73 protein-coding genes, 2 tRNA genes and 2 pseudogenes are annotated in these 92,315 nt (G+C 70.6%); 48 read left to right on the top strand and 29 right to left on the bottom strand.

The annotated features are described in order from the left end of the window. On the bottom strand, window positions 1–504 hold a 504-nt coding region (locus ACQKIP_RS01880; protein ID WP_427741914.1), incomplete at its 3' end, for an SLATT domain-containing protein. 345 nt (window positions 505–849) lie between these two features. Between ACQKIP_RS01880 and ACQKIP_RS01875 the strand changes: the two genes are divergently transcribed. The 3 genes from ACQKIP_RS01875 (at window position 850) to ACQKIP_RS01865 (ending at window position 2,617) form a co-directional block, all read left to right on the top strand. Continuing rightward, entirely contained in the window at window positions 850–1,191 is a 342-nt protein-coding gene (locus tag ACQKIP_RS01875; RefSeq protein WP_190084082.1) for a YbaB/EbfC family nucleoid-associated protein, read from the top strand. Window positions 1,192–1,287: 96 nt separating this feature from the next. Further along, window positions 1,288–1,887: a recombination mediator RecR gene (recR, locus tag ACQKIP_RS01870; protein ID WP_055569715.1), complete on the top strand. Its 600-nt coding sequence runs from the start codon at window positions 1,288–1,290 to the stop codon at window positions 1,885–1,887. Beyond that, window positions 1,880–2,617, top strand: coding sequence for a DUF5063 domain-containing protein (locus tag ACQKIP_RS01865; protein ID WP_365859032.1), 738 nt, complete (start codon window positions 1,880–1,882; stop codon window positions 2,615–2,617). Before recR ends, ACQKIP_RS01865 begins: the two co-directional genes overlap by 8 nt. A gap of 74 nt (window positions 2,618–2,691) precedes the next feature. Here ACQKIP_RS01865 and ACQKIP_RS01860 read toward each other — a convergent pair whose 3' ends face one another. Beyond that, a complete protein-coding gene (locus tag ACQKIP_RS01860) occupies window positions 2,692–3,834 on the bottom strand; it encodes a hypothetical protein (RefSeq protein WP_365859030.1) in 1,143 nt (380 codons plus the stop codon). Then, window positions 3,770–4,195 (bottom strand): PadR family transcriptional regulator, encoded by a 426-nt coding sequence (locus tag ACQKIP_RS01855; RefSeq protein ID WP_365859028.1) that lies wholly within the window; start codon window positions 4,193–4,195, stop codon window positions 3,770–3,772. The genes ACQKIP_RS01860 and ACQKIP_RS01855 overlap by 65 nt, the downstream gene beginning before the upstream one ends. A gap of 366 nt (window positions 4,196–4,561) precedes the next feature. Between ACQKIP_RS01855 and ACQKIP_RS01850 the strand changes: the two genes are divergently transcribed. From ACQKIP_RS01850 to ACQKIP_RS01835, 4 genes are all read left to right on the top strand, one after another. Beyond that, window positions 4,562–5,833 (top strand): aspartate kinase, encoded by a 1,272-nt coding sequence (locus ACQKIP_RS01850; protein ID WP_361190860.1) that lies wholly within the window; start codon window positions 4,562–4,564, stop codon window positions 5,831–5,833. Then, window positions 5,830–6,876 (top strand): aspartate-semialdehyde dehydrogenase, encoded by a 1,047-nt coding sequence (locus tag ACQKIP_RS01845; protein ID WP_365859025.1) that lies wholly within the window; start codon window positions 5,830–5,832, stop codon window positions 6,874–6,876. Before ACQKIP_RS01850 ends, ACQKIP_RS01845 begins: the two co-directional genes overlap by 4 nt. Window positions 6,877–7,192: 316 nt before the next feature. Next, a complete protein-coding gene (locus ACQKIP_RS01840; RefSeq protein ID WP_365859024.1) occupies window positions 7,193–7,852 on the top strand; it encodes a SigE family RNA polymerase sigma factor in 660 nt (219 codons plus the stop codon). Further along, window positions 7,849–9,102 (top strand): hypothetical protein, encoded by a 1,254-nt coding sequence (locus tag ACQKIP_RS01835; RefSeq protein ID WP_365859022.1) that lies wholly within the window; start codon window positions 7,849–7,851, stop codon window positions 9,100–9,102. The genes ACQKIP_RS01840 and ACQKIP_RS01835 overlap by 4 nt, the downstream gene beginning before the upstream one ends. 15 nt (window positions 9,103–9,117) lie before the next feature. Here the strand turns inward: ACQKIP_RS01835 and ACQKIP_RS01830 are convergent, their stop codons facing one another. After that, entirely contained in the window at window positions 9,118–9,939 is an 822-nt protein-coding gene (locus tag ACQKIP_RS01830; RefSeq protein WP_365859020.1) for an SURF1 family protein, read from the bottom strand. A gap of 73 nt (window positions 9,940–10,012) precedes the next feature. Beyond that, window positions 10,013–11,842, bottom strand: coding sequence for a S9 family peptidase (locus tag ACQKIP_RS01825; protein ID WP_365859018.1), 1,830 nt, complete (start codon window positions 11,840–11,842; stop codon window positions 10,013–10,015). Between the two features lie 71 nt (window positions 11,843–11,913). Between ACQKIP_RS01825 and ACQKIP_RS01820 the strand changes: the two genes are divergently transcribed. Beyond that, window positions 11,914–12,744, top strand: a complete 831-nt coding sequence (locus ACQKIP_RS01820; protein ID WP_365859016.1) for a class I SAM-dependent methyltransferase — start codon at window positions 11,914–11,916, stop codon at window positions 12,742–12,744. 60 nt (window positions 12,745–12,804) lie between these two features. Here ACQKIP_RS01820 and ACQKIP_RS01815 read toward each other — a convergent pair whose 3' ends face one another. The 3 genes from ACQKIP_RS01815 to ACQKIP_RS01805 all read right to left on the bottom strand — a co-directional run bounded on the left by ACQKIP_RS01815 (window position 12,805) and on the right by ACQKIP_RS01805 (window position 14,769). Beyond that, window positions 12,805–13,395: a hypothetical protein gene (locus ACQKIP_RS01815; protein ID WP_365859014.1), complete on the bottom strand. Its 591-nt coding sequence runs from the start codon at window positions 13,393–13,395 to the stop codon at window positions 12,805–12,807. Window positions 13,396–13,622: 227 nt separating this feature from the next. Next, window positions 13,623–14,159: a hypothetical protein gene (locus ACQKIP_RS01810; RefSeq protein WP_365859012.1), complete on the bottom strand. Its 537-nt coding sequence runs from the start codon at window positions 14,157–14,159 to the stop codon at window positions 13,623–13,625. Between the two features lie 160 nt (window positions 14,160–14,319). Further along, the gene (locus tag ACQKIP_RS01805) at window positions 14,320–14,769 is read right to left on the bottom strand and encodes a DoxX family protein (RefSeq protein WP_361385164.1); all 450 of its coding nucleotides are present in this window, start codon (window positions 14,767–14,769) and stop codon (window positions 14,320–14,322) included. Window positions 14,770–14,982: 213 nt separating this feature from the next. Here ACQKIP_RS01805 and ACQKIP_RS01800 point away from each other — a divergent pair, with 213 nt between their 5' ends. Further along, window positions 14,983–16,197 carry an amidohydrolase family protein gene (locus ACQKIP_RS01800; protein WP_365859010.1) on the top strand — a complete coding sequence of 405 codons (1,215 nt, stop codon included), beginning with the start codon at window positions 14,983–14,985 and terminating at the stop codon, window positions 16,195–16,197. Window positions 16,198–16,204: 7 nt separating this feature from the next. Here the strand turns inward: ACQKIP_RS01800 and ACQKIP_RS01795 are convergent, their stop codons facing one another. From ACQKIP_RS01795 to ACQKIP_RS01775, 5 genes are all read right to left on the bottom strand, one after another. Then, entirely contained in the window at window positions 16,205–17,137 is a 933-nt protein-coding gene (locus ACQKIP_RS01795) for an FkbM family methyltransferase (protein ID WP_365859008.1), read from the bottom strand. Window positions 17,138–17,221: 84 nt separating this feature from the next. Further along, complete coding sequence (locus ACQKIP_RS01790; RefSeq protein WP_365859006.1) at window positions 17,222–17,530, bottom strand: hypothetical protein; 309 nt, start codon at window positions 17,528–17,530, stop codon at window positions 17,222–17,224. Between the two features lie 67 nt (window positions 17,531–17,597). Further along, on the bottom strand, window positions 17,598–18,359 hold the full coding sequence (locus ACQKIP_RS01785; RefSeq protein WP_365859004.1) for a glycosyltransferase family 2 protein: 762 nt from the start codon (window positions 18,357–18,359) through the stop codon (window positions 17,598–17,600). Between the two features lie 329 nt (window positions 18,360–18,688). Beyond that, window positions 18,689–22,720: a WD40 repeat domain-containing protein gene (locus tag ACQKIP_RS01780; RefSeq protein WP_365859002.1), complete on the bottom strand. Its 4,032-nt coding sequence runs from the start codon at window positions 22,718–22,720 to the stop codon at window positions 18,689–18,691. A gap of 371 nt (window positions 22,721–23,091) precedes the next feature. Next, window positions 23,092–24,576 (bottom strand): FG-GAP-like repeat-containing protein, encoded by a 1,485-nt coding sequence (locus ACQKIP_RS01775; protein ID WP_365859000.1) that lies wholly within the window; start codon window positions 24,574–24,576, stop codon window positions 23,092–23,094. Between the two features lie 501 nt (window positions 24,577–25,077). On the opposite strand from ACQKIP_RS01775, the gene ACQKIP_RS01770 reads away from it, so the two are divergent. From ACQKIP_RS01770 to ACQKIP_RS01745, 6 genes are all read left to right on the top strand, one after another. After that, a complete protein-coding gene (locus tag ACQKIP_RS01770) occupies window positions 25,078–25,824 on the top strand; it encodes a Crp/Fnr family transcriptional regulator (protein WP_365858998.1) in 747 nt (248 codons plus the stop codon). A gap of 93 nt (window positions 25,825–25,917) precedes the next feature. Then, window positions 25,918–26,730, top strand: a complete 813-nt coding sequence (locus ACQKIP_RS01765) for a hypothetical protein (protein WP_365858996.1) — start codon at window positions 25,918–25,920, stop codon at window positions 26,728–26,730. Then, window positions 26,723–28,999 (top strand): hypothetical protein, encoded by a 2,277-nt coding sequence (locus tag ACQKIP_RS01760; protein ID WP_427741903.1) that lies wholly within the window; start codon window positions 26,723–26,725, stop codon window positions 28,997–28,999. Before ACQKIP_RS01765 ends, ACQKIP_RS01760 begins: the two co-directional genes overlap by 8 nt. Beyond that, window positions 28,996–30,072, top strand: a complete 1,077-nt coding sequence (locus tag ACQKIP_RS01755; protein WP_365858991.1) for a hypothetical protein — start codon at window positions 28,996–28,998, stop codon at window positions 30,070–30,072. The genes ACQKIP_RS01760 and ACQKIP_RS01755 overlap by 4 nt, the downstream gene beginning before the upstream one ends. A gap of 19 nt (window positions 30,073–30,091) precedes the next feature. Next, complete coding sequence (locus ACQKIP_RS01750; RefSeq protein ID WP_365858989.1) at window positions 30,092–31,483, top strand: DUF4407 domain-containing protein; 1,392 nt, start codon at window positions 30,092–30,094, stop codon at window positions 31,481–31,483. A gap of 86 nt (window positions 31,484–31,569) precedes the next feature. Further along, window positions 31,570–32,109, top strand: coding sequence for a Pycsar system effector family protein (locus tag ACQKIP_RS01745; protein WP_365858987.1), 540 nt, complete (start codon window positions 31,570–31,572; stop codon window positions 32,107–32,109). A gap of 78 nt (window positions 32,110–32,187) precedes the next feature. On the opposite strand, the gene ACQKIP_RS01740 is transcribed toward ACQKIP_RS01745, so the two are convergent. Beyond that, window positions 32,188–32,261 (bottom strand) — tRNA-Pro (locus ACQKIP_RS01740). Between the two features lie 110 nt (window positions 32,262–32,371). After that, entirely contained in the window at window positions 32,372–33,298 is a 927-nt protein-coding gene (locus ACQKIP_RS01735; protein WP_365858985.1) for a metallophosphoesterase, read from the bottom strand. A 75-nt stretch (window positions 33,299–33,373) separates the two neighbouring features. Between ACQKIP_RS01735 and ACQKIP_RS01730 the strand changes: the two genes are divergently transcribed. Then, window positions 33,374–33,838: a GatB/YqeY domain-containing protein gene (locus ACQKIP_RS01730; RefSeq protein WP_365858983.1), complete on the top strand. Its 465-nt coding sequence runs from the start codon at window positions 33,374–33,376 to the stop codon at window positions 33,836–33,838. 120 nt (window positions 33,839–33,958) lie between these two features. Here the strand turns inward: ACQKIP_RS01730 and ACQKIP_RS01725 are convergent, their stop codons facing one another. Continuing rightward, a complete protein-coding gene (locus ACQKIP_RS01725; RefSeq protein WP_365858981.1) occupies window positions 33,959–36,232 on the bottom strand; it encodes a transglycosylase domain-containing protein in 2,274 nt (757 codons plus the stop codon). 445 nt (window positions 36,233–36,677) lie between these two features. On the opposite strand from ACQKIP_RS01725, the gene ACQKIP_RS01720 reads away from it, so the two are divergent. Further along, complete coding sequence (locus ACQKIP_RS01720) at window positions 36,678–37,022, top strand: WhiB family transcriptional regulator (protein WP_167828965.1); 345 nt, start codon at window positions 36,678–36,680, stop codon at window positions 37,020–37,022. Between the two features lie 95 nt (window positions 37,023–37,117). Here the strand turns inward: ACQKIP_RS01720 and ACQKIP_RS01715 are convergent, their stop codons facing one another. Both ACQKIP_RS01715 and ACQKIP_RS01710 read right to left on the bottom strand, forming a co-directional pair. Continuing rightward, window positions 37,118–38,518 (bottom strand): ArsA family ATPase, encoded by a 1,401-nt coding sequence (locus ACQKIP_RS01715; RefSeq protein ID WP_365858979.1) that lies wholly within the window; start codon window positions 38,516–38,518, stop codon window positions 37,118–37,120. Then, window positions 38,515–39,495, bottom strand: a complete 981-nt coding sequence (locus tag ACQKIP_RS01710) for an ArsA family ATPase (protein ID WP_365858977.1) — start codon at window positions 39,493–39,495, stop codon at window positions 38,515–38,517. The genes ACQKIP_RS01715 and ACQKIP_RS01710 overlap by 4 nt, the downstream gene beginning before the upstream one ends. 82 nt (window positions 39,496–39,577) lie before the next feature. Here ACQKIP_RS01710 and ACQKIP_RS01705 point away from each other — a divergent pair, with 82 nt between their 5' ends. The 4 genes and pseudogenes from ACQKIP_RS01705 to ACQKIP_RS01690 all read left to right on the top strand — a co-directional run bounded on the left by ACQKIP_RS01705 (window position 39,578) and on the right by ACQKIP_RS01690 (window position 42,109). After that, complete coding sequence (locus ACQKIP_RS01705) at window positions 39,578–39,739, top strand: DUF4177 domain-containing protein (protein ID WP_190084055.1); 162 nt, start codon at window positions 39,578–39,580, stop codon at window positions 39,737–39,739. After that, window positions 39,736–40,206, top strand: a complete 471-nt coding sequence (locus ACQKIP_RS01700) for a RidA family protein (protein WP_361190913.1) — start codon at window positions 39,736–39,738, stop codon at window positions 40,204–40,206. The genes ACQKIP_RS01705 and ACQKIP_RS01700 overlap by 4 nt, the downstream gene beginning before the upstream one ends. An 88-nt stretch (window positions 40,207–40,294) precedes the next feature. Then, window positions 40,295–41,160 (top strand): annotated as a pseudogene (locus ACQKIP_RS01695) (NUDIX hydrolase). 118 nt (window positions 41,161–41,278) lie between these two features. Next, window positions 41,279–42,109 (top strand): MBL fold metallo-hydrolase, encoded by an 831-nt coding sequence (locus ACQKIP_RS01690; RefSeq protein WP_365858973.1) that lies wholly within the window; start codon window positions 41,279–41,281, stop codon window positions 42,107–42,109. A 117-nt stretch (window positions 42,110–42,226) separates the two neighbouring features. On the opposite strand, the gene ACQKIP_RS01685 is transcribed toward ACQKIP_RS01690, so the two are convergent. Beyond that, a complete protein-coding gene (locus ACQKIP_RS01685; RefSeq protein ID WP_016642758.1) occupies window positions 42,227–42,901 on the bottom strand; it encodes a Crp/Fnr family transcriptional regulator in 675 nt (224 codons plus the stop codon). A gap of 224 nt (window positions 42,902–43,125) precedes the next feature. Here ACQKIP_RS01685 and nth point away from each other — a divergent pair, with 224 nt between their 5' ends. The 3 genes from nth to ACQKIP_RS01670 are packed head-to-tail and all read left to right on the top strand — an operon-like array spanning window position 43,126 to window position 46,298. Beyond that, the gene (gene nth, locus ACQKIP_RS01680; protein ID WP_427741897.1) at window positions 43,126–44,208 is read left to right on the top strand and encodes an endonuclease III; all 1,083 of its coding nucleotides are present in this window, start codon (window positions 43,126–43,128) and stop codon (window positions 44,206–44,208) included. A gap of 55 nt (window positions 44,209–44,263) precedes the next feature. Next, window positions 44,264–45,046 carry an NUDIX hydrolase gene (locus ACQKIP_RS01675; protein WP_427741894.1) on the top strand — a complete coding sequence of 261 codons (783 nt, stop codon included), beginning with the start codon at window positions 44,264–44,266 and terminating at the stop codon, window positions 45,044–45,046. Window positions 45,047–45,095: 49 nt separating this feature from the next. Continuing rightward, complete coding sequence (locus tag ACQKIP_RS01670; protein ID WP_365858967.1) at window positions 45,096–46,298, top strand: MarP family serine protease; 1,203 nt, start codon at window positions 45,096–45,098, stop codon at window positions 46,296–46,298. Between the two features lie 56 nt (window positions 46,299–46,354). Here ACQKIP_RS01670 and ACQKIP_RS01665 read toward each other — a convergent pair whose 3' ends face one another. The 6 genes from ACQKIP_RS01665 to ACQKIP_RS01640 form a co-directional block, all read right to left on the bottom strand. Continuing rightward, window positions 46,355–46,543: a hypothetical protein gene (locus tag ACQKIP_RS01665; RefSeq protein WP_361190926.1), complete on the bottom strand. Its 189-nt coding sequence runs from the start codon at window positions 46,541–46,543 to the stop codon at window positions 46,355–46,357. Between the two features lie 152 nt (window positions 46,544–46,695). After that, the gene (locus ACQKIP_RS01660; RefSeq protein WP_365858965.1) at window positions 46,696–47,643 is read right to left on the bottom strand and encodes an alpha/beta fold hydrolase; all 948 of its coding nucleotides are present in this window, start codon (window positions 47,641–47,643) and stop codon (window positions 46,696–46,698) included. After that, window positions 47,640–48,155: a phage holin family protein gene (locus ACQKIP_RS01655; protein ID WP_365858963.1), complete on the bottom strand. Its 516-nt coding sequence runs from the start codon at window positions 48,153–48,155 to the stop codon at window positions 47,640–47,642. The genes ACQKIP_RS01660 and ACQKIP_RS01655 overlap by 4 nt, the downstream gene beginning before the upstream one ends. Window positions 48,156–48,265: 110 nt before the next feature. Then, window positions 48,266–49,681 carry a Na+/H+ antiporter NhaA gene (gene nhaA, locus ACQKIP_RS01650; protein ID WP_365858961.1) on the bottom strand — a complete coding sequence of 472 codons (1,416 nt, stop codon included), beginning with the start codon at window positions 49,679–49,681 and terminating at the stop codon, window positions 48,266–48,268. 200 nt (window positions 49,682–49,881) lie between these two features. Then, window positions 49,882–51,855 (bottom strand): acetate--CoA ligase, encoded by a 1,974-nt coding sequence (gene acs / locus ACQKIP_RS01645; RefSeq protein WP_365858959.1) that lies wholly within the window; start codon window positions 51,853–51,855, stop codon window positions 49,882–49,884. A 79-nt stretch (window positions 51,856–51,934) separates the two neighbouring features. Then, window positions 51,935–54,298, bottom strand: coding sequence for a bifunctional SulP family inorganic anion transporter/carbonic anhydrase (locus ACQKIP_RS01640; protein WP_365858957.1), 2,364 nt, complete (start codon window positions 54,296–54,298; stop codon window positions 51,935–51,937). A gap of 351 nt (window positions 54,299–54,649) precedes the next feature. On the opposite strand from ACQKIP_RS01640, the gene ACQKIP_RS01635 reads away from it, so the two are divergent. Further along, a complete protein-coding gene (locus ACQKIP_RS01635) occupies window positions 54,650–55,936 on the top strand; it encodes a hypothetical protein (protein ID WP_365858955.1) in 1,287 nt (428 codons plus the stop codon). A gap of 25 nt (window positions 55,937–55,961) precedes the next feature. On the opposite strand, the gene ACQKIP_RS01630 is transcribed toward ACQKIP_RS01635, so the two are convergent. After that, window positions 55,962–56,942, bottom strand: a complete 981-nt coding sequence (locus ACQKIP_RS01630) for an ATP-binding protein (protein WP_365858953.1) — start codon at window positions 56,940–56,942, stop codon at window positions 55,962–55,964. Between the two features lie 101 nt (window positions 56,943–57,043). Here ACQKIP_RS01630 and ACQKIP_RS01625 point away from each other — a divergent pair, with 101 nt between their 5' ends. Next, complete coding sequence (locus ACQKIP_RS01625; protein WP_365858951.1) at window positions 57,044–57,859, top strand: oxidoreductase; 816 nt, start codon at window positions 57,044–57,046, stop codon at window positions 57,857–57,859. Window positions 57,860–58,178: 319 nt separating this feature from the next. Here the strand turns inward: ACQKIP_RS01625 and ACQKIP_RS01620 are convergent, their stop codons facing one another. Continuing rightward, complete coding sequence (locus ACQKIP_RS01620) at window positions 58,179–59,018, bottom strand: HAD family hydrolase (RefSeq protein WP_365858949.1); 840 nt, start codon at window positions 59,016–59,018, stop codon at window positions 58,179–58,181. Window positions 59,019–59,539: 521 nt separating this feature from the next. On the opposite strand from ACQKIP_RS01620, the gene ssd reads away from it, so the two are divergent. From ssd to ACQKIP_RS01585, 7 genes and pseudogenes are all read left to right on the top strand, one after another. Then, the gene (gene ssd / locus ACQKIP_RS01615; RefSeq protein WP_365858947.1) at window positions 59,540–60,682 is read left to right on the top strand and encodes a septum site-determining protein Ssd; all 1,143 of its coding nucleotides are present in this window, start codon (window positions 59,540–59,542) and stop codon (window positions 60,680–60,682) included. After that, complete coding sequence (locus ACQKIP_RS01610; protein ID WP_365858945.1) at window positions 60,679–61,854, top strand: TadA family conjugal transfer-associated ATPase; 1,176 nt, start codon at window positions 60,679–60,681, stop codon at window positions 61,852–61,854. The genes ssd and ACQKIP_RS01610 overlap by 4 nt, the downstream gene beginning before the upstream one ends. Then, on the top strand, window positions 61,851–62,738 hold the full coding sequence (locus ACQKIP_RS01605) for a type II secretion system F family protein (RefSeq protein WP_365858943.1): 888 nt from the start codon (window positions 61,851–61,853) through the stop codon (window positions 62,736–62,738). Before ACQKIP_RS01610 ends, ACQKIP_RS01605 begins: the two co-directional genes overlap by 4 nt. Continuing rightward, window positions 62,735–63,562, top strand: a complete 828-nt coding sequence (locus ACQKIP_RS01600) for a type II secretion system F family protein (protein ID WP_365858941.1) — start codon at window positions 62,735–62,737, stop codon at window positions 63,560–63,562. The genes ACQKIP_RS01605 and ACQKIP_RS01600 overlap by 4 nt, the downstream gene beginning before the upstream one ends. 95 nt (window positions 63,563–63,657) lie before the next feature. Further along, window positions 63,658–63,861, top strand: a complete 204-nt coding sequence (locus tag ACQKIP_RS01595) for a DUF4244 domain-containing protein (protein ID WP_365858939.1) — start codon at window positions 63,658–63,660, stop codon at window positions 63,859–63,861. After that, complete coding sequence (locus ACQKIP_RS01590) at window positions 63,848–64,240, top strand: TadE family type IV pilus minor pilin (protein WP_365858937.1); 393 nt, start codon at window positions 63,848–63,850, stop codon at window positions 64,238–64,240. Before ACQKIP_RS01595 ends, ACQKIP_RS01590 begins: the two co-directional genes overlap by 14 nt. Beyond that, a pseudogene (locus ACQKIP_RS01585) lies at window positions 64,237–64,521 on the top strand (Rv3654c family TadE-like protein); the annotation flags it as partial. The gene ACQKIP_RS01590 and the pseudogene ACQKIP_RS01585, both read left to right, overlap by 4 nt. Before the next feature lie 93 nt (window positions 64,522–64,614). On the opposite strand, the gene ACQKIP_RS01580 reads toward ACQKIP_RS01585, so the two are convergent. Further along, a complete protein-coding gene (locus ACQKIP_RS01580; RefSeq protein WP_365858935.1) occupies window positions 64,615–67,068 on the bottom strand; it encodes a DEAD/DEAH box helicase in 2,454 nt (817 codons plus the stop codon). 80 nt (window positions 67,069–67,148) lie between these two features. On the opposite strand from ACQKIP_RS01580, the gene bldG reads away from it, so the two are divergent. The 15 genes from bldG (at window position 67,149) to ACQKIP_RS01505 (ending at window position 90,689) form a co-directional block, all read left to right on the top strand. Then, window positions 67,149–67,490: an anti-sigma factor antagonist BldG gene (gene bldG, locus ACQKIP_RS01575; protein WP_003975386.1), complete on the top strand. Its 342-nt coding sequence runs from the start codon at window positions 67,149–67,151 to the stop codon at window positions 67,488–67,490. A gap of 113 nt (window positions 67,491–67,603) precedes the next feature. Beyond that, a complete protein-coding gene (locus ACQKIP_RS01570) occupies window positions 67,604–68,041 on the top strand; it encodes an ATP-binding protein (RefSeq protein ID WP_365858933.1) in 438 nt (145 codons plus the stop codon). Between the two features lie 350 nt (window positions 68,042–68,391). Next, window positions 68,392–70,800, top strand: coding sequence for a sodium-translocating pyrophosphatase (locus ACQKIP_RS01565; RefSeq protein ID WP_365858931.1), 2,409 nt, complete (start codon window positions 68,392–68,394; stop codon window positions 70,798–70,800). Between the two features lie 187 nt (window positions 70,801–70,987). Next, window positions 70,988–71,569, top strand: coding sequence for a small secreted protein (locus tag ACQKIP_RS01560; protein WP_361190967.1), 582 nt, complete (start codon window positions 70,988–70,990; stop codon window positions 71,567–71,569). A gap of 226 nt (window positions 71,570–71,795) precedes the next feature. Further along, complete coding sequence (locus tag ACQKIP_RS01555) at window positions 71,796–73,340, top strand: class I SAM-dependent methyltransferase (protein WP_365858929.1); 1,545 nt, start codon at window positions 71,796–71,798, stop codon at window positions 73,338–73,340. A 377-nt stretch (window positions 73,341–73,717) separates the two neighbouring features. Beyond that, on the top strand, window positions 73,718–73,915 hold the full coding sequence (locus ACQKIP_RS01550; RefSeq protein ID WP_361190972.1) for a hypothetical protein: 198 nt from the start codon (window positions 73,718–73,720) through the stop codon (window positions 73,913–73,915). A 276-nt stretch (window positions 73,916–74,191) separates the two neighbouring features. Further along, complete coding sequence (topA, locus tag ACQKIP_RS01545) at window positions 74,192–77,023, top strand: type I DNA topoisomerase (protein ID WP_365858927.1); 2,832 nt, start codon at window positions 74,192–74,194, stop codon at window positions 77,021–77,023. Window positions 77,024–77,133: 110 nt separating this feature from the next. After that, the gene (gene tmk / locus ACQKIP_RS01540) at window positions 77,134–80,352 is read left to right on the top strand and encodes a dTMP kinase (protein ID WP_365858925.1); all 3,219 of its coding nucleotides are present in this window, start codon (window positions 77,134–77,136) and stop codon (window positions 80,350–80,352) included. Window positions 80,353–80,454: 102 nt separating this feature from the next. Further along, on the top strand, window positions 80,455–81,660 hold the full coding sequence (locus ACQKIP_RS01535; protein ID WP_365858923.1) for a DNA polymerase III subunit delta': 1,206 nt from the start codon (window positions 80,455–80,457) through the stop codon (window positions 81,658–81,660). Between the two features lie 107 nt (window positions 81,661–81,767). Beyond that, window positions 81,768–83,327 (top strand): alpha/beta hydrolase, encoded by a 1,560-nt coding sequence (locus tag ACQKIP_RS01530; RefSeq protein ID WP_365858921.1) that lies wholly within the window; start codon window positions 81,768–81,770, stop codon window positions 83,325–83,327. A gap of 101 nt (window positions 83,328–83,428) precedes the next feature. Further along, window positions 83,429–83,502 (top strand) — tRNA-Thr (locus ACQKIP_RS01525). A 99-nt stretch (window positions 83,503–83,601) separates the two neighbouring features. After that, the gene (locus ACQKIP_RS01520) at window positions 83,602–83,997 is read left to right on the top strand and encodes a hypothetical protein (RefSeq protein ID WP_365858919.1); all 396 of its coding nucleotides are present in this window, start codon (window positions 83,602–83,604) and stop codon (window positions 83,995–83,997) included. 85 nt (window positions 83,998–84,082) lie between these two features. Continuing rightward, on the top strand, window positions 84,083–84,880 hold the full coding sequence (locus ACQKIP_RS01515; protein WP_365858917.1) for a response regulator transcription factor: 798 nt from the start codon (window positions 84,083–84,085) through the stop codon (window positions 84,878–84,880). Continuing rightward, window positions 84,870–86,969 (top strand): sensor histidine kinase, encoded by a 2,100-nt coding sequence (locus tag ACQKIP_RS01510; protein WP_365858915.1) that lies wholly within the window; start codon window positions 84,870–84,872, stop codon window positions 86,967–86,969. Before ACQKIP_RS01515 ends, ACQKIP_RS01510 begins: the two co-directional genes overlap by 11 nt. Window positions 86,970–87,494: 525 nt before the next feature. Then, entirely contained in the window at window positions 87,495–90,689 is a 3,195-nt protein-coding gene (locus ACQKIP_RS01505) for an AfsR/SARP family transcriptional regulator (RefSeq protein ID WP_365858913.1), read from the top strand. 74 nt (window positions 90,690–90,763) lie between these two features. Here ACQKIP_RS01505 and ACQKIP_RS01500 read toward each other — a convergent pair. Continuing rightward, a partial coding sequence (locus tag ACQKIP_RS01500) for a bifunctional 3'-5' exonuclease/DNA polymerase (protein WP_427741882.1) occupies window positions 90,764–92,315 on the bottom strand: 1,552 nt, incomplete at its 5' end.

The following is a 92,315-nucleotide window of genomic DNA, read 5'->3' as shown; positions in this document are numbered from 1 at the left end:
CTCCCGCACACTCTCCGACGCCCAGTCGAACTGGAGCACCTGAAGCCGCCGCTGCACGGCCTGCGCGGTGGCCACATCCCGCATCCACCCGGAGGTGAGGCCGAAGAACCGGTCGCACCCCACACACGCGGCCCCCGCGAGCAGCGACACGAACCCCCACGTGGCGACACCCGCCACCGCCCCCGCCAGATCGAGCAGCGGAAGCACCCCCGCGCCCACGGCCCCCACCGCCGCCCCGACCCGCGCAAGCCGCGCCCCGCGCCGCTTCCACGCCCGGTCGGACAAGTACCACTGCACGGTGTCGAGCGCCCCCTGCTCCACCCACCGGTACAGCTCGTCGAGCCGCCGAGCGGGCTCGCCCCAGTCGCCGAGCGGGAAGGCCCGCCCCGCCAGATCCCCGAGCCGGTCCCCGAACCGATCCCCGAGCCGATCGCCGTGCCCACCCGCTCCGGCACCCTGCCCCTCCCGGGGCACCCCCTCGGGTTGCATCTCCGGCTGGCTCACCAGCACTCCCTCTGCCTCTACGAGATCCCTGACTGTTCCCAGCGGCGGTACCCTGCGGTGCCCGCCCCGTGACAGCTGGTGATACAGCGACTCCCGTGACCAATGCGACCGATGCGACTGACGCGACTGAAGTCATGCGCAGCCCCAGTCCTACCGCCCAATGGGTGGCCGTGAGCCCGGATTCGCGGTATTTCCGCCCGGACGAGGCGCTTGATCAGGTATAGGAGGACGGCTGGTCTCACTCGAAAGAGTGCTGGGGCGACGGCTCCCCCGACCACGTAGGCTCGTTCCAGGTGGAAAATCCACCGTAAATACCTCCACAGACCGTCGAGACAGGAGCTGATCGTGATCCCCGGTGGTGGCCAGCCCGACATGCAGCAGTTGCTCCAGCAGGCCCAGAAGATGCAGCAGGACCTCGCGACCGCGCAGGAGGAGCTCGCGCGCACCGAGGTCGAAGGCCAGGCGGGCGGCGGCCTCGTCAAGGCGACGGTCACCGGCTCCGGCGAGCTGCGCGGCCTGGTGATCGACCCCAAGGCGGTGGACCCGGAGGACACCGAGACCCTCGCGGACCTGGTCGTCGCGGCGGTCCAGGCGGCGAACGAGAACGCGCAGGCGCTCCAGCAGCAGAAGCTGGGCCCGCTCGCGCAGGGCCTGGGCGGCGGAGGAATCCCCGGCCTCCCCTTCTAGCGGTCGTCCGGCCTTCCCTTCTAAGAGGGCCACCGGCCAACTACCGTACGTACCAAAGCGCGACACCCGACAAGAGCAGGACAGGAAAGGCACCCCGTGTACGAAGGCGTGGTTCAGGACCTCATCGACGAGTTGGGCAGGCTGCCCGGCGTCGGTCCCAAGAGCGCGCAGCGGATCGCCTTCCACATCCTTCAGGCGGAGCCGACGGACGTACGCCGCCTGGCGCACGCACTCCTCGAGGTGAAGGACAAGGTCCGCTTCTGCGCGACCTGCGGCAACGTCGCGCAGGAAGAGCTCTGCAACATCTGCCGCGACCCGCGCCGCGACCCGAGCGTCATCTGCGTCGTCGAGGAGCCCAAGGACGTCGTGGCGATCGAGCGTACGCGCGAGTTCCGGGGGAAATACCACGTACTGGGCGGAGCGATCAGCCCCATCGAGGGCGTCGGCCCGGACGACCTGCGGATACGAGAACTGCTCGCGCGCCTGGCGGACGGCACGGTCACCGAGCTGATCCTCGCCACGGACCCCAACCTGGAGGGGGAGGCCACAGCGACGTACCTCGCGCGCATGATCAAGCCCATGGGCCTGAAGGTCACCCGCCTGGCCAGCGGGCTCCCTGTCGGGGGAGATCTGGAATACGCGGACGAGGTCACCCTGGGCCGCGCCTTCGAGGGGAGACGACTCCTAGATGTCTGAGAAGCAGCCTGAGAAGTCCACGCAGTCGGAGCAGGAAGCGGTCATCGTCCCCGAGCCGATCGCCGCACCCGAACCGACGGTCCTCCTGCACGCCGACGCCGGCGATCCGGACTCCTTCGCGGTCCAGATCTCGGACCAGATCGAGAGCTTCATCGTCGCGGTGACGGAGGTGGCCAAGGGCGACGAGCCCGACTCGGCCATCCCCTTCCTCCTCCTCGAAGTCTCCCAACTGTGCCTCGCGGGCGGCCGTCTGGGCGCGCACGAGGACATCGTCCCCGAGGAGCGCTACGAGCCCGATCTCGGCCCGGAGCGCGACGTGGACGACCTGCGCGAACGCCTGGCCGCCATGCTGGAGCCGATCGACGTCTACTCCGAGGTCTTCGACCCGTACGAGCCGCGCAAGGCCCCGGTCGCCTGCCGCATCTCGGACGACCTGGCCGACGTGATCGCCGACCTCTCCCACGGCCTCGCGCACTACCGCGCGGGCCGCACGGTGGAAGCCCTCTGGTGGTGGCAGTTCTCGTACTTCTCGAACTGGGGCTCCACCGCTTCGGGCGCCCTGCGGGCCCTCCAGTCCCTGGTGGCCCACATCCGCCTGAACCAGCCCCTCGAGGACCTCAACGGCCTGGACACGGACGAGGACCTGGCCGAGGACGCGCTCGCCGAGGCGGCGGGCAAGGTCATGGCCGAGGAGATCGCCGGACCCCTGGGCCTTCGCTCGGTGCAGTAATCGCCCCGTCCGCCCGGCCCGGGCCCGACTGCCCGGGCCGGTGCGGTGCGGTGCGGTGCAAGGCCCAGGCGGGGTCAGGCCTTCCCGCCAGCGCCTCCCGTGCCGCCTGCGCCGCTCCCGTGGGCCGGCCGCAGCTTCTGCCACAGGGATGATGCGGTGCTGATCCAGGCCCAGATGCCGGCGATCAGTACGGCGACCTTGGCCCAGAACCACGCTGACGCGGGCTCCGGGTCGCCGAACAGGTAGAAGCCCCACCAGAGAAGCCCCGCGGTGAACAGGGCGGTGGGCACCAACTCGGCCCGCGCCGCACGCCGTGCCTTCTGCGGGCCTTCGCTGAGCCGCAGTGCGTAGACCTCGACGTCCCCGAACTCGTCCGCGGCGTGCCCGCCCGAAGCGGCGAGATGGTCCCGCGCCTCGGCCACGCACCGCGCGGCGTCCCCCGCGGACACCCCGTGCCGCCCCCGCAGCAACGCGGAGAGCCGGTTCAGCCAGGCATCGTCGTCGTTCCGTATCGCCCCGGAAGCCTCGGTCGCTCCTCCGCGGAACCACCGCCCCGCGCGCTCGGGGGACAGCCACCACCCCAGCATCCCCAGCAGCACGGCGGCAACGAACAACGAGGGTGCCGGGACGCTCACTTGGGGCCCTCGGGGTATGGCGGTGAACCCCGCGGCGCAGGCGAGGACGAGCAGTGCGGCGCAGGCCATGGCGACCCGACCGGCGCGAAGCCGCCCCGCGGCCCGCAGCTCGGGAATGGCGCCGGTCACGAGCACGACGAGCGCGGTGAGCAGCAGACCGGAGCCACCCGTGGACCAGCCGACGTCGATCCAGAGGCCACCGCTCACCCACAACACGAGGCCGAACAGGAAGACTTGCCCGGCGGCCAGCAGCAACGAGCTGGTGAACCGGTCGCCCGCGGCGAAGCCTTCGATGTCGACGGAGCTGCGATGCGCCTCGTCGATCCGCTCGGCGGCGACGGTCCCGGCATACGCGCCGGGATCGCCGAAGACTTCCCGGATGGATGTCCCGGCCTCGACGGCGGTCAGCCGAGCCTCCTCGAGGGCCTGCTCGACGAGCCCGTCGGGCGGCGAATGCTCCAGGACCAGGGCAAGCTCGAACTCCGCGGCCCACTGCGCGTCGTCGCCGCCGCTTCCCTCAGGCGTCTGCTCCTGCTTCCCGGACGCCTGCTTCCCGGGCTTCTGCTTCTGCGTGCGAACCATCGTGCTCCCCCAGTTCTCGTCGATGTTCTCGTCGATCGCCTGCACCGGACAGGGCCGTCACCACGTCGTCGAAGTCGCGCCACGCGCGGTACTCGACGACCAGCCGCTCGCGCCCCGCGTCCGTGAGGCTGTAGTACTTCCGCCCCGGCCCGCCCTCGCCCGCGCTCCAGCGGATGTCGACGGCGCCTTCCTCTTCCAGCCTGGTCAGGGCCGGATAGAGCGTGGCTGCCTTGGCATTGGGCAGCCCGGCGGCGCTCAACTCCTGGAGCAGCGCATACCCATAACTCTCGCCGCGCTCCAGCATCCCGAGCAGGCACAGCGGCAACGCCGCCCGCAGCCAGGCCGAACTGACTTCCGGCACCCTGCCACACCTCCCAGACTAGTTGAGTTTTCAGAATAGTCCAGAACTCCGACATCGAGAAACTCAAGGACTACGCCGCCCGGCACCCGGGAAGGCTGAGGCGCGGGAGGGGCGAAGCCTGGGAAGGGTGGGGCGCCGGAAGCTGTGACCCGCCCCACTTTCCGGAGTGGCCCACTCCCAAACGGGCATGTGCCAAGCCGAGCGGTCGGAACGTACCCCCCGAGCAGCGGGGGCGTACGCCTGCGGATGATCACCTGGTGGGCGGGACATCTCACCATGTGATATCAGCGAGGCGAATTTCGGCCGCTCGTTAGACTGAGCCGACCGCAGCAGTGCGGTAAGAGACGGACTGAGCGAGGAGCGCACGTGAGCCTTGTCGTGCAGAAGTACGGAGGCTCCTCCGTAGCCGATGCCGAGGGCATCAAGCGGGTCGCCAAGAGGGTTGTCGACGCCAAGAAGAACGGCCATCAGGTCGTTGTCGTGGTGTCCGCCATGGGTGACACGACGGATGAGTTGATCGATCTTGCCGGGCAGGTATCCCCGATTCCTGCCGGGCGTGAATTCGACATGCTGCTGACCGCCGGGGAGCGGATCTCCATGGCCCTTCTTGCCATGGCGATCAAAAACCTGGGTCACGCGGCCCAGTCGTTCACGGGCAGCCAGGCCGGTGTCATCACCGACTCCGTCCACAACAAAGCGCGGATCATCGATGTCACCCCCGGGCGCATCAGGACGTCGGTCGACGAGGGCAACATCGCCATCGTCGCCGGGTTCCAGGGCGTCAGCCAGGAGGGCAAGAACATCACCACGCTCGGGCGTGGTGGATCCGACACGACCGCCGTCGCCCTCGCGGCCGCGCTCGACGCCGAGGTCTGCGAGATCTACACGGACGTGGACGGCGTTTTCACCGCCGACCCCCGTGTGGTGAAGAAGGCCCGGAAGATCGACTGGATCTCGTTCGAGGACATGCTGGAGCTCGCGAGCTCCGGGTCCAAGGTGCTGCTCCACCGCTGTGTGGAGTACGCACGCCGTTACAACATCCCGATTCACGTCCGCTCGTCCTTCTCGGGACTTCAGGGCACGTGGGTCAGCAACGAACCGCAAGGGGACCGCAAGGTGGAGCAGGCCATCATCTCCGGTGTCGCGCACGACACCTCGGAGGCCAAGATCACGGTCGTCGGCGTGCCGGACAAGCCGGGTGAGGCCGCCTCGATCTTCCGCGCCATCGCGGACTCCGGGGTCAACATCGACATGATCGTGCAGAACGTGTCGGCGGCCTCGACCGGTCTCACGGACATCTCGTTCACGCTGCCCAAGGCCGAGGGCCGCAAGGCGATCGACGCGCTGGAGAAGACCCGCGCCGACATCGGCTTCGACTCCCTGCGCTACGACGACCAGATCGCCAAGATCTCCCTGGTCGGCGCGGGCATGAAGACGAACCCCGGCGTCACCGCCGCCTTCTTCGAGGCGCTCAGCGACGCGGGCGTGAACATCGAGCTGATCTCCACCTCCGAGATCCGCATCTCGGTCGTGACGCGTGCCGACGACGCGAACGAGTCCGTGCGTGCCGTGCACACCGCCTTCGGCCTGGACTCCGACACGGACGAGGCCGTGGTCTATGGAGGCACCGGGCGATGACCGGAAAGCCGACGCTCGCGGTCGTCGGAGCGACCGGGGCCGTCGGCGCGGTCATGCTCCAGATCCTGTCGCAGCACGCCGACATCTGGGGCGAGATCCGACTCGTGGCCTCACCGCGCTCGGCCGGCAGGAAGCTGGCCGTCCGCGGTGAGGAGGTCGAGGTCCTCGCGCTGAGCGAGGAAGTCTTCGACGGCGTGGACGTCGCGGTGTTCGACGTGCCCGACGAGGTCAGCGCGCAGTGGTCGCCCGTCGCGGCGTCCAAGGGCGTCGTCGTCGTGGACAACTCCGCCGCTTTCCGGATGGACCCGGACGTGCCGCTGGTCGTCCCGGAGGTCAATCCGCACGCCGCGCGCGTACGCCCGCGCGGCATCGTCGCCAATCCGAACTGCACGACCCTCTCGATGATCGTGGCCATCGGCGCGCTGCATGCCGAGTTCGGCCTGCGCGAGCTGATCGTCTCCTCGTACCAGGCCGTGAGCGGGGCGGGGCGCGACGGTGTGGACACGCTGCGGCGGCAGATGCAGCTGGTGGCAGGTTCGGAGCTCGGCACCAGCCCCGGTGACGTACGCCGTGCCGTCGGGGACGACACCGGGCCCTTCCCGGAGCCCGTGGCGCTGAACGTGGTGCCGTGGGCCGGGACGCTGCGGGAGGACGGATGGTCGTCCGAGGAGATGAAGGTGCGGGACGAGTCCCGCAAGATCCTCGGGCTGCCCGGTCTGAAGGTCGCGGTCACCTGCGTACGCGTGCCCGTCGTGACCACGCACTCGCTGACCGTCCACGCCCGCTTCGAGGACGAGGTGACGGTGGACAAGGCGCGGGAGATCCTGGCCACCGCGCCGGGCGTCGTGCTCTTCGACAATCCGGCCGCGGGCGAGTTCCCGACGCCCGCCGACGTGGTCGGGACCGACCCCACGTGGGTGGGCCGGGTGCGGCGCGCGCTGGACGATCCGACCGCCCTCGAGCTCTTCGTGTGCGGGGACAATCTGCGCAAGGGAGCCGCCCTGAACACGGTCCAGATCGCGGAGCTGGTGGCGGCAGGCTGACCCGCCGCGACAATATTTGCGGGATCTGTGTAAATTCTGTGTCCAACTTGATGGCCAGGATCGCTTGAACTGGACCATTGCCGCGTTCGAAGATTCGCAATATTCGTCCCCGTCCCACTGCAACCGGCAGCAGGGCGGGGCGCGTCTTTGCGATCGCCCTCCAGGGGTGTGACCTGAACGCTGCGAAAATGGGCATAGGGGAAGAGCTGGTACGCATGGGGGCATTTGATGCATCGTCACCAACGACGACGATGCCTGCCGCAAACGCGCCGCGCGATGCGTACAACCCTCCAGGGGGTAGGCGTGTCCAACTGGCGTGGCAGAGGTACTCGATTTCACAGCGGTTCAGGCGAGAGGCGCAATCCTGCGTCCCCCTCGCCATCCCCGTGCGCCCGCCGGCATGCCGGTGATCGCCCCCATGCCCACCACGAGATCGGCCCGCATCCCGACGCAGCGCGAGGGCGCTGAGGAGACGATGAGCGCGGGCACCACAGTCGACCACCTGACCGAGACCTATCGCGCCCACTACAGGTCGCTCCTCGGACTCGCGGCGCTGCTTCTCGATGACACGGCCTCCTGCGAGGACGTCGTGCAGGAGGCGTTCATCCGGGTGCACTCGGCGCGCAAACGCGTGCGTGACCCGGAGAAGACGCTCGCCTATCTGCGGCAGACCGTCGTGAACCTCTCGCGGTCCGCGCTGCGGCGCCGGATCCTCGGCCTGAAGCTTCTCTCGAAGCCGATGCCCGACATGGCGAGCGCCGAGGAAGGGGCGTACGACCTCCTTGAGCGGGACGAGCTGATCAAGGCCATGCGCGGCCTCCAGCGCCGCCAGCGCGAGGTCCTGGTCCTGCGGTATTTCGCGGACATGACCGAGGCGCAGGTCGCCGAGACCCTGGGCATATCGCTCGGGTCGGTGAAGGCGTACGGATCGCGCGGGATCGCGGCTCTGCGGGTCGCCATGGAGGCACCGGCATGAGCGAACACGAGTACGGGCGCGAGCACCGCGAACCCGACGAGAACGCCGAGTTCGAGCAGCATGCTGGGGACGAAACTGTGAAGCACGGTCAGGGCGAGGAGCCCACCGAGTCCGCGCCCGAAGGCGGGCCCGGGTCCGGGGCCGACGGTGAGCCCGGCCCGGAGTCGGGCCCTGAGCCCGGCCCGGAGTCGGGCCCTGAGCCGGGCCCGGAGCCCGGCGCCGCACCGGACGCGAAGATCACGGCCGTACCGGACCCCTTCGGCGGCGACGACGGCTCCGACGAGCTGGCGCTGCGCAGGATGATGCGCTCGGCCGTCCAGGAGATCGAGCCGAACGACCACGCCCTGGAGCGGCTGCGGCACGCGGTGCCCGCGCGGCGGGCGCGCAAGCGCCAGGCCGTGGTCGGCATGGCGGCCGCCGCGCTCTTCATCGGCACCGCCATCCCCGCTCTCGTGCACGTCACGAACTCCGGCAGCGGCTCGGACGACCGCCCGTCGATAGCGGGAAACAGCGAGCAGACGCAGGGCGGCTCGACCGAGGGCAAGGGCCCCGACGGCGGCGAGAAGGGCGAGGGCAGCGGCTCCGGCCCCTCGAAGTCCAAGGGCAAGGAAGACAAGAAGGACAAGAAGGACGGCAAGGGGAAGGGCGCGTCCAGCGACGGCGCGACAGGTGGCCCCGACCCGTCGGGCACAACGGCCGCCGACTCGCCTGCCTGCGCGGTCGACCAGCTCGGCAACGCCAGCGGTAGCGCGGGTCCTGCGGAGGCGGACGGCAAGGTGTACGGCACCTTCCGCATCGCCAACGTCTCCGGGACCACATGCACGGTCAGCGCCGCGGGCAACGTGAGCACGTCGACCACCGGCGCGGCCGACCCCGCGAAGATCGGCATCGTCGAGCACGTGGCGGGCGACGCGGCCACGGGCCTGCCGGACCCGGGCCAGGCGGTCGGCTCGCTGGTCCTCGAACCGGGCGCGGCGTACGAAGTGAAGTTCGCCTGGGTGCCCTCGGAGGGGTGCCCGACGGACAGCGGCGAACCGTCCCCCGACCCGACGCCCACCGAGGGCGGCGGCTCGGACGGCGGCACGCCGGACAACACGGAGCCGCAGATGGTCCGCGAGGACGGCGGGGTACTCGAAGGCGCGGTGACGGTCTCCCTGACGGCTTCGACGGGCTCGCCCGCGGCGGGCGCGACCATCCCCGACGCGTGCGCGGGGACGGTCTACCGGACGGGGATGCTGTCGGCGTCGTAGCCGGCGGCGGTAGTGCTAGGGGCGGGCCGGATGCGGGGCATCCGGCCCGCCCGCCGTTTCCTCCTGCGGCAGCAGCCCGAGCGCGGCGTCCCGTGCGAACTCCCGCTCCCGGCGGAACAGCCGGAACCACATGAAGACGACGAACCCCGCGAAGACGAACCACTCGCCGGTGTAACCGAGGTTCTGGAAGGCCTTGAGGTCGAGCCCCGAGTTCGCCGGCTCGGCCGCCGGGACCGCCTTCATCCCGTCTTCGCCCTTGTCCAGGGTGACCCAGGCGTCGTACACGTCGCCCTCGACGACGTTCACCAGCGAGGCCGCGCTGATGGCGCCGAGCTGCCCGGACGGCAGTCCGCCCGCCGAGCTGACCCCGTTCGACCCGGGGCTCTCTGAGGCCTGGAGCGCGCCCGTCACGGTGACCTTGCCGGAGGGCGCCGCGGGGGCTTTCGCCGTACTCGCGTCGCCGGGCAGCCAGCCCCGCACGACGGGCAGGTCCTTGCCGGTGCCGGTGTGCAGGAGTGTCAGGACGTAGTACCCGGACTTGTCGTCCAACTCCCGGTCCGGCACGAGCAGTTGCTTTCCGTACCGGCCGGACGCCGAGACCCGTTCCCCGGACGTGTCCTTGTCCACGGGCAGGAGGGAGTCCAGCGGCCTGGCCTTTTCCTGCGACTGCGCGGGCGACGCCCGATGGTCCGCCTGCGCCTTCGCGGCGTCATGCGCCTCGACGCGGTCCTCGAACCGCCCCAGCTGCCACGAGCCCATGAAGATGCAGAAGGGGATGGCCAGCAGTACGAAGACGTTGATCCCCCACCATCGGGGCGTCAGCAGGAACCGGTACACACCCCCACGGTACGGGGGCGCCCGTGGGAGACGGGCCGCGGGGTGTGTACCGGTTCCTCCCCGAGGACCCCGGTCAGCGGAGGTGTCGCCCGGTGAAGTCCAGTTCCAGCCGCACCTGCTTGATCCGCTCGTCCACGACGAGCGAGCCGTGCCCCGCGTCGTACCGGTACACCTCGTGCACCGCCTCGCGTGCCTTCAGCCGGTCCACGTAGTTGTCGATCTGGCGGATCGGGCAGCGCGGGTCGTTCACCCCCGCCGAGATGTAGACGGGCGCCTTCACCGCGTCCACGTACGTCAGCGGGGACGAGGCCTCGAAGCGCTCGGGGACCTCCTCGGGCGTACCGCCGAGGAGCGTGCGGTCCATGGCCTTCAGGGCCTCCATCTCGTCGTGGTACGCCGTCACGTAGTCCGCGACCGGGACCGCGGCCAGGCCGAGCGCCCAGGCGTCGGGCTGGGTGCCGATGCCGAGCAGCGTGAGATACCCGCCCCAGGAGCCGCCGGCCAGGACGATCCGGGCCGGGTCGGCGAGGCCCGACGTCACCGCCCGCTCCCGGACCGCCGCGATGTCCTCGAGCTCGATCAGGCCGACCCGGTGCTTGAGGGCGTCCGTCCACTCGCGGCCGTACCCCGTCGAGCCGCGGTAGTTCACCCGGACCACCGCATACCCGTGGTCCACCCAGGCCGCCGGGCCCGCAGCGAACGCGTCGCTGTCGTGCCACGTCGGGCCGCCGTGGATCTCGAAGACCGTGGGGAGCGGGCCCGTCGTGCCGGCCGGCTTCTGGACGAGGGCGTGGACCCGGCCGCCGGGGCCCTCCACCCAGACGTCCTCGACCGGCACGGAGGCCGGGGCCTTCATGCCGGGCGGGTCGAGCACCACGCCGCCGGTCGTCGAGCGCACCACCGGCGGCTCGGCGGCCGACGACCACAGGTACTCCACGCTGCCGTCCGGCCGTGCCGTCGCTCCCGACACCGACCCCTTGGGCGTCTCGACCTCGATCAGCTCACTGGAGGCGAACACATAGCGGAACAGCTCGCTGCGGGCCTCGAAGCTGTGCACGATGAGCAGGGCGGAGCCGTCCGGATACCACTCGGCGCTCACGTCACCCGGCAGGTCGAGCGTCAGGTCCGTCTCCTTGCCCGACGCCACGTCCCACACCATCGGCTCCCAGCGGCCGCGCCGCTGATGCCCGACGAGCAGCCGCGTGTCCCCGTCCACTGGCGCGAAGCCGAGCACTTCGAGGCCCAGCTCGACCGTGCCCCCCTCGGTGTCGTCGAGCTCGGCGACCGTGGAGCCGTCCGGCCTGATCACCCGGAGGGTGGAGTGCATCGCGTCGCCGTGCTCCGTGTGCTCGACGGCGATCAGCGAGCCGTCCCGGGAGAGGTCGCCGACGCCCGCGGACTCGCGGTGGCGGTAGATCTCGACGGGGTCGGCGCCCGGCGCGCCGACGACATGGATCGTCGAGCCGTCCTCGTCCGTCGAGCGGCCGACGACGGACATCCGGCCGTCCCTGGCGAGGGCGATGCCCGCCGGATACGACGCTTCGAGGCCCGCCACCGCGGGCTCGTCCGTGCCGCCCGCGAAGGGCTGGCGCATCCAGACGCCGAACTCGTCGCCGTCCGTGTCGTTGAACCACCAGATCCATTCGCCGTCCGGCGAGAGGAGGCCGTCCGTCGTGCCGTTCGCCCGGTCCGTCACCTGGCGCTGACCGCCGGTGGCGCGGTCCCATGCGTACAGCTCGTACGTCCCCGTCGCGTTCGACACGAAGAGGGACCGGTCGGGGGCGTCCTCGGCCCAGTCGGGCAGCGACACCCGCGGCGCACGGAACCGCTTCTCCCAGTCCGGCATTCCCGCGCCCTCGTCCGCACCCGGCATATCCACTGCACCCGCACCCAAGTCGCTCATGGACCCCATACTGCACGCACCAGCCGACAATCCGCTGGCGAGGGTCCCCAGCCTGTGGATAACTTTCTGGAATGTACTCACCGACCCCCGCCGACTGGCGCGAGGCCAACCGAAAACGCTGGGACGAACGCGTCCCCCTCCACCTGGCAAGCGACTACTACGACCTCGAAGCGTTCCGCTCCGGCAAGGACCCGCTGCGCGCCTTCGAGCTCGCCGAGGTCGGTGACGTCACCGGGCGCTCGCTGCTCCACCTCCAGTGCCACATCGGCCTCGACACCCTCTCCTGGTCCCGGCACGGCGCGTCCCGCGTGGTCGGGCTCGACTTCTCCGAGCCGGCCGTCGACGCGGCCCGCGACCTCGCCGCCGAGCTCGGCCTCAGCGCCGACCAGGCCTCCTTCGTCGCCGCCGACGTGTACGACGCGGCGGATGCGGTGCCCGACTCCTCGTACGACATCGTCTACACCGGCGTGGGCGCCCTGTGCTGGCTGCCCGACATCCAGCGGTGGGCGGAGACCGCGGCGGCGCTCGTCGCGCCCGGCGGCTTCCTCTACCTCTGCGAGTTCCACCCGCTCGCGGACATCCTGGACGACGCCACGGGCTCACGGATCGAGTACGACTACTTCGCCCGCGACGCCTGGATCGACGAGGCCCCCGGCGGGTACGCGGACACGACGACGCCCACGGTCCACAACCGCAGCGTGGAGTGGCAGCACCCGGTGGGCGAGGTCGTCTCGGCCCTGGCGTCGGCGGGCCTGCGCATCGACTTCCTGCACGAGCACGACACCACGCTCTTCGCGCGCTTCGGCAGCCTCGAACTCCGCGAGGGTGCCTATCGCTTCCCCGTGGACCGCCCGCGCATCCCCCTCATGTACTCACTGAAGGCGAGCCGGGCGGCTTCCTGATCCCGGGGGACAAGATCCCGGGGGACAAGATCTCGGAGGACGGGATCCCGAACGACCGGCTCAGGGCATCGGCCGCATCCACCCCTCCCACACCAGCCCGCTCGTCCCCGGCCTCTCGCTCTCTCCCCGTCGGAGCGGTGCCCCCGAGCCGGGCTCGTCCCGGTCGAACTCCCCGAGCTTCGTCCAGCCCCACGACCGCAGGACCTCCCGGCCCAGGTCGTCGTCCCGCTTGATGACCGAGACGACCAGATCCGTGGCGTGCCGCACGAGCAGCAGCGTGCGCAGGCGCTCCGAGACGCCCTGGCGCCGGTAGGCGGGCACCACCATCAGCTCGGTCAGGATGAAGACCCGGCCCGCGGCCGTGCGTTCCTCCACCTCCGGCGGCAGGACCCCGCGGTACCCCTTCCACCAGTCGCCGGTCCGCGCGGCGCGGTAGCCGTAGAGACAGCCGATCATGCCCACCGCGTCGGCGACGACCATGTCGAAGTCGGTCCGCTGCACGGCGTTCTCGAAATCGCGCAGGAAGCTCTGCCGGTCGCGGTACTCCGCGCCGGGGTCTCCTTCGTAGGCCTCGACATAGACGTCGGCGACCGCTTCCCGCTGTTGCTCCGCCTGCCAGCGGCTCAGCCGCCGCAAGAACACCTCTGCCATTTGTTCCTCCGCCCCGCCCCCGTCGAGGGGCCCCCACGCCCACCCCTCGACACCTCTGGACTCCGCATGGTGACAGCACGAAACGGCGAGCGGAACGGGGCGTCGGGTATACATCGTCTTTTGGCGGCGTTCTCGACGCCGGCGGACGACGGCACGGAGTGCTGTTACGTGGGGATGCGGGTGACGCCGGAGGTGTCGCAGGAGGACGGGGAGGGGGCAGGGGCGGTTCAGAGGTGCATCATGGACATCAATTCCGGGCTGCGTACGCCGGTGGCCACGCCGGGGATGTCTTCGCCGGGGCGGATCCAGCCCGCTGCTTCGGCCGCCGCGACGGCCGCCCTCTCCGCCGCGTCGGCTTCGGTGTTGAGGGATTCGTCGGTGCCCAGGGACTTGGCCCCGGCTGCTGCTCCGGCCGTCAGTGATGCCTTGAGGGCGGCCCGGCACGCCTGAGCGGACGATTCGGCTTCGCCGTCGACCAGTTGACCCATCTGGGAAGCCTGCGCGGCGGACGCCGACGCGTTCCGTGCGCAGCGTGAATCCGCGGCGGGGTCGGGCTCGCTCTCGGAGAGTACGGCGAGGGCCTGCGCCGCCACGCGGGCCGCGTGAGCCGCCTTCCAGACGGCGTCCGCGTTGCCGGCGGAGGTCTGCTCCACGTAGTGGCTGAGCGCGGCAGCCCGCGCCGCCGCGCTCTCGGCGCGGGCGGCGTGCCCCGCCTTGAGGGTTACGGCCGTCGGTTCCTGCTCCGCGTGGTCATGCGCGTTCACCGGCACCTCCGTGTCTGGACAGAGCGAGGGGGCGACCTGCCCCGATCCGCCGTCGGCCGCAGGGCCGGGCGGCGGATGTGTCGGGCAGGGTGGCACGTCGCCGTACAACAGGCCAGAGCCGCGGGAGAACAGACGCGCCTAAGTGAAGAGACAGAGGCGCCTACGTGAAGAGACCGAAGGCGTGGTCGAGCGACCAGACCTGCCAGCCCATGCCGAAGAAGGCGACCGCGGAGATCAGCGCCATCATCAGGTTCTGCCCCTGCTCGCCCCAGTCGTGGATCATGAGGACCAGGTAGATCAGGTTCAGCGCGAAGCCGCAGACGAGGGCGATCGGCGTGAGGAAACCGACGATGAGGCCGAGGCCGAGGGCCAGTTCCGCGTAGGCGACGACGTACGCCATGGTGCGGGGCCGCGGCTTGACCACGACGTCGAATCCCGAGCGCACGAAGGCCCAGCGGTGTTTGTCCGCGATGCCCGCGGCCCAGTCGATCCCGCCGCCGGTGAACCAGGTCTTCTTGTCCTTGTGGCGCCAGCTCTCCAGCCACCACAAGCCGAGCCCGATCCGGAGCACGGCGAGCCATTCGGCTCCGCTGAGCCACATCGTCTCCATCGGACGCCCTCCCTCCAGTTGATCTGACGGGTTGTCCGCCGCGTCGGCCGCGGAGCTATCTGATGGGGCGTCAGTTCAGCGGATCCGCGGCGATCGCGCAAGGGGTCGAGTTTCCGGCGGGCTGTTGCCGTCGCAGGGGCGAGCCCATAACCTCAATCTGATGGGTCGTCAGATGCAGGTAAGGGAAACCGGCAGGTAGTAGGGGGCACAGCAGTGGACAACACCGAGGTCGGGGCCAAGGAGCTCCCCCGCGTCATCAGCGTGGACGACCACGTGATCGAACCCGCGCACCTCTTCGAGAAGTGGCTCCCGGCCAAGTACCGCGACCGGGGTCCCAAGCCCTTCACCGCAGGTATCGGCGAGCTCGCGTACATCGGCGGCAAGTACAAGTTCACGACCGACCCGGAAGGCCAGATCACCGACTGGTGGGAGTACGAGGGAGAGATCTTCCCGTACAAGCGCATCATCGCCGCCGTCGGATTCTCGCGGGACGAGATGACGCTCGACGGCATCACGCGCGAGCAGATGCGCCGCGGCTGCTGGGACCCGGCGGCCCGCCTGAAGGACATGGACATCAACCACGTCGAGGCCTCCCTCTGCTTCCCGACGTTCCCGCGCTTTTGCGGACAGACGTTCTCCGAGGCCAAGGACAAGGAGGTCGGACTCGCCTGCGTCCGGGCCTACAACGACTGGATGGTGGAGGAGTGGTGCGGGGACAGCGGCGGCAGGCTGATCCCGCTGTGCCTGATCCCGCTGTGGGACGTGGACCTCGCCGTCGCCGAGATCAAGCGCAATGCCGCGCGCGGCGTACGGGCCGTGACCTTCAGCGAGATCCCGACCTACCTCGGGCTGCCCTCGATCCACTCCGGTTACTGGGACCCGTTCTTCGCGGCGTGCGAGGAGACCGGCACGGTCGTGAACATGCACATCGGCTCGTCGTCACAGATGCCGGCCGCTTCGCCCGACGCGCCCCCGGCCGTGCAGGCGTCGCTGAGCTTCAACAACGCGATGGCCTCGATGATGGACTTCCTCTTCTCCGGGGTCCTGGTGAAGTTCCCCCGCCTCAAACTCGCCTACAGCGAGGGGCAGATGGGCTGGATCCCGTACGCCCTGGAGCGCGCCGACGACGTATGGGAGGAGCACCGGGCCTGGGGCGGGGTCAAGGACCTGATCCCGGAGCCGCCGTCGTCGTACTACTACCGGCAGATCTTCTGCTGCTTCTTCCGGGACAAGCACGGTGTCGAGTCCATCGAGACCGTGGGCGTCGACAACGCCACCTTCGAGACCGACTATCCGCACGTCGACTCGACCTGGCCGCACACGAAGCAGGTGGCCGAGGACCACGTCGGCCACCTGCCCGCGGACGTGGCGTACAAGCTGCTGCGCGGGAACGCCATCCGGATGCTGGACCTGCCGTTCGACCGGTAGCCGGGGCTTATCCCAGGGTCTCGGCGTCGACACGCGAGAAGACCAGCTCGCTCTCGCCGACCACGGGGCCGCGCCAGCGCACCGGAGGCTCCGGTCGGCGCAGGGCGCGGGGGTAGTTCTCCGGCCGGTAGTCGGTGGGCAGCCGGTAGGTGTGAAAGCCGTGCCGGGCCATGGTGTCCAGCAACTCGTCGATCGAGTCGCCGAGTTGCTCCATCCGGTCCGGCGTGACCTCCACGGCGATCTCCACGTCCGGGCGCAGCCGTGCGATGGCGGGGGCCAGGCCCCTGATGACGCCGCCCTCCGCGCCCTCGACGTCGATCTTGATGACGCGGGCCCGGCCCAGTTCGTCCTCGTGCAGGATCTCCGGCAGGGGCCGGGCCGCCATCTCGAAGCTCGACTCGGCGGGACCGTCGTACGGGACGATCGAGTTCGCGCCCATGTTGTGGGAGCTCGCGAGCACGAAGGTCAGCTTCTTGTGGCTGTCGGAGACCGCCTCGTTGACCGTACGGACATTGCCGCAGCCGTTGAGCCTGACGTGCTGGCGCACGCGGTCATGGAAGGCGGGCGACGCCTCGATGGCCACGACCTGTCCCGTGCTGCCGACGAGGCGTGATCCCAGAATCGCGAAATAGCCGATGTTGGCGCCTACGTCGACGAATGTGTCCCCGGCGCGAAGACGGCCGCGCAGCCACCGCGTCATGTGCGGTTCCCACACCCCGTACAGGCTGATGTAGCGCTGAATGAGATCGCGGGAATCGCAGGCGAAGCGGGCACCGAATCGCGCCTCGACCACGCGCCGGCGCGGATGGTCGCGCAGATACGCGTTGAGAAACCGGGCAGAAAGCGGGCCCTTGGCCAGTGAACCGGGCGCATTGCGGACGTAGCCGCGGCCGAGGGTGACCAGAAGCTCCGACGCGTCACGGAGGGAAGTGCGAGGCATATCTGTGACCGTACGTAGTCCGCCGCGGCCGCGGCAAGATCCCCGGAGCCGCCCCGCCAATAGGCCGCCGCGGCGCGGGAAATGTCAGTAGTGCAGGAAATCGAGGATGACGGCCAGCGAAGCGGCACATCCCGCGTGGGCAACGGCAAGAAGCACCCATTCCCCGCCGGACATACGCCACCGGTTACGGGCCACCAGCCGCCACTCGTACACCGAAATTCCGACGGCTATGGCGAACGCCGGCGCCCACAGCAGGGCCCACCAGGACCAGACGCCGCCGAAACGGAAGACAAGGGCGACCACCCCGAAGAGAAACACCGCAGGAAACCACCCCGGCGCCTCTGCCTCCTTGGCGACCTCACGCTCGGATACGGACTCACTGCTACTGGTCACGGTCATGGCCTTTCGGATCGTGTCTGATTCCCGCCGCTCCGGCCTGTTCGGGCCGGTTCGATGTGCCTCAATGCCGACCGGCGGGATAGCCCCACGCGAAGCGCCCCAGCGCACGCGCCCTCGTCTCGATCACGGCCATGCGGGCGGCGCGTTCCGCCGTGCCGGTGTGGGCCGCCTGGCCGGTCATCTGGCCTTCCCACTTGCGGTAGAGCAGGCCGACTTCGGACGTGAACCAGCCGCGGGCGGTCGCGTCGAGGGCGAGCAGGAGGCCCGTGTCCTCGGATGCGGGCAGGGCCATCCAGCCGCCCAGGGCCAGGAGCAGTTCGCGGCGGACGAAGAGCGTCGCGGGGTGGACCTGCGCGCGGTAGTCGTGGGACGCCCAGTGGTCGAGGACTTCCCCGCGCTCGATCGGCCCGGTCTCCGGGTCGCCGGGGAAACCGGCGGTGGTCCCGTCGGGGAGCAGGTCAAGCGCGCGTGACGTCGCCCAGCCGATGGTCCGATCGGTTTCGAGGGCCGCGAGGTCGCGGGCCAGCGCACCGGGCGCGAGCTGGTCGTCCGCGTCCAGGATCTTGATGTACGCGCCGTCCGCGTGCGCCAGGGCCAGCGTCCGGGCGACCCCGGGGCCGCCGGGGCGCCCCTGCTTGAAGGTGATCCGGCCGTCGTCGGGGACGTGCGGCGCGACCCGGTCCGTCGTCCCGTCCTCCTGTATAAGCCAGTGCCACTCCCAGCCCGCGGGCAACTCCTGCTCGCACAGGGACGTATACGCGTCGGCCAGGAAGCGCGCCGACGGTGCATGCACGGCCGTGATGACGATGATGCGCCGGTTCACGGCCCACCGCCTTTCCAAGTGTGGTTTCGGGCCATCAATCGGAACGTTATGCAAGGCACCGCCGTCACGAAGCATGGCCCTGCCACCCAGTTGGTACCGGGATAGCCGGACGGTCGTGTCTCAATTTGGTTAGGCGATGAGCTCAAGCGGCCATCGGGCGGCGAGATCACGAAAGGGCCCGATCGCTGGCGACGGGGGATGCACCAGCGATCGGGCTATGGCCAACCGTAGCAAGGCTGATTGCGTAGGGGGAGGCAACTACTCAGCCGAATCAGGGTGCTGTGATCGGGATCACTCGACGAGATCCGTTGCGCGGGTGCCGCAAAGCCTCACGCGTCGCAGGGCGGCGCGTACGACAGGCGGGGCAGATACTCCTGCCATTTAGCCTTGGTGAGAACGCCCTGCGTGGTCGAGCAAATGCGGCGAATCGCCTCGTCGGTGTCCAAGTTCCACAACCGGACGGTATCGGTGCCGCTCGAAACGCCCAGCATCTCGCCCTGGGGGCTGAAAGACAGGAAAGTACCCGTCTTGGCGTTGGGGCTCATGGACTGGCCGATGGGAGAGGCCTTGGCGGGACTCGTGACGTCCCACAGGCGGACCGTGTTGTCGTTGCCGCCACTGGCCAGCGTCTCGCCGTCCTTGCTGAACGTCAGCGACATGACCGCGTCGGTATGGCCGGTGAGGGACGAGCCCAACTGGGTCGCCCTGCGCGGCTCGGCGACGTTCCAGAGCCGGACCGTCCCGTCGTCACTGCCGCTGGCCAGCGTACGGCCGTCCGGGCGGTAGGCGAGTTCGTTGATCGGGCCGAGGTGCCCCTTCAGGGGCTTGCCGAGGCGCGAGACATGACCCGGGTCGGATGCGTTCCAGAGCCGGATGGTGCCGTCCGCGCTGCCACTGGCCAACGTCTTTCCGCCCGGGCTGAAGGCGAGGGCGTTGATGTAGCCCTTGTGGCCCGTGAGCGGCGCGCCGAGCTTGCGGAGCCGCGACGGGTCGGAGGTGTTCCACAACTGGATGGAGCTGTCGGTGTCGGCGGTCGCCAGCGTCCGCCCGTCCGGGGTGAAGGCCAGCGCGGCGGCGAACCGTGTCCGCAGGGCGACGGGCGGCCCGTACGCAACGGGGTGGGCCGGGTCGGCGACGTTCCACAGCTGCACCGCGCGGTTGCCCGTGAGCACCGCGAGCGTGTCGCCGTCGGGGGAGAACACCGGCGAACGCAGGTCCCCGCCCCCTGGCTTGAACGGTCCGCCCAGTGCGACGGGCCGGGTGGGCCGCTCCACGTTCCACAGCCGCACCTGGTCGTCGCGCGCCGCCGTGGCGAGCACCTTCCCGTCGGGCCGGAACGCCCCCACCTTGCCGATCATGTCCGACGTCGGAATCGACCACAGGCGGACCTTGTTGTCGCCGCTTCCCGTGGCGAGCGTGCGTCCGTCGGGGCTGAAGCCGAGGGCGTATATCTCCCCGCTGCTGCCCGCGAGCGGCTCGCCCACCTGCGACGGATGCTTCGGGTCACGGACGTTCCACAGACTCGCCGTACTGTCCGCGCTGGCGGCCGCGAGCATCGTTCCGCCGGGGTTGAAGGACACGGACCACACGGCACCGGTGTGGCCGGTGAGCGGCTCGCCGAGCGACTTCGCACGGCGCGGGTCCGTCACGTTCCACAGCCGGATGGTGTTGTCCCTGCTGCCGCTGGCGAGCGTACGGCCGTCGGGGCTGAAGGCCACGGAGTGCACCGTGCCCGTATGCCCGGTCAGCCCCTTGTCGATCGGCTCCGGGCGACGCGGATCGCGTACATCCCACAGCTTGATCTTCCCGCTGTCGCCGCCCGCCGCCAGGGTCCGCCCGTCGGGACTGAAGGCCACGGAGCGCACGGCGGCGGTGTGGCCTCGCAGGGCGCCCAGCGCCTTCGGCCGGCCCGGGTCCCGCACGTCGTACAGCCGCACCTTGTGGTCGTCATGGGCCGAGGCGAGCGTGCGCCCGTCAGGGCTGAAGGCGACCAGGTAGATCGCGCCCCCGTGGCCGGACACGGGCGGACCGAGCGAACGCGGGCTGCCGGGATCGCGTACGTCCCACAGCCGGATCGTGCCGTCGTCCGCGGCGGTGGCGAGGGTGTCGCCGTCCGGACTGAAGACCGCGCTGCTCACCCAACTCGTATGGCCGGTCAGGGGCTTGCCCAGGGGCTTGGGCCGCGAAGGGTCCGACACGTCCCACAGCCGTACGGTCCTGTCGTAGCTGGCGGTGGCGAGCACCCGTCCGTCCGGGCTGAACGAGGTGAGGTAGACGGCGCCCTTGTGGCCCAGGAGCGGGGTGGCCAGCGGGGCGTTCACGATCGAGAGGAGCCGGTTCTTCGTGCCCGCGTCATCGGGCCGCAGATGGTGGGCCACCAGGTCGAGTTGAGCGGACAGGGACGGATCCGCGTGCTGGGCGCGATCGGCCTCGGCGACCACCTGCTGGAACACCGCGTCGTCCCGCTGCTGCCAGGCGACCACCGCCGAGACGACGGCCACCATCGCGAGGACGACCAGAGCGGCCACCGCGCCACGCGTGATCAGGACCGTACGCCTGCGGAGCCTGGCCGAAGCGGCGAGGAACTCCACCGCGCCCCTGGTCAGAAAGGTGCCCCCGGCGGTCTTCGTCCAGGCACGGGCCTGCTCCAGACGGGAACCCCGGTAGAGCAGCGCCGCATCCCGGTCGGAGCCCTCCCAGGTCCTGCCGTCCTCCTCCAGGCGCTGGCGCAGGAGGTTGTCGTTCCTGTCCTCGTCGATCCAGTCGCGCAGCCGGGGCCAGGCATGGAGCAGCGCCTCGTGCGTGATCTCCACGGTCTCCGCGTCGAGGGTCACGAGGCGGGCGCGGACCAGCGCTTCGAGCGACTCCTCCGTCTTGCCGGGGTCCGTCGACTCCTCCGCGAGCTGGCGCCGCGTGCCCCGCCTGCGGGTGGCGTGGGTGTCCTCGCCGAGCCGGACCAGCCTGAGCAGGAGAAGCCTGGCGGCGGTGCGTGCCGCCGGGTCGAGGCCGGACCAGGCGCGCTCGGCGCTCGCCGCGACGGCGCCCTGGATGCCGCCCGCCGCGCGGTAGCCGGCCAGCGTGAGCTTGCCCGTCTTGCGCCGCTGCCAGGTGGCGAGCAGGGCGTGTGAGAGGAGCGGCAGCACCCCCGCGTCGTGCGCGCCGCGGGGCCCGTCCGTGCTCACCTCGCGGACGATCAGCTCGGCGAGCCCCGGTTCGAGCTCGAGCCCCACGGCCTTGGCCGGACCGTTCACCGCCTCGCGCAGCTCCGGGGTGGTCAGCGGGCCGAGCACCATGTGCCGGTGCTGCAAGGCGTCGGCCAGTTCGGGATGGCCGAGGCACTGCTCGTAGAAGTCGGCGCGGATGCCAAGGAGCACGAGCGCGGGAGCAGGCTCATCGGCGCCCGCGGGCGAGGACGCGGCGTCGAGGAGCTGGACGAAGGTGCGCTTGGCCGCCTCGTCGGAGGAGAGGGTGAACGTCTCCTCGAACTGGTCCACGATGACGACGGGCCGGGCGCCGAACGGAGCCTCGCGGCGCGCCCACGCCGTGACGGCCTCCCGCACCGCCTTCGCGAATTCCGGAGTGCCGGGTTCCATGGCCGCCGATTCCTCCGCGGCCGCGATGGTGTGCGCGAGCTCGGGTATGCGGCGGGCCAGCTCCCCGAGAGGATCACCGCCCGGTACGAGTTGCAGCACCGGACCCGCGTCGCCGCTCTCCTCCCGCAGCGCGCCGTTCTGGAGGGCGGGCACCAGGCCGGCGTTCAGGAGCGAGGACTTTCCCGCCCCGGACGCGCCCACGAGCATGACCAGGCCGCCCGTCTTCTCCACCGCGCGGAGCTGGGCGACGAGGGCGGTCGTGCTCCGCTCCCGGCCGAAGAACCACCGGGAGTCCTGCTGCCGGTACGAAGCAAGACCTCGGTACGGGCAGACACCGGTGACGGCGGCCGGGGCCTCGTCCCCGGGGCCTTCCTCGGCTTCCGCGGACGCGGACGTGGACGCGGACGCCGCCGCGGCCCGGCCGCTGACCGGGTCGGCCACCGCGCGCTCCCACAGGAGATGCCACTGGGCCATGTCGTACAGACCCGCGGAGACCGGCGCGGGCCGCTCGCGCCGCGCTTCGGGTATCAGGACGTGCAGCACCGCGGAGAGGGCGGCGAACTGGGCGGGCACGTTCTTGGCCCGTCGCCAGTCGCTGATCCGCTGGGCGGAGACCCGTACGGTCCGCCCCCGCTCGTCGACCCGCTGATGCCGGACGACCGCCTCGGCGACGCGCTGGAGGGGAGGGTTGCCGGCTTCCTTGTACAGCAGTGCAAGACGCTCAGCGAAGGCTGTGCGTGCCCCTGAATCGGAACGCAAGGCCTCCACTCCTTACTTCCCCCGCACCTGGACATCCGGACCGGAAAACTCACCTTATACGTCTGACCTGCGGCTACGAGGTCCGGACAGGGGCGGAACCTCCTCTTCCGGGGTCCCAACTGGCAGGATCGCGAAGCAGTAGCCGTTCAACCGCGCAGCGTCAGGGCAGGTCATCCACGTCCCTGCTACCCGCAGAGGCGGATCGTGACGCCGCACGGCCTCGGCTGATTTTGGCCCATCTTTTGCGGGCCGCTTTCACGTCGACTGCGGATCCGGTCTCTCTTCGACCCGCTCCGATACGCCGATGCGGCGCGGGTCGACGCCGTCGTTCGGCACCGGTCCCCACAGGGGAGGGACCGGCGCCGAAACGACGCGGCACATCAGTCCTGCATCGTCTCCCCGAGCCGCGATCCGCTCGCGAGGCCGAAGTCCGCGGAGCTGAGCGACTTGGAACCGGAGCCGGTGAGACCGGACGAGGTGCCCGGCAGGGTCCACAGGCCTCCGCTGCGGTCGTTCTCGAAGGAAGCGGTCACCGCCAGGTCGCCCTTGCCGTCACGGTCGTAGTCGGCGATCCGGACCCGCGCGCCGAAGAGGTCGTCGGTCTCGGCGGCGCCCGGCACTCCCGCGGTGTCCTGGTCGATGCGTACGACCCCCGAGGTGGCCACACCGGACGCGGAGCCGCGGAACACGGTCACGTCACCGGCGTTCTCCAGATCGCCGAGCCACTCGCCGTTGGCGCCGACCACGAGTTCGGACCGGCCGTCACCCGTGATGTCACCGATCGCGAGGGAAGAGCCCCAGCCGTCGCCGTCCTCGTTGGCGCCCGGCACACCGGCGGTGTCCTGGTGGAGCACGAGACCGTCGCCGAAGCCCGTCGCGCTGCCGTACCGGACGGTGACGTAACCGGCGCCGTCGCTCGGGTCGTCGACGGAGAAGAACTCGGGCCAGGTGAGGGAGGTGGCCATGTCGTCGAAGCCGTCGCCGTTGATGTCGCCGAGGGCAACGGCGGTGTCGCCGCTCTCCACGCGCTCGTTGCGGTACGGCCGTCCCTCCTGGCCCGTGTAGATGTCGGTGGCCGGGCGTCCGGTGCCGGGATCGCCGGTGACGGCGAGGTCGTCCTTGCCGTCACCGTTCACATCGCCCACGGCCGCCTCCGTGTAGCGCAGCGCGGCACCCGGAACCGACAGGGTGTACGCGGAGACCGGCTGGCTCCCCCGCGAGAAGCCGCCCTTGTAGACGACGACCGCGCCCGGCTCGACCACGGCGAGGTCGGCGCCGCTGTCCCCGGTGAAGTCACCCACCGCCACGTCCCAGCCGTGGGCCTGCCACTTCTCCGGGCTGTCCACCACGGTCGTGGTGCTGGTGGTGAACGGCTTGACGCCGCCCCACAGGATGGTCACGCTGCCCTGCCCCTCGACGCTGCCCACGTCCTCGCCGTCGGCGCCCACGACCAGGTCGGCGTACCCGTCCCGGTCCAGGTCGCCGCTGGCCAGCGACATCCCGAAGTGGTCGCCCTCCTCCGGCGTGCCCGGTACCCCGGCGGAGCTCTGGGTGAGAGAGACGTTCTTCTCGGTGAGCCCGGACGCGGACCCGAGAGACACGACCACCCCGCCCGCGGCGGAGGCGCCGCCGACGGACTTGTACGGCGCACCGATGGCGACGTCCCGGTGCCCGTCACCGTTGAAGTCGTCCGCGTACTTGGCGGCGGCGGCAACCACGGGCGCCGCGGAGACGACGGCGAGCAGACCACCGGTCAGCGCGGTGACGGTCGCGGTGGCGAGGACGGTGCGGAACTGCGAAGAACGGAACTGCGAAGAACGGACCTGCGAAGAACGGACCTGCGAAGAACGGAACGGCAGAGACACGATGGGCTTCTCCTCGGAACGGAACCGGACGGCCCATAGACGAACCAAGGCATCGAAAGGTTGTACGAGACAGAGGGGCCCCCGAAAACCACTCAGGGGCCCGACCCGCTCTCGCGGATCAGGCCGTTACGACCTGCGGCTACGCGGGAGTGACGTCGGCGATCAGGCCCAGTGCGTTGCTTGATCGCGTCGCGGATCGGACGTACGGCCTTGACGCCCATGCTCGCAGGGCCATCGAGCTGCTGGTCGAGATACGTCTTGCCGGGCGAAGCGGACCTCGATGCTGCCGCCGGAGAGGTGGGCGAGGAATCCGGCGGCCATCTGGGAACGTACGCCGCCATCGTCCGAGCCCCCAGCTCACTGCGGCTTCGCAAGCCCTGGACGTACGCCGCCTGCAAAGAATGCGCATTCGGCCAATCCCGCATGTGAAGCGAGGAAACTGGCCACATCCCTACCTGCCTGTTTGCCGACTGGCAGGTCGGCGGCAGCATGGTCAGGCACTTGAACGGCGCGCTGCGGAGTGAGATCGCGGGGGTGTTGGTGAATCAAACATGGCCACCGTCGACCTTTCTCGGCAGGTTGCGGACCGCGTCGCGGGAAGAACTCCTGGGCCAGGGAACCCCGATCACGTATCCGAATCATCGCGCTCTGCTGCAACAGGGAGACGAGAGCCGTCACGTTCTATTGATCACGAGTGGTGTCGTGAAGGTCGTCGCCAGCGCTGAGAGCGGCTACGACATGCTGCTCGCCGTGCGGATAGCGGGTGACCTGGTCGGTGAGATGGCTGCCTTCGAGGAGCGCCCCAGGTCCGGCACTGTGATCGCGTGCAGTGACGTGACCGCGAGGATCATCCAGATGCGGACGCTGGAGGCATTCCTCGGCCGCCACCCGGACGCCATGCGGGCCATCCTCCACATGCTGTGCGCCCGGCTGCGCTGGGCCAACCGGCGACGGGTCGACTTCCAGGCGTACGACTCGCTGACCCGACTGGCCCGGGTACTGGCCGAGTTGTGTCAGGCATACGCACAGCCCGCACTGGACAGCGATGGCAAGCGGTGCGACCTCGGCGTGACACTGACGCAGAAAGAACTTGCCTCACTGGCCGGCCTGAAGCTGAACACGGCAGAAAAGAACCTGGCTGTGCTGACGGCTCATGGCTTGGTGGAGCGTCATTACCGAAACATAACAATCTGTGACGTTCCGAAGCTGCTTGAATTCGCCAAAGTCTTTGCTGACAACCCGTACTGATACGGGATCACTTCGCGCCACCTCTCCTAGCCTCTCGGGCAGCACTTCGTGGGCAGTGTCTGCCCATCGCCTGCCCAGAGAGGAAATGATCGGGTGGCTGCGTGGCCTGACTTCTATCCCTGCACCTGCATAGCCGTGGACGCACAGGCGTACGGGAGCAACAACGACCGTAGGCAGTCGGAAATCCAGCACGATCTGCCGCGGCTTCTCGACCGTGCCGCCAGGAACGCCGGCCTGGACCGCGAGCAGTGGCAGATCCAGCGCAAGGGCGACGAGCAACTGGCCGTGCGGCCCGTCGACGGCAAGGAACCGCGCCTGGTCGACGACTACATCCGCCATCTCGTCGGGGAGTTGCGCGACTACAACGCCCAGCGCGTTCCCGAGGCCCGCATGCGACTGCGGGCCGTCATCCACCAGGGACTGGTGGAGCTGGCCGACAACGGCTTCGCCGGTACGGCCGTGGTGGCCACGGCACGCCTGCTGAACTCGGATCCGCTCTACGGCGCCCTGGCCACACACCCGGAGTCCGACCTGGCGCTGCTGCTGTCCGACGAGGTCTTCCGGTCCACCGTGGCGGGCGGTCACACGACCCTGTCCACCGGCAGTTTCCGCCGCGTCACTGTGCAGGTGAAGGAATTCGAGGCCACGGCCTGGCTGCACGTGCCCGCGCTCGGTGCGCCGACCGGCGCCTCACACGAGCCCGGGGCCGCGGGGGAGGGGGAGTCCGCGGCCCCTGCGCAGGGGGAGCCCGCGGCGGACCGGACGGAACCGGCCGCCGCGGGCGGGGCCGGCAGCGGGTCGCGGATCAGCAGCGAGTACCGGGCCGACAACATCAACGTCACCAATGTCGCGGGCTCTGTGGACGCCAGGGGTGCTGTCTTCGGCTTTGGGAGCGTTGGTGGCTGACGATGCGCCCCCGGACGACATGGCGGTCGTACCACCTGTATCCGCACCCGATGAGGATGTCCTGTCGTCCACGCCGGAGGACACCGACGGGGCTCCGGAAGCGGACGAGGAGGCCCAAGACCCAGGTGCTGGACCGGGCGTGCCCCTCGAAGGGCGCAAGGAGCCGGACGAACGCGAGGAGGACGACCGGGGCTACGGCGAGCTGCGCCGCGTCCATCAACTCGTCAACAACAACTTCTACGCCGGCGTCGATGCCTCCGGAGCGGCGTTCGGCTTCGGCGCCGCGCCGTCCGTCGGTCTGGCACCCGGCACCATCGAGCCCGAGGAGGTGGACCGGGCCCTGCGGTTCTATTACCCGCCGCAGCCCTGCTTCGACGAGGCGCTGCGCAAACTGAGCGCGGACGCCCTCGTAGTGCTGACCGGCGAGGACCACTGCGGCCGTGGCGCAGGCTCCCTTGCTTTGATCAGGGAGGTCCTGGGCAAGGAGGCCAGGCTGCGCAGCCTGTCGCCCGCCAACGCCCTGGCCGAGCTTGCGGGGTCGCGTGACCTGAAGCCGGGGCAGGGGTACGTCATCCTCGACTACGTCGGCGAGCTGCATGTCGAGTCCGTGCAGGCGTACGCGATCGGACGGCTGAGCGAGGAGCTCCGCCGCAAAGGGTCGTATCTGGTGATCACGGCGGGTGGTACGACCCGTCGGCGGCTGGCTTTGCGGGACCACTGTGTGCCGTGGCAGGCCCCGGACCCCGTGGAGCTGTTCGAGCGCTGCCGGGAGGAGCTGCCGCACCCCTCTCTGGAGCCCGACACCGAGAAGGAGCTGCTGGAGCGGGTCGGCGAACAGCGGCGGCCTGCTGATGTGGTCGCTGCGGCTGTGGTCCTGTCCGGGGAAGGAGCGCAAAAGGCGCTGGACAACCTAAGGGACACCCACCAGGAGCTGGTTCAGGAGCTGTTCCGCAAGCAGCCGTCCGCGGACGACCTGATTCCGCTCGCGGCCCTGGCCTTTCTCGAGGGCATCCCGGAGCGGACGTTCGAGAAGGAGTGCGCCGCTCTCACCACCCACATCCACAACTGGGAGCAGAGCGGCGAAACACCGGTGGCGGAGCGGGACGACGAGGCCGCGGGGACCCCGCGCGGTGCGGTCGACCAGCAGTCGCGGGCCCGGTGGAGGGAACGGGCGGTGGGGCTCGTGACGACCGATCACCGGGCCGAGTCGGGTCGGAGCGCCGGGCGCAGCGAGCGCCGTCTGGTGTTCACCACGCCGCGGGTCCGTGAGCTCCTCATCAAGGAACTGCATGACCTGTACGGCTACGAACTCTGGTACCCGCTGCGCCACTGGCTGGGCGAACTGGCCCGGCAGGGCGACCTGGCCACTCGTACGGAAGTGGCCCGTGGTGTTGCGCTCCTGGCCCGGCACGCGCTCGTCGACGTCGACGAGAACATGCTGAAGGTGTGGTCAGACGGGCTCGCCAGCCAGCGGGTGACCGCCGCACTGACGCTGCAGTTCATGTGTGACGACGAGCATCTCGCACCGCAGGCCCTGAACATCGCGCTGAGCTGGACGGACAACAGCGGGCAGGGCCGTGCGGTGACGGCGGCCATGGCGCTCACGGGCCGCCTGGGATCCCTCTACCGCCTGGACGCGCTCAAGTTGCTCTGGTTCCTGACGCAGCGTGGGGAGCGGATCGCCTTCGCGGCCCACTGTTCCATGGTCCTGCTGCTGCAGACCTCCGAACAGGACACGGAGCGTGCTCTGATCATCCTGCGGTTCATGAGGACCATGATCGCCAGGACGGCTCCGGGATCCCGAGAGCGGTCGATCGCGCTGCGCACCGCCGTCCAACTCCTCGAGGCGGCGCGGTTGGAGACTGCCGAAGCCCTCACCTCGGCACTCCTGCGCAACGTCCCGGACAGCGCCCGCCACTTCGGGTCCCTGTGGGCGGATGTCCTGCACAGCGGCAACCGCAGCCGGGCGGTCAGCGCGCTGTGCCGGACGCTGGTGCAGCTACGAGATGACCCATCCGTCACCGGCGCCGTACACGATCTCGGCGAGGCCATGCGCAACGCCATGAGCGGACGCCAGTGGGTCGCGCTGCGTCACCACCTGTCCATTGCTCTGAAGCATCCCGACTACGCGCTCCCCGGAGCACACCAACTGGCGCAGGTGCTCCTCGGATCACTCCGCGGACGACTGCTGACGGACCCGCGGGGCGCCACCTCGCCCCTCATCCCCACCCCTCACTTCACTCCCGCTCAAGGAGGCAGAAGCAAGTGAACTACCCGGTCATCGCCGAGCACATATTGGCCACCGTCCAAGGCACCTGGTGGTCTCGACGCCGCCAGCGCGACGACATGCCACAGCTACCGCCCGGCGCGGTTTACGTCTTCAGGATCGGCGGCAACTACCGCACCTTCCCCGAGGGCATGGTGTTCGACTCGGCACACCCGGACGTGCTCGACGCCTCTTCGGTCAGCCTGGTCGACACCCGCGCGCGCCTGGTCGAGGTGGAACGCACACTCCCGTCGGTGAGCGAGGCGGACAACTTCACCGTGCGGGCGTCCTTCACCTGCCAGGTGACCGATCCGACCGTCATCGCCCGACAGGGCATCATCGACGTCACCGTCCCGTTGCGTGCCTACCTGATGGGAGACGGAGACCTGCCGCGGGCGAGCTCCGGGCACCGGGTGGAGGAGGTCAACGCGGTACGGACCGAGGTCAGTCATCGCATGACCGCGTACAGCGCCATCGTGCCGCCGCGGGTGGCCGGCATGAGCGTGGAGTTCGTCAGCGCCGAGGTGCATGCGTCGGACGACCTGCGCGACTGGGAGCAGACGCTGCGCGACGAGCGGCGCTCCTGGGAACTCCGGCGGGGCCAGCGGGACTTCGAGACCCAGGACGCGCGTCGCATCGCCGAACTGCTCTCCCAAGGCTCCGACCACGTGGACGCCTTCGGTATCGCCAGGAAAGAGATCGACGTCACGGAGGCGGCAGCCCGTATCCATCGGAATGCCGAAGGGGAGTCGGCCCGGCGTCACGCGGCCGAGACGTCGGACCGCGCGCATGCTCAGGCGCAGGATACGGCGGAGACGCAGATGCGCCGTGACATGGTGCTGACGCTGCTCCGGCAGATGGGCGGCAGCGATTACGTCGACTATCACCAAGTACTGGAACAGGTCCTTCGGGAGACGGGCGGAGGTCAGGCCGTGTCCGGCCTCGATGCCGCTGCTGATACCGCCCGCATGGTCGAGTCGGGATCGGCGCGCCCCCGTCACACTGAGGCGGGCCGCGGCGGCTCACGTGACCCGCAGGGTGGCTTCGTCAGGGACGAGGACGATCTCGTTGACTGACGTCTCTACGAACTCTGTGATGGCCTCCGATGCGGGAGAGGGCCAAGGCACTGACGATGCCGTCACGCCTGATGCGCATGGCCGGCCGACAGCCCGCACCACAGGCGACGGCCTCCTTGCCCGTACTGCTCACCGCCCCCTCGGCTTCGACGCTGCACGACGCCTGCGCACGCTGACTGGCGTCGACGAGGAGTTGCTTGACCGGGTCAGGTATGAGCGGAGCAAGTACACGGCCCTCGGCGGGGTGGTGCTCGGCACCTCCGTCATCGCGGGGTTCTCCATGTGGAACTTCGCGATCGAGGCGCTCGGCAGGGTCTCCCTCCTGGCCGTCGTCCCGACGGGCATCTGGATGCTGTTCGTGCTCAACCTCGACCGCTGGCTGGTCACTCCGCAACCCAATGCGCGGCGACGGGTCGGTCCCCTCCTCATGCGCATGCTGATCGCCCTGATGCTCGGAGCGGTGATCGCCGAGCCCTTGGTGTTGCGCATCTTCCAGACTGCCATCGAGGAACGCGTCGCCGACGAACGTACGGATGAGATCGACCAGTTGCGCGCGAACCTGGTGCGCTGCAACCCCGTACCGTCCTCGATGCGAGCCGTCACGCCGGAGGGCTGTGAGCGGACGTACGTCCTGTCCTTCAGTAAGACGCCCGGTGAACGCGCCGAGGAACTGGCCACCCTGCGCTCGGATGCAGCCGCTCTGCAGAAGCGGGTGGACCGGGACAGCACCAGGCTGGAATCCATCGACTCCGAGGTGCGCGGCGAGTGCCGTCGGCTGATCCGCATGGCCTCCACCGGCTTGTATCAGCGGACCTCCGAGTGCCTGCGCCTGCGTGAGAAGGCACGGGACTATCGGACGACGCACCGTACCGACGAGAACGAGCAACGGCTGGCCCGCATGAACAGCCGTATCTCGTCGATCGAGACCAAGCAGACCGCGTCACGCGGCGCCTTCCTCAAGGCCCGGGCCGATGGTGTGGAGCGGCGTCTTAAAGAAGAGCGCGCCAAGCAGAAGGAGATCGGGGTCCTGGAGCGGATGCGGGCGCTTGAGCAGCTGGCCACCGGCAATCCGGTGTTGTTCGTGGGTATCTGGCTGGTCCGGCTGCTTTTCATCCTTCTCGACATACTCCCCGTGCTGGTGAAGTACCTGAGTGGCGAGTCCGCATACGACCGGATGCTCACCACCGCGAGCAACAGCGGGGTCAAGGTCCACGACGCCGAGGTCCGGCTCACCGAGTACCGGGCCATGGCGGACATCGAGATCGCCCAGGACGCCATCGAACAGGAGGTCCGGCGGCACCGCGCCGAGTCGGAGGCGGCGCTCCGGGAACACACGGCAGCGATGAACATCCGGGTGCGGCAGGCGGTGAATGCGCTGGAGGACGAGATCCGCCGCCAGTCAACGGTCTGACGCAGCTGCCTGCACCAGAACACAGCGTCACGGCCGCCCCGCACACCGGGGCGGCCGCCTGACATCGATGCAACGGAGGGGGAGGCATGACCACACCCGGAGGCGACGGCGGCACGGTGCCGGATGCCGACACGACAGCCGGCTGCGGCGCGGAACTCGCCAGGGTCCTGCTGGCCGAGGCCCGCGAGGAGGTCATGAAGGCTGACAGCAAGGCCGGCCTCATGCTGGCGTCCCTGGGGGCGGCGCTGGCCGCCATGCTCAGTGCGATCGCAGGCGGCGTGATCGCCCCACGCCAGTACGCCGTCGTTCCGCAGGTCCTTCTCTGGGCGGGCTGCGCCGCCTGTGTACTGGCACTCGTCCTGCTGGGTCTTGCCGTGGCCCCGCGGACCGGGCGTCCCTACTACTGCCGCACCCACTACTTCGGCGACGCGAGGCTCACGACGACGGTCGCGCACTTGGAGCGGAGGGTCCGCCGCACCGACCTCACGTCCCGGAACCTGAGCCAATTGGCGATCGTCTCCCAGATCGCCTGGACCAAATACCGCTGCATACGCCACGCACTGGCCTGGGCCGCAGCCTTCTTCGCACTCTCGCTGCTGGGCATAGTGCTGGGAGCGTCGACTTAGAGGCACCACGCCCCCCTGCAACCACTCAGGGGCCTGACCCGCAGTGCGGATCAGGCCCCTGACCTGGTGTTTCAGCTGTCGGGGTGGCGGGATTTGAACCCACGACCTCTTCGTCCCGAACGAAGCGCGCTGCCAAGCTGCGCTACACCCCGATGTCGTTGTTCCACCGGCCCGCTGCGCAGGTCGTGGCGACATCGATTACTTTAGCGGACCGGCGCCCTGAGACGAAATCCGGTTTCCGGGACCCCGGCAGCGGCGGGCCTCAGTCCTGCGGAGTCAGCGTCAGGAGGGTCGACTCGGGCGGGCACGCGAAGCGCATCGGGGTGTAGCGGTTGGCGCCGCAGCCAGCGGAGACGTGCATGTACGACGTCCTGCCCTCCGCCTCGTGCCGGGACAGGCCCTTCACGCGGTCCGTGTCCAGGTCGCAGTTGGTGACGAGGGCCCCGTAGAAGGGAATGCACAGCTGGCCGCCGTGGGTGTGGCCCGCCAGGATCAGGGGGTAGCCGTCGGCCGTGAAGGAGTCGAGGGTGCGCAGGTACGGGGCGTGCACGATGCCCATCGAGAAGTCGGCGCCCGCGTCGGGACCGCCCGCCACGCTCTCGTACCGGTCGCGCTTGATGTGCGGGTCGTCCAGGCCCGTGAGGCCGATCTCGTAGCCCTCGACCTTCAGGGCGCCCCGCGTGTTCGTGAGGTTCACCCAGCCCGCGGCGTCGAAGCCGTCGCGCAGGTCCTCCCACGGGTTGTGGATCGCGCCGACGACGGGCGGGTTGCCGTTCAGGCCGTGCTTGCCCCGCGACTTCTCCATGAGATAGCGGGCGGGGTTCTTCGGCTTGGGCCCGTAGTAGTCGTTCGAGCCGAAGACGTACGCCCCGGGGAACTGCATCAGCGGGCCGAGCGAGTCGAGGACCTCCGGCACGCCCTCCGGGTCGGAGAGGTTGTCCCCGGTGTTGATCACGAAGTCGGGGCGCAGACCCGCGAGCGAGCGCAGCCAGCGCTGCTTCTTGCGTTGCCCGGACACCATGTGGATGTCCGAGACCTGGAGGACTCTGAGCGGCCGCATCCCCCGCGGCAGGACCGGCACCGTGACCCGTCGCAGTCGGAAGGAGCGGGCTTCGAAGCCCACCGAGTAGGCCAGACCGGCGGCGGCTGTCGCCGTGATTCCCAGGGGTACTGCGTATCGCGCGCGCATCCACCCATCGTGTCAGACCCGAAGGCCCCTTAAATCAGCGGGCGTCGGGCCGTACGCACCTGCGACAATCACTGCATGACCACGCTCAAGTCGAAGCTTCAGGAAGACCTCACCTCCGCGATCAGGGGGCGTGACGAGCTGCGCTCCTCGACGCTCCGGCTGACCCTCACCGCCATCACGAAGGAGGAGGTCTCGGGCAAGACGGCCCGCGAGCTCTCCGACGACGAGGTGCAGAAGGTGATCACCCGCGAGGCGAAGAAGCGCCGCGAGGCCGCGGAGGCCTTCGCCCAGGGCGGTCGCGCCGAGCAGGCCGCGCGGGAGAAGGCGGAGGGCGAGATCCTCGCCGACTACCTCCCCAAGCAGCTCTCCGACGACGAGCTCCAGGCGATCGTCGCCGGCGCCGTCGAGGAGGCCAGGGCCGCCGGTGCCGAGGGTCCGCGCGCCATGGGCCAGGTCATGAAGATCGTGAACCCGAAGGTCGCGGGCCTCGCGGAGGGCGGCCGCGTCGCCGCCGCGGTCAAGAAGCAGCTCGCGGGCTGAGCGAAGGCTCCGTAGTACGCAGGTGAATCTCCGCCCGCGTGCGTACGTGAATGAGGGCGCCCCCTGAAGCCAGGGGGCGCCCTCATTCATGCGTCTCGCGAGCGGGTGCTGCCGAGGGAGCTAGCGGTTCCAGCCGCCGATCCCGCCCCCGTTGCCATTGCCGTTCCCGCCGTTGCCACCGCCGCCGATGACGTCGTCCGGCAGGGTGATGTCCGGCCAGGGATTGTCGCCCCCGCCTCCACCGCCCCCGCTGTTGTCGCCGCCGCCACCGCCGTTGTTGCCGCCACCGCCCGGCTTGTCGTCGTCGTGGTGCTTGTCCTTGTCCTTGTCGCCGTTCGGGATGTGGACGGTGTTGAAGCCCGGCGCGGGCTTGCCCGCGAGCGCACCGCTCATCGCGTCCCGCCAGATCGGACCCGGCACCTCGCCGCCGAAGACCTTGTCGTACGGGACCCCGCCGATGTTGATGTCGACCATCTGCCGCTTGTGCTGCGGGTCGCCGACCCAGACCGCGCCCGACATGTTCGGGGTGTAGCCCACGAACCAGGCGGCGTAGCGGAAGTCGGTCGTACCCGTCTTGCCCGCGCTCGCGCGGGAGCCGAGACCGGCCTGCTTACCGGTTCCGTCCTCGACCACGCCCTTCAGGAGGGTGTTGATCGTGTCGGCCGTCTTCGCGGACATCGCGCGCGAGCACGTCGACTTCGGCACCGGCAGCGACTTGCCGCCCGGCGCGGAGATCGACTCGATCGCGACGGGCGAGCAGTACTTGCCGCGCGCCGCGAACGTCGCGTACGCGCCCGCCATCGTCAGCGGCGACATCTCCTGGGTGCCGAGCGCGATCGACGGCGCCTGGTCGATCTTCCTGCCGTCGGCCCGCTCGACGCCCATCTTCTTGGCCATCTGCGTCACCGGGCAGATCCCGATGTCGCCGATCATCTCGACGTAGTAGGTGTTGACCGACTTCGCGGTCGCTTCCCGCATGTCGTACGGGCCGACCTCGGACTCGTTCTCGTTGGTCAGCTTGGCGCCGCCCGAGTTGAGCCACTTCTTGCCGTCACAGGCCGCGACGCTGTCGGGGTACGGCATCTCGTACGGGGAGCCGTAGCTCTTCGTCGGGGACATGCCGCCCTCCAGGGCGGCGGCGGCCACGATGGGCTTGAACGTCGAACCCGGCTGGTAGCCCGCGCCGCCGCCCATGGCGTGGTCGACGGACAGGTTCATCGAGGTCTCGTTGTCCTTGAGATTGATGCCGTAGGGCCGCGACTGGCCCATGCCCAGGATCTTGCCGGTGCCCGGCTCGACGATGGTGGCCGCCGTCGCCACGTCGTCGGACTGGTTGACGTGATCCTTTATCGAGGCCTGCACGGACTGCTGCGACTGCGGGTCGAGGGTCGTCTTGATCCGCAGACCGCCCTGGTTCCAGACCTTGGCCCGGTCCTTCTGGGTCTTGCCGAAGACCGGGTCGGAGAGGAAGACCTCGCGTACGTAGTCACAGAAGAACCCGGCGCCGCTGACCGCCGTGATGCAGCCGTTCTTCGGCTTGCTCACCTTCAGGCCGAGCGGCTTGTCCTTCGCCTCCGCGGCCTCCGCCTGCGTGATGTCGTGCGTCTCCGCCATCCGCTGGAGCACCGTGTTGCGGCGCTTGGTGGCTTCCTCGGAGTCGTTCACGGGGTCGTACCGGCTGGGGGACTGCACGATGCCGGCGAGCAGCGCGGCCTCCTGGACCTGGAGGTCCTTGGCGGGCTTGGAGAAGTAGCGCTGGGCGGCGGCCTCGACTCCGTACGCCTGCTGGCCGAAGTAGGTGATGTTCAGGTAGTTGCTGAGGATGCGCTTCTTGCCCAGCTTGTCCTCGACCTGGATCGCGTACTTCAGCTCGCGGATCTTGCGCCCGAGGGTCTGCTGGGTGGCCTCGGCGACCTTCGTCGGGTCGTTGCCCGCCTCCTCGACGAAGACGTTCTTCACGTACTGCTGCGTGAGGGTGGACGCGCCCTGGGAGACGCCGCCGCTCTGCGCGTTCTGGTTCAGCGCGCGCAGGATGCCCTTCGCGTCGACCGCGCCGTGCTCGTAGAAGCGCGAGTCCTCGATGGCGACGATCGCCTTCTGCATGTACGGCGAGATTTCCTTGAGCGGCACCACCGTGCGGTCACGTGAGTAGACCGTGGCGATGGAGCCGCCCTTGTTGTCCAGGATCGTGGTGCGCTGGCTCAGCGGCGGCTGCTCCAGGTTGGAGGGGATCTCGTCGAACTCCTCCACCGAGCCCTTCGCCGCGAGGCCGAGCGCGCCGGCCGCGGGCAGTGCGATGCCTGCCAGCACGGCTCCCGCGAGCACACTGACACCTAGGAACTTCGCGGCCTGCTGAGTTGGTGACAGACCACCGCCCGAGCGCTTCTTTCCCATGGAGGGCAGCCTACGTTCTGAATCGCCGGACACGCCTCAATGCCTTGGCCTAAGCTGCTCTCAACTGTCACAGCAGTGCGGTTTGGCAACAGCCCCTCTCTCGGTCCCGAATCCCGAACGGGGTCCCCCTGCTCTTCACGAGCTCGATCAAGCTCGGATCAAACCCGGATCGAGCTCGGATGAGTGCCCGAATTCGCCTCATGCGGCATTCGATGCCCGTTGTGACTCAGCTGAAGTGCCCGCATTTGCCGGGTTCATCACGCATGTCGCCAGCTCACTCCGTCGGGTGATCTGCCGCTTACGCATAGTCCGTTCGGGCCATTCAAGATTGGGCCCGAAGGGGGTGTTGCGCTGTGCCCACCTTCCGTAACGTCCTCAACTGGCGGCGGTGAATATGCCGCTGCCGCCGTGGGGGAGCCTCGATTCGGGAGAGGACGGCGCCGGTATGGGCTGGGTAACCGACTGGAGTGCGCAGGCGGCCTGCCGCACTACCGATCCAGATGAACTGTTCGTTCAAGGAGCAGCGCAGAACAGGGCCAAGGCGGTGTGCACCGGTTGCCCGGTGCGCACGGAGTGCCTGGCCGACGCGCTGGACAACCGCGTCGAATTCGGCGTGTGGGGTGGCATGACCGAGCGGGAGCGCCGCGCATTGCTGCGCAGGCGTCCCACCGTCACCTCATGGCGCCGTCTGCTGGAGACGGCGCGCTCCGAGTACGAGCGTGGCGCGGGCCTGCTGCCCGTGGACTTGGAGGACGACGAGACGTACGAGAGCTACGCGGCAGTGGGCTAGCGCCCGTCCGCCGCGTGGCGGTATCGAAGGACCCCCACCAGCCATGAGGCAGCGGGCCGGCCATCAGCCATGAGGCAGCGGGTCAGCCCCGCTGCTCAGGCAGCTCCGGCCGGATCACCGTCAGTACCGGCCGCGAGCCGGTCCCCGATGGCCCGAAGGCCTGCCAGGTCATGCACGTCGCCCGGCAGCGCCGTCACTTCGGCCACGGCCACTTCGGGGTGCAGCGCGGTGAAGCGGTCGCGCGTGCGCTGTTCGCGCGCGAGCAGCTGCATGCGTTCCGCGTGCAGACGCAGCAGACCGGCGGTCAGCTGGGCCACGGGTGGATGCGTGTCCTGCCTGTCCTGCGTGTCGGAAGATGCCGGGGTCCCGGAGGACTCAGCGGTCTCGGAGGACTCGGAATCGCCGGCGGTCTCAGGACCGGCGGCGTCGGTACCAACGGGGGCCTCGGGGGAGTGGCCGGGAGCCTCGTGGGAGCTACGAACTCCAACCTTCCCGTCCTCCTGATCCACAATGCGGCTCTCGTCAAGATTTTCCGCGGCGGCAAGAGCCCGCTCGGCCGAGAGCTGGGCGGCGCCGCTGCCGTGCACCCGGTTGAGGACGAGACCGGCGAGCGGCATGTCGTCCGCTGCCAGGCGTTCCACGAAGTACGCCGCCTCGCGCAGCGCGTCCCGCTCCGGCGACGCCACCACGAGGAACGCCGTTCCCGGCGCCTGGAGCAGCCGGTACGTGGCGTCCGCGCGGGTGCGGAATCCGCCGAACATGGTGTCCATCGCGGCGACGAACGTCTGCACGTCACGCAGCAGCTGACCGCCGAGCAGCTTGCCCAGGGCCCCCGTCATCATCGACATCCCGACGTTCAGGAACTTCATCCCGGCCCGGCCGCCCACCTTCGCCGGGGCCATGAGTACCCGGATCAGCTTCCCGTCCAGGAAGGAGCCGAGGCGCTTGGGCGCGTCGAGGAAGTCCAGGGCCGAGCGCGAGGGCGGCGTGTCGACGACGATCAGGTCCCACTCGTCGCGGGCGCGCAGCTGCCCCAGCTTCTCCATCGCCATGTACTCCTGCGTGCCCGCGAAGCCCGCCGAAAGCGACTGGTAGAAGGGGTTGTTGAGGATCGCGCTCGCCCGCTCCTTGTCCGCGTGCGCCTCGACGATCTCGTCGAAGGTGCGCTTCATGTCGAGCATCATGGCGTGCAGCTCGCCGTCGCCTTCGGACCCGTCGATGGACTTGACCCGGCGCGGGACGTTGTCGAGCGAGTCGATCCCCATGGACTGGGCGAGCCGGCGTGCCGGGTCGATGGTCAGGACGACGACCTTGCGGCCCCGCTCGGCTGCGCGCAGGCCGAGTGCCGCCGCCGTGGTCGTCTTGCCGACGCCTCCGGAGCCGCAGCACACCACGATGCGGGTCTTCGGATCGTCGAGCAGGGTGTCCACGTCGAGCGTGCGGGCCGGGGCCAGGGGGCGTGTCGTGTCCGCGTTCCGTGCCGGGTCCGAGGTCATGCGATCCCTTGCTTCCGCAGTTCCGTGGCAAGTTCGTAGAGACCCGCCAGGTCCATTCCGCCCGCAAGGAGCGGGAGTTCGTGCAGGGGGAGGCCGAGCTCGCCCAGGACGTCCCGCTGGGAGCGTTCGAGGGCGTGCCGCTCGGCGTACTCTGCGGCCTGCTCCAGGAGCGGGTCGACCAGACGCTCGGCGACACCCCCGCGCCGGGCCCCGCCGAGTCCGGCGGCGGACAGGGACTTGGCGATGGCGGTGCGCGGGGTCTGCCCGAGTCCGAGCTCCAGGGAGGCCTCGTCGAGCAGCGCGGGCCGCACCATGTTCACGATGACGCGCCCCACGGGGAGCTTCGCGGCCCGCAGCTCGCCGATCCCGTCGGCGGTCTCCTGGACGGGCATCTCTTCGAGCAGCGTCACCAGGTGCACCGCTGTCTCGGGCGACTTCAGGACGCGCATCACGGCCTGCGCCTGATTGTGTATGGGCCCGATCTTGGCGAGCCCCGCGACTTCGTCGTTCACGTTCAGAAAGCGGGTGATGCGGCCGGTGGGCGGCGCGTCCATCACCACGCAGTCGTACGCGTACTGGCCGTTCTTGTCCTTGCGGCGTACGGCTTCGCAGGCCTTGCCGGTCAGCAGGACGTCCCGCAGACCCGGCGCGATGGTGGTGGCGAAGTCGATGGCGCCGAGTTTCTTGAGCGCGCGTCCGGCGCCCCCCAGCTTGTAGAACATCTGGAGGTAGTCGAGCAACGCCAGTTCGGGATCGATGGCGAGGGCATACACCTCCCCGCCCCCGGGAGCGACGGCGATCTTCCGCTCCTCATACGGCAGCGCTTCGGTCTCGAAGAGCTGCGCGATGCCTTGTCTGCCCTCGACCTCCACGAGGAGGGTGCGCTTGCCCTCCGTCGCGAGGGCGAGCGCGAGTGCGGCGGCCACCGTGGTCTTGCCGGTACCGCCCTTGCCGCTGACGACCTGGAGCCTGCTCACACTTCCGAGCCTAACCAGTCGCCGTCCGGCCTAAGCAGGAGGCCACCGTGAACAGCGCCGCACAACGGCTACAGTCGGCCATATGACCAAGTGGGAATACGCAACCGTGCCGCTGCTCGTCCATGCCACGAAGCAGATTCTGGACACCTGGGGCGAGGACGGCTGGGAGCTCGTCCAGGTCGTGCCCGGGCCGAACAACTCCGAGCAGCTCGTGGCCTACCTGAAGCGGGAGAAGCAGGGATGAGCGGGGCCGTCGAGGCGAAGCTGGCCGAGCTCGGGCTGACCCTGCCCGAGGTCGTGCCGCCGCTCGCCGCCTATCAGCCCGCGGTGCAGTCCGGTGTGTACGTGTACACCTCGGGCCAGCTTCCGATGGTGGAGGGCAAGCTTCCGGTGACCGGCAAGGTCGGCGCCGAGGTGACCCCCGAGGAGGCCAAGGAACTGGCCCGCACGTGTGGCCTGAACGCGCTCGCCGCGGTGAAGTCCATCGCCGGTGACCTGGACCGCGTCGCCCGCGTCGTGAAGGTCGTCGGCTTCGTGGCGTCCGCCCCGGACTTCACGGGCCAGCCCGCGGTGATCAACGGCACCAGCGAGCTGCTCGGCGAGGTGCTCGGCGACAAGGGCGTGCACGCCCGCAGCGCGGTGGGCGTCGCGGTGCTGCCGCTCGACGCGCCGGTCGAGGTCGAGATCCAGGTGGAGCTCACCGAGGCCTGATCCCGGACCGGCCGAGGCCCGATCGCTGCCTACTGGCACCCGATAGTTGCCTCTCGAACATCAGCCCACTAGGGGATAGCCTCCGCCCATGGCTAATGGGCAGTGGTATCCCCCGGAGTGGCCCGACCGCATCCGTGCGCTGAGCAGCGGCGAACTGACGCCCGCGACTCCGCGCAGGGCTGCCACGGTCATGCTCCTGCGGGACTCCGTGGCGGGCCCCGCCGTACACATGCTGCGCAGACGCGCCTCCATGGCCTTCGCCGGAGGCGCGTACGCGTATCCGGGCGGCGGCGTGGACCCGCGCGACGACGACCACCTCGTGCGCTGGGCGGGTCCGTCCCTCGCGGCCTGGGCCGCGCGCCTGGGCGTGGACGAGCCGGGCGCCCAGGCGATCGTGTGCGCCGCCGTCCGCGAGACGTTCGAGGAAGCGGGCGTTCTCCTTGCCGGGCCGACCCCGTCGAGCGTCGTCGGCGACACCACGGGGGACGACTGGGAGGCGGACCGCGAGGCGCTGGTGGCCCGCGAATTCTCCTTCGCCGAGTTCCTGGACCGGCGGGGCCTGGTCCTCCGTAGTGACCTGCTTGCCGCGTGGGCCCGCTGGATCACTCCGGAGTTCGAGCCGAAGCGCTACGACACGTTCTTCTTCGTGGCGGCCCTCCCGGAGGGGCAGCGCACCCGCAACGCCTCTACGGAGGCCGACCGCACCGTGTGGATCACTCCGGGGGAGGCCACCGCGGGATACGACAAGGGCGACCTCCTGATGATGCCGCCGACCATCGCGACCCTGCGCCAGTTGAGCCGCTGCGGATCGGCCGCGGACGCCCTGGCCGCGGCGCCCCAGCGCGACCTGACGCCGGTTCTCGCGCAAGCGCGCTTCGAGGACGGCGAATTGGTGCTGTCCTGGCCGGGCCACGCGAATTCACCAAGCACATCCCCACGGGCGGCCCCGCGTGACCACGACAGCGCCTGCCGCGCCCGCTGACCCTGCCGCGCCCGCTGACCCTGCCGCGCCCGCCACCCCCGCCACCCCTGCTGTCCCCCCTGCCACGAACCGGACGGGAGCCACCCCCGCATGACCGAAGCCGCCGCCCTCCCCGGCCAGCCCAGGGGCGGGGTCCTCAGCGGTCCCGCCACCGCCCGCGCGGTCAACGTACTGGCCCCCAACGCGTCCGCGATGACGCTGGACGGGACCAACACGTGGATCGTGTCCGAGCCGGACTCCGGCCTCGCGGTCGTCATCGACCCGGGGCCCCTGGACGACGCGCACCTCCAGAACGTCATTGCCACCGCGGAGAAGGCCGGGCAGCGCGTCGCGCTCACCCTCCTCACCCATGGCCACCCCGACCACGCGGAGGGCGCCGCGCGCTTCGCCGAGCTGACCCGGACCAAGGTGCGGGCCCTGGACCCCGCGCTGCGCCTGGGCGACGAGGGCCTGGACGCGGGTGACGTGATCACGACGGGCGGCCTGGAACTGCGGGTGGTCCCGACGCCGGGCCACACCGCGGACTCCCTCTGCTTCCATCTCCCGGCCGATCAGGCCGTCCTGACGGGGGATACGGTCCTGGGCCGCGGTACGACGGTCGTGGCGCACCCTGACGGCCGTCTGGGGGACTATCTCGACTCCCTGCGGCGGCTGCGGTCCCTGACGGTGGACGACGGCGTGCACACGGTCCTGCCGGGCCACGGGCCGGTCCTGGAGGATGCGCAGGGGGTCGTCGAGTTCTACCTCGCCCACCGCGCGAACCGCCTGGCCCAGGTCGAGACAGCCGTCGAGAACGGCTACGCGGCGCCCGCGGAGGTGGTCGCCCACGTGTACGCGGACGTCGACCGCTCCCTGTGGCCGGCAGCGGAACTCTCGGTCAGGGCGCAGCTGGACTACCTGACGGAACACGGCTTGATCTAGCCGTATCCCGGCGCCCCATCCCGGCGCCTAGCGTCGGCGCCGAAGCACGGATGGGGTCCCGCCTCCTGAGAGGCGGGACCCCATCCACGTACAAGAAACAGCGTCAGCGACCCCGTGTCAGCGCGAGCGCTTGGCCAGCCGCTCCACGTCCAGCAGGATCACCGCGCGAGCCTCGAGACGGAGCCAACCGCGCCCGGCGAAGTCCGCCAGAGCCTTGTTTACCGTCTCGCGGGAGGCGCCGACCAGCTGGGCCAGCTCTTCCTGCGTGAGGTCGTGCACGACGTGGATGCCCTCTTCGGACTGCACGCCGAAGCGGCGCGACAGGTCCAGAAGGGCCCGGGCCACACGCCCGGGCACGTCGGAGAAGACCAGATCGGACATCTGGTCGTTGGTCTTGCGAAGGCGCCGCGCGACGGCACGCAGCAGCGCCGCTGCCACCTCGGGCCGGGCGTTCAGCCACGGCTGGAGGTCGCCGTGCCCGAGACCGAGCAGCTTGACCTCGGTGAGCGCGGAGGCGGTTGCCGTACGCGGGCCCGGGTCGAACAGCGAAAGCTCACCGATGAGCTCGCCGGGACCGAGCACCGCGAGCATGTTCTCGCGGCCGTCGGGTGAGGTGCGGTGCAGCTTCACCTTGCCCTCGGTGACCACGTACAGGCGGTCTCCGGGGTCACCTTCATGGAAAAGCGCATCCCCGCGCGCGAGCGTCACCTCACTCATGGAGGCGCGGAGCTCCGCGGCCTGCTCGTCATCGAGCGCCGCGAAGAGCGGGGCGCGCCGCAGAACGTCGTCCACGAGTTCTCTCCTTGTCGACCTGCATCAGGGGACCGTGCTCCCCATTTTGCCGGACGGTCCAAACAGTGTGATCAGTCACAAGTCTGCCGCACTGGCGTCGCATGCTGTGCGGGAGGGGGCCAATTGGGGGCCGATCCATAGGCTCCAGGGCGGATGTCAGTGTCGGGCTCTAGGCTGGCCGAGTGTCCAAAAAGCCGGTGAGAACACAGGCCAGAGGGGCAGAGATGGCGAAAGCCCGCTCTGATTCTGCTGTGGGCGAACATGCTTCCGTCAAGTCAGACAATGCGACAAAAGGGACAAGGGTGCCACCGGTGAGCAAGCCTTCGGAGAAGAATCAGGCCACCGTCGGCGCGGCGAAACCCACCGCGGCGAAGAGGGCCGCCCCGGTGAAGAAGGACGCCCCGGCCAAAAAGGCCGGCGCGGCCAGGAAGACCTCGGCGGCCGCGAAGACCGCCGTGGCCAAAAAGGCAGCTCCTGCTAAGAAGGCAGCCCCGGCAGCGAAGACCACCCCGGCCAAGAAGACCACCCCGGCCAAAGCCAAGCCCGAGTCCCGCACCGCCCTCGTCCGCCGTGCCCGCCGCATCAACCGCGAGCTCGCGGAGGTGTACTCGTACGCCCACCCCGAGCTGGACTTCGAGAACCCCTTCGAGCTCCTGGTGGCCACGGTCCTCTCCGCGCAGACCACCGACCTGCGGGTGAACCAGACGACCCCGCGCCTCTTCGCCGCGTACCCGACCCCGGAGGACCTCGCCGCCGCCAACCCCGAAGAGGTCGAGGAACTGATCCGGCCGACCGGGTTCTTCCGGGCGAAGACGAAGTCGATCATGGGGCTCGCCACCGCCCTGCGGGACCACCACGGCGGAGAGGTCCCCGGCCGCATAGAGGACCTGGTCAAGCTGCCGGGCGTAGGCCGGAAGACCGCGTTCGTCGTGCTGGGGAACGCCTTCGGAGTCCCCGGCATCACCGTGGACACCCACTTCGGGCGCCTCGTCCGCCGCTGGAAGTGGACCGAGGAGACCGACCCGGAGAAGGTGGAGGCAGCCGTCGCCGACCTCTTCCCGAAGAGCGAGTGGACGATGCTCTCGCACCGCGTGATCTTCCACGGCCGCCGGATCTGCCACTCCCGCAAGCCCGCCTGCGGCGCCTGCCCGATCGCCGATCTCTGCCCGTCGTACGGAGAGGGCGAGACCGACCCGGAGAAGGCCAAGAAGCTCCTGAAGTACGAGATGGGCGGCCTGCCGGGCCAGCGCCTCAAGCCCCCGCCGGACTACCCCGGAAAGGCCGCGCCCCCGCTGGGCGCCGCATGACCGAGGAACCAACCGAGGGTCCACAGGCGTTGTCCAGAGTTGGACGGGGGTGCCGATGACGCACGCGAGCGACACGAGCGAGACAACCGACACGAGCGATACGCACATGAGCAACGGGAACGGACGGCCCGGCAGCACGGGCAGCGCAGGCAACACAGGCAGCCCCAACGGCCACGTGCGCCTCAGCACCGACGGCCTGCCCGCCTGGCTCGACCCCGTCGCCCGCGCCGCCGAGACGGTCCGGCCGACCCAGCTCAGCCGCTTCCTGCCCCCGGAGAGCGGCGCCGGACGCCAGTCGGCCGTGCTCGTCCTCTTCGGAGAGGGCGCGCGCGGCCCCGAGCTGCTCCTCATGGAGCGAGCCGGCAACCTCCGCTCGCACGCGGGCCAGCCCTCCTTCCCCGGCGGCTCCCTCGACCCCGAGGACGGCGACCCGCTGACGGACGGTCCGCTGCGCGCCGCCCTGCGCGAGGCCGAGGAGGAGACCGGACTCGACCCCCGGGGCGTCCAGCTCTTCGGCGTGCTCCCCAAGCTCTTCATCCCGGTGAGCGACTTCGTGGTGACCCCGGTGCTCGGCTGGTGGCGCACACCGACCCCGGTCGGCGTCGTCGATCCGGCCGAGACGGCCCGCGTCTTCACCGTCCCCGTGTCCGATCTCACGGATCCCGGCAACCGCGCGACGACGGTTCATCCGATGGGCCACAAAGGCCCGGCGTTCCTCGTCGAATCCGCTCTGGTCTGGGGTTTTACGGCCGGAGTGATCGACAGGATCCTGCATTTCGCAGGCTGGGAGCGCCCCTGGGACCGCACCAAGCAGGTGCCGCTCGACTGGCGCGCATGACAAGGTTGCGGGGACGTGGCGACCGCGATGCGAGGCGAGGATTGAATAGGTGAACGTGCTGGACATCCTTCTGGTGGTCGCCGCCGTGTGGTTCGCGGTCGTCGGCTACCGCCAGGGATTCGTCGTCGGCATCCTGTCGGTGATCGGCTTCCTGGGCGGCGGACTCGTCGCGGTGTACCTGCTGCCCGTCATCTGGGGCGCCCTGACGGACGACGAGGGATCGGTGAGCACGACGGCCGCCGTCGTCGCCGTGGTCATCGTGATCGTCTGTGCCTCCATCGGTCAGGCCTTCACCACGCATCTGGGCAACAAGCTCCGCAGATACATCACTTGGCAGCCCGCCCGCGCCCTCGACGCCACGGGCGGCGCGCTGGTCAACGTGGTGGCGATGCTTCTGGTCGCCTGGCTGATCGGATCCGCCCTCGCGGGCACGACGCTGCCGACCGTCGGCAAGGAAGTGCGCAACTCCAAGATCCTCCTCGGTGTCTCGCGCACGCTGCCTGGCCAGGCCGACACCTGGTTCGCCGACTTCTCCTCGGTCCTCGCGCGCAACGGCTTCCCGCAGGTCTTCAGCCCGTTCTCGAACGAACCCATCACCGACGTCAAGGCTCCGGACCCCAAGCTCGCCAAGAGCGCGGTCGCCACGAAGGCCAAGCGCTCCATCGTGAAGGTGCAGGGCGAGGCCCGCGGCTGCGGAAAGGTCCTTGAAGGCACCGGCTTCGTCTTCTCCGACCGCCGCGTCATGACGAACGCACACGTGGTCGGCGGCGTGGACGAGCCGACCGTCCAGATAGGCGGAGACGGCCGTACGTACGACGCGAAGGTCGTGCTCTACGACTGGGAGCGCGACATCGCCGTACTGGACGTGCCGACCCTCCAGGCGCCCGCGCTGAAGTTCACGTCGAAGGACGCGGGCAGCGGTGACAACGCCATCGTCGCCGGCTTCCCGGAGAACGGCCCCTACGACGTCCGCCCCGCGCGTGTACGCGGACGCATCACGGCCAAGGGCCCGGACATCTACCACCGGGGCACCGTGCGCCGCGACGTCTACTCCCTCTACGCGACCGTCCGCCAGGGCAACTCCGGCGGCCCGCTGCTCACGTCCGACGGCAAGGTCTACGGCGTGGTCTTCGCGAAGTCACTGGACGACCCGGACACCGGCTACGCACTCACCGCCGACGAGGTCCGTGAGGACATCGATGCGGGCCGCACCGCCAACCAGGAGGTCGACAGCGAGGGCTGCGCGCTGTAGCCGGGGCCGCAGTCAGGGACAGCCGGCAGTCGGGGACAGTCGGGGGAGCAGGCGGATCAGTCGCGGGTATGCCTCAACCGCGCCGAGACCCAGCGGGCCCTGCGGCGCAGGATGTGGGGAATGCCAATGCCTTGAGCAGGGCCTTCATGGCCCGGATCATGCGGGCCGCCCCTCTCACGGCTGTTCAGCGCGATGGCCGAGCGGCGGTTGCGTGCTACTTCACTGTAGTCCTGCGTCCAGCCCATACCCCGACGTGTGCCCGTGCCTCAAGGTCGGTAATCGCGCCCACGCGCCCCAATTGGCCTATGCGGGTGGCAAGTAGCCGTTCGTAGGACAGGCGTTCCACTACTCCCCGGTATGGAAGCCTTCCTGACTCCGATTCAGGTGTTTTGTACCCCTACCGGTCCGGCTCCGGGTCCTTCAGCCAGTTCACCAATTCGGTGGAGAAGGCCACCGGGTCCTCCTCCTGCGGGAAGTGCCCGAGACCGTCGAACAGCCGCCAGCGGTAAGGCGCTTCGACGTACTCGCCCGAGCCCGCCGCGCTGCGCGTACGCATCACCGGGTCCAGGGAGCCGTGCAGATGCAGCGTGGGAACCCGGACGGGGCGCTTCATACGCCGGTTGAACTGGATGCCGTCCGGACGGGCCATCGACCGCACCATCCAGCGGTACGGCTCGATCGAGCAGTGCGCCGTCGACGGAATCGTCATGGCGCGGCGGTAGGTCTCCACCGCCTCGTCGTCCGGAAGCCGCGGCCCCGACCAGTCCCGCACCAGACGCCCCACCAGAGCCGCGTCGTCCGCGACGAGTTGGCGCTCCGGCAGCCACGGCCGCTGGAAGCCCCACACGTACGAACCGGCGGCGGTCTGCTTGCGGTCCGAGAGCATCGCCGAGCGCCAGCGGCGCGGATGCGGCATCGAGGAGACGGCGAGACGGCGCACCAGCTTGGGACGCATCACGGCCGCCGTCCACGCGAGGTAACCGCCCAGGTCGTGCCCGACGAGCGCGGCGTCCGGCTCGCCGAGGGACCGGATGACGCCGGTGATGTCGAGCGCGAGGTTCGCCGGGTCGTAACCGCGCGGCGTACGGTCGCTGCCGCCCACACCCCGCAGGTCCATCGCGACCGCGCGGAAACCCGCGTCGGCGAGCGCCGCCATCTGGTGCCGCCAGGTCCACCAGAACTGCGGAAAGCCGTGCAGGAGCAGCACGAGCGGCCCGTCGCCCATCTCGGCGATGTGGAAGCGCGCGCCGTTGGCGGCGACGTCGCGATGCGTCCACGGCCCTTCAATGCGTACGGGTGACGCGGCTTGGGCCGGATGGGGGGCGGGTGTGGCGGGGTCCGTCATGAAGACGAGCGTGCCACAGCTGCCGCCTTCCCACTGACACGGTCGGCGGTGGCACCCGCGGGGGTGATGGCCGCCACGGGGCTCACCGGACGCGGATGCGGCTTGACGTTCTGCAGCACGGCAGCCGTCTCCTTGGCCGAAGCGGCGGCCTTCTGCGGACCCTTGCCCTTCTTGGCCTTCTTCGCGAAGACGACGCCGATCAGCGCGAGCACCCCGGCGACCAGGACGTTCGCCGCGAAGGAGAGCAGGAAGCAGACCGCCATGTTCCAGCCGCTCCACGTACGGATGCCGTACGCGAGGGCGAAGCTCAGCATGGGCAGCGAGAAGAGCAGCACCGCCCCGGCGGCGGCGAACGCGCCACCGCCGACCGCACCCCGCTTGACGTCCTGCCGCAGCTGGGCCTTGGCCAGCGCGATCTCGTCGTGCACCAGCGCGGACATCTCGCTGGTCGCGTGGGAGACCAGCTGGCCGAGGCTGCGTTCGGTGCCGACGGGCCCGTCGGGTGTGCTCATCGCTTTCCCCTTCTCCGTAAGCCTGCGTAAGCGTGCTCACAACGACTGTTCGTTTTCGACCGTTCGTTTACGACCGCTCGGCACAGCCTGCGCAGTCAGGTCTGCTCAGATCATGCCGGACCCTCGTCATCGGCGCGTGCCCCGGCCGACACTTCGGCAAGCCTGCGATGTTCGGCCGCCTTCTTTTCGTAGATCGCGGCCATCCGCAGGTGGTACTCCGGCTTGTCCTGTTCGTACACGTCCGGGATGCCGTCGAGGTCGTCGTCGCGCTCCTCGTCGTCGTACAGCGCGCGGTAGCGGGCATTGCGCACCTTGAGCAGGATCCCGGAGAGCACGGCCGCGATGAGAGAGCCCATCAGGACGGCTGCCTTGATCTCGTCGGTGAGCAGCGGGTCCTCGGTGAAGGCGAGTTCCCCGATCAGGAGCGAGACGGTGAAGCCGATGCCGGCGAGCGAAGCGACCGCGAACACGTCCGGCCACGCGAGTTCCTCGTTGAGCTCGGCCCTGGTGAAGCGCGCCGCGAGCCAGGTGCCGCCGAAGATGCCGATCGCCTTGCCGACCACGAGGCCGAGCACCACGCCGAGCGTCTCCGGCTTGCTGAAGACATCTCCCAGCGCACCGCCCGACACCGCCACACCGGCGCTGAACAGCGCGAACAACGGCACCGCGAGGCCCGCGGAGAGAGGTCGCACGAGGTGCTCGATGTGCTCGCCGGGGGAGTGCTCCTCGCCCTCGCGGCGGGTGCAGCGCAGCATCAGGCCCATCGCGACACCGGCGATGGTGGCGTGGATGCCGCTGTTGTACATCAGCCCCCAGATGACCAGGGCCAGCGGAACGTAGACGTACCAGCCGCGTACGCCCTTGCGGAGCAGCAGCCAGAAGACCGCGAGGCCGATGACCGCGCCGCCGAGCGCGGCGAAATTGAGGTCGCTGGTGAAAAACACCGCGATGATCAGGATCGCGAAGAGGTCGTCGACGACGGCGAGCGTGAGCAGGAAGGCGCGCAGCGCGGACGGCAGCGAGGTGCCGATGACCGCGAGGACGGCGAGCGCGAAGGCGATGTCCGTGGCCGTCGGCACCGCCCAGCCGTCGAGGGAACCGCCGCCGGCCGTGTTGACCAGGACGTACACGAGGGCCGGTACGGCCATGCCGCAGAGCGCGGCGATGACGGGCAGCGCGGCGGCCTTCGGGTCGCTCAGGTCGCCCGCGACCAGCTCACGCTTGAGTTCGATTCCGGCGACGAAGAAGAAGACGGCGAGCAGTCCGTCGGCCGCCCAGTGCGCGACGGAGAGGTCGAGGCCGAGGGAGCCGGGCCCCAGGTGGAAGCCGCTCACCGACTCGTACGAGCCTCCGGCGGTGTTCGCCCAGATCAGTGCGGTGACGGCGGCGACGAGGAGGAGGACACCGCCGACGGTCTCGGTACGCAGCGCGTTCGCGACGAAGTTCCGCTCGGGCAGGGAGAGCCGTCCGAGGAGCTTGCGGTTGCTGCTGCGGTTCTTGCCGTTGCTGGGTGCGGGCGCGGCCACGGGGGTCGACCTCCGGTCGGTAGGCAGGACGAATCACTTGCCGACCAGACTTCCCGGCGCACCTAGGTTCTTCTTGTCGCGATGTTGACGCGATCCTTAGCTTACCTAACGTACGCCCGGATGTATCCGGCGATCATCACTTTATGCGCAAGAGGGGCACCCGGCGTGGTGCCGGGTGCCCCTCATCGCCTTGCGTCCGACTAGTCCTCGCTGGGTGCGGCCGGCAGCTTGGTCTGGATCAGGTCCATCACGGAGGAGTCCGTGAGCGTGGTGACGTCACCCAGCTCGCGGTTCTCGGCGACGTCCCGCAGGAGGCGCCGCATGATCTTGCCGGAGCGCGTCTTGGGCAGCTCGGCCACCGGAAGGACGCGCTTGGGCTTGGCGATCGGGCCGAGCGTGGTGCCCACGTGGTTGCGCAGGTCCGCCACGAGCCCTTCGTCGTCGGCGTTGGCCGTGCCCCGCAGGATCACGAAGGCGACGATGGCCTGACCGGTGGTCTCGTCGGCGGCGCCCACGACGGCGGCCTCGGCGACCGCCGGGTGCGAGACGAGGGCGGATTCGACCTCGGTGGTGGAGATGTTGTGCCCGGACACGAGCATCACGTCGTCCACACGGCCCAGGAGCCAGACGTCGCCGTCGTCGTCCTTCTTGGCACCGTCACCGGCGAAGTACTTGCCCTCGAAGCGCGACCAGTAGGTGTCGATGAAGCGCTGGTCGTCGCCCCAGATGGTGCGCAGCATGGAGGGCCACGGCTCGGTCAGGACGAGGTAGCCGCCACCGCCGTCCGGCACTTCGCGCGCCTCGTCGTCCACGACGGTCGCCGAGATGCCGGGCAGTGCGCGCTGGGCGCTGCCGGGCTTGGTCTCGGTGACGCCGGGCAGCGGCGAGATCATCATGGCGCCGGTCTCGGTCTGCCACCAGGTGTCCACGATGGGGCACTTGTCGGCGCCGATGTTCTTGCGGTACCACATCCACGCTTCGGGGTTGATCGGCTCACCGACCGAACCGAGCACCCGCAGGCTGGAGAGGTCGAACTTCGCGGGGATGTCGTCGCCCCACTTCATGAACGTGCGGATCGCGGTGGGCGCGGTGTAGAGGATGGTCACGCCGTACTTCTGGACGATCTCCCAGAAGCGCCCCTGGTGCGGGGTGTCGGGCGTGCCCTCGTACATGACCTGGGTCGCGCCGTTCGCGAGGGGGCCGTAGGTGATGTACGAGTGCCCGGTGACCCAGCCGATGTCGGCGGTGCACCAGTAGACGTCGGTTTCCGGCTTGAGGTCGAAGACGGCGTGGTGGGTGTAGGCGGCCTGGGTGAGGTAGCCGCCGGAGGTGTGCAGGATGCCCTTGGGCTTACCCGTCGTGCCCGACGTGTAGAGGATGAAGAGCGGGTTCTCCGCGTCGAAGGCCTCGGGGGCGTGCTCGGCGGACTGGCGCTCGGTGAGCTCGTGCCACCACACGTCGCGGCCCTCGGTCCACGCGACGTCCTGGCCGGTGCGGCGCACGACCAGGACGTGCTCGACGGAGCTGTCCTCGCGCGCGACGGCGTCGTCGACGGCGGGCTTCAGGGCGGCGGGCTTGCCGCGGCGGTACCCGCCGTCGGAGGTGATGACGACCTTGGCGTCGGCATCCGCCACGCGCTTGGCGATCGCGTCGGCCGAGAAACCGCCGAAGACCACGGAGTGCGCGGCGCCGATGCGGGCACAGGCCAGCATCGAGATGACGGCCTCGGGGATCATCGGCAGATAGACGGCGACGCGGTCGCCCTGCCGGACGCCCAGCTCGGTCAGCGCGTTGGCCGCCCGGCTGACCTCGTCCTTGAGCTCGGCGTAGGTGATGGCCCGGCTGTCGCCGGGCTCACCCTCGAAGTGGATCGCCACGCGGTCGCCGTTGCCGGCCTCCACATGGCGGTCCACGCAGTTGTACGCGACGTTGAGCTTGCCGTCGGCGAACCACTTCGCGAAGGGCGGGTTCGACCAGTCGAGCGTCTCGGTCGGTTCGGTGGACCAGGTCAGCCGGCGGGCCTGCTCGGCCCAGAAGCCGAGCCGGTCAGCCTTGGCCTGTTCGTACGCCTCCGCGGTGACGTTGGCGTTGGCCGCCAGGTCGGCCGGCGGCGCGAACCTTCGCTCTTCTTTAAGAAGGTTGGCCAGGCTTTCGTTGCTCACGACATCTCCCATTCCCAGGGTGTCCGTTGTGTCCAAAGCCACAGCTCATCAGACGTATACCCCTGGTGACAAGAGCCTGCCGAAAATTGGTTTAGACCTTTACTCGACCAGTCGGCTCCTCACTCGGTGATCCTTCGTGCGGTGACGGTGTGACCTGGTCGAACACGTCGTCCGGGCTCTCGGTGAGGAGATACGCCTGGGCCTCGCCGACATGGAAGTACATGCCGTGCAGTTCCAGGGTTCCCTCGGCCATGCGCCGCGCCACGGACTCGTGGCCGCGCAGATGCTCCAACTGCTGCACGACGTTCGTCAGGCAGAGCTGCTCGACCTGGTCGGCGGGCGCCCGCCCCGCGAGCCGCGCCCAGCCCTCCTCCTTGTGCGCCGCGAGGCGTTCGAGGCTCGGCGCGCCGTGCCGCAGCCACCGCTTCAGGGGCGTCTGGGCGCCGCCGGGCGGGGTGGTGAGCAGCGCCTGCATCGCCCCGCACCCGGAGTGTCCGCACACGGTGATGGACCGCACCTGGAGCACGTCCACCGCGTACTCGATCGCCGCGGCCACCGAGTCGTCACCGCTCTCGGCGCCCGGCAGCGGCACGAGATTGCCGACATTGCGTACGACGAAGAGGTCACCGGGGCCGCTCGACGTGATCATCGAGGTGACGAGCCGGGAGTCCGCGCAGGTCAGGAAGAGCTGCGAGGGCTGCTGTCCCTCCCGCGCCAGGCGTGCCAGCTCGCCGCGCACATGCGGCGCGGTGTTCCGCTGGAACGCGCTGATGCCGCTCGCCAGTTGGTACCCCTTGGGCTGCTCCTCGCCCGGGGAAGTCTCCTGGGGGCGGTCGCAGTGGTGGTTGCGCCAGGCCGTCCAGGGCCGGCAGCAGGAGTGCGACGCGCTCGCGGGCTCGGCGATCCGCGTCCCCGCGCGCCCGGTCACCTCGACGGTGCCGCCCTGCGCGGTGTGCGCGTCCTGCCAGCACTGAAGCGCTTCGTATGCCGCGTGGTCCATGAATGATCCGTCCAACTCCACGATGGTCGTGGCCTCTTGGGGTACGAGATGCAACGCCCTGCTCAGGCGCGGCACGGCGAGGAAGGTCAACTGGCCGCGCACGCGCACGTGGTGCACGCCGTCCTCTTCGGTGTGGGTGATCCGGGTGCGGGCGAGGCGGTGCAGGGCGACGGCCACGGCGACGGCGATACCGAGGGCCACGCCTTCGAGCACGCCGAAGAAGACGACGCCGAGTGTCGTGGCGGTGTAGGCGAGGATCTCGCGGTGGCGGGTGATGGTGCGGATGTGGTTCAGGTTCACCATCTGGATGCCGACCGCCATCACCAGCGCGGCGAGCGCGGCGAGCGGGATCAGCTCAAGGACGGGAACCATCAGCAGGGCGGCTACTACTACCCAAACGCCGTGCAGCATCGTGGAGTTCCGGCTGACGGCACCGGCTCGCACATTGGCCACGCTGCGCACGGCGACCCCGGCGACGGGGAGCCCGCCGAGCGCCCCGGACACGGCGTTCGCCGCACCCTGGCCGAGCAGTTCCCTGTCCAGGTCGGAGCGGTTGCCGCCGGTGAGCGGTTCGCGCCGTCCCGAGACGAGCTTGTCCACGGCGACGGCGCCGAGCAGTGACTGCACGCTGCAGACCAGCGTGATCGTGAGGACCGCGGCGACGATCCCGAGCACCGGGCCCTCGGGCAGGCCCGCCAGTGCGTGACTGCGCCACGACGGCAGTTCGACCTTGGTCACGCTCAGCCCGGCGAGCGCGGCGACGGCCGTTGCCGCGGCCACGGAGACGAGCGGGGCGGGAACCACCCGGGCGGCTTTCCCCGCACGTCCGGGAATCCGCGGCCAGAGCAGCAGGATCGCCAGGGTCAGCACGCTGATCGACAGCGTGGCCGGATGAAGGTCCGCCAACTGGGCTGGGATCGCACGGAGGTTGTCGAGCACGACGCTCTGCGGGGTGCCGCCGAGCACGATGCGCAGTTGGGCGACGGCGATGGCGACGCCGATGCCCGCCAGCATGCCGTGCACGACGGCGGGGCTGACGGCGAGTGCCGAGCGGGCCACGTGCAGGCAGCCGAGGGCGAGTTGGGTGAGTCCGGCGAGGACGGTGATGGCGCAGGTGGTCCGCCAGCCGTACCGGTGGATGAGGTCGGCGGTGACGACGGTGAGTCCTGCGGCGGGGCCGCTGACCTGCAACGGCGATCCACCGAGCCGTCCGGCGACCAGGCCGCCGACGGCGGCGGCGACGAGGCCCGCCTGGAGCGGTGCTCCGGTGGCGAGCGCGATGCCCAGGGACAGCGGAAGGGCGATCAGGAAGACGGCGATCGACGCGGAGACGTCGGCGCCGGCGATGCGGAATTTACGGAACTTGCGGAACTTGCCGGGCGGCGGCCCGTGGGGCTCGTGGTCGCGTGATGCGTGGGCCGAGTCGGTGGCGTGGGTGGGGACGCAGGCAGACATGGTTTCCCGTCTCCTCCGGGGCAGCGCGGTCGCGGAACAGGGGGCCTCCGGCAGTACGCGGAGGGCGGGTCGCGGCCGTGGGGTCACGGCGTTGCAGCGGCGGGATCTATCAACTCTCGGTAAACGAATCGTAATGCAGAGTAAAGGTCGCGGATAGACATATGTGTCAAATGGTGCACTGGATCACTCTGAAGGGTGAATAAAGCATTTTGTCGGCTTGTCGGACCATGCAGGCAAAGCCCGCGTGCGACGTTGGCGGCGCTATCGGGTTTTGTGGCGATTTGTGCCGTGATGCCCGTCGGTGACGACCCCTGAAGTGAAGCCGACTTGAAGGAAGAAGGTGGGCGGAAGATGGCCGCCACCCAGAGGATCCAGCGGATCGCAGCGGGCTCCACCGCCCTTGTGGCATCTGTCGCGGTACTGGCCGGTTGCGCGAGCGGCACCGGCGAATCCGGCGCCGAGAAGGGCGCGCACGGCGCCAAGAAGGCGTCCCCCGCCCCCGCACCCAAGAGCGCGGTCCGCATGATCGGTGACGGCTCCACCGCCTTCACCGGCAAGCAGCCGCACCTGCCGAGGCCCGAGCGCCTGAGACCCGGCCAGAAGCCGCCGCAGTTCGTGGTCTTCTCCTGGGACGGCGCGGGCGAGGACAGCCAGAAGCTCTTCTCGCACTTCCGCAAGGTGGCCAAGCGCAACGACGCCACGATGACGTACTTCCTCAGCGGCGTGTACATGCTGCCCGAGTCCAAGCGGAAGCTCTACGAGCCTCCGCAGCACCAGTCCGGCAGCTCGGACATCGGCTTCAACGACCGCAAGGGGATCAAGGAGACCGTGGAGCAGCTCCGCGGCGCCTGGCTCGACGGCAATGAGGTCGGCACCCACTTCAACGGCCACTTCTGCGGCACCAGCGGCGGAGTGGGCCAGTGGTCGGTCGACGAGTGGAAGAGCGAGATCAACCAGGCCAAGTCCTTCGTGAAGGCCTGGAAGACCAACACGGGCATGAAGAAGGCGCAGCCGCTGCCCTTCGACTACGACAAGGAACTCATCGGCGCCCGCACGCCCTGCCTCGAAGGCCAGAAGAACTTCATGCGGGCGGCCCGCGAGCTGGGCTTCCGCTACGACACCAGTGGCGTCAACGACCAGATCTGGCCCAAGAAGAAGGAAGGCCTCTGGGACCTTTCGATGCAGCTGGTCCCCGTCCCCGGCCGCAAGTTCGAGACGCTCACCATGGACTACAACTTCATGGTGAACCAGTCGGGCACCACGTCACAGGGCGACCCGGACAAGCACGAGTACTGGGGTGACCAGATGCGCGACGGCCTGCTCCAGGGCTTCGACCGCGCCTACAAGGGCAACCGCGCCCCGCTGATCATCGGCAACCACTTCGAGTCCTGGAACGGCGGCACGTACATGCGCGCCATCGAGGAGACGATCGAGAAGGTCTGCACGAAGCGCGAGGTGCGGTGCGTCTCCTTCCGGCAGCTCGCCGACTGGCTCGACGCCCAGGACCCGCAGACCCTGGAGCGCCTCACCAAGCTCCGGGTCGGCAAGGCGCCCAAGGAGGGCTGGGAGTCCTTCCTCTCGGCCCGGCCCGCACCGGCCCCGAAGGGCGTCCCCGGCGCCCCGGCGGACAAGTCGTAACGCCCTTCGGGCGGTTCAGGACCGCTCAGGCCGTGAGGACGGCCCGCTCACCGAGGACGAAACCGGGGTCGACCTGCGCGGCCAGGTCGGCCCCCGTCCGTTCGTTGCCCCAGCTCTGCGCGTTCTTCAGGTGGAAGTGCACCATCTGACGGGTGTAGCGGTCCCAGTCCCTGCGCTCGTACGAGGAGTCGACGGCGGCCTGAAGGGCGCGCAGCGAACGGCGGTTGTCGTCCTCCAGGAGCTCGAACCGCGGCGGGCGGCCCTTCTCCATGGACCGCACCCAGTCCGAGTGCCCGACCGTCACCAGGAGGTCGTCGCCCACCTGCTCGCGCAGGAAGTCGATGTCGTCCTGGCCCTGCACCTTGTTGCCGACGACCTTGAGGTCGATGCCGAAGTCCCGTGCGTATTCCTTGTACTGGCGATAGACGGAGACCCCCTTCCGGGTCGGCTCGGCCACCAGGAACGTCATGTCGAAGCGGGTGAACATGCCGGACGCGAAGGAGTCCGAACCCGCGGTCATGTCGACGACCGCGTACTCGTCGCGTCCGTCGACCAGGTGGTTCAGGAACAGCTCCACCGCCCCCGTCTTGGAGTGGTAGCAGGAGACACCGAGGTCGGCTTCGGTGAACGGCCCTGTGACCATCAAACGCACGGCCGTGTCGTCGAGTTCCACCGGCCGCGCGCACGCGTCGTACACCGGGTTGTCCTCGCGCACCCGCAGGATCCGCGAGCCCTCGCCGGGCGGCGTCGTTTTGATCATGGTGTCGGCGGAGGCGATCCGCGGATTGGAGCCCCGCAAGTAGTCCTTGATGAGCGGCAGGCGCGCGCCCATGGCGGGCAGCCGGGCGGCGTCCGCCTCGTCGAGACCGAGCGCGGGGCCCAGGTGCTGGTTGATGTCGGCGTCCACCGCGAGGACCGGAGCTCCGGTGGCGGCGAGGTGTCGGATGAAGAGCGAGGACAGCGTGGTCTTGCCGCTGCCGCCCTTCCCTACGAAAGCGATCTTCATGTTCACCAAGGGTAGCCGTATGACTACCTGGCGTATCGATCCGGCGTGAAGAAGACCACTCCTTCGTGGGGGGAGCGCCGGGGGTGCGTAGGGTCGTACTCATGAGTACGACAGCCGATCCGCTCGCGGCCCTGGGCGCACTGCCCGGCGTGGCCGACTCCGTGGACTCCGTGCGCAAGGCCGTGGACCGGGTCTACGGCCACCGGATCATGCGGCGCCGCAGCAACGAGATCACCTCCGAGGCGGCGCTGCGCGGCGCACGCGGTTCGGCGGCGCTCTCCGGCGCCGACTGGGCGCTGGAAGAGGTGCGCCGCCGCAGTGACTTCAGCGGCGACGGCGAGGCCCGCACGGTCGGCGCGGCCCTGCGGCTGACCGCTGAGGCCGGTCAACTCCTGTCCATCTGGCGGCAGTCACCGCTCCGGGTGCTCGCCCGCCTCCACCTGGTCGCCGCTGCGGAGAACGACGAGGCCGCGGGCCGTCCGCGGCTCGCGGGCGAGCCGGTGGACGAGCCGCTGGTCGAGCTCGACGTGCCGGACTCCGACGAGGTGGCGGGCCGCCTCGAGGGTCTTTCGCAGCTGATCATCGCGGGCGGCTCGGCGCCGGCCCTGGTGACGGCGGCCGTGGTGCACGGCGAGCTGCTCAGTCTGCGCCCCTTCGGCTCGCACAACGGCCTGGTCGCGCGGGCGGCCGAGCGCATCGTCCTGGTGGGCAGCGGGCTCGATCCGAAGTCGGTCTGCCCGGCCGAGGCGGGCCACGGGGAACAGGGGCGGGCCGCCTACGTGGGGGCGCTCGACGGCTATGCGTCCGGGACGCCGGAGGGCATGGCCGCGTGGATCGCCCACTGCGGGCGCGCGGTCGAATTGGGTGCCAGGGAGTCGACGGCGGTCTGCGAGGCCATGCAGCGCGGCGCGGCCTGAAGGCTCCGCATACAGGTCCGTACACAGGGATGCGGCGGTACGAGTTCTCGTACCGCCGCTGGCATGTTCACCGGGTTACCAAGCGTCCTCGAAGGTTGCCCATCAGGTCGGGAACTTGGCCCGTCACCTGGTGCGGCTGGCCCGTAATCGACGGGTCGACGTCGCGTGGGTGCTCGGTGTTCATGCTTCGGTCCGTGGGGCCTTGGTTGCGTTTAAAGGTAATCCTCTCGGATGTCCTTGGTCTCGCGGGCCGTTGAATCCTTTGTACTCCTGTCCTGGACTAAGCGGAAGTCCTGGCACTACTTCTTTACTTTTAGGTTCAAACAAGGGTGAATCGGGCGCGCGTGGTCCGGCGTCGGCTCACGAACCACACGAGCCCCGCGGTGGCCGCCGCGGCACCCACCGCGGCCGCCGCGACGAGTGCGGGCCTGGACGGCGTCTGGCGCCGTTCCTTGAGCCGGACGGGGCGGTGGAAGTCGAGGATCGGCCACCCGCGCGCGACGGCCTCGCGGCGCAGTGCGCGATCGGGATTGACCGCGTGCGGATGCCCCACGGATTCGAGCATGGGCAGGTCGGTCGCCGAGTCGCTGTACGCGTGACAGCGGTCGAGGTCGTGCCCCTCGGAGTCCGCGAGCTCCTTGATCGCCGTCGCCTTGGTGGGCCCGTACGCGTAGTACTCCACTTCGCCGGTGAAGCAGCCGTCCTCGCCGACGACCATCCGGGTCGCCACCACCCGGTCCGCGCCGAGGAGCTCGCCGATCGGCTCGACGACTTCGGCGCCGGAGGTGGAGACGATGACGACGTCCCGTCCCGCGGTGTGGTGCTCCTCGATGAGGGACGCCGCTTCGTCGTAGATGATCGGGTCGATCAGGTCGTGCAGCGTCTCGGCGACGATCTCCTTGACCTGTTGCACGTTCCATCCGCGGCACAGCGCGGACAGATACTCGCGCATCCGCTCCATCTGGTCGTGATCGGCACCGCCGGCGAGGAAGACGAACTGTGCATATGCAGTTCGAAGTACCGCCCTGCGGTTGATCAGGCCGCCTTGGTAGAACGACTTGCTGAAGGTGAGAGTGCTCGACTTCGCAATGACCGTCTTGTCCAGGTCAAAGAAGGCGGCTGTGCGGGGCAAGGAGTGGTTTTCCACGAGGTCGAGCATAGGCGCCCACCATTCGGCGTAAGGTGAGGCGCGTGGGTTTGCCTGAGAAGGCTCTCGGGTACACCATGGAAGTCACGGATCGTTCGCGACCGTGCTAACCCGGTCTGGCTCCTCCCCCCCCGAGTCGGACCGTGGGGACGACCCCCGCTCTCCCCCCCGGCGGGGGTCGTCGCATGTCCGGATGGGTTTTCCTGGCATCCTTCGTCCCTCATCCGATCGCCCGGCGCCTCTCGACGCCCGCCGTGGCGATCTTTTTTCTTGCCCATGATTCGTCACTGTGCGTAGTCGTAAGGCTGCTGTGCGGAGGCCTTTTGAGTTGTCACCGGTATGGGTGAACGGGATATTCACAGGCCCCGTCTTGTCCACAGTTATTGAGCAAGATCCACACGTTATCCGCGACCGCTGCACGCTGATTCCGCCGGTTCTGCACGCGAAGTTCATGGCCGGATTGCCTTGTCCGGTTCATCGCCGATGTGGAACACGGCATTCAACGAGCTTGTAGTGAGAGGGGGCCGGGGATCGTGACTGGAGTGATTACACGTGACGGGCCGCCGCCGTCCGACGGACGGCACGGCGGACCGCTGATCGTCACGGAAGATGTGGAGCTGCTCGACGACCTGCTGCGGCTGTGCGCCGCCGCGGGGGCACGCCCCGAGGTGCAGCACGGCGTGCCCGAGCGCAGGGGAGGCTGGGACGCAGCGCCGCTGGTCCTCGTCGGGGACGACGCGGTGCATCGGGTGCGGGGAGCCGCGCGCCGGCGCGGGGTCGTCCTGGTGGGGCGGGATCAGGACGACTCCGGGGTCTGGCGGCGCGCGGTGGAGATCGGTGCCGATCACGTGCTCGTGCTGCCGGACGGCGAGCGGTGGCTGGTGGACCGCATCGCCGACGTCGCCGAGGGCGTGGGGCGGCCCGCGCTCACGGTGGGGGTGATCGGCGGGAGCGGCGGAGCCGGTGCCTCGACGCTGGCGTGCGCGCTGGCCGTCACGGCGGCCCGCGCCGGGCGCCGCACGATGCTCGTGGACGGTGACCCGCTCGGCGGCGGCCTCGACGTGCTGCTCGGCGGGGAGGCGGCCGACGGACTCCGCTGGCCCGCCTTCGCGCAGTCCAGGGGCCGGGTCGGCGGGGGCGCGCTCGAGGAGTCGCTGCCCGAGCTGCATTCCCTGCGGGTCCTGAGCTGGGACCGGGGCGATGCGGTGGTCATTCCGCCCGAGGCCATGCGGGCGGTGATCGCTGCCGCGCGACGGCGGGGCGGCGCGGTGGTCGTGGACCTGCCGCGGCGGGTGGACGAGGGGGTGGCCGAGGCGCTGGCCCAGGTCGATCTGGGGCTCATGGTGGTCCCCGCGGAGCTGCGTGCGGTGGCCGGGGCACGGCGGGTCGCGGCCGCGGTGGGCATGGTGCTGCGGGATCTGCGGGTGGTGGTCGGCAGAGGCGGCGCCGGGGGCGGCGGACGCGGCGGCTTTGACGGGCTGGGCGGTTTCGACGCGGACGAGGTCGCGCGCGTGCTCGGGCTGCCGTTGGTCGGTGAACTGCCGCGTGAGGCGGGCTTGTTGTCCGCGCAGGCCGCCGGGATGCCGCCCGGAGGTGCCGCGCGGGGGCCGCTGGCCCGGTTCTGCACGGCCTTCTGGGAGCGTGTTCCGGCCGACGCCACCGGAGGCGGCTCATGAGCGCCGTCGTCGGGGCCAGGATGCTGGACGGGGTGCGCCAGTGGCTCGCGGAGAACGGGACCGAGCCGACACCCGCCCGCGTCGCCGAGGCGCTGCGGGCCCGGGGCGGGGTGCTCGGCGACGCGGAGATCCTGGGCGCGGCAGCACAGTTGCGCTCGGAGCTGGTGGGCGCGGGTCCCCTTGAGGCACTGCTCGCGGACGACTCGGTGACCGACGTGCTGGTGTCCGCGCCCGACCGGGTGTGGGTCGACCGCGGCAAGGGCCTGGAGCTGACCGGGGTTTCCTTCGGGGACGCGGCGTCGGTGCGGCGGCTCGCGCAGCGCCTGGCGGCCGTGGCCGGACGCCGGCTCGACGACGCGAGGCCCTGGGTGGACGCACGGCTCCCGGACGGAACCCGCCTCCATGCGGTGCTTCCCCCGGTCGCCGTCGGGTCGACCTGCCTCTCCTTGCGTGTCGTACGCCCCCGGGCCTTCACCCTCGCGGAACTGACCGCGGCGGGCACGGTGCCGCCGGGCGGCGACCGGGTGCTGCGGGCACTGCTCGACGCCCGGCTCTCGTACCTGATCAGCGGCGGGACGGGTTCGGGCAAGACGACGCTCCTGAGCGCGCTCCTCGGCCTCGTGGGACCGGGGGAGCGGATCGTGCTCGCTGAGGACTCGGCCGAGCTGCGTCCCGACCACCCTCACGTGGTGCGCCTCGAGGCCAGACCCGCGAACCAGGAGGGCGCCGGGCAGGTCGGCCTGGACGATCTGGTGCGACAAGCACTGCGGATGCGTCCCGACCGGCTGGTCGTGGGCGAGGTGCGGGGCGCGGAGGTCGTCCATCTGCTGGCCGCGCTGAACACGGGTCATGAGGGCGGCTGCGGCACGGTCCACGCCAACGCCGCGCGGGACGTGCCCGCCCGGCTGGAGGCGCTGGGGACGGCGGCCGGGCTCGACAGGGCGGCGCTGCACAGCCAGTTGGCGGCCGCGCTGTCCGTGGTGCTCCATCTCGTACGGGACCGGGCGGGGCGGCGGCGGATCGCGGAGGTGCATGTCCTGGAGCGGGATCCGTCCGGCCTCGTGGTGACGGTTCCCGCGCTGCGGTGGGGCGAGAGGGAGTTCGTCCGGGAGCGGGGCTGGGAGCGGCTGGACTCGCTGCTGGCAGACGGTGGCGGGAGTGGTGGGGGATGAGTGCGACGGGAGTGGCGGCGGCCGCGTGTGCGGGAGGTGCGGCCTGGCTGCTGGTCGGGCGGGACCGAGGGCTGCGGCGGGCGCGGGCGGTCCTGGCGGCAGGGGACGAGGTCCCGCCGGGGGCCACGGCGTGGCGGCGGGCGGTGACCTGCGTCCGTGGCCGTATGCGGCACGAGTGGTGGGCTCTGGCGGGCGGTGCGGCGGTCGCCCTGCTCGGGGAGTCCCTGGTGCCGCTGATTCTGGGGGCGGTCGGGGTGCCGCTGATACGGCGCGTGCGGCGGGCCAGGGATGCGCGGCTCCTGGGGGAGCGCCGGGCCGCCGGGGTGATCGCGTTGTGCGGGACGCTCGCGGGAGAGGTGCGGGCGGGGCGGCAGCCGGGGGAGGCGTTGCGGGCCGCGGCTGACGGCGGCCTCGGGCTCGGTGATGCCGGGGCTGGTGCCGGTGGCGTCGCAGGGCTCGGGGAGGGGCGGGCCGGGGTTCTGGCGGCGGCGCGGTTCGGCGGTGATGTGCCGGGGGCGATCGAGGAGGCGGCGCGGGAGCCGGGGGCGCAGGGGCTGCTCGGGCTCGCGGCGTGCTGGCGGGTGGCGGTGGACCGCGGTGCCGGACTGGCGGCGGGGCTCGAACGGCTGGAGGGCGCGCTGCGGGCGGAGCGGGATCAGCGCGCGGAGTTGCGGGCCCAGTTGGCGGGCGCGAGGTCGACCGCGGTGATGCTCGCGGGGCTTCCGGTCCTCGGGCTGCTCATGGGGAGCGCGCTCGGGGCGTCGCCGCTGCGGGTGCTGCTGCACACCGGGGCGGGGCTCGGATGCCTTGCGGTGGGCGGGGCGTTGGAGGGCGCCGGCGTGTGGTGGGCGCTGCGGATCGTACGGGGGGTGGAGGAGCGATGAGTTCCGTTGTCCACAAGGCGGGGGTGGTCGTGTGGAGTGCGGCGGCCGTGCTGTGGCTGGTGTCGGCGGTCCTGGCGGCGCGGCGCGAGAGGGCGGCGCGGGGGCGTTCAGGGGGCGTGCTGGGGGTGGCTGGGCGGCTGCCGGTGGGGCTGGCGCGGCGGTGGTTCCTGCGGTTCCTGCCGTGGTCCCTGCCGTGGTCCCTGCCGTGGTTCCGGCGGCGGGACGTGGTGCGGGGGTGGCTGGCGGTGGTCGGGGCGGTGAGTGCCGGTTGGGTGCTGGTGGGCGGTGTTCTGGGATGCCTGGTGGGGCTCGGTGCCGGGTACGGGATGTGGCGGTGGCAGCGGGGGCGGGGCGGGCGTGCCGCGGAGTACGACGGCGCGGAGGCGGCCCGGCAACTGCCTCTGGCCGCAGACCTCCTGGCGGCCTGTGTCGCTGCGGGCGCGGGGCCCGTCGTGGCCGCGCAGGCGGTGGGCGATGCGCTGAAAGGGCCGTTGGGCGAGCGGCTCGCGCAGGGGGCCGCGGAGCTGCGGCTCGGCGGTGAACCGTGCGACGCGTGGCGGGGGTTGGGCGCGATACCGGGCGCGGGGGCGCTGGCCCGGCTCCTTGAGCGGGCGGGGGATTCGGGGGCCCCGGCGGCGGAACCGGTGGCGCGCCTGGCCGCGGACTGCCGTGCGGAACGGGGACGTGCGGCCACGGCGGCCGCGCGCAGAGCCGGAGTGCTGATGACGGCACCGGTGGGGCTGTGCTTCTTGCCCGCGTTCATCGCGGTGGGGGTGCTGCCGGTGGTGATCGGCCTGGCGGGCGGCTTGTTGAGCGGCATCTGAACGGTTGAACGGCTGGGCGGCTGAACGGCTGGGCGGCGGCTTCGCGAGGCGGAGCTGTCGTGACGTGAACGGACTGCTATTTCAAGGGGGTTGAGATGTGGGGACAGCTGTGTGCACGGGCGTCGCGACGAGCGGCGCGAGGAGTGCGGGGGGACGCGGGGATGGTCACCTCGGAGTACGCGATGGGGCTGATCGCGGCGGTCGGATTCGCCGGGCTGCTCTACAAGGTGGTGACGAGCGGGCAGGTCAGGGCGGCGTTGCAGGCGGTCGTGGAGAAGGCCCTCGATGTCCAGTTCTGAGAGGGGGCGGGGCGGTCGGCGGCGCCGCGGGGACCAGGGGTTCGTGACGGCCGAGGCGGCCGTGGTGCTGCCCACGCTCGTGCTGTTCACGATGGCGCTGGTCTGGGCGTTGCTGACCGCGTCCGCGCAGATCCAGTGCGTGGACGCGGCGCGGGCCGGGGCGCGTGCGATGGCCAGGCAGGACCCCGCGAGCGCGGCCGTGGCGGCGGCTCGGCAGGCGGCGCCGCGCGGTGCGTCGGTGGCCGTGCGGCGGGACGGCGATCTGGTGCGGGTGCGGGTCGAGGCGGACTCGCCGGGGCCGGGAGCGCTTGGGCTCGGTCTGCGGGTGCAGTCGGAGGCCGTGGCATTGGCCGAGGAGACGGTGGGGGTGGGCGCGTGAAGGGCTTGTGGGCTCCGCGATCCGCGTCGGACCGGGGAGCCGCCACGGTGTGGGTCGTCGTCGTGCTGGCCGTGCTGTGCGTGATCTGCGGCGCAGTCCTCGCGATGGGGCAGGTGATCGTCGCCCGCCATCGCGCGGGTGGCGCGGCCGACCTGGCGGCGCTGGCGGCCGCGGACCACTGGGCGCAGGGGCGTGCCGGGGCGTGCGCGGCGGCCGGGCGGGTGGCCGGGGCGCAGGGGGCTCGCGTCGTGCGGTGCGCGATGAGCGGCGAGATCGCGGACGTCACGGCGAGCGCCGGGTTCGGCCCGTTCGTGACCGAGGTCAGATCCCGGGCGGGTCCGGCAGGTCCGGCGGGGCCGGTCGCTCCGGGGCCCTCAGGGGGCGGGGGCGTCCTTGAGGAGGGTGGTGAGGAGGCGGACAGCGCCGCGCTTGTGCAGGGGGTCGTTGCCGTTGCCGCACTTCGGGGACTGGATGCAGGACGGGCAGCCGGCCTCGCACTCGCAGGAGGCGATGGCCTGGCGGGTGGCGGTCAGCCACTCCCTGGCCGTGTGGAAGGCCCGCTCGGCGAAGCCCGCGCCGCCCGGATGGCCGTCGTACACGAAGACCGTCGGCAGGAGCGTGTCCGGATGCAGCGGCACGGAGACACCGCCGATGTCCCAGCGGTCGCAGGTCGCGAAGAGCGGCAGCATGCCGATGGAGGCGTGCTCGGCGGCGTGCAGGGCGCCGCCGAGGATCTCCGGATTGACGCGGGCGGCGTCCAGTTGGTCCTCGGTGACCGTCCACCAGACGGCGCGGGTGCGCAGGGTGCGGGGCGGCAGGTCCAGCTTGGTCTCGCCGAGCACCTCACCGGTGATCAGCCTGCGGCGCAGGAAGGAGACGACCTGGTTGGTGACTTCCACGGAGCCGTAGCAGAGGCGGCCCGACCCCCAGGGGATCTCGGTGTCCGTCTCCAGGATGGAGATGGCCGTGGTGTCGCGGGCGGTCGTGGAGTACGGCGGCCCGGCCTCCTCGACCAGGGCGACCGAGTCCTTCAGGTCGAGGCGGCGCACGAGATACGTACGGCCCTGGTGGAGGTGGACCGCGCCCTCGTGGACGGCGGTGTGCGCGGCGGACGCGTCGACGGTGCCGAGCAGCCGCCCCGTGCCCTCCTCGACGATCTGGACCGGCTTGCCGCCCTCGCCGCGGATGTCGGTGAGGTCGGCGGCCCGCTCCCTGCGGGTCCAGTGCCAGGCCTTCGTACGGCGGCGCAGCAGCTTGGCGCCCTCCAGCTGCGGGAGCAGTTCCTCGGTGGCCGGGCCGAAGAGGGCCAGATCGTCGTCCGTGAGCGGGAGTTCCGCGGCTGCCGCGCAGAGGTGCGGGGCGAGGACGTAGGGGTTGTCGGGGTCGAGGACCGTCGACTCCACCGGCTGCCGGAACAGCGCTTCGGGATGGTGGACGAGATACGTGTCCAGCGGGTCGTCGCGGGCCACGAGCACGGCGAGCGCGCCCTGCCCGGAGCGACCGGCACGGCCCGCCTGCTGCCACAGCGAGGCCCGGGTTCCCGGATAGCCGGAGATGATCACGGCGTCGAGGCCGGAGACGTCCACGCCGAGTTCGAGAGCGGTGGTGGCCGCGAGGCCGAGGAGTTCCCCGGAGTGCAGGGCCCCTTCCAGGGCGCGGCGCTCCTCGGGGAGATATCCGCCCCGGTAGGCCGCCACGCGGCGGGCCAGGGAGCGGTCGACCTCGGCGAGGCGTTCCTGGGCGATCACCGAGATCAGCTCGGCGCCGCGCCGGGACCGTACGAAGGCGACCGAGCGGACGCCCTGGACGGTCAGGTCGGTGAGCAGGTCCGCCGTCTCGGCGGTGGCGGTGCGGCGGACGGGGGCGCCCTTCTCGCCGTGGAGTTCGGTGAGCGGCGGCTCCCAGAGGGCGAAGACGAGGTCGCCGCGGGGTGAGGCGTCGTCGGCGACCTCCTTCACCGGCAGCCCGGTCAGGCGCTCGGCGGCGACGGCCGGGTCGGCGGAGGTGGCGGAGGCGAGGAGGAAGACGGGGTCGGAGCCGTAGCGGGCGCAGAGGCGGCGCAGGCGGCGCAGGACCTGGGCGACGTGGGAGCCGAAGACACCGCGGTAGGTGTGGCACTCGTCGATGACGACATAGCGCAGGGCGCGCAGGAAGGAGGACCAGCGGGGGTGGGACGGCAGTATCCCGCGGTGCAGCATGTCGGGGTTGGTCAGGACGTAGTTGGCGTACTGACGCACCCATTCGCGTTCTTCGACGGGGGTGTCGCCGTCGTACACGGCGGGGCGGACCGCGTTGCCCAGGGGCGCCGCCAGTTCGCGCACGGCGCGGCGCTGGTCGGCGGCCAGGGCCTTCGTGGGGGCCAGGTACAGCGCGGTCGTGCCGCGGCCGTTGGGAGCCTCCGAGCCGTCCAGGAGGGCCGAGAGGACGGGCGTGAGGTAGGCGAGCGACTTCCCCGACGCGGTGCCGGTGGCGACGACGACCGACTCGCCGTCCAGGGCGTGCTCGGCGGCGAGTGCCTGGTGGGCCCAGGGGTGTTCGATACCGGCCGACTGCACCGCGGCGACGACCTCGGAACGAATACGATCAGGCCAGACTGCATATCGTGCCGCGCGCGGGGGCAAGTGCTCCGTATGAGTGACGCGCGCAGCACGGCTCGGCCCAGCGGTGAGCCGGTCCAGGACCGTCCGTGGGGACGTGCGTATCGGGGCGCCCGTGGTGGGTTCTCCGGGCGGAGAAAAGTTGGCCATCGGCACCGAGTGTGTCACTGGCGGGATGGACAATGGTCCCAAGGCGTCGTGCACGCCTGCCGGTAAGTGATTGAATGCCATCGCGGCTGGCGATCCGTCCTGGGGGCTCTGCCGAGGTGTCCCGAGGGATGACCGCTCGATAGCAAGGTGCTGGAGGATCCGTGGACCTGTCCCTGTCGACCCGTACCGTCGGCGATCGTACGGTCGTCGAGGTCGGTGGCGAAATCGATGTTTATACCGCGCCCAAGTTGCGCGAACAGTTGGTCGAGTTGGTGAACGACGGCAGTTTCCATCTGGTCGTCGACATGGAGGGCGTGGACTTCCTCGACTCCACCGGGCTCGGCGTTCTGGTCGGCGGCCTGAAGCGGGTGCGTGCCCATGAGGGCTCGCTGCGCCTGGTCTGCAACCAGGAGCGTATTTTGAAGATCTTCCGCATCACCGGCCTGACCAAGGTGTTCCCCATTCACACCTCGGTCGAGGAAGCGGTCGCGGCCACCGACTGAGAGCCGGATGTCCCGGGCCGGCCGCTCGCGCGGCCCGGGGGTGGCAGTACAGCAGGGGACCGGGCCCTCGGCCCGGCCCCCTGACAGCACGCGCGTATGTCCGAGGGGGATGCATGGCCACCGTTGAACTCCGCTTCAGCGCGCTGCCCGAGCACGTCAGGACCGCCCGCCTCGTGGCGGCGGCGGTCGCGCGCAGGGCCGGAGTGGACGAGGCCGTTCTCGACGAGGTCAGGCTCGCTGTCGGCGAGGCCTGCACGCGTGCCGTCGGGCTGCACCAGAGCAACGGCGTGGACGCGCCGGTGCGGGTCGCCCTGATCGAGGACGAGAAGCAGTTCTCCATCGAGGTCGGCGACGAGGCCCCGCACGCGACGGCTGGCGACCGGCCGCCCGGTTCCGGGCCCGACTCGTCCGCAGATCCGGATGCCGAGGGCGAGGACGAGATGGGCCTCGCCGTCATCAGCGGTCTCGTGGACGACGTGGAGGTCACCGCGGGCGAGGGCGGCGGTCTCATCCGGATGACGTGGCCGACGACCCCGGCACCGCTCCTCTGACCGGTCGACGACCCCGACGACTCCGGCGACCCCGGCGATGCTCCTCTGACCCTGCGGGCCCGCCTGCCCCGTCCGTACCGCCTCATCAAGGTCTTGCTCCCGACGCGGGAGCAGGGCCTTTTCTTATTTTGATCATTCTTTTGATCATTGCCTCGGTCAATTGCCCGGGGACTGCGAACCTGCGTCAACGGTTTTGAGGCATTACCGCTTTCGGGGTCAGTCTGCGGTCGCGATCATTTGCTGGGAAGCAATCTCCGGCCAATTCCGTTTGCGGCGCTCTGTTTTGATCAGGTTCCGCTCCCTACAATCCGTCCACATCTTGAGCTCAGCCCAAGCGTCAAGGAGGACGAATGGCGGGGCTTTCTACCCCTCATCAGTTTGACCAGCCCACAACCTTCGCAGCCGCAGTACTGACCGACGGAAACCGCCTCATCGTGATGGTCATCGCGGCCGTCGCGGTCGCGGCGCTCGCGGTCGCCTGGGTGCTCGTACGCCAGGTGCTAGCGGCCACCGAGGGCACCGACAGCATGAAGAAGATCGCGAAGGCGATCCAGGAGGGCGCCAATGCCTATCTCGGCAGGCAACTGCGCACTCTCGGTGTTTTCGCCGTCGTGGTGTTCTTCCTGCTCATGCTGCTGCCCGCAGACGACTGGAATCAGCGTGCCGGCCGATCGATCTTCTTCTTGATCGGTGCGGTGTTCTCGGCGACCACCGGCTATATCGGCATGTGGCTCGCCGTACGCAGCAATGTTCGCGTGGCGGCAGCCGCCCGGGAGGCCACTCCGGCGGAAGGAGAACCCGAAAAGGATCTCACCGCCGTTTCGCACAAGGCCATGAAGATCGCTTTCCGCACGGGCGGCGTTGTCGGCATGTTCACGGTGGGGCTCGGTCTTCTGGGCGCCTCCTGTGTAGTGCTCGTCTACGCGGCCGACGCGCCGAAGGTCCTCGAAGGCTTCGGCCTCGGGGCGGCGCTGATCGCGATGTTCATGCGTGTCGGCGGCGGCATCTTCACCAAGGCCGCCGACGTCGGCGCCGACCTGGTCGGCAAGGTCGAGCAGGGCATTCCGGAGGACGACCCGAGGAACGCCGCGACCATCGCCGACAACGTGGGCGACAACGTCGGCGACTGCGCCGGTATGGCCGCCGACCTCTTCGAGTCGTACGCCGTGACCCTGGTCGCCGCGCTGATCCTCGGCAAGGTGGCGTTCGGCGACTCCGGACTCGCCTTCCCGCTGATCGTTCCGGCGATCGGCGTCGTGACCGCGATGATCGGGATCTTCGCGGTGGCGCCGCGGCGCTCCGACCGCAGCGGCATGACCGCCATCAACCGCGGATTCTTCATCTCCGCGTTCATCTCGCTGGCGCTCGTGGCGGCGGCGGTCTTCGTCTACCTGCCGTCGACCTACGCCGACCTCGACGGTGTGACGGACACGGCGATCGCGGGTCACGACGGCGATCCGCGGGTCCTCGCGGTCGTCGCCGTCGCGATCGGCATCGTCATGGCCGCGCTGATCCAGCAGCTCACCGGCTACTTCACGGAGACCAACCGGCGTCCGGTGAAGGATATCGGCAAGACCTCGCTCACCGGTCCGGCCACCGTCGTCCTCGCCGGCATCTCGATCGGGCTCGAATCCGCCGTCTACACCGCGCTCCTGATCGGGCTCGGCGTGTACGGGGCGTTCCTGCTCGGCGGTACGTCGATCATGCTCGCCCTGTTCGCGGTGGCGCTGGCCGGAACCGGCCTGCTCACCACGGTCGGCGTGATCGTGGCCATGGACACCTTCGGTCCGGTCTCCGACAACGCGCAGGGCATCGCCGAGATGTCCGGCGACGTCGAGGGCGCGGGCGCGCAGGTGCTCACCGACCTGGACGCCGTCGGCAACACCACCAAGGCCATCACCAAGGGCATCGCCATCGCCACGGCCGTACTCGCGGCCGCGGCGCTCTTCGGCTCGTATCGCGACGCCATCGCGGGCGCGGCCAAGGACGTCGGCGAGAAAATGGGCGACGGCGCCCCGATGAACCTGGTCATGGACATCTCGCAGCCCAACAACCTGGTGGGCCTCGTCCTGGGCGCCGCGGTCGTCTTCCTCTTCTCGGGGCTCGCGATCAACGCGGTGTCGCGGTCGGCCGGATCCGTGGTCTACGAGGTGCGGCGGCAGTTCCGCGAGCGCCCCGGAATCATGGACTACTCCGAAGAGCCGGAGTACGGGCGGGTCGTCGACATCTGCACCAAGGACGCGCTGCGCGAGCTGGCCACGCCGGGTCTGCTCGCCGTGCTCACGCCGATCGCGGTCGGCTTCTCGCTCGGCGTCGGCGCGCTCGGCTCGTTCCTGGCCGGCGCGATCGGCACCGGCACGCTGATGGCGGTCTTCCTCGCCAACTCGGGCGGTGCCTGGGACAACGCGAAGAAGCTCGTCGAGGACGGCCACCACGGCGGCAAGGGCAGTGAGGCCCACGCCGCGGTGGTGATCGGCGACACCGTCGGTGACCCGTTCAAGGACACCGCGGGTCCGGCGATCAACCCCCTCCTGAAGGTGATGAACCTGGTGGCGCTGCTGATTGCGCCCGCGGTCGTCCAGTTCAGTTACGGGGACGACGCCAGCGCCGGTCTGCGGGCACTCATCGCGGTGCTCGCGATCCTCGTCATCATCGGCGCGGTGTACATGTCCAAGCGACGTGGCATCGCCGTGGGCGACGAGGAGGAAGGTGATGCCGAGCGCGTAAAAAGCTCGGCTGACCCGGCCGTGGTTTCGTAACACCGGGTCAGACTCTGCCCAACACAGGGGCGGGCGGCGCGTTCTGACGCGACGTCCGCCCTTCGTGCGTCCCGTGAGCCTTCTCTCGCACTCTCCGCTTGGTGCAAATGGCTGCAATAGGGGTGGTACCGGACCCTCGGCATGCGGTTGTAACCCGGTTGGCGTGTAAGTTCCGGGGCCGAGAGCCATGGAAGGGACCAATCCGGTGAACAAGAAGCTTGCAGCCGCACTGTCCGGCGGTGCGGTACTGGTACTGGCGCTGTCGGGCTGCAGCGACGACGGCAACGAGAAACTGGACTCATGGGCCAAGGACGTCTGTGACTCCGTTCAGCCGCAGTCGAAGAAGATCGCTGACGCCAATGCGGCGATCCAGAAGGAGACCTCGGACAACAGTTCGCCGGAGGACGTCCAGAAGACCGACTCCAAGGCGTTCCAGGACATGTCCGACGCCTACAAGGCGATGGGCGCCGCCGTGAAGAAGGCGGGCGCCCCGCCGGTCGACGGCGGACAGAAGAAGACCGACGACGCGGTCAAGGAACTGAACGCCATCTCCAAGTCGTACGGCGACCTGAAGAAGAAGGTCGACGGTCTGGACACCAAGAACCAGGCCGACTTCGCCGACGGGCTCAAGAGTGTGGCCGGTGAGCTGGACAAGCTGAGCAAGAGCGGTAACGAGGCGCTCGAGAAGTTGCAGGAGGGTGAGGTCGGGAAGGCGATGAGCAAGCAGGACAGCTGCAAGTCGGCTAGCGCTACGCCCTCTGCCGCCTAGGGGTTGCCCCCTTCTTTGGTGCGTTGCCCCGGAGCCTGGGGGACTACCCCCCGGCGCCGGGGCAGCGTTGCGTCTGGATGGGCCCGGCGGCCTTGGGGCTGTGCCCACCCGTTCCGCCTTGCGGAACGCCTGCCCACAGCAGGGAGGGCAGGGTGGGGTGGGGGCCGTCCTGCGGAACGCTCGTCCGCGGCGGTGGATACCGGCGTGAACGGGTCACAATGACTGGGTGAGTATTGCTAGCGCCCCCCTGCCCTCGTCCGATCGTGCCGACGTCTCCGCTCAGTTGCGGGAAGCCCTGCTGGCGGCCGACTTCACCGCTGACGGGCTGCTCGAGCTCCTCGGGGCGCCCGCCTACACGGCGCTCGCCCGCAGCGAGACCGTGCCCGCGCTGCGGGCCACCCGTGGAGAGGGGCCGCTGGAGACCCTCGTACGCCTCTTCCTGTTGCAGCGTTCCGTGCCGCACGCGCGCGTGGCGGCCGTGCTGCCGGTCGGGCCTCTCCAGGAGAGCGGCTGGCTGTCCGCGGCGGACGGCGAGGGTGCGCTGAAGGCGACCGTGGACGTGCGGCCCTACGGCGGACCGGACGGCGAGGACTGGTTCATCGTCTCGGACCTGGGGTGCGCCGTCGGCGGCGCCGGTGGCATCGGCAGCCATGAGGAAGGGGTCGTACTCGGCGTGGGCGGGGCGTCCACGACGCTCGCGGGCCTCACCGTGCGTACGCCCGTGGCCAGCGCTCTCGACCTCGGCACCGGCTCCGGGATCCAGGCGCTCCACGCCGCACAGCACGCGACCCGGGTGACCGCGACCGACCTCAACCCCCGCGCGCTGCACATCACGCGGCTCACCCTCGCGCTGTCCGGCGCACCCGATGCCGACCTGCGGGAAGGCTCCCTCTTCGAACCCGTGGGCGAGGAGAAGTACGACCTGATCGTGTCCAATCCGCCCTTCGTGATCTCGCCCGGCGCGCGGCTCACCTACCGCGACGGCGGGATGGGCGGGGACGATCTGTGCCGGTCGCTCGTTCAGCAGGCGGGGGAGCGGTTGAACGAAGGGGGATACGCGCACTTCCTCGCCAACTGGCAGCACGTGGAGGGGGAGGAGTGGACCGAGCGGCTGCGGTCCTGGGTGCCGCGCGGGTGCGACGCGTGGATCGTGCAGCGCGAGGTGCAGGACGTCACGCAGTACGCCGAGCTGTGGCTGCGGGACGCCGGTGACCACCGGACGGATCCGGAGGAGTACGCGGCGCGGTACGACGCGTGGCTCGACGAGTTCGAGGCCCGCAAGACGCGCGCGGTCGGCTTCGGGTGGATCACGTTGCGCAAGGCCGGTGCCGGATCGGGCGCCGGGTCAAGCGCCGCCGAGCCGTCCGTGACCGTGGAGGAGTGGCCGCACCCCGTCGAACAGCCGCTCGGCGAGACGGTCCGGGAGCACTTCGCGCGGCAGGACTTCCTGCGGGCGCACGACGACGCCGCGCTGCTCGCCGGGCACTTCAAGCTCGCGGCCGAGGTCGTGCAGGAGCAGGTCGGACTGCCCGGCGCCGAGGACCCGGAGCATGTCGTGCTGCGCCAGCACCGCGGGATGCGGCGGGCCACCAAGGTGGACACGGTGGGCGCGGGCTTCGCCGGTGTGTGCGACGGCACGCTGAGCGCCGGGCGCATCCTCGACGCGATCGCGCAACTGGTCGGCGAGGACCCCGTATTGCTGCGGGACCGTACGCCCGCGCAGATCAGGCTCCTGGTCGAGCAGGGCTTCCTGGAGCCGGCCGGTTCGTAGCCGCCGCCGGAGGTCCTGTCGGCTCGTAGACGCCACCCGAGGCCCGCCCGGCCCGTAAAGGCCGCCGAAAGCCCCGCTGCCGGGCCGTTGGCGGTACGCGTACGGCGTGTCTCGTACGTTTCGGGGACATCTGTCCCCCGTTCTGGGTGGGATGGACGGGCGTCGGCGAGCGCCGGACGTACACCGGAAGCCGCTGGACGTACAGCGAGACGGTGGACAGTGCGGACCAGCTCCGGGGTGACCGGTTCCGGTCGAGTTGTGCCCGGTATCGGGCGGTGATTCAGGCCGGGCGCCGTCCGTTCACCCGCGGTTCGCGCCCCGGCTTCCCGGACGTGTCAGTTTCCCAACCCGGGAACTCAGTACGGGGAGGCAATGACATGGAGAGCGGACCGGCAATCTTCGCGGGCACCGTATTCGCGCTGTTCGGAGCGGGACTGCTGCTGTGGACCGGGGCACGCGTGGCACACCGCGCGCCCGTCGCCGAGGGTGTGAGCCCTGTCGCATCCGCGACGCTCGCCGCGCTCGCGGGATCGGCCGCACTGGTGCTCGGAGTGTGGTGTTTCACTCGCATGTGACCGAAAAGCGGTCGGTGGCCGCGGCGCGATACGGGCCGTAGGCCCGGCGCCCGGGGTGAAGGGGGTGGTGAACCCCGTGGTGAAGGGGCGGGTCGCCACTCCGGGCGGCAGGAATGGCGGTAGTCGGGTTACCGTTCGAGTGGCCGTTGCGGGCTTTTCCCGTTTGACACGGGGGCGGGATGTACCGTCACACTCCGCAGCGTCAGCGCAACGCAAGCGCACCGAGCGAGGCCACGCACCACGGCCACCGAGTACCGACCGGAGAGAAGAGCGAAGTTGTCCCCGACCAGCGAGACCGCAAAGGGCGGCCGCCGACTCGTCATCGTCGAGTCGCCTGCCAAGGCGAAGACGATCAAGGGTTACCTCGGCCCCGGCTACGTAGTCGAGGCAAGCGTCGGGCACATCCGCGACCTCCCGAACGGCGCCGCGGAGGTCCCCGACAAGTACACCGGCGAGGTGCGCCGCCTCGGCGTGGACGTCGAGAACGACTTCGAGCCCATCTATGTCGTCAACTCCGACAAGAAGGCGCAGGTCAAGAAGCTCAAAGACCTGCTGAAGGACTCCGACGAACTCTTCCTCGCCACCGATGAGGACCGCGAGGGCGAAGCCATCGCGTGGCACCTCCTCGAGGTCCTGAAGCCCAAGGTCCCGGTCAAGCGCATGGTGTTCCACGAGATCACCAAGGCCGCGATCCAGGGCGCCGTCGCCAACCCGCGCGAGCTCAACAAGCGCATGGTCGACGCCCAGGAGACCCGCCGCATCCTCGACCGCCTGTACGGCTACGAGGTCTCGCCGGTCCTGTGGAAGAAGGTCATGCCGCGCCTGTCGGCGGGCCGTGTCCAGTCCGTGGCGACCCGTCTCGTCGTCGAGCGGGAGCGCGAGCGCATCGCCTTCCGCTCCGCCGAGTACTGGGACCTGACGGGCACCTTCGGCACCGGCCGCACCGGCGACGCGTCCGACCCCTCGCAGCTGGTCGCGCGCCTCACCACGGTCGACGGCAAGCGCATCGCGCAGGGCCGTGACTTCAACTCGGTCGGACAGCTCAAGTCCGACACCCTGCACCTGGACGAGGCCAACGCCAGGGCGCTCGCCGCGGCCCTGGAGAACACCCGCTTCGCGGTCCGCTCCGTCGAGTCCAAGCCCTACCGCCGCTCGCCGTACGCCCCTTTCCGTACGACGACGATGCAGCAGGAGGCCAGCCGCAAGCTCGGCTTCGGCGCGAAGGCCACCATGCAGGTGGCCCAGAAGCTGTACGAGAACGGCTTCATCACCTACATGCGTACGGACTCCACGACGCTGTCCGACACGGCGGTCACCGCCGCCCGCGCGCAGGTCACGCAGCTGTACGGTAGCGACTACCTGCCGGACAAGCCCCGTACGTACGCCGGCAAGGTCAAGAACGCGCAGGAGGCGCACGAGGCGATCCGCCCCTCGGGTGATCGTTTCCGCACGCCCGCCGAGACCGGCCTGACCGGCGACCAGTTCCGCCTCTACGAACTGATCTGGAAGCGGACCGTCGCCTCCCAGATGAAGGACGCGACCGGAAACTCCGTCACGGTCAAGATCGGCGGCACCGCCGCGGACGGCCGCGACGCCGAGTTCAGCGCGTCCGGCAAGACCATCACCTTCCACGGCTTCATGAAGGCCTACGTAGAGGGCGCAGACGACCCGAACGCCGAGCTCGACGACCGTGAGCGCAGGCTCCCGCAGGTCAGCGAGGGCGACGCGCTCACCGCCGACGAGCTCACGGTGGACGGCCACGCGACCAAGCCGCCGGCCCGCTACACCGAGGCCTCGCTGGTCAAGGAGCTCGAAGAGCGCGAGATCGGCCGCCCGTCGACGTACGCGTCGATCCTCGGCACGATCCTCGACCGCGGTTACGTATTCAAGAAGGGCACGGCCCTCGTGCCGTCCTTCCTGTCGTTCGCCGTGGTCAACCTCCTGGAGACGCACTTCGGGCGGCTCGTCGACTACGACTTCACCGCACGCATGGAGGACGACCTCGACCGCATCGCGCGGGGCGAGGCGCAGGCCGTGCCGTGGCTGAAGCGCTTCTACTTCGGCGAGGGCGAGGACGCGGGGTCCGCCGCGAGCGCCGGCAACGGCGACGGCGACCACCTGGGCGGGCTCAAGGAGCTGGTGACCGACCTCGGCGCGATCGACGCCAGGGAGATCTCCTCCTTCCCGGTCGGCGACGGCATCCTGCTGCGCGTCGGCCGCTACGGCCCGTACATCGAGCGCGGCGAGAAGGACGCGGAGGGCCACCAGCGCGCCGACGTGCCCGACGACCTGCCGCCGGACGAGCTGACCGTCGAGTACGCCGAGGAGCTGCTCGCCAAGCCGAGCGGTGACTTCGCGCTCGGCACCGACCCGACGTCGGGCCACGAGATCATCGCCAAGGACGGCCGCTACGGCCCGTACGTCACCGAGGTGCTCCCCGAGGGCACCCCGAAGACCGGCAAGAACGCGGTCAAGCCGCGCACGGCCTCGCTCTTCAAGTCCATGTCGCTCGACACGGTGACGCTTGAGGACGCCCTGAAGCTGATGTCCCTGCCGCGCGTCGTCGGGACGGACGCCGAAGGCGTGGAGATCACCGCGCAGAACGGCCGCTACGGCCCGTATCTGAAGAAGGGCACAGACTCTCGGTCCATCGACACCGAGGAGCAGCTCTTCAGCATCACGCAGGAAGAGGCCCTGGAGATCTACTCCAAGCCGAAGCAGCGCGGGCGGGCCGCCGCCAAGCCGCCGCTGAAGGAGCTCGGCGAGGACCCGGTCAGCGGTAAGCCCGTCGTCGTCAAGGACGGCCGCTTCGGGGCGTACGTCACGGACGGCGAGACGAACGCGACGCTGCGGGCCGCCGACAGCGTCGAGGACATCACCGCCGAGCGGGGCTACGAACTGCTCGCCGAGAAGCGCGCCAAGGGACCGGCCAAGAAGACCGCCAAGAAGGCGGCGAAGAAGGCCCCCGCGAAGAAGACCGCCGCAAAGAAGACGGCGGCCAAGAAAACGGCCGCCAAGAAGACGACGGCCGCGAAGAAGACCACTACGAAGACGGCCGCCGCCAAGAAGACGGCTGCTTCGGCCGCCAAGGCGTCCGACTCCGAGTAGGCCGTCGCGTGCGGCGCCCTGTGCGGGTGTTGTGAACGTGTGAACTGAAGGGGCGTCCATTTGTTCGGGCGCCCCTTCGGTGTGTCCGGCCCTCCAGATAGGCTGGACGGATGACGCGTGCCGAGCAGCCAACGGTCGGAAACCCGGCCCCCGACGACGCCCTGGTCGCAGATTCCCGAGAGCGTGCTGTCCGCGCCTTGCTGCGCGTGCCCCAGCTGAAGCGCCTCTACGGCGCCCAGCTCGTGGGCGGTGTCGGCGATGCCCTCGCCCTCCTTGTCCTGGTGGTGCTCGCGCTGCAAGCGGCCATCGCCGAGGGGGCGTTCGGGGGCGGCTATCGAGGGGTGGCGTTCGCCGTCACCGCTGTCTTCGGGGCACGCGTCCTCGCGACGCTGCTCTTCGGGGCGGTGCTTCTGGGGCCGCTGAGTTCCATCACGTCACCGGACGGGCCCCTCGACCGGCGCTGGACGATGGTCGTCGCGGACGGCCTGCGGGCCGCGCTGCTGATCGTCGCGCCGCTGTGGATCGACTGGACCCCGGACAACGCGCTCGCGGTGCTGCTCGTGACCGCCTTCGTGATCGGTGTCGCCGAGCGCTTCTGGACCGTCTGCCGGGAGAGCGCGGCGCCCGCGCTGCTGCCCGCCCCGCCCCTGGAGGGCGCGACGGTACGGCCGCTGCCGGACCACATGGAAGCCCTGCGGCGCCTGTCGCTGCGTACGGGATTCCTGGCGCTGCCCCTCGCGGCCGCCGTGCTCGTCGCCGTCACGCTGGTCGGAAACCTCCTCGGCGCCGGGCTCGACTGGTTCGATCTGCACCAGGCGGGGCTCGCCTCGTTCGTCGCCGCGGGCCTCTTCGCCGCAGCGCTCTCGATCGTCTACTTCCTCGAACTTCCCGCCACGCAGACGCCACGCGCGCGTAGCCCGCTCGAAGGGCTGCGCAGGCCGCGCACCGGCAGCGGCGCCGACAAGGGCCGCACCGGCGCGATCCCGCTACTCGTCGCCGCCTGCGCCGCGATCGCCGGAGCCGTCGCCGCCGCCGTGGCCGTCGCCGTGCTGCACGCCAAGGACCTGGACGGCGGGCCCGTCACGTACGGCCTGATCGTTCTCGCGCTGACCGGCGGCACCGCCGTCGGCATCCGCACCGCGCCGTCCCTGCTGCCCACGCTCCCGCGCCGCCGGCTGCTCGCCCTCGCGATCGCCCTCACCGGCGTCGCGCTGCTCGCCGCGGGCCTCGTGCCCGACGTGACGACCGTGCTGCTGCTCCTGGTGCTCACCGGAGTGGCCGCGGGCATCGCCGCGCACACCGGGCACGCACTGCTCGACCAGGAGGTCGAGGACTACCGCAGGGCGCGCACGACGGAACACCTCCAGGCGGTCGTACGCCTCTTCGTCGCGGTCGGCGCGCTGGTGGCCCCCGTGGTCGCGGCGGCGATCGGCCCGCACCGCTTCGTCAACGGCAAGTTCGTGTTCGACCACGGAGGCGCCGCGTTCACGCTGATGCTGGTGGGCGCGCTGCTCCTGCCGGTGGCCGCACTGGTCCTCGCCAAGATCGACGACCGGCAGGGCGTGCCGCTGCGGCACGACCTGCGGGACGCGCTGCGCGGCGGCGACGACCCGAAGCAGGCGATCGCCTCCGCGGGCTTCTTCATCGCCCTGGAGGGCGGCGACGGCGCGGGCAAGTCGACGCAGGCCGAGGCGCTCGCCGAGTGGATCAGGGCCAAGGGCCACGAGGTCGTCGTGACGCGCGAGCCGGGCGCGACTCCGGTCGGCAAGCGGCTGCGGTCCATCCTGCTCGACGTGTCGTCCGCCGGTCTCTCGCACCGCGCCGAAGCACTCCTGTACGCCGCCGACCGCGCCGAGCACGTCGACACGGTCGTACGTCCGGCCCTCGAGCGGGGCGCGGTCGTCATCTCCGACCGGTACATCGACTCTTCCGTGGCGTACCAGGGCGCGGGGCGCGACCTGTCGTCGACCGAGATCGCCCGGATCTCCCGGTGGGCCACGGACGGTCTCGTGCCGCATCTGACGGTGCTGCTCGACGTGTCCCCGGAGGCCGCCCGCGAGCGGTTCACCGAGGCGCCCGACCGTCTTGAGTCGGAGCCCGCCGAGTTCCACACGCGCGTGCGGTCCGGTTTCCTCACGCTCGCCGCGGCCGACCCCGGTCGGTATCTGGTGGTCGACGCAGCCCAGGAGCCGGAGGCGGTCACGACCGTGGTCCGGCACCGGCTCGACCTGATGCTGCCGCTCTCCGAGGCCGAGGTGAAGGCGCAGGAGGAGGCCCGCAGGGCGGCCGAGGAAGAGGCCCGCCGCAAGGCCGAGGAAGAAGCGCGCCGCAAGGCCGAGGAGGAGCGGCTCGAGCGCGAGCGCCAGGAGCAGCTCGCCAAGCTCCGCGCCGAGGAGGAGGAGCGCAAGCGCCGTGAGCTGGAGGAGGCGCAGCGCCGCGAGGCCGAGCGCCAGGCCGAGGAGGCCAGGCAGCGCGCCGAGGAGGCCAAGCGCCGGGCCGAGGAGGAGCAGGCACGCCTGCTCGCCGAGGAGAAGGTGCGGGCGGCCGAGGAGGAGCGGCGCCGCCGCGAGGCGGAGGAAGAGGCGCGGCTGCGGGCCGAGGCCGAGGCGCGGCGCGTCGAGAAGCAGCGCAAGGCCGAGGAGGCGCTGCTGCGGGCCGAGGAGGCGCGGCGTCTTGCCGCGGCTTCGGCGGCTGCCGCGGCGGCGGCTTCGACCGCTACGTCGGCGGCCGCGTCGACTCCGGCGCCCAAGCCGACTCCGAAGCGGGATCCGAAGCAGGCCCCGAAGCAGGGGGCGAAGCCGGCGGCGGCTCCGTCCGATTCGCCTGCGGACGCGGTGCCGGACAACGAGACGACCGTGCCCACGCCCGTCGTGAATCCCGACGCGCTGCGGCCCGGCGCGGCTCCGGCTCGGCCGACTCCGGCTCAGTCTTCCGCCGCCGACGAGACCGCGGTGCTCCCGCAGGTACGGGACGCGTCGGGCTCGGAGGAGACCGAGGTCATCCCGCAGCCTCCCGTGCCGGGAGCCGCCGACGAGACGGCCGTCCTGCCCGCCGTGCAGGAGGACAAGGTGCCGCCGGGGTACTTCCGCGACGAGCGGCCCGCCTCCTCGTCCGGCGGCGGCAACGACCGCACCCGTGAGCTGCCCCAGGTCGACGAGCAGGGGCAGCCGCGGCAGCGGCCGCGCTCGGACTGGGCGGAGGAGACTCCGCTGGACGATCTGCCCACGCTGGCGGACGAGTTGCTCGGCTCGCGGGACGAAGACGGCGCCGACGAGGACGGCCGGGGGCGGAACGGACGGAACGGGCGGGGCGGACGGAACGGGCGCTGACCCCGGTGGCGTGAGCGTGGCCCGCGTTGTCAGTGGCGTGCTCCACAATGAATTCGACAGCGTGACGAGCGACGCGGGTGCGCAGGGCGGAGGCGGTGACCGATGACCGTATGGGACGACCTGGTGGGCCAGGAGCGGGTGAGCGAGCAGCTCGGTGCCGCCGCCCGGGACGCCGACGCCCTGGTCACCGCCGTGGCCACGGGCGCCCCGCAGCCCGAGGCGTCGAAGATGACGCATGCCTGGCTGTTCACCGGACCGCCCGGCTCCGGCCGGGCGACCGCCGCCCGTGCCTTCGCCGCCGCGCTCCAGTGCACCAGCCCGGACCGCGCGCTCGGCGGCGCCCCCGGCTGCGGATTCTGCGACGGTTGCCACACGAGCCTGGTCGGCACGCACGCCGATGTCGAAGTGGTGCGTACGGACCTGCTGTCCATCGGCGTCAAGGAGACCCGTGAGCTGGTCAGGCGGGCGCAGATGTCTCCCGCGGGCGGGCGCTGGCAGGTCATCGTCCTGGAGGACGCCGACCGCCTCACCGAGGGCGCGGGCAACGTCCTCCTGAAAGCCGTGGAAGAGCCCGCCCCGCGCACCGTATGGCTGCTCTGCGCGCCCTCCCTCGAAGACGTGCTGCCCACGATCCGCTCCCGCTGCCGCCATCTGACGCTGCGTACGCCTCCGGTGGACGCCGTCGCGGACGTCCTCGTCCGCCGTGACGGCATCGAGCCGGACATCGCCGCTGCCGCCGCGCGCGCCACCCAGGGCCACATCGGCCGTGCCCGCCGCCTCGCGACCGACCCGAAGGCCCGCGAGCGCCGTGCCGCCGTGCTCAAGCTGCCCCTGCGCGTGGAGGACGTCGGCGGCTGTCTCCGGGCCGCGCAGGAGCTGATCGACACGGCGGGGGACGACGCGAAGCAGCTCGCCGAGGAGGTCGACGTCAAGGAGACGGACGACCTGAAGGCGGCGCTCGGCGCGGAGAAGGGCGGCCGGATGCCGCGCGGCACGGCGGGCGTCATGAAGGAGCTGGAGGACCGCCAGAAGCGCCGCAGGACCCGTACCCAGCGCGACAGTCTCGACCTCGCGCTCATCGAGCTCACCGGTGTCTACCGCGACGTGCTCACCCTCCAGCTGGGCTCGCGCGTGGCGCTTGCCAACACGGAGGTGCTCGACATGCTGGAGCGCCTGGCGCGCGGCACATCGCCCGAGTCGACGCTGCGCCGCATCGAGGCGATCGGCGCCTGCCGCACCGCGCTGGACCGCAATGTGGCGCCGCTGCTGGCGGTGGAGGCGATGACGATGGCGCTGCGAGCGGGCTAGGGGGCCGGGACCCGGGTCGTGGCCTCGCGGCCGCCCTCAGGGTTGACGCGGTCACCCATAAGTGCACTATGCGTCACTGATCCGATGCGTACCGTTAGTCTCGTTTGATGCGCATCAGAGGACTCCGCACCCCCGCGACCGCGTTCCTGGCCGCGTCCATGGCCGCCGGGCTGCTCGTCTCCGGCTGCTCGGCCGGGGGCTCGACGGCGGACGCGTCCATGGCGGCGCTGCCGCGCGCCACCCCCAAGGAGCTGTCCCCGTACTACGGACAGAAGCTGAACTGGCGCGAGTGCGGCGTCCCCGGCTTCGAGTGCTCCACGATGAAGGCGCCGCTGGACTACGAAAAGCCGGACGGCCCGGCCATCAAGCTCGCGGTCTCCCGGAAGAAGGCCACCGGGCCCGGCAAGCGCCTGGGCTCGCTCCTGGTCAACCCGGGCGGCCCCGGCGGCTCGGCGATCGGCTACCTCCAGACGTACGCGGCCCTCGGCTACCCCGAAGCGGTGCGCGCCCAGTACGACATGGTCGCGGTCGACCCGCGCGGCGTGGCCCGCAGCGAGCCCGTCACCTGCCTCGACGGCAAGCAGATGGACGCCTACACACAGACGGACGTCACGCCGGACGACAAGCGCGAGGTCACCGCCCTCTCGGACTCCTTCGAGAAGTTCGCGGCAGGCTGCGAGAAGCGCTCCGGCAAGGTGCTGCCGCATGTCTCCACGGTCGAGGCGGCCCGCGACATGGACGTCCTGCGCTCGGCACTCGGCGACAAGAAGCTGACCTACGTGGGCGCTTCGTACGGCACGTTCCTCGGGGCGACGTACGCCGGGCTCTACCCCGACCGCGTGGGCCGCCTCGTCCTGGACGGCGCGATGGACCCGTCGCTGCCGGCGCGCCGCATGAACCGCGACCAGACGGCGGGCTTCGAGACAGCGTTCCAGTCGTTCGCGAAGGATTGCGTGAGCAAGCCGGACTGCCCCCTGGGCACGCAGAGCGAGGAGGACGCGGGCAAGCGCCTCAAGTCGTTCTTCGGCGACCTGGACCGTACGCCGATCCCGGCCGGCGACTCCGACGGCCGCAAGCTCGGCGAGGCGCTCGCCACGACGGGCGTGATCGCCGCGATGTACGACGAGGCGGCCTGGCCCCAGCTGCGCACGGCGCTGACCGCCGCGATGAAGGACAAGGACGGCGCGGGCCTCCTCGCCCTCTCGGACAGCTACTACGAGCGTGAGGGCGACGGCTCGTACGCGAACCTCATGTTCGCCAACGCCGCCGTGAACTGCCTGGACCTGCCCCCGGCCTTCGAGTCGGCGGCCGACGCCAAGAAGTCGGTCCCGGACTTCGAGAAGGCCTCGCCGCTCTTCGGCGAGGGCCTGGCCTGGGCCTCGCTGAACTGCACGTACTGGCCGGTGAAGGCGACGGGGAAGCCGCACCGCATCACCGCGGACGGCGCGGCCCCCATCGTGGTGGTCGGCACGACGCGCGACCCGGCCACCCCCTACCGCTGGGCCGAGTCCCTGGCCGACCAGCTCTCCTCCGGCAAGCTGCTCACCTACGAGGGGGACGGCCACACGGCGTACGGGCGCGGCAGCGACTGCGTGGACTCGGCGATCAACGCGTACTTGCTGGAAGGCAAGGCCCCGGACGACGGAAAGCGCTGCTCACAGGGGTGACGCGGGCGCCGGAGGGCCGCAGACCGGGGGTGTACGGAGCACCCCCGGAAACTGTGTAGACTTGGCGTCGCTGCTGATCGCACCATAGGTGCGGGACGCGTGCCGCCTTAGCTCAGATGGCCAGAGCAACGCACTCGTAATGCGTAGGTCTCGGGTTCGAATCCCGAAGGCGGCTCTGCTGAAGCCCCAGGACTCACTCGCCGTGACCTGGGGCTTTTGCTTTGGCGGTTGAGGTCCCTCTGGGGTGGGTGAGGGGGGATGCGAGGATGCCGTGATGAGTGGAGATGCAGAGTCGTATGTTCGCTTCCAGTCGTCCACGCGTCATCAACGCGGCCATTTCACCGGGGTGTTCGGGCTGGTGAACGGGCTTGCCCGGGAGGGGAAGCTCACCGCCGAGCAGGAGCTGTTCCGGCGTACCAACAACGATTGGTACGACAACGCCTACCCGGACCCCTCGACCGTCGACCCCGCTGTCTACGACCACCAGGTCAACCCGTGCGCCGTGGCCTGGTTCAAGGTGACCGCCACTCATCTCATCGAGCGCGTGCCCGGGTATCTGGAGATTCTGGAGGCGCATGGCGTCGAGTGCCGGACCGTGCGGTCGTCGGATCCGGGGCGGGTTGTCTATGAAGATGAGTTTCAGGTGGTGGTCGTGCCGCACGAGGCCTAGGTGGGCTGCCGGGACTTATGAGGATCCTGTTAGGCCGCTATACGGATTCCGTCAGCGGTCGGCCGGGCCGCTTATGCTCAGCGCCATGTGCGCATTTGTCCTGGTCGCGGAGGACGACGAGAAGCAGGCCGAGCTGGTCCGCCGCTATCTGGAACACGAAGGCCACACGGTCGCCGTCGTCCACGACGGCCGCGCCGCACTCGACGAGGTGCGGCGCAGGCCGCCGGACCTGCTCGTGCTCGACGTGATGATGCCGCGGGTCGACGGGCTCGGCGTCACGCGCGTCCTGCGGGGCGGGAGCGAGGGCGAAGCCGGGATTCCGATTCTGATGCTCACCGCCCGGACGACCGAAGACGATCTGCTGCTCGGCCTTGATCTCGGAGCCGACGACTATTTGACCAAGCCGTACAGTCCGCGCGAGCTCATGGCCCGCGTCCGTACGCTGCTGCGGCGTGCCCGCGGCACGCATCATCCGGTCGTCGAGAGCGCCGACGCCGTGCCGCTCGTCTTGCGGGCGGGCGGGCTCGCCGTTGATCCGGTGCGGCACGAGGTGACCGTCGACGGGCGGCTCGTCGAGTGCACGCCGGGGGAGTTCGAGCTGCTCGCGGCCCTCGCCGCGGAGCCCGAGCGGGTGTTCACGCGGCCCCAGCTGCTTGATCGTATCCACGGGTCGTCGGGGTACATATCCGTGCGCACCGTCGACGTACACGTACTCAATCTGCGCAAGAAGATCGAAGAAGATCCGCGCAGGCCGCGCCATCTCGTGACGGTCTTCGGCGTCGGGTACAAGCTCACGGGTGCGGCGTTCGGCGCGGCCGTGGGGGCCGCCGCGGGGCCGGCCGCAGAGCCGGCCGTGGGAGCGGCGGCGCGGCGTGGCGCGTGACATACCGTTCCGCAAGAGCCTGCTGACCCGGCTGCTCGCCGTCTCCGTGCTCGTCTCCGTGGTCTCGATCGCCGCCACCGCCTGGCTCGCCGCGCAGACGACGTCCGGCGCGATCCGGCAGGAGCAGGGGCAGGTCCTCGCCGACGACGCGCGGGTCTACGACGAACTGCTCGGCCTCGCGGCGGCCTCGCCCGGCTGGCGGGACGCCCGCAAGACCGTGCGGGAGCTGGCCAAGCAGACCGGGCGGCGCATCGCCCTGACCACGCAGGACCGTGTCGTCATCGCCGACTCCCGCAGCGGGGCCGGCAAGGGCGCTGCCGGTGCCGAGCTGCCGTCCAAGGCATCGGCCGTCGTCGATCCGCTCGCCGTCGACGGGGCGCTGACCGCCGGAGGCGGGCGCACGGACGCGGAGAGCGGGGGACAGGACCGCATCGATCCGCGCGCGGTCGGGCCCTTCCGGCTGCCGGGCACGGAGCGGAAACAGCTGGCGAAGGTGGCCGCGAGCGTCGTGGCCTGCATGCACGACCTCGGGGTCTCCGCCCGCGCCGTCCAGGGAGCCAGCGGCCGGCCGCGCGTCGAGGCCCCCAACGACCCGTCCGAGATCCTCGACTCCAGCTGCCGCAATTACGAGCTCGACATGCCCACCCGTACGGAGAGCAAGGCGCTGCAACGGCTCAACGAGCTCACCAACGCCTGCCTGCGGCGCGGGGACGCGCCGCCCGTCAAGATCGGGCTCGACCTGACGTGGTGGCAGTCGGTGGGGGTGTTCGACCGCAGGTCCGGGCGCTACATCCCCACCGAGACGGGAAAGCCGGAGGCGGTGGCAGGCGGTCAGAGCGGCGCCGTTCCCGCGGTTCCCGGCGACTCCGCCAAGAGGCTGAAGCCCGCGCCCACCAGTACCCCGTCGGACACGCCCTCGGGCACGCCCGCGGACACGCCTTCGGCTACCCCCTCGGAATCCGAGGCCCCCGTCGAACCGTCCGGCGGCGTCATCCGCATCGGCAACGAGTACGACACCAAGACCGCCGCCTGCGTCGCAAGCGCACGGCGCGAGCAGCTCGGGGCGTACGTGTCCGCGCCCGCGCTCCTCTTTGTCACCAGCTCCGACGGTTCGCGCGCCGCGGCGGCCCGCGCGGACGAGAACCGGGGGTTCAGCCTCTCCGCGGCCAACACCACGCGGCTCGCGGGCTTCTCGGCGGGCATCCTCGCGGTGACGGTCGCCGTGACCGCCTTCGCCGCGACCCGGCTGACCAGGCCTCTGCGGGCGCTGACCGCCGCCACCCAGCGGATGAAGACGGGCGGGCCGACCGAGCCCGTCACGGCGCGCTCGGCGGGATCGGCGGGGGAGATCCGCCAGCTCGCCGACGCCTTCAACGACATGGCCGCACACCGCAAGGCCCTCGAGGAGCAGCGCCAGGCCATGGTGAGCGACGTCGCGCACGAACTGCGTACGCCGCTCTCCAATATCCGCGGCTGGCTCGAAGCGGCCGAGGACGGCGTGGTCGCCACCGATCCGGAGCTCGTCACCTCGCTCCTCGAAGAGGCGGTGTTGCTCCAGCACATCGTCAACGACCTCCAGGATCTCGCCGCCGCCGACGCCGGTACGCTGCGGCTGCACCGCGAGCCCGTGCACGCGTCCGACGTCGTGGACCAGGTCGCCGCGGCGCACCAGGCGGGGGCCGAGGCGGCGGGCGTACGGCTGAGCGCGACAACGCTCGGCGATCCCTGCTTCACCGCCGATCCGCTGCGGCTCCGGCAGGCCATCGGCAACCTCGTCTCCAACGCGATCCGGCACACCCCGCAGGGCGGCAGCGTCACGATCAGCTGCCGGGCCACGCTCGACGCCGTGGTGGTGGAGGTGGCCGACACCGGCAGCGGCATCACGGCCGCCGACCTGCCGCACGTCTTCGATCGCTTCTGGCGCGCGGACAAGTCCCGTACGCGGGCGACCGGCGGCAGCGGGCTCGGCCTCGCGATCGTCCGGCAGCTGGTGGAGGGGCACGGCGGGACGGTGACGGCGCGGAGCACGCCGGGGGAAGGGGCGGTGTTCACGGTGCGGGTGCCGTCGGGCGAGGGTGAGGGTGGGTAGGAGGGGTGAAACCGGTAGTGGGGCATGCCGGAGGGTTGAAAGGCGTCGCCCGCAGGTGTTACCGATGGGGTTGCCGTGGGATACCGCCGCGGTACGTCGCCGAGGGCAGGTCCAGGCAGGTCCAGGCAGGTCCAGGCAGGCCAAGGCAGGCCAGGCCCGCACGGAGCGGCTTCGTCGGCGTGAGCGAATGGTGGGCGATCGGTGAGCACCTGGTGCCGGAATCCGGAAGCGGGTGCATGTCGCCGGGGATCGTGTGCCGGTGTGTCCCGCGCGGTTGCGGCGGGCGGCGCGCGTACTAGGTGACCCGTACGCGAGGACCCCGATTCCGCGAGCACCCCAACTTCCCCACCCCGTAAGGAAGTTGAGGATGCTGCGCAGAAACTGAGCGGGCCCGGCCGCAACGGTGACACTCCCCCGAGTTACGCGCTTGGCGCGAGTACCGGCGGGGCCGGGCCCGATGTAGAGATCCCATCAGGGGCCGCCAACCGATCGCTAACATGTGGCCAACAGTTGGCGGGAGATGGCGTGGACGTGCGGTGCGACGGGTTGCGGTTCGGCCTCCTGGGTGCGCCTGCCGTGTACGACGCCGACGGCGAGCCGCAGCCCGTACAGAGCGCCAAAGGGCGCGCCCTGCTGGCCGCGCTGCTGCTCGAACCGGGCAGGGTGGTCTCCGTCGACGCCCTCAAGGACGCACTGTGGGGCGGCGCACCGCCCGCATCCGCGCACGCCTCGCTCCAGAACCACGTCACGCGCCTGCGCCGGCTCCTGGACGATCCGGAGCGGCTGCGGGCGATCCCTCCGGGGTATCGGCTGCGGGTGGCCGACGGCGAGCTGGACGTACGGGTCTTCGAGCAGCTGGTGACGCAGGCCAGGGCCGCGCACGCGGAACGTGACTGGCGGCTCTGCGCGGACTCCGCGTCCGCCGCGCTCGGCCTGTGGCGCGGCACTCCGCTGGGCGGGCTGCCCGCCGACGCCGCCGGGCACGCGCTCGTACCGCGCCTTGAGGAGGCGCGGCTGCTCGCCCTCGAGCTGCGCTACGACGCGGAGCTCGCGATCGGGGCCGGTGGCGGCGGGCTCGTGCCGGAGCTGGCGGAACTGGTCGCCGAGTATCCCTTGCGGGAGGCGTTCCACCGGCAGTTGATGCTGGTGCTGCACCGTACGGGCCGCCAGGCAGAGGCCCTGGCCGTCCACCGCGAGCTGCGCCGCAGGCTGGTGGAGGAGCTGGGCGTGGAGCCCGGCCCCGCGGTACGGGAAGCGCATCGCGAGGTGCTTCAGGAGCCTGCGGGGGCGGCGTTGGCGGGACCCGGCGCGGGGGTGGGCGAAGCTTCCGGCGGCGCAGGTCCGGACGACGCGAACCCGGCGGTCCGGGGGGTCCGGGAGGTCCGGGATGTCCGGGAGGCCCTGGCGGTCCGGGAGACCCCGGCGGCCCGGGATGCCTCGGAGGTCCAGGATGCCCCGGCGGCCCGCACGCCCGATCACCCCGACGCCCCCGCCCCGGCAGACGCAGCCCCGGCCGAACCCACGACCGCCCCCGCACCCACCCCCACCCCCACATCCCCCTCCACCACCCGCCCCGCACAACTCCCCCCGTCCCCGCCCCACTTCACCGGCCGCGAAGACGTCATGCGCTCCCTGGCCCGGCTGCTGACCAGAGCGGAGCAGAACGACAGCGGTGTCGTACCGCCCGTCGCCGTGCTGTCCGGAATGGCCGGTGTGGGCAAGAGCGCGCTGGCCCTGCATGTGGCGCACCGCCTGCGGGAGCACTTCCCCGACGGGCAGCTGTACGTCAATCTGCGCGGGGCCACGCCGGGAATGGCGCCCCTCACCTCCGACCAGGCCCTCGCCGCCCTGCTCCGGGATCTCGGGGTCGAGTCGAGCCACAGCCCCGGCCATCCGGATGCCGCAGCCGCCTTGCTGCGCTCGCTGCTCGCGCCAACGCGGACCCTGCTCGTACTGGACGACGCGGCCACCGCGGCGCAGGTGCGCCCGCTGCTGCCCGGGGGACCCGGCTGTGCGGTCATCGTCACCAGCCGCTCTCCGCTCACCGCGCTCGACGGCGCGGGACGTTTCCCGCTGGAGCCGCTCTCGGAGGGGGACAGCATCGCCCTGCTGCGCGCCGTGTCCGGGCGTTCGGGGCTCGACGCGGGGCACCCCCTGGTCGAGCTCGCGGGGCGGCTGCCGCTCGCCCTGCGGATCATCGCGGCCCGCCTCGCCGCCCGCCGCGCTCTCACCCCTGACGCCCTCGCCGAGCTCCTCACCGTAAGCGGCGGGCGGCTGCATCACCTGGAGCACGACGACCTCAGCGTGCGGCGCTCGCTCGCCGTGGCCCTGGACGCGCTGCGCACATCGGAGCGCGAGTCCGACCGGGACGCCGCCGCGGCCCTCGCCGCGATCGGCGCGCTTGACCTCCCGGCGTACGGAGTCCCGCTCGTGGCCCGCCTCCTCGGGGTGGAGGAGTGGCGCGCGGGGGCCGCGCTCGACCGGCTCGTCGACGTCGCGCTGCTGGACGAGACGGCCTACGGCCGCTATGCCCCGCACGACCTCGTACGCGACTTCGCACGCGAGGCCGCCCACCAGGACGAGGCGGGCGCGGCGTACGTCGTGGATTCGGCGCTCCACTGGTACGCGGAGTCGGCGCGGCAGACCGTGGTGGCGATCATGCCCGCGGGCCTGGACCTCGACGACCGGATGATGGGCGTCGACGACCGGCTGCGGCCCCGGCACACCGCCGACGGCTCCCCGGTCCCCGCCGCGGCGCCGATGTCCTCCGACGACGCCTTCGCCTGGGGCGACACGGAACTCACCAACGTCATCGCTCTCGCCGACCGCCACGGCCGCGAATCCGTCCTGCTGCCCGTCCTCGTCCGCTGCTTCTTCTCCTACCTCAAGCGCCGTGGCCGGCTCGCCGAGGCCGACCTGCTCAACCGGCTCGCGGTGACCGCGGCCCGCCACTGGAGCGACACCGCGGCCGAGGCGCAGGCCCTCACCGACCTCGCGGGCCTCAACTACGTGTCGGGGCGCAGCAGCACCGCGCTCGCCCTGATCGACGAGGCCCTGGACCTGTGGCGCGAACTCGACCTCATGTCGTTCGTCCACCGCGCCGTACTCAACCGCAGCCTCCTCCTCGAAGCCCTAGGCCGCTACGAGGAGTCCATTGAGGCCCTGCGGCAGAGCCTGGAGCTGGCCAAGGCCCTGGGCGATCCGCTGAGCGAGGCGTTCGCGCTCAGCCACCTCGGCAGCATCTACGAGCACAGCGACGCGCACACCGCGCTCGACTACCACGAGCGCAGCCTGGCGCTCGGCGAGGCCCTCGGCCACGCCGGCGTCCGGCAGGAAGCCCACTGCGACATCGGCTGCGTCTACCTCCTCCTCGGCCGGCCCGACGTGGCGCTCACGCACTTCGAGGAGAGCCTGCGCATCCACGGCGTGGCCGAGGACTGGCACAACGAGTCCAAGGTGCGCCTCGGCATGGTCCGCGCACTGCGCGAGGTGTCGCGGCCGGGCGACGCGGCGCGCGAGTGCGCGGACCTCCTCGAGCGTGCGGAGCAGCGGGCCGACGCCCACATGGCGGGCCTGGCCCGCCACCAGCTCGGGCTCCTCCTGCACGCGCAGGGGCGCGCCGAAGAGGCGTACGAGCAGTGGCGGTCGGCGCTGGCGGCGCTGGACGGCACGGACAGCAGCGAGGTGGTCGGCGAGCTGAAGGGCTTGCTGGCGGGCTGAATCCACCGACGGCTGTACGGAGGAACAAATCCACCAACGGCTGTACGGAGGGCTGAACCGGTGTCGCCGCGGGGCTACTTCGCGTCCGCGTAGCACTCCACGACGGCGACGGTGAACGGAAAACGCACCGGCGTCTCGCCGAACGTGATGCGCCCCGCCAGGTCACCGGCGGCGCGGATGGCCGCAGCGACCGTCTCGGCCTCCTCCTGCGGGCAGTGCACGATGACTTCGTCGTGCTGGAAGAAGACGAGTTCGGCGCGGAGCCCGGCCGCGGCCATGGACTGGCGCAGGGCGGCCAGCATCAGCAGGGCCCAGTCGGCCGCGCTGCCCTGGACGACGAAGTTACGGGTGAAGCGGCCGCGGGCGCGGGTGTTGGTGGAGGCATAGCCCGGAGTGAACTCGCCGTCCCTGGAGGGGAGATCGGCCGGGTCCTCCTGCGGGATGCCCGCCTCGTCGAAATCCTCCGCCCCGGCCGCCGGGGGGCTCGTCCGGCCCAGCCAGGTCCGTACGAGCCGGCCTTCCTCGCCTGCCTTCGCGGCGTCGTCGACATACGCGACGGCGGCCGGGAATCTGCGGCGCAGTGCCGCCAGGTTCTTCAGGCCGTCGCCCGACGTCTGGCCGTACACCGCGCCGAGCAGGGCGATCTTGGCGTGGTCGCGGTCGCCGGAGAACGCGCGGTCCGAGAGGCGGGTGTACAGATCCTCGTGGCTCCCGGCGACCTCCATCAGGCCGCGGTCGCGAGAGATCGCGGCGAGGACCCGCGGCTCCATCTGATCGGCGTCGGCGACCACGAGCCGCCAGCCGGGGTCGGCGACCACCGCACGGCGAATGATCTTGGGGATCTGGAGCGCGCCGCCGCCGTTCGTCGTCCAGCGGCCGCTGACGGTGCCGCCCGGCGTGTACTCGGGACGGAAGCGGCCCTCGCGCACCCAGTCCTGGAGCCAGCTCCAGCCGTGCGCCGTCCAGATGCGATACAGCTTCTTGTACTCGATGAGGGGGCGGACGGCCGGGTGGTCGATCTCCGCCAGCTCCCACCGCCGGGTGGACTTGACCCGGATTCCGGCCTGCGCGAACGCCTTGATGACGTCGCTGGGCAGATCGGGGCGGACGCGGCGGCCGAAGGCGGCGGAGATCTCGTCGGCGAGCTCGGCGAGGCGGCGGGGCTCGGTCGCGCCCGCGTTCCTGCCGCCGCCCGCATACCGCTCGCCCAGGAGCTCGGTGAGCAGGGCGTGGTGGACGTCCGCGCGCCAGGGCAGGCCCGCCACGTTCATCTCGGCGGCCACCAGCATCCCCGCCGACTCGGCCGCCGTGAGCAACCGCATCCTGCCGGGGTGCTCGGCGGCGCCGTGTCTTCGCTGCTGGGCGGCATACACCTCCAGGAGCGCGTCGAAGGGGAGGGACGTCACGGGGGAGGGCTCGAAGAGGGAGTCCTGGGCGCCGGGGGCCGCGGCTCTGGGGGGAGGGTCGTCCGGCACGGGGGCGTTGTGCAGCCGGGCCCAGGCTGCCGCGGCCGAGCGGGGTTCGCCGAGGCGGCCCTCGTGACCGAGGAGGAGGAGCTCGGCGTCCTCGATGTCGTAGCACCTGTTCACCCGGACGCCCGCGGTGAGCAGTGCGGGGTAGATCTCG

Source organism: Streptomyces sp. NPDC059900, from assembly GCF_050270335.1.
Taxonomy (GTDB): Bacteria; Actinomycetota; Actinomycetes; order Streptomycetales; family Streptomycetaceae; genus Streptomyces.
This window is presented reverse-complemented; position numbering and strand designations above follow the sequence as displayed.

What these genes read in the sequence shown, in the direction of transcription:
- ACQKIP_RS01655 (WP_365858963.1), bottom strand. Translation starts at nt 48,155, where the DNA reads ATGAGCACACCCGACGGGCCCGTCGGCACCGAACGCAGCCTCGGCCAG.
- ACQKIP_RS01590 (WP_365858937.1), top strand. Translation starts at nt 63,848, where the DNA reads ATGTCCAGTTCTGAGAGGGGGCGGGGCGGTCGGCGGCGCCGCGGGGAC.
- ACQKIP_RS01665 (WP_361190926.1), bottom strand. Translation starts at nt 46,543, where the DNA reads ATGGGCTGGACGCAGGACTACAGTGAAGTAGCACGCAACCGCCGCTCG.
- ACQKIP_RS01705 (WP_190084055.1), top strand. Translation starts at nt 39,578, where the DNA reads ATGACCAAGTGGGAATACGCAACCGTGCCGCTGCTCGTCCATGCCACG.
- ACQKIP_RS01515 (WP_365858917.1), top strand. Translation starts at nt 84,083, where the DNA reads ATGTGCGCATTTGTCCTGGTCGCGGAGGACGACGAGAAGCAGGCCGAG.
- ACQKIP_RS01640 (WP_365858957.1), bottom strand. Translation starts at nt 54,298, where the DNA reads ATGTCTGCCTGCGTCCCCACCCACGCCACCGACTCGGCCCACGCATCA.
- ACQKIP_RS01570 (WP_365858933.1), top strand. Translation starts at nt 67,604, where the DNA reads ATGGCCACCGTTGAACTCCGCTTCAGCGCGCTGCCCGAGCACGTCAGG.
- ACQKIP_RS01730 (WP_365858983.1), top strand. Translation starts at nt 33,374, where the DNA reads ATGACCACGCTCAAGTCGAAGCTTCAGGAAGACCTCACCTCCGCGATC.
- ACQKIP_RS01620 (WP_365858949.1), bottom strand. Translation starts at nt 59,018, where the DNA reads ATGCTCGACCTCGTGGAAAACCACTCCTTGCCCCGCACAGCCGCCTTC.
- ACQKIP_RS01860 (WP_365859030.1), bottom strand. Translation starts at nt 3,834, where the DNA reads ATGGTTCGCACGCAGAAGCAGAAGCCCGGGAAGCAGGCGTCCGGGAAG.
- ACQKIP_RS01635 (WP_365858955.1), top strand. Translation starts at nt 54,650, where the DNA reads ATGGCCGCCACCCAGAGGATCCAGCGGATCGCAGCGGGCTCCACCGCC.
- ACQKIP_RS01865 (WP_365859032.1), top strand. Translation starts at nt 1,880, where the DNA reads ATGTCTGAGAAGCAGCCTGAGAAGTCCACGCAGTCGGAGCAGGAAGCG.
- ACQKIP_RS01815 (WP_365859014.1), bottom strand. Translation starts at nt 13,395, where the DNA reads ATGGCAGAGGTGTTCTTGCGGCGGCTGAGCCGCTGGCAGGCGGAGCAA.
- ACQKIP_RS01625 (WP_365858951.1), top strand. Translation starts at nt 57,044, where the DNA reads ATGAGTACGACAGCCGATCCGCTCGCGGCCCTGGGCGCACTGCCCGGC.
- ACQKIP_RS01550 (WP_361190972.1), top strand. Translation starts at nt 73,718, where the DNA reads ATGGAGAGCGGACCGGCAATCTTCGCGGGCACCGTATTCGCGCTGTTC.
- ACQKIP_RS01735 (WP_365858985.1), bottom strand. Translation starts at nt 33,298, where the DNA reads ATGCGCGCGCGATACGCAGTACCCCTGGGAATCACGGCGACAGCCGCC.
- acs (WP_365858959.1), bottom strand. Translation starts at nt 51,855, where the DNA reads ATGGGAGATGTCGTGAGCAACGAAAGCCTGGCCAACCTTCTTAAAGAA.
- ACQKIP_RS01610 (WP_365858945.1), top strand. Translation starts at nt 60,679, where the DNA reads ATGAGCGCCGTCGTCGGGGCCAGGATGCTGGACGGGGTGCGCCAGTGG.
- ACQKIP_RS01805 (WP_361385164.1), bottom strand. Translation starts at nt 14,769, where the DNA reads ATGGAGACGATGTGGCTCAGCGGAGCCGAATGGCTCGCCGTGCTCCGG.
- ACQKIP_RS01715 (WP_365858979.1), bottom strand. Translation starts at nt 38,518, where the DNA reads ATGACCTCGGACCCGGCACGGAACGCGGACACGACACGCCCCCTGGCC.
- ACQKIP_RS01600 (WP_365858941.1), top strand. Translation starts at nt 62,735, where the DNA reads ATGAGTTCCGTTGTCCACAAGGCGGGGGTGGTCGTGTGGAGTGCGGCG.
- ACQKIP_RS01745 (WP_365858987.1), top strand. Translation starts at nt 31,570, where the DNA reads ATGACCACACCCGGAGGCGACGGCGGCACGGTGCCGGATGCCGACACG.
- ACQKIP_RS01535 (WP_365858923.1), top strand. Translation starts at nt 80,455, where the DNA reads ATGACCGTATGGGACGACCTGGTGGGCCAGGAGCGGGTGAGCGAGCAG.
- ACQKIP_RS01835 (WP_365859022.1), top strand. Translation starts at nt 7,849, where the DNA reads ATGAGCGAACACGAGTACGGGCGCGAGCACCGCGAACCCGACGAGAAC.
- ACQKIP_RS01605 (WP_365858943.1), top strand. Translation starts at nt 61,851, where the DNA reads ATGAGTGCGACGGGAGTGGCGGCGGCCGCGTGTGCGGGAGGTGCGGCC.
- ACQKIP_RS01690 (WP_365858973.1), top strand. Translation starts at nt 41,279, where the DNA reads ATGACCGAAGCCGCCGCCCTCCCCGGCCAGCCCAGGGGCGGGGTCCTC.
- ACQKIP_RS01565 (WP_365858931.1), top strand. Translation starts at nt 68,392, where the DNA reads ATGGCGGGGCTTTCTACCCCTCATCAGTTTGACCAGCCCACAACCTTC.
- ACQKIP_RS01825 (WP_365859018.1), bottom strand. Translation starts at nt 11,842, where the DNA reads ATGAGCGACTTGGGTGCGGGTGCAGTGGATATGCCGGGTGCGGACGAG.
- ACQKIP_RS01520 (WP_365858919.1), top strand. Translation starts at nt 83,602, where the DNA reads ATGAGTGGAGATGCAGAGTCGTATGTTCGCTTCCAGTCGTCCACGCGT.
- ACQKIP_RS01530 (WP_365858921.1), top strand. Translation starts at nt 81,768, where the DNA reads ATGCGCATCAGAGGACTCCGCACCCCCGCGACCGCGTTCCTGGCCGCG.
- ACQKIP_RS01630 (WP_365858953.1), bottom strand. Translation starts at nt 56,942, where the DNA reads ATGAAGATCGCTTTCGTAGGGAAGGGCGGCAGCGGCAAGACCACGCTG.
- ACQKIP_RS01675 (WP_427741894.1), top strand. Translation starts at nt 44,264, where the DNA reads ATGACGCACGCGAGCGACACGAGCGAGACAACCGACACGAGCGATACG.
- tmk (WP_365858925.1), top strand. Translation starts at nt 77,134, where the DNA reads ATGACGCGTGCCGAGCAGCCAACGGTCGGAAACCCGGCCCCCGACGAC.
- ACQKIP_RS01820 (WP_365859016.1), top strand. Translation starts at nt 11,914, where the DNA reads ATGTACTCACCGACCCCCGCCGACTGGCGCGAGGCCAACCGAAAACGC.
- ACQKIP_RS01560 (WP_361190967.1), top strand. Translation starts at nt 70,988, where the DNA reads ATGGAAGGGACCAATCCGGTGAACAAGAAGCTTGCAGCCGCACTGTCC.
- nth (WP_427741897.1), top strand. Translation starts at nt 43,126, where the DNA reads ATGGCGAAAGCCCGCTCTGATTCTGCTGTGGGCGAACATGCTTCCGTC.
- ACQKIP_RS01795 (WP_365859008.1), bottom strand. Translation starts at nt 17,137, where the DNA reads ATGCCTCGCACTTCCCTCCGTGACGCGTCGGAGCTTCTGGTCACCCTC.
- ACQKIP_RS01580 (WP_365858935.1), bottom strand. Translation starts at nt 67,068, where the DNA reads ATGGCATTCAATCACTTACCGGCAGGCGTGCACGACGCCTTGGGACCA.
- ACQKIP_RS01595 (WP_365858939.1), top strand. Translation starts at nt 63,658, where the DNA reads ATGTGGGGACAGCTGTGTGCACGGGCGTCGCGACGAGCGGCGCGAGGA.
- ACQKIP_RS01845 (WP_365859025.1), top strand. Translation starts at nt 5,830, where the DNA reads ATGACCGGAAAGCCGACGCTCGCGGTCGTCGGAGCGACCGGGGCCGTC.
- ACQKIP_RS01660 (WP_365858965.1), bottom strand. Translation starts at nt 47,643, where the DNA reads ATGACGGACCCCGCCACACCCGCCCCCCATCCGGCCCAAGCCGCGTCA.
- ACQKIP_RS01720 (WP_167828965.1), top strand. Translation starts at nt 36,678, where the DNA reads ATGGGCTGGGTAACCGACTGGAGTGCGCAGGCGGCCTGCCGCACTACC.
- ACQKIP_RS01750 (WP_365858989.1), top strand. Translation starts at nt 30,092, where the DNA reads ATGGCCTCCGATGCGGGAGAGGGCCAAGGCACTGACGATGCCGTCACG.
- ACQKIP_RS01725 (WP_365858981.1), bottom strand. Translation starts at nt 36,232, where the DNA reads ATGGGAAAGAAGCGCTCGGGCGGTGGTCTGTCACCAACTCAGCAGGCC.
- ACQKIP_RS01700 (WP_361190913.1), top strand. Translation starts at nt 39,736, where the DNA reads ATGAGCGGGGCCGTCGAGGCGAAGCTGGCCGAGCTCGGGCTGACCCTG.